Origin of the sequence: Streptomyces sp. NPDC058646 (assembly GCF_042716875.1) — a bacterium.
Classification (GTDB): Bacteria; Actinomycetota; Actinomycetes; order Streptomycetales; family Streptomycetaceae; genus Streptomyces.
Map to the genome: position 1 here is coordinate 110158 of NZ_JBHXRK010000008.1, position 112022 is coordinate 222179.

General features: G+C 73.9%; 104 protein-coding genes and 2 pseudogenes (2 of these 106 only partly in view). 56 read left to right on the forward strand and 50 right to left on the reverse strand.

From position 1 onward, the window contains the following. Window positions 1-427, forward strand: partial view of a MarR family winged helix-turn-helix transcriptional regulator gene (locus ACFWUZ_RS12295; protein ID WP_384371076.1) — the 3' portion only. Its footprint begins 116 nt before the window's first position; 427 of the gene's 543 nt are visible here — the last part of the coding sequence; its start codon lies beyond the left edge, outside the window; it ends in the stop codon at window positions 425-427. Window positions 428-486: 59 nt separating this feature from the next. Continuing rightward, window positions 487-879, forward strand: a complete 393-nt coding sequence (locus ACFWUZ_RS12300; RefSeq protein ID WP_384371078.1) for a hypothetical protein — start codon at window positions 487-489, stop codon at window positions 877-879. 47 nt (window positions 880-926) lie between these two features. Here the strand turns inward: ACFWUZ_RS12300 and ACFWUZ_RS12305 are convergent, their stop codons facing one another. The 3 genes from ACFWUZ_RS12305 to ACFWUZ_RS12315 all read right to left on the reverse strand — a co-directional run bounded on the left by ACFWUZ_RS12305 (window position 927) and on the right by ACFWUZ_RS12315 (window position 4255). Continuing rightward, window positions 927-1466, reverse strand: a complete 540-nt coding sequence (locus ACFWUZ_RS12305) for a hypothetical protein (protein WP_384371080.1) — start codon at window positions 1464-1466, stop codon at window positions 927-929. A 131-nt stretch (window positions 1467-1597) separates the two neighbouring features. After that, on the reverse strand, window positions 1598-2047 hold the full coding sequence (locus ACFWUZ_RS12310) for a hypothetical protein (RefSeq protein WP_384371082.1): 450 nt from the start codon (window positions 2045-2047) through the stop codon (window positions 1598-1600). A gap of 156 nt (window positions 2048-2203) precedes the next feature. Further along, window positions 2204-4255 (reverse strand): prolyl oligopeptidase family protein, encoded by a 2052-nt coding sequence (locus ACFWUZ_RS12315; protein WP_384371084.1) that lies wholly within the window; start codon window positions 4253-4255, stop codon window positions 2204-2206. 120 nt (window positions 4256-4375) lie between these two features. Between ACFWUZ_RS12315 and ACFWUZ_RS12320 the strand changes: the two genes are divergently transcribed. Continuing rightward, window positions 4376-5029 carry a GNAT family N-acetyltransferase gene (locus ACFWUZ_RS12320; RefSeq protein WP_384371086.1) on the forward strand — a complete coding sequence of 218 codons (654 nt, stop codon included), beginning with the start codon at window positions 4376-4378 and terminating at the stop codon, window positions 5027-5029. On the opposite strand, the gene ACFWUZ_RS12325 is transcribed toward ACFWUZ_RS12320, so the two are convergent. Beyond that, window positions 5026-5193 (reverse strand): hypothetical protein, encoded by a 168-nt coding sequence (locus ACFWUZ_RS12325; RefSeq protein ID WP_384371088.1) that lies wholly within the window; start codon window positions 5191-5193, stop codon window positions 5026-5028. The genes ACFWUZ_RS12320 and ACFWUZ_RS12325 overlap by 4 nt on opposite strands. A 46-nt stretch (window positions 5194-5239) precedes the next feature. Between ACFWUZ_RS12325 and ACFWUZ_RS12330 the strand changes: the two genes are divergently transcribed. Continuing rightward, a complete protein-coding gene (locus ACFWUZ_RS12330; RefSeq protein WP_384371090.1) occupies window positions 5240-6181 on the forward strand; it encodes a nucleoside hydrolase in 942 nt (313 codons plus the stop codon). A 6-nt stretch (window positions 6182-6187) separates the two neighbouring features. Here ACFWUZ_RS12330 and ACFWUZ_RS12335 read toward each other — a convergent pair whose 3' ends face one another. The 5 genes from ACFWUZ_RS12335 to ACFWUZ_RS12355 all read right to left on the reverse strand — a co-directional run bounded on the left by ACFWUZ_RS12335 (window position 6188) and on the right by ACFWUZ_RS12355 (window position 12276). Continuing rightward, window positions 6188-6859, reverse strand: a complete 672-nt coding sequence (locus tag ACFWUZ_RS12335; RefSeq protein WP_384371092.1) for a hypothetical protein — start codon at window positions 6857-6859, stop codon at window positions 6188-6190. Between the two features lie 63 nt (window positions 6860-6922). After that, window positions 6923-8899, reverse strand: a complete 1977-nt coding sequence (locus tag ACFWUZ_RS12340; protein WP_384371094.1) for a HesA/MoeB/ThiF family protein — start codon at window positions 8897-8899, stop codon at window positions 6923-6925. A gap of 104 nt (window positions 8900-9003) precedes the next feature. After that, on the reverse strand, window positions 9004-9558 hold the full coding sequence (locus ACFWUZ_RS12345; RefSeq protein WP_384371096.1) for a hypothetical protein: 555 nt from the start codon (window positions 9556-9558) through the stop codon (window positions 9004-9006). Further along, window positions 9551-11008 carry a serine/threonine-protein kinase gene (locus ACFWUZ_RS12350; RefSeq protein ID WP_384371098.1) on the reverse strand — a complete coding sequence of 486 codons (1458 nt, stop codon included), beginning with the start codon at window positions 11006-11008 and terminating at the stop codon, window positions 9551-9553. The genes ACFWUZ_RS12345 and ACFWUZ_RS12350 overlap by 8 nt, the downstream gene beginning before the upstream one ends. 236 nt (window positions 11009-11244) lie before the next feature. Further along, window positions 11245-12276 (reverse strand): saccharopine dehydrogenase family protein, encoded by a 1032-nt coding sequence (locus tag ACFWUZ_RS12355; protein ID WP_384371100.1) that lies wholly within the window; start codon window positions 12274-12276, stop codon window positions 11245-11247. Between the two features lie 106 nt (window positions 12277-12382). On the opposite strand from ACFWUZ_RS12355, the gene ACFWUZ_RS12360 reads away from it, so the two are divergent. Then, entirely contained in the window at window positions 12383-13369 is a 987-nt protein-coding gene (locus ACFWUZ_RS12360) for a helix-turn-helix domain-containing protein (protein WP_384371102.1), read from the forward strand. A gap of 56 nt (window positions 13370-13425) precedes the next feature. Beyond that, window positions 13426-14022, forward strand: coding sequence for an RNA 2',3'-cyclic phosphodiesterase (gene thpR, locus ACFWUZ_RS12365; protein WP_384371104.1), 597 nt, complete (start codon window positions 13426-13428; stop codon window positions 14020-14022). A 289-nt stretch (window positions 14023-14311) separates the two neighbouring features. On the opposite strand, the gene ACFWUZ_RS12370 is transcribed toward thpR, so the two are convergent. Then, window positions 14312-15601 (reverse strand): DUF2254 family protein, encoded by a 1290-nt coding sequence (locus tag ACFWUZ_RS12370; RefSeq protein WP_384371106.1) that lies wholly within the window; start codon window positions 15599-15601, stop codon window positions 14312-14314. Between the two features lie 166 nt (window positions 15602-15767). On the opposite strand from ACFWUZ_RS12370, the gene ACFWUZ_RS12375 reads away from it, so the two are divergent. After that, window positions 15768-16631, forward strand: a complete 864-nt coding sequence (locus ACFWUZ_RS12375) for a YhjD/YihY/BrkB family envelope integrity protein (protein WP_384371108.1) — start codon at window positions 15768-15770, stop codon at window positions 16629-16631. A 37-nt stretch (window positions 16632-16668) separates the two neighbouring features. Here the strand turns inward: ACFWUZ_RS12375 and ACFWUZ_RS12380 are convergent, their stop codons facing one another. After that, window positions 16669-17970: a hypothetical protein gene (locus ACFWUZ_RS12380; RefSeq protein WP_384371110.1), complete on the reverse strand. Its 1302-nt coding sequence runs from the start codon at window positions 17968-17970 to the stop codon at window positions 16669-16671. 558 nt (window positions 17971-18528) lie between these two features. Between ACFWUZ_RS12380 and ACFWUZ_RS12385 the strand changes: the two genes are divergently transcribed. Next, a complete protein-coding gene (locus tag ACFWUZ_RS12385; RefSeq protein WP_384371112.1) occupies window positions 18529-20937 on the forward strand; it encodes an ATP-binding cassette domain-containing protein in 2409 nt (802 codons plus the stop codon). Between the two features lie 70 nt (window positions 20938-21007). Here ACFWUZ_RS12385 and ACFWUZ_RS12390 read toward each other — a convergent pair whose 3' ends face one another. Continuing rightward, a complete protein-coding gene (locus ACFWUZ_RS12390; protein ID WP_384371114.1) occupies window positions 21008-21469 on the reverse strand; it encodes a nuclear transport factor 2 family protein in 462 nt (153 codons plus the stop codon). 74 nt (window positions 21470-21543) lie between these two features. After that, entirely contained in the window at window positions 21544-22509 is a 966-nt protein-coding gene (locus ACFWUZ_RS12395) for an NADP-dependent oxidoreductase (protein ID WP_384371116.1), read from the reverse strand. A gap of 126 nt (window positions 22510-22635) precedes the next feature. On the opposite strand from ACFWUZ_RS12395, the gene ACFWUZ_RS12400 reads away from it, so the two are divergent. Beyond that, entirely contained in the window at window positions 22636-23655 is a 1020-nt protein-coding gene (locus ACFWUZ_RS12400; RefSeq protein WP_384371118.1) for a GlxA family transcriptional regulator, read from the forward strand. Between the two features lie 191 nt (window positions 23656-23846). Here ACFWUZ_RS12400 and ACFWUZ_RS12405 read toward each other — a convergent pair whose 3' ends face one another. The 4 genes from ACFWUZ_RS12405 to ACFWUZ_RS12420 all read right to left on the reverse strand — a co-directional run bounded on the left by ACFWUZ_RS12405 (window position 23847) and on the right by ACFWUZ_RS12420 (window position 27022). Continuing rightward, window positions 23847-24899 carry a serine hydrolase domain-containing protein gene (locus tag ACFWUZ_RS12405; protein ID WP_384371120.1) on the reverse strand — a complete coding sequence of 351 codons (1053 nt, stop codon included), beginning with the start codon at window positions 24897-24899 and terminating at the stop codon, window positions 23847-23849. A gap of 245 nt (window positions 24900-25144) precedes the next feature. Next, the gene (locus ACFWUZ_RS12410) at window positions 25145-25672 is read right to left on the reverse strand and encodes a hypothetical protein (RefSeq protein ID WP_384371122.1); all 528 of its coding nucleotides are present in this window, start codon (window positions 25670-25672) and stop codon (window positions 25145-25147) included. A 127-nt stretch (window positions 25673-25799) separates the two neighbouring features. Beyond that, window positions 25800-26198 carry a pyridoxamine 5'-phosphate oxidase family protein gene (locus tag ACFWUZ_RS12415; protein ID WP_384371124.1) on the reverse strand — a complete coding sequence of 133 codons (399 nt, stop codon included), beginning with the start codon at window positions 26196-26198 and terminating at the stop codon, window positions 25800-25802. Between the two features lie 50 nt (window positions 26199-26248). Further along, window positions 26249-27022, reverse strand: a complete 774-nt coding sequence (locus ACFWUZ_RS12420) for a YqjF family protein (protein WP_384371126.1) — start codon at window positions 27020-27022, stop codon at window positions 26249-26251. Between the two features lie 139 nt (window positions 27023-27161). Between ACFWUZ_RS12420 and ACFWUZ_RS12425 the strand changes: the two genes are divergently transcribed. The 8 genes from ACFWUZ_RS12425 to ACFWUZ_RS12460 all read left to right on the forward strand — a co-directional run bounded on the left by ACFWUZ_RS12425 (window position 27162) and on the right by ACFWUZ_RS12460 (window position 34011). Then, window positions 27162-27407: a hypothetical protein gene (locus tag ACFWUZ_RS12425; protein WP_384371129.1), complete on the forward strand. Its 246-nt coding sequence runs from the start codon at window positions 27162-27164 to the stop codon at window positions 27405-27407. A 95-nt stretch (window positions 27408-27502) separates the two neighbouring features. Continuing rightward, complete coding sequence (locus ACFWUZ_RS12430) at window positions 27503-28243, forward strand: TetR-like C-terminal domain-containing protein (RefSeq protein ID WP_384371131.1); 741 nt, start codon at window positions 27503-27505, stop codon at window positions 28241-28243. 414 nt (window positions 28244-28657) lie between these two features. Continuing rightward, window positions 28658-29098 carry a helix-turn-helix domain-containing protein gene (locus ACFWUZ_RS12435; RefSeq protein ID WP_384371133.1) on the forward strand — a complete coding sequence of 147 codons (441 nt, stop codon included), beginning with the start codon at window positions 28658-28660 and terminating at the stop codon, window positions 29096-29098. Next, on the forward strand, window positions 29095-29667 hold the full coding sequence (locus ACFWUZ_RS12440; protein WP_384371135.1) for a toxin: 573 nt from the start codon (window positions 29095-29097) through the stop codon (window positions 29665-29667). Before ACFWUZ_RS12435 ends, ACFWUZ_RS12440 begins: the two co-directional genes overlap by 4 nt. Before the next feature lie 597 nt (window positions 29668-30264). Next, the gene (locus ACFWUZ_RS12445; protein ID WP_384371137.1) at window positions 30265-31611 is read left to right on the forward strand and encodes a S28 family serine protease; all 1347 of its coding nucleotides are present in this window, start codon (window positions 30265-30267) and stop codon (window positions 31609-31611) included. Window positions 31612-31727: 116 nt separating this feature from the next. After that, a complete protein-coding gene (locus ACFWUZ_RS12450) occupies window positions 31728-32660 on the forward strand; it encodes a GNAT family N-acetyltransferase (protein ID WP_384371139.1) in 933 nt (310 codons plus the stop codon). A 198-nt stretch (window positions 32661-32858) separates the two neighbouring features. Continuing rightward, window positions 32859-33203 (forward strand): VOC family protein, encoded by a 345-nt coding sequence (locus ACFWUZ_RS12455; protein ID WP_384371141.1) that lies wholly within the window; start codon window positions 32859-32861, stop codon window positions 33201-33203. A gap of 100 nt (window positions 33204-33303) precedes the next feature. After that, window positions 33304-34011, forward strand: coding sequence for a hypothetical protein (locus tag ACFWUZ_RS12460; protein WP_384371143.1), 708 nt, complete (start codon window positions 33304-33306; stop codon window positions 34009-34011). Between the two features lie 66 nt (window positions 34012-34077). On the opposite strand, the pseudogene ACFWUZ_RS12465 reads toward ACFWUZ_RS12460, so the two are convergent. After that, window positions 34078-34338: pseudogene (locus ACFWUZ_RS12465) on the reverse strand (DUF2867 domain-containing protein); the annotation flags it as partial. 225 nt (window positions 34339-34563) lie between these two features. Next, window positions 34564-35058 carry a hypothetical protein gene (locus ACFWUZ_RS12470; protein WP_384371145.1) on the reverse strand — a complete coding sequence of 165 codons (495 nt, stop codon included), beginning with the start codon at window positions 35056-35058 and terminating at the stop codon, window positions 34564-34566. Here ACFWUZ_RS12470 and ACFWUZ_RS12475 point away from each other — a divergent pair. The 3 genes from ACFWUZ_RS12475 (at window position 35057) to ACFWUZ_RS12485 (ending at window position 38328) form a co-directional block, all read left to right on the forward strand. Further along, window positions 35057-35332: a hypothetical protein gene (locus ACFWUZ_RS12475; protein ID WP_384371148.1), complete on the forward strand. Its 276-nt coding sequence runs from the start codon at window positions 35057-35059 to the stop codon at window positions 35330-35332. The two genes, ACFWUZ_RS12470 and ACFWUZ_RS12475, sit on opposite strands and share 2 nt — an antisense overlap. A 189-nt stretch (window positions 35333-35521) precedes the next feature. Further along, the gene (locus tag ACFWUZ_RS12480; protein WP_384371150.1) at window positions 35522-37594 is read left to right on the forward strand and encodes a discoidin domain-containing protein; all 2073 of its coding nucleotides are present in this window, start codon (window positions 35522-35524) and stop codon (window positions 37592-37594) included. 101 nt (window positions 37595-37695) lie between these two features. Beyond that, window positions 37696-38328 (forward strand): TetR/AcrR family transcriptional regulator, encoded by a 633-nt coding sequence (locus ACFWUZ_RS12485; protein WP_384371153.1) that lies wholly within the window; start codon window positions 37696-37698, stop codon window positions 38326-38328. 88 nt (window positions 38329-38416) lie between these two features. On the opposite strand, the gene ACFWUZ_RS12490 is transcribed toward ACFWUZ_RS12485, so the two are convergent. Both ACFWUZ_RS12490 and ACFWUZ_RS12495 read right to left on the reverse strand, forming a co-directional pair. Then, window positions 38417-39388: a protein kinase gene (locus ACFWUZ_RS12490; protein ID WP_384371155.1), complete on the reverse strand. Its 972-nt coding sequence runs from the start codon at window positions 39386-39388 to the stop codon at window positions 38417-38419. A gap of 239 nt (window positions 39389-39627) precedes the next feature. After that, on the reverse strand, window positions 39628-39831 hold the full coding sequence (locus tag ACFWUZ_RS12495) for a cold-shock protein (protein ID WP_031138221.1): 204 nt from the start codon (window positions 39829-39831) through the stop codon (window positions 39628-39630). A 519-nt stretch (window positions 39832-40350) separates the two neighbouring features. On the opposite strand from ACFWUZ_RS12495, the gene ACFWUZ_RS12500 reads away from it, so the two are divergent. From ACFWUZ_RS12500 to ACFWUZ_RS12510, 3 genes are all read left to right on the forward strand, one after another. Beyond that, window positions 40351-42237, forward strand: a complete 1887-nt coding sequence (locus ACFWUZ_RS12500; protein WP_384371157.1) for an ATP-binding cassette domain-containing protein — start codon at window positions 40351-40353, stop codon at window positions 42235-42237. Window positions 42238-42812: 575 nt separating this feature from the next. Beyond that, window positions 42813-43493: a hypothetical protein gene (locus ACFWUZ_RS12505; RefSeq protein WP_384371159.1), complete on the forward strand. Its 681-nt coding sequence runs from the start codon at window positions 42813-42815 to the stop codon at window positions 43491-43493. Between the two features lie 85 nt (window positions 43494-43578). After that, complete coding sequence (locus tag ACFWUZ_RS12510; RefSeq protein ID WP_384371161.1) at window positions 43579-45723, forward strand: FUSC family protein; 2145 nt, start codon at window positions 43579-43581, stop codon at window positions 45721-45723. Between the two features lie 283 nt (window positions 45724-46006). Here the strand turns inward: ACFWUZ_RS12510 and ACFWUZ_RS12515 are convergent, their stop codons facing one another. The 4 genes from ACFWUZ_RS12515 to ACFWUZ_RS12530 all read right to left on the reverse strand — a co-directional run bounded on the left by ACFWUZ_RS12515 (window position 46007) and on the right by ACFWUZ_RS12530 (window position 50210). Further along, complete coding sequence (locus ACFWUZ_RS12515) at window positions 46007-46363, reverse strand: VOC family protein (RefSeq protein ID WP_384371163.1); 357 nt, start codon at window positions 46361-46363, stop codon at window positions 46007-46009. A gap of 119 nt (window positions 46364-46482) precedes the next feature. Then, window positions 46483-48219 carry an acyl-CoA dehydrogenase family protein gene (locus tag ACFWUZ_RS12520; protein ID WP_384371165.1) on the reverse strand — a complete coding sequence of 579 codons (1737 nt, stop codon included), beginning with the start codon at window positions 48217-48219 and terminating at the stop codon, window positions 46483-46485. Between the two features lie 190 nt (window positions 48220-48409). After that, entirely contained in the window at window positions 48410-48964 is a 555-nt protein-coding gene (locus ACFWUZ_RS12525; RefSeq protein WP_384371167.1) for a PadR family transcriptional regulator, read from the reverse strand. Window positions 48965-49253: 289 nt separating this feature from the next. Next, window positions 49254-50210 carry a glycosyltransferase family 2 protein gene (locus ACFWUZ_RS12530; RefSeq protein ID WP_384371169.1) on the reverse strand — a complete coding sequence of 319 codons (957 nt, stop codon included), beginning with the start codon at window positions 50208-50210 and terminating at the stop codon, window positions 49254-49256. Window positions 50211-50392: 182 nt separating this feature from the next. Between ACFWUZ_RS12530 and ACFWUZ_RS12535 the strand changes: the two genes are divergently transcribed. Genes ACFWUZ_RS12535 through ACFWUZ_RS12545 form a run of 3 tightly spaced genes read left to right on the forward strand, consistent with a single transcriptional unit; the run spans window position 50393 to window position 54083 of the window. Then, complete coding sequence (locus tag ACFWUZ_RS12535) at window positions 50393-51793, forward strand: MFS transporter (RefSeq protein ID WP_384371171.1); 1401 nt, start codon at window positions 50393-50395, stop codon at window positions 51791-51793. Between the two features lie 35 nt (window positions 51794-51828). Continuing rightward, a complete protein-coding gene (locus tag ACFWUZ_RS12540) occupies window positions 51829-52563 on the forward strand; it encodes a response regulator transcription factor (protein WP_384371173.1) in 735 nt (244 codons plus the stop codon). 23 nt (window positions 52564-52586) lie between these two features. Next, window positions 52587-54083 (forward strand): ATP-binding protein, encoded by a 1497-nt coding sequence (locus ACFWUZ_RS12545; RefSeq protein ID WP_384371356.1) that lies wholly within the window; start codon window positions 52587-52589, stop codon window positions 54081-54083. Between the two features lie 4 nt (window positions 54084-54087). Here ACFWUZ_RS12545 and ACFWUZ_RS12550 read toward each other — a convergent pair whose 3' ends face one another. Further along, window positions 54088-55101, reverse strand: a complete 1014-nt coding sequence (locus tag ACFWUZ_RS12550) for a TAXI family TRAP transporter solute-binding subunit (protein ID WP_384371175.1) — start codon at window positions 55099-55101, stop codon at window positions 54088-54090. Between the two features lie 312 nt (window positions 55102-55413). Here ACFWUZ_RS12550 and ACFWUZ_RS12555 point away from each other — a divergent pair, with 312 nt between their 5' ends. The 9 genes from ACFWUZ_RS12555 to ACFWUZ_RS12595 all read left to right on the forward strand — a co-directional run bounded on the left by ACFWUZ_RS12555 (window position 55414) and on the right by ACFWUZ_RS12595 (window position 64403). Next, window positions 55414-56067, forward strand: coding sequence for a fasciclin domain-containing protein (locus ACFWUZ_RS12555; RefSeq protein WP_384371177.1), 654 nt, complete (start codon window positions 55414-55416; stop codon window positions 56065-56067). Between the two features lie 127 nt (window positions 56068-56194). After that, a complete protein-coding gene (locus ACFWUZ_RS12560) occupies window positions 56195-57457 on the forward strand; it encodes an NAD(P)/FAD-dependent oxidoreductase (protein WP_384371179.1) in 1263 nt (420 codons plus the stop codon). Between the two features lie 101 nt (window positions 57458-57558). Beyond that, window positions 57559-58260: a DUF1365 domain-containing protein gene (locus ACFWUZ_RS12565; protein WP_384371180.1), complete on the forward strand. Its 702-nt coding sequence runs from the start codon at window positions 57559-57561 to the stop codon at window positions 58258-58260. Further along, window positions 58257-59579, forward strand: a complete 1323-nt coding sequence (locus tag ACFWUZ_RS12570; RefSeq protein WP_384371182.1) for a class I SAM-dependent methyltransferase — start codon at window positions 58257-58259, stop codon at window positions 59577-59579. The genes ACFWUZ_RS12565 and ACFWUZ_RS12570 overlap by 4 nt, the downstream gene beginning before the upstream one ends. A 22-nt stretch (window positions 59580-59601) precedes the next feature. Beyond that, window positions 59602-60444 carry a DUF1295 domain-containing protein gene (locus tag ACFWUZ_RS12575; protein ID WP_384371184.1) on the forward strand — a complete coding sequence of 281 codons (843 nt, stop codon included), beginning with the start codon at window positions 59602-59604 and terminating at the stop codon, window positions 60442-60444. Then, window positions 60441-61241: an alpha/beta hydrolase gene (locus ACFWUZ_RS12580; RefSeq protein ID WP_384371186.1), complete on the forward strand. Its 801-nt coding sequence runs from the start codon at window positions 60441-60443 to the stop codon at window positions 61239-61241. The genes ACFWUZ_RS12575 and ACFWUZ_RS12580 overlap by 4 nt, the downstream gene beginning before the upstream one ends. A gap of 44 nt (window positions 61242-61285) precedes the next feature. Beyond that, window positions 61286-63376 (forward strand): SpoIIE family protein phosphatase, encoded by a 2091-nt coding sequence (locus tag ACFWUZ_RS12585; protein ID WP_384371188.1) that lies wholly within the window; start codon window positions 61286-61288, stop codon window positions 63374-63376. Window positions 63377-63481: 105 nt separating this feature from the next. Next, window positions 63482-63934: a hypothetical protein gene (locus tag ACFWUZ_RS12590; RefSeq protein WP_384371190.1), complete on the forward strand. Its 453-nt coding sequence runs from the start codon at window positions 63482-63484 to the stop codon at window positions 63932-63934. A 124-nt stretch (window positions 63935-64058) separates the two neighbouring features. Continuing rightward, window positions 64059-64403: a peptidase inhibitor family I36 protein gene (locus tag ACFWUZ_RS12595; RefSeq protein WP_384371192.1), complete on the forward strand. Its 345-nt coding sequence runs from the start codon at window positions 64059-64061 to the stop codon at window positions 64401-64403. 66 nt (window positions 64404-64469) lie between these two features. Here ACFWUZ_RS12595 and ACFWUZ_RS12600 read toward each other — a convergent pair whose 3' ends face one another. Beyond that, a complete protein-coding gene (locus ACFWUZ_RS12600) occupies window positions 64470-65033 on the reverse strand; it encodes a hypothetical protein (protein ID WP_384371194.1) in 564 nt (187 codons plus the stop codon). Window positions 65034-65565: 532 nt separating this feature from the next. Between ACFWUZ_RS12600 and ACFWUZ_RS12605 the strand changes: the two genes are divergently transcribed. From ACFWUZ_RS12605 to ACFWUZ_RS12625, 5 genes are all read left to right on the forward strand, one after another. Beyond that, a complete protein-coding gene (locus tag ACFWUZ_RS12605) occupies window positions 65566-65805 on the forward strand; it encodes a hypothetical protein (RefSeq protein WP_384371196.1) in 240 nt (79 codons plus the stop codon). Between the two features lie 53 nt (window positions 65806-65858). After that, complete coding sequence (locus ACFWUZ_RS12610; protein ID WP_384371198.1) at window positions 65859-66140, forward strand: DUF6400 family protein; 282 nt, start codon at window positions 65859-65861, stop codon at window positions 66138-66140. Further along, window positions 66127-66384: a hypothetical protein gene (locus ACFWUZ_RS12615; protein WP_384371200.1), complete on the forward strand. Its 258-nt coding sequence runs from the start codon at window positions 66127-66129 to the stop codon at window positions 66382-66384. The genes ACFWUZ_RS12610 and ACFWUZ_RS12615 overlap by 14 nt, the downstream gene beginning before the upstream one ends. A gap of 82 nt (window positions 66385-66466) precedes the next feature. Next, window positions 66467-67657 carry an MFS transporter gene (locus tag ACFWUZ_RS12620; RefSeq protein ID WP_384371202.1) on the forward strand — a complete coding sequence of 397 codons (1191 nt, stop codon included), beginning with the start codon at window positions 66467-66469 and terminating at the stop codon, window positions 67655-67657. A 141-nt stretch (window positions 67658-67798) separates the two neighbouring features. After that, entirely contained in the window at window positions 67799-69073 is a 1275-nt protein-coding gene (locus ACFWUZ_RS12625) for an ATP-binding protein (RefSeq protein WP_384371204.1), read from the forward strand. Between the two features lie 32 nt (window positions 69074-69105). Here the strand turns inward: ACFWUZ_RS12625 and ACFWUZ_RS12630 are convergent, their stop codons facing one another. Beyond that, window positions 69106-70314 (reverse strand): cytochrome P450, encoded by a 1209-nt coding sequence (locus ACFWUZ_RS12630; protein ID WP_384371206.1) that lies wholly within the window; start codon window positions 70312-70314, stop codon window positions 69106-69108. 293 nt (window positions 70315-70607) lie between these two features. Between ACFWUZ_RS12630 and ACFWUZ_RS12635 the strand changes: the two genes are divergently transcribed. Continuing rightward, complete coding sequence (locus tag ACFWUZ_RS12635; RefSeq protein ID WP_384371208.1) at window positions 70608-71744, forward strand: tetratricopeptide repeat protein; 1137 nt, start codon at window positions 70608-70610, stop codon at window positions 71742-71744. A 51-nt stretch (window positions 71745-71795) separates the two neighbouring features. On the opposite strand, the gene ACFWUZ_RS12640 is transcribed toward ACFWUZ_RS12635, so the two are convergent. From ACFWUZ_RS12640 to ACFWUZ_RS12660, 5 genes are all read right to left on the reverse strand, one after another. Further along, window positions 71796-75395, reverse strand: a complete 3600-nt coding sequence (locus ACFWUZ_RS12640; protein ID WP_384371210.1) for a CHAT domain-containing protein — start codon at window positions 75393-75395, stop codon at window positions 71796-71798. Between the two features lie 129 nt (window positions 75396-75524). Beyond that, window positions 75525-76472, reverse strand: a complete 948-nt coding sequence (locus ACFWUZ_RS12645) for a hypothetical protein (RefSeq protein ID WP_384371212.1) — start codon at window positions 76470-76472, stop codon at window positions 75525-75527. Window positions 76473-76479: 7 nt separating this feature from the next. Beyond that, the gene (locus ACFWUZ_RS12650; protein WP_384371214.1) at window positions 76480-76854 is read right to left on the reverse strand and encodes a hypothetical protein; all 375 of its coding nucleotides are present in this window, start codon (window positions 76852-76854) and stop codon (window positions 76480-76482) included. 264 nt (window positions 76855-77118) lie between these two features. Next, on the reverse strand, window positions 77119-77703 hold the full coding sequence (locus ACFWUZ_RS12655; RefSeq protein WP_384371216.1) for a hypothetical protein: 585 nt from the start codon (window positions 77701-77703) through the stop codon (window positions 77119-77121). 74 nt (window positions 77704-77777) lie between these two features. Further along, window positions 77778-78383 carry a hypothetical protein gene (locus tag ACFWUZ_RS12660; protein ID WP_384371218.1) on the reverse strand — a complete coding sequence of 202 codons (606 nt, stop codon included), beginning with the start codon at window positions 78381-78383 and terminating at the stop codon, window positions 77778-77780. Window positions 78384-78519: 136 nt separating this feature from the next. Between ACFWUZ_RS12660 and ACFWUZ_RS12665 the strand changes: the two genes are divergently transcribed. The 3 genes from ACFWUZ_RS12665 to fusA all read left to right on the forward strand — a co-directional run bounded on the left by ACFWUZ_RS12665 (window position 78520) and on the right by fusA (window position 83237). Next, window positions 78520-79197 (forward strand): response regulator transcription factor, encoded by a 678-nt coding sequence (locus ACFWUZ_RS12665; RefSeq protein ID WP_384371220.1) that lies wholly within the window; start codon window positions 78520-78522, stop codon window positions 79195-79197. Window positions 79198-79375: 178 nt separating this feature from the next. Next, a complete protein-coding gene (locus ACFWUZ_RS12670) occupies window positions 79376-80746 on the forward strand; it encodes a sensor histidine kinase (protein ID WP_384371358.1) in 1371 nt (456 codons plus the stop codon). Between the two features lie 415 nt (window positions 80747-81161). Next, a complete protein-coding gene (gene fusA / locus ACFWUZ_RS12675; RefSeq protein WP_384371222.1) occupies window positions 81162-83237 on the forward strand; it encodes an elongation factor G in 2076 nt (691 codons plus the stop codon). Between the two features lie 58 nt (window positions 83238-83295). Here fusA and ACFWUZ_RS12680 read toward each other — a convergent pair whose 3' ends face one another. Further along, on the reverse strand, window positions 83296-83676 hold the full coding sequence (locus tag ACFWUZ_RS12680; protein ID WP_384371224.1) for a DUF4180 domain-containing protein: 381 nt from the start codon (window positions 83674-83676) through the stop codon (window positions 83296-83298). Window positions 83677-83841: 165 nt separating this feature from the next. On the opposite strand from ACFWUZ_RS12680, the gene ACFWUZ_RS12685 reads away from it, so the two are divergent. Both ACFWUZ_RS12685 and ACFWUZ_RS12690 read left to right on the forward strand, forming a co-directional pair. After that, a complete protein-coding gene (locus tag ACFWUZ_RS12685; RefSeq protein WP_384371226.1) occupies window positions 83842-84087 on the forward strand; it encodes a DUF6296 family protein in 246 nt (81 codons plus the stop codon). Between the two features lie 69 nt (window positions 84088-84156). Then, on the forward strand, window positions 84157-84744 hold the full coding sequence (locus ACFWUZ_RS12690; RefSeq protein WP_384371228.1) for a hypothetical protein: 588 nt from the start codon (window positions 84157-84159) through the stop codon (window positions 84742-84744). Here ACFWUZ_RS12690 and ACFWUZ_RS12695 read toward each other — a convergent pair. Beyond that, entirely contained in the window at window positions 84741-87875 is a 3135-nt protein-coding gene (locus tag ACFWUZ_RS12695; protein WP_384371230.1) for an amidohydrolase family protein, read from the reverse strand. The two genes, ACFWUZ_RS12690 and ACFWUZ_RS12695, sit on opposite strands and share 4 nt — an antisense overlap. Window positions 87876-88045: 170 nt before the next feature. Beyond that, the gene (locus tag ACFWUZ_RS12700) at window positions 88046-88867 is read right to left on the reverse strand and encodes a helix-turn-helix transcriptional regulator (RefSeq protein WP_384371360.1); all 822 of its coding nucleotides are present in this window, start codon (window positions 88865-88867) and stop codon (window positions 88046-88048) included. Window positions 88868-89007: 140 nt separating this feature from the next. Here ACFWUZ_RS12700 and ACFWUZ_RS12705 point away from each other — a divergent pair, with 140 nt between their 5' ends. Both ACFWUZ_RS12705 and ACFWUZ_RS12710 read left to right on the forward strand, forming a co-directional pair. Beyond that, window positions 89008-90420, forward strand: coding sequence for an MFS transporter (locus tag ACFWUZ_RS12705; protein ID WP_384371232.1), 1413 nt, complete (start codon window positions 89008-89010; stop codon window positions 90418-90420). Between the two features lie 57 nt (window positions 90421-90477). Continuing rightward, window positions 90478-90975: a GNAT family N-acetyltransferase gene (locus tag ACFWUZ_RS12710; protein WP_384371234.1), complete on the forward strand. Its 498-nt coding sequence runs from the start codon at window positions 90478-90480 to the stop codon at window positions 90973-90975. A 26-nt stretch (window positions 90976-91001) separates the two neighbouring features. On the opposite strand, the gene ACFWUZ_RS12715 is transcribed toward ACFWUZ_RS12710, so the two are convergent. From ACFWUZ_RS12715 to ACFWUZ_RS12740, 6 genes are all read right to left on the reverse strand, one after another. Further along, on the reverse strand, window positions 91002-91241 hold the full coding sequence (locus tag ACFWUZ_RS12715; RefSeq protein WP_384371236.1) for a hypothetical protein: 240 nt from the start codon (window positions 91239-91241) through the stop codon (window positions 91002-91004). A 143-nt stretch (window positions 91242-91384) separates the two neighbouring features. Continuing rightward, window positions 91385-92845: an Ig-like domain-containing protein gene (locus tag ACFWUZ_RS12720; protein WP_384371238.1), complete on the reverse strand. Its 1461-nt coding sequence runs from the start codon at window positions 92843-92845 to the stop codon at window positions 91385-91387. A gap of 141 nt (window positions 92846-92986) precedes the next feature. Beyond that, window positions 92987-94177, reverse strand: a complete 1191-nt coding sequence (locus tag ACFWUZ_RS12725; RefSeq protein ID WP_384371240.1) for an anhydro-N-acetylmuramic acid kinase — start codon at window positions 94175-94177, stop codon at window positions 92987-92989. Further along, window positions 94174-95547: an MFS transporter gene (locus ACFWUZ_RS12730; RefSeq protein WP_384371242.1), complete on the reverse strand. Its 1374-nt coding sequence runs from the start codon at window positions 95545-95547 to the stop codon at window positions 94174-94176. The genes ACFWUZ_RS12725 and ACFWUZ_RS12730 overlap by 4 nt, the downstream gene beginning before the upstream one ends. Before the next feature lie 140 nt (window positions 95548-95687). Then, on the reverse strand, window positions 95688-95822 hold the full coding sequence (locus ACFWUZ_RS12735) for a hypothetical protein (protein ID WP_384371244.1): 135 nt from the start codon (window positions 95820-95822) through the stop codon (window positions 95688-95690). A gap of 153 nt (window positions 95823-95975) precedes the next feature. Further along, window positions 95976-96272 (reverse strand): hypothetical protein, encoded by a 297-nt coding sequence (locus ACFWUZ_RS12740; RefSeq protein WP_384371246.1) that lies wholly within the window; start codon window positions 96270-96272, stop codon window positions 95976-95978. 283 nt (window positions 96273-96555) lie between these two features. Here ACFWUZ_RS12740 and ACFWUZ_RS12745 point away from each other — a divergent pair, with 283 nt between their 5' ends. The 4 genes from ACFWUZ_RS12745 to ACFWUZ_RS12760 all read left to right on the forward strand — a co-directional run bounded on the left by ACFWUZ_RS12745 (window position 96556) and on the right by ACFWUZ_RS12760 (window position 99810). After that, window positions 96556-97434, forward strand: a complete 879-nt coding sequence (locus tag ACFWUZ_RS12745; RefSeq protein WP_384371248.1) for a helix-turn-helix domain-containing protein — start codon at window positions 96556-96558, stop codon at window positions 97432-97434. 55 nt (window positions 97435-97489) lie between these two features. Then, window positions 97490-98131, forward strand: a complete 642-nt coding sequence (locus ACFWUZ_RS12750) for a LysE family translocator (RefSeq protein ID WP_384371250.1) — start codon at window positions 97490-97492, stop codon at window positions 98129-98131. Window positions 98132-98150: 19 nt separating this feature from the next. Further along, the gene (locus ACFWUZ_RS12755; protein WP_384371252.1) at window positions 98151-98735 is read left to right on the forward strand and encodes an SMI1/KNR4 family protein; all 585 of its coding nucleotides are present in this window, start codon (window positions 98151-98153) and stop codon (window positions 98733-98735) included. 118 nt (window positions 98736-98853) lie between these two features. Further along, the gene (locus ACFWUZ_RS12760) at window positions 98854-99810 is read left to right on the forward strand and encodes a DUF3626 domain-containing protein (protein ID WP_384371362.1); all 957 of its coding nucleotides are present in this window, start codon (window positions 98854-98856) and stop codon (window positions 99808-99810) included. A gap of 256 nt (window positions 99811-100066) precedes the next feature. Here ACFWUZ_RS12760 and ACFWUZ_RS12765 read toward each other — a convergent pair whose 3' ends face one another. Then, entirely contained in the window at window positions 100067-100612 is a 546-nt protein-coding gene (locus ACFWUZ_RS12765; protein ID WP_384371254.1) for a GNAT family N-acetyltransferase, read from the reverse strand. A gap of 56 nt (window positions 100613-100668) precedes the next feature. Beyond that, on the reverse strand, window positions 100669-101031 hold the full coding sequence (locus tag ACFWUZ_RS12770; RefSeq protein WP_384371256.1) for a hypothetical protein: 363 nt from the start codon (window positions 101029-101031) through the stop codon (window positions 100669-100671). Between the two features lie 667 nt (window positions 101032-101698). Here ACFWUZ_RS12770 and ACFWUZ_RS12775 point away from each other — a divergent pair. The 4 genes and pseudogenes from ACFWUZ_RS12775 to ACFWUZ_RS12790 all read left to right on the forward strand — a co-directional run. Then, window positions 101699-103723, forward strand: a complete 2025-nt coding sequence (locus ACFWUZ_RS12775; protein WP_384371258.1) for an RICIN domain-containing protein — start codon at window positions 101699-101701, stop codon at window positions 103721-103723. 178 nt (window positions 103724-103901) lie between these two features. After that, a complete protein-coding gene (locus tag ACFWUZ_RS12780; protein ID WP_384371260.1) occupies window positions 103902-104546 on the forward strand; it encodes a hypothetical protein in 645 nt (214 codons plus the stop codon). 7 nt (window positions 104547-104553) lie between these two features. Then, a complete protein-coding gene (locus ACFWUZ_RS12785; RefSeq protein WP_384371262.1) occupies window positions 104554-104865 on the forward strand; it encodes an NIPSNAP family protein in 312 nt (103 codons plus the stop codon). A gap of 563 nt (window positions 104866-105428) precedes the next feature. Continuing rightward, window positions 105429-105488, forward strand: a pseudogene (locus ACFWUZ_RS12790) (hypothetical protein); the annotation flags it as partial. Between the two features lie 83 nt (window positions 105489-105571). Here the strand turns inward: ACFWUZ_RS12790 and ACFWUZ_RS12795 are convergent. The 6 genes from ACFWUZ_RS12795 to ACFWUZ_RS12820 all read right to left on the reverse strand — a co-directional run. Further along, a complete protein-coding gene (locus tag ACFWUZ_RS12795; RefSeq protein ID WP_384371264.1) occupies window positions 105572-106447 on the reverse strand; it encodes an ATP-binding cassette domain-containing protein in 876 nt (291 codons plus the stop codon). Then, window positions 106444-107487 carry an ABC transporter ATP-binding protein gene (locus tag ACFWUZ_RS12800; protein WP_384371266.1) on the reverse strand — a complete coding sequence of 348 codons (1044 nt, stop codon included), beginning with the start codon at window positions 107485-107487 and terminating at the stop codon, window positions 106444-106446. Before ACFWUZ_RS12800 ends, ACFWUZ_RS12795 begins: the two co-directional genes overlap by 4 nt. Continuing rightward, window positions 107484-108398, reverse strand: a complete 915-nt coding sequence (locus ACFWUZ_RS12805) for an ABC transporter permease (protein ID WP_384371268.1) — start codon at window positions 108396-108398, stop codon at window positions 107484-107486. The genes ACFWUZ_RS12800 and ACFWUZ_RS12805 overlap by 4 nt, the downstream gene beginning before the upstream one ends. Beyond that, window positions 108395-109363, reverse strand: a complete 969-nt coding sequence (locus ACFWUZ_RS12810) for an ABC transporter permease (protein WP_384371270.1) — start codon at window positions 109361-109363, stop codon at window positions 108395-108397. Before ACFWUZ_RS12810 ends, ACFWUZ_RS12805 begins: the two co-directional genes overlap by 4 nt. Then, a complete protein-coding gene (locus ACFWUZ_RS12815) occupies window positions 109360-111021 on the reverse strand; it encodes an ABC transporter substrate-binding protein (RefSeq protein WP_384371272.1) in 1662 nt (553 codons plus the stop codon). The genes ACFWUZ_RS12810 and ACFWUZ_RS12815 overlap by 4 nt, the downstream gene beginning before the upstream one ends. 61 nt (window positions 111022-111082) lie before the next feature. Then, window positions 111083-112022, reverse strand: partial view of an amidohydrolase gene (locus ACFWUZ_RS12820; RefSeq protein ID WP_384371274.1) — the 3' portion only. The gene runs 755 nt beyond the window's last position; only the last 940 of its 1695 coding nucleotides appear in the window; its start codon lies off the right edge, out of view; it ends in the stop codon at window positions 111083-111085.

Here is a 112022-nt window from a genome sequence, read left to right on the forward strand (position 1 = left end):
GATAGCGGCGGGCCGGGTCCTGCGGGACCTGGGGCTGCACCCGGGGCAGGAGTTCCTGATGATGCACCTGTGGGACAGCGGGGCGGTGCGCCAGTCCGAGCTGATCAAGGCCGTCGGACTCGACCCCTCCACGGTGACGAAGATGCTCCAGCGCCTGGAGCAGTCCGGCCACGTACGGCGCCGCCCCGACCCCTCCGACCGCCGGGCCTCCCTGGTGGAGGCGACCGACACCAGCTGCGGTCTCCTGGTCGAGGTGCGCAGGGCATGGGGTGAACTGGAACGCCAGACCCTGGAGGGCCTGGACGCGGCCGAACGCGGCGAACTGGCCCGCCTGCTGGGCAAGGTCGAAGCCACGTTGTGCACGGAGGTCACCCGGGGAGGCGGCCCGGCGTGCGACGACGGGTACAGGGAACCGGGCAGTTGCTGAGGGCGTCCGGCGCCACCCGTGACCGCCGCGACCGAACCGACCGAGGGATGCAGGAAGCGATGACGCTGAAAGAAGGCCAGCGCGTACGGCTGGCTTCGGACACCAGGCTGATCGACGCGGTCGCGGAGGCGGACGGTGCCCCGGCGCCCGCGGGCGCGCCCACGGCGTTCCTGTCCCTCGCGGCGGGCACCGAGGGCACCGTCGAGCGGGTGGTCGAGCACCAGGACCAGAGCGAGGGGGTCCGCGAGTACGTCCGCCTCAAGTCCCTGCTCGACGCCTTCGGCGGGGACATGCCGCCGGAGAGCAGGCGCCGACTCGAAGCGCAGGTCGGCTCCTTGGAGCCCGAGTGGATCGACTACCAGCAGCAGGGCCCGCTCGTCACGGTCCGCGTCCGGTTCGACAACGGGTTCGTCCTCGACGATGTGCACGAAGGGCTCTTCGCCGGGCAGTAGTCGCCACGTCTGCTCCTGTCCCGCCGATCGCGCCGGCGGTACTTCTCCTAGGAACAGCCCATGCTCGACCCGTCGGGCGCCGCCTCGGCGGACAACGAGTACCAGGTCCGGGCGTCCACGCCGAGCAGGGCCGCCGGGGGCGGCTGCATCCCGTAGATCTTGCGGAGCATGGCGGGCGACTCGAAGGAGAGCATGATGCTCGGCCGGTCGGCGGATGCGAAGCAGAAGAGGGCGGTCCGGCCGTCGGGGCCGGTGTCCAGGTCGTCCACCGGGCGCCATCCCGCCGCCCGCGCTTCCCGGCCGTAGTACTCGAGCACTTCCTCCTTGGTCCCGCCGTACGCGTACAGCCGCTGCGCGGAGAGCCAGGCGCCCCCGGTGTCGTCGACGCAGGCGGCCTCGGCCCACGACCCGCCGCCGACGGGCACGGCCCCCTCCGGACGCAGCGCCAGGACGGGCAGCCCGTCGAGTTCGGCCACGGCCGGCCCGGTCCCCTCGCAGCTCGCGGACGGGAGCAGGAGGGAACATCCGCTCAGGCCGGCCCCGGCGAGCAGGACCGCCAACAGCACCCGCATGGCAAGCATGTTCATGGCGAGATTATGACGACCCCTGGCCGGAAGCCGCCGAGCGCCCCCCTCGCCACCGGCCGGCGCGCCCCGACGGACAAGGAACGCACCGGCCTGACCGGGCCGGGCGGCGCCGGCTCGTCCTCGGGCGACCGTCAGGCGGGACGGGTGCCGGCCCGGGTGCCGTCGTTGCACAGGGCCCAGATGACGAAGACCGCGATGGCGATCGAGACGATGGCCCAGATCGGCGTGTAGGGCAGCCACATGAAGTTGATGATCACGCTGAAGGCTGCCAGCACCACACCCGTCGTGCGCGCCCACAGGCTGCCCTTGAGGAGACCCGCACCGACGACGATCAGGACGATGCCGAGGAGCAGGTGGATCCATCCCCAGGCCGCCACGTCGAACTTGAAGACGTACGCGCCCTGACGGGCGTAGACGTCGTCCTTCGCGATGCCGGCGATCCCCTTGATCACACCGAGGATGCCGTCGACGAGGAGGAGGACGGCCGCGAACATCGTTCCGCCTGCTGCCCAGGCGCTCTTGCTGTCGTAGGACCGGCCGGGGGCCGGGCGGGGGGACTGGGGTGTCGTCTGCTGGGCCACGGCAACTCCTTGACGAGGGAACGCCCGGTTCAGGCGCACCCCCAGCGTCAGGGTGCGGCTGGGAGAGGGACACCGGGGCGCCGCCGTTCGGGTGAACCTCCCGCGGGAGCGCCCCGGGGTACACGGCCTCGCCCGGGCCCGGCCGCCCTCGCCGCGTCAGCCTTCCCGGCGGGTCGCAGGGGCGGAACCCGGTACGGGCCGTCCCGACAGCTGCTGCCACAGGAAGGTGTGGGTGAGGGCGTGGTTGAAGGCGGCCTGTGCGTTGTCGGTGGCGCCACCGTGGCCGCCGCCGGTGTTCTCGTAGAAGTGGACCCGGTGGCCGAGTGCGCGCAGCCGGGCGGCCGTCTTCCGGGCATGGGCGGGGTGGACGCGGTCGTCGCGGGTGGAGGTCATCAGCAGGACCGGCGGGTACGCCCGGTCCGCCGCGAGCTGGTGGTAGGGGGAGATCGCCTCCAGGTGGGGGCGGTCGGCCGGGTTGTCCGGGTCGCCGTACTCGCCGGTCCAGGACGCTCCGGCCAGCAGCTTGTGGAAGCGGAGCATGTCGAGGAGGGGGACCTTCGCGACGATCGCGCCGAACAGCTGCGGGTGGCGGGTGAGCATCGCGCCCATGAGGAGGCCGCCGTTGCTGCCGCCGACGATGCCGAGCCGGTCGGGGGTGGTGACGCCGCGAGCGATCAGGTCGGCGGCGACCGCCGCGAAGTCCTCGAACGCGCGAGGGCGGTCCGCGCCGAGCGCGGCCCGGTGCCAGGCGGGCCCGTACTCGCCGCCGCCGCGGATGCACGCGACCGCGTAGGTGCCGCCCCGTTCGATCCAGGCCCGGCCGGTGACCGGGTTGTAGGAGGGGGTCTGCAGGTCCGCGAAGCCGCCGTACCCGTACAGCAGCACCGGCCCGGGCCCGCTCGTCATCGCCTCGTCACGGCCTACGACGAAGTACGGGACCCTGGTGCCGTCGCGGGAGGTGGCGAAGTGCTGCCGTACCCGTCGCCCGGTGGTGTCGAAGCGGGCCGGGGCCTGCTTGAGGACCTCGCTGTCCCCGCCGATCTCGCCCCGGTGGAGGGTGGAGGGCTGCAGGAAGGAGGCGATGTCGAGGAAGTACTCGTCCCCGCTGTCCGGGTCGGTGTCGGTGACCACCGCGGACGACAGCGGCGGCACATCGGCCAGCGGACGGCGCACCCAGGTCCCGTCGCCGGGGGTGAGGACCTCGATCCTGGTCGCGACATCGGAGAGCGTCTCCAGGATGAGGTGGTGGCGGGTCCAGGAGTGCCCGGCCAGAGCGGTGTGCGCGTCCGGGGCGAACAGCACCTCGGCGCTCCGGTCACCGGCCAGGAAGGATTCGAAGTCGAAGGCGAGCAGGGAACCGGCCGCATGCCCCAGCCAGGGGGTCCTCGGGGTGACGATCAGCCATTGCTTCCAGGCGTACTTGCCCGCATCGTCCGGCGCGTCCACCTTCACCGCCCGGCGGTCCGCGTCCAGGAGGAACAGCTCGTGGTGCCAGAAGTCCCGGTAGCGGGCGACGAACTCGCGCTCGTAGCCCGGCGTCACCTCCCGCCAGCCCGTCGCCGAGACGTCCGTCTGCCCGGCCTCGAAGACCAGCTCCGCCTCCGCCAGGCCGGTGCCGCGCCGCCACCGGCGCACCGTACGCGGATATCCGGAGTCCGTCAGCGAGCCCGGGCCGGAGTCGGTGCCGATGTAGACGTGGTCCGCGTCGATCCACCCGATGCGGGTCTTCGCCTCCGCCACCTCGAACCCGCCCGCGACGAAGGAGCGGGTGCCGAGGTCGAACTCGCGGACGACCACCGCGTCCGAGCCCTCCCGCGACAGCTTCACCAGTGCCCGCTCGTAGTCCGGGTAGCGCACCCGCGCACCGGCCCACACCCACTCCACGCCTTCCGCGGCGCCGAGCGCGTCGACGTCCAGCAGGACCTCCCACTCGGGGGCGTCCTTGCGGAACTGCTCCAGCGTGCAGCGCCGCCACATCCCCTTCGGATGCCCGGCATCCCGCCAGAAGTTGTACAGGAACCGGCCCCGGCGCACGGTGTAGGGGATCCGGTCGCCGGCGTCCAGCACCTCACGCAGTTCCCCCCGCAGCACTTCGAAGCCGGGGTCGGCGGTCAGCGCGGCGAGCGTCTCCGCGTTCCGCTCCCCCACCCAGGCCAGTGCCTCGGCACCCTCGACGTCCTCAAGCCATCCGAACTCGTCATCGATCACAAGGAGATTGTCCTCGCCCCCGCGCCCCGGCGGAGCACAGACGCGACATCGCAGGGCCCGCCCGGCGTGTCCGCCGGCGCACGGCGGGGCGGCCCGGGTCCGGCTGCCTACCGTGGCCCCATGAACGCACCCACAGCACTGCTGTCCGCCGGGTACGGGATCCGGTGGGCCCGGCCGGCCGAATCCCGTGCGGTCGCCGCCCTCCTGGCCCGCTCCTTCGCCGACGACCCGGTCATGGCGTGGATGATGCCCGACGGGTCCGGCCGCGAGCCCAGGATCGCCCGGTACTTCAGGCTGAACCAGCGCCAGCAGCGGCCGCGCGCCGGCGGCGTACGGGTGGCCGCGACCGCCGGCGGGCAGCTGCTCGGGGCCGCCCTGTGGTCGGGTCCCGGACGCTGGAGGACCTCGGCTCTGCGGGACCTGCTGACCGTGCCGGCCTACGCGTGCGTGTTCGGCGCGAGCGGACTGCGGCGGGCCGCAGACGTCCAGAACGCGCTGCACGAGGCGCACCCGGACGCGCCGCACTGGTACCTGCCGACGCTGGGGACCGATCCGGCGGTCCAAGGGGCGGGGGTCGGTTCGGCGCTGGTACGGCAGCAGCTGGCCGCCTGCGACCGGCTCGGGCAGCCCGCCTACCTGGAGTCCAGCAAGGACTCCAACGTCCCCTTCTACGAACGGTTCGGCTTCCGCGTCACCGGCGAGATCCGCCTGCCGGACCAGGGCCCGGCCCTCTGGCCCATGTGGCGCGACCCCGGGACCGGGACCGGGGCTTAGGGGGCGAGGTCGAGGATCATGTCGAGGGCCCGGAGGCCGTCCGGTTCGATGAAGGAACCGACCGGGCGGAAGCCGTTCTTCTGGCCGACCCGGGCGGGTCGTCCGCCCGGCGCGCCCTCGCCGCTCCCCGGCGGCTCGTGGCCGGGAACCCCGTGCGGCGGCACACTGGAGGACCCCGGTCCCGCACCAGACCGCACCGCCAGGAGTGACGTGCCCGTCCCGATCATCCTCGACTGCGACCCCGGACACGACGACGCGCTCGCGATCATGCTGGCGGCCGGTGACCCCGCGGTCGACCTGCTGGCCGTCACCACGGTCGCGGGCAACCAGACGCTGGAGAAGACCACCTTGAACGCGCGGCGCGTCTGCACCGTCGCCGGGATCACCGACGTGCCGGTCGCGGCCGGCTGCGACCGGCCGCTCGCCCAGCCCCTCGTCGTCGCGGACGACGTGCACGGGGCCTCCGGCCTGGACGGGCCGATGTTCCCGGAGCCCACGGTGGACGTGGTACCGGAGCACGCGGTGGACCTCATCCACCGGCTGCTGGGCGGACACCCCGAGCCGGTCACCCTCGTCCCGACCGCGCCGCTGACCAACATCGCCCTGCTGCTGACCCGGTATCCGCAGGACGTCTCCCGCATCCGCGAGATCGTCCTGATGGGCGGCTCCACGGAGCGGGGCAACCGCACCCCGGCCGCCGAGTTCAACGTGCTCACCGATCCGGAAGCCGCTGACGTCGTCTTCCGCAGCGGCGTGCCGGTCACCATGTGCGGGCTGAACGTCACCCACCAGGCGCTGGCCACACCCGAGGTCGTGGCCCGCTTCGAGGGGCTGGACACGCCCCTCGGGCACCTCTGCGCCGAGCTGCTCGCGTTCTTCGGGTCCACGTACCGCGCCCTGTGGGGGTTCCCGAGCCCGCCGCTCCACGACCCCGTCGCGGTGGCCCGGGTCATCGATCCGGGGCTCGTCCACTGCGTCGACGCGAACGTCGTCGTGGAGTTGCACGGCCGCTACACGCGCGGCGCCACCGTGGTGGACCTGCATCCCTCCGCGGACCGGCCGGTCAACGCCCGCGCCGCGGTGGCTCTGGAGACGGGCCCGTTCTGGGACCGGATGGTCGCCGCTGTCGCGGCGCTCGGGGCCCGCTCCTGACGGCGGCTACTCGCGCACCCGGATCCTGTACAGGAAGCCGGCGGCGAGCAGCAGCAGGAGGGCGGTCAGGGGCCACTGGCGGAGGAGGACGGGGCCGCTGGCGAACACCGCGGCGAGGCCGTAGACGCAGACGGCCCATCCCAGCAGGGCCTGGAGCCCCGCCGGCGGTCCGGCCGCCCGTACGAGGAGCAGCAGCAGGACGGCGCAGGCCGGGAACAGCCACGGGTGGTCCCGGCCGGGGCCCTGGAAGAGGACGAAGTCGCGCACCTCGCGGAAGTCGTCCAGGGCGGCCTGCCGTACCGCGAGTTCGCCCGGGTAGCGCCAGTGGACGGACAGCTCCGCGGACTTCTGGAAGGGAACCTGCCAGCCGGTGAGGACGAGGAGCTGCCACAGGACGAGGACGAGCGCCCCGGTCTGGCCGACCGCCTCCCAGGGGCCCAGACCCGTCCGGGAACGGACCGCCGCAGACCGGGCGGGCCGGGTTGCCGGGCGCCGCTGCGGCGCCTGCCGGGCCGGGTGCTGCGGGGCCGGCGAGGAGGGGTCGGGCGACGGGGAAGGCGTGGGCCGCCTGGGCTCCGGCGGCTCGGCCGCAACGCCCTGCGGGGGGTTCGCGGGTCTGCCGTGTTTGAGCCGTGCTTCACGGGCCCGGCGCATCGCCTCGGTCTTGTCGTCGGCCATGGCTCCTCCGCGTCCGTCCTTCCCTGTCCCGTCCGGCCCCGTCCGGCCCTTGCGTGCCGCGTCTCAGCGGTGCCGGCCGCCGCCGCCCGGGCTCCCTTGGTGTTCCCTCCTGCGTTTCGCGTAGGCCTCCTTCTGCCGCTGCGTGATCTCCGCTTCGCCGCCCGGGCCGCCGAACTCGCGCGGATCGCTGCGCAGCGAGAAGTCGCCGCACACGGGGCAGTCGGGACGGCGCCCGGTGCGCAGCCAGATGCTCTGGAAGGCGTGCTGGCCCGGCACCTCGCCCAGGACCCGGGGGAAGAACCAGTGGTCGGGCTCCATGGCGAACAGGGCCAGGGACAGGTCCTTGCGGAGCGGGGTGGTCAGGAAGCCGCCGATCCGCTCGGGTCCGCCCGTCGGGTGCAGCAGGGCCAGTGCGATCTTCGCCGCTGCCGCGGTCAGGTGGTGGATGTCCGTCAGGAGGCCCGGTACGGCGTACATCCGGCCCGTCCCGTAGTCCGTGCGCGGCTGGTGCCCCAGTTCGCCCAGGGACTCGCGGACCCCGCCCGTGGCGCACGACCAGCACGGGGAGCCCGGCGTGCTGAAGACCACCTCGCCGCCCGCAGCGCCCTCGTACAGCCCGACGAACAGGGCGGGCCGGCCGACGAAGTAGGCGAGGTGGTTGAGCCGCTGCTGCACGTGGTTGTCGTCGGTCGCGGCGACGACCAGCTGGGCGTCGGCGATCCGCTGCTGCCAGGTGTGGTTGTCCAGGGCGGCGAAGTCGATCTTGAGGACGTCGGTCTTGAGTCGCCGGTTGACCCGGCGCAGGCGCCGGGCGGTGGCCTTGGCCTTGTTGCGGCCGATGTCCCGGGCGTCGAACATCGAACGGCCCAGGTTGGCCGGTTCCACCCGGTCGGGGTCGACCAGCGTGATCCGGCCGACGCCGGAGCGCACCAGGGTTTCGGCGAGGTAGCTGCCGACCGAGCCGACGCCGACGAGCAGGACGTGGCTGTCGGCGAGGGCGGGTGACAGCAGCCCCTCGGTCCGGGCGAACAGTCCGGCACGCGCGGCCCGGGCACGGCCGATCCCGGCCCGCAGGGAGAGCCGCCGGACCAGTCCCGGTGGCCGGTCGGCCGGGCGGGCCGCCGCCGGGGATCCCGGAGGCGGCCCGGGGTCGGGGCCGGTCGGGGGTGCGGGCGCCGGTACGGGCGCTGACGGTCCGGGCGGCGCCGGTACGGGGTGGGGCGCGGCCGTCCGCGAGCCGGGCAGGGCGGGGGCTCCGCCGCCGGAGGCCCGGCCCGCCGGGCGTCCGGTCCCCCGCAGCGCCTCCCGCAGCCGCTCCCCTTCCGGGATGCGGTGGTCCCAGGGCAACTCCCCGACGAGCAGCTCCGGATGGAGTCCGTCCGCTCCGGCCTCCTCCAGCAGCAGGGGCGCCGTCACCGGGAAGTCGGGGGTGGCGAAGAGGTACCGGCGCGCTCCGGACCCGCCCCGCGGCAGGGGGACGCGTACGCCGGCCACCCCGGCGACCACGCAGGTGAGCGGCTGGTCGTGGGCCCAGGGGACGCCCGCCTGGCGGACGGCCGCGGCCAGCGGGACGACGACCGGGCGCATCGGCTGGAGCTGCACCCCGCGGGCCGTCCACATGGCGCCGAAGAACGACATCCTGGCGGTCTCGGTGAACAGCTCGTGCCGTTCGCCGGGGGTGGTGGTGTCGTGCGTGACGATCGGGGCGATGTACCGCCCGAGGTCGGGTACGGATTCCAGGGTCCGGCCGTACTCGTGGTGGTCCTGCCGGGAGGGGTGCGGCATGTCCGGCGGGTGGGAGTGGACGATGCCCTTGAACCGGATCGAGCCGGCCGCCTCCAGGCGGCCGATCTCGTCCAGCAGCCACGACGTGTTGCTGTACTCCACCCGCGTGACGCGGGCCCGGGCGTCGTGCACGAACGCGGTCACCACGTCCCGCCCGCGCAGCCCGAGCAGGGCGCCGCCCTGCTCGGGTGCGGTCCGCCCGATGTCTTTCCCCACCTGCTCGATCACGTAGTCGAAGACATGGACGGGCAGCACGGCATCGGTCCCTTCCGGGTTCGCACTTCCGGGTTCACACTTCCGGCTCACGGCCTCTTCCGCTCGCCGGCCCTGCGGCTCGCGGTTCCTGCGGCTCGCGGCCTCTACTGCTTGCTGTTGAACGGGAACGGGCGGCCCATGCGGACGAAGTCCACGCCGAGGGCCCAGGCGGCGGAGCGCGCGTACGCGTCCTGGAGGGTGGGCTGACCCGAACCGGAGCGCTCCGAGAGGCAGATGAGCCCGCTGGTGTAGAGGTGGACGCCGTGCTCGTCGTGACTGGGGAGGGATTCGAGCTCCGGCTCGATCAGCCGCACCTGGTACTCGGTTCCGTTGAAGTAGGCGCACATCACGTAGGTGTTCTCGAACATGGTGGTGATCTCGTAGACCCAGCCCTCGGCGCCGGGCGCGTCCTCGTAGTACGTGTTCGCGGGCAGCTTCGCCCGGACGACCTCGTACTCCCGGGCCAGCCGGGCCTCCGTTCCCCGGGCGGCGAAGGTGCTCTGCGGGACCCTCGACAGGGGGGCGTCCTCCTCCCCGCCGGTGCCGAGGCGGACCTTGCCCTCCCGGTCCACGTAGACCTCCTCCTGACCTGCCGCCTTCTTGGACTGGCTGGCGAAGAAGCTGTCCCGGATCGCGTTGAGGTCGTACATGTCAGCCATGGTCTTCATCCCTCCCCGATGAACGGTGGCGGTGCTGATGGATCAGCTCGCCCAACCGGACGGTCTCCGGATGGTCGACCCCGTACGCCGTCCAGTGATCGGCGTACAGGGCCTCGAACTCGGCCGCCGCGAGCTGCTCCTCCCCCGCGGCGGCCAGCCAGTGAGCCGTGTCGTAGCGGATCTCCGACATCCGCGGGTCGGTGGCGGCCAGGACTCCGGAGACCGCGGTACGCAGTTCCAGCAGGTGCTGGGCGGCCAGCGCCGGGTACCCGTCCTCGCCCAGGTAGCGGGCCAGGTTGAGGGCGGCCAGCCGGGCCAGTTCGTCGTCGGCGCCGAGGACCTGCCGGGCCCGCGCGGCCATCGGCGCGAGCAGCCCGGCGGCCGCGCCGGGCTGGTCGGCCCGGGCGAGGGCCTGGGCCAGGTGCAGCACGACCAGCCAGCCCCCGCGGTGGTCGGCGGGCAGCACCCTGGACGCGTGGTCGAGCACCTCGCCGAGCCGCCCCACCCGCTCGGCGGGATCGGACGGCGCTGCCAGTGCCGCGTTGCACAGCGCCTCCACCTCCGCCGCCGGGTCGGCCGGGGGGCCCGGCGGCGGGCCGGGCGGTGGCGGGACGGTGGCGCCGACGACGACGGTGGGCGTGGGCGGGGTGGCCGCCGCACCGAGCGCGCGCAGCACCGCGGCCACCTCGCCGGCGTGGGCCGGACGTCTGCCGGGGTCCTTGGCGAGGAGCCGGGTGACCCACAGGGCCACCGAGGGCGGTACCTCCGGGCGCAGGGCGCGGACGGAGGGCACGGGTGCGTGGCAGTGCTCCCTGGCCAGGTCGCCGTAGTCGCCCGTGGAGACGTAGGGCTGGCGGCCGGTGAGCATTTCGAACAGGACGCAGCCGACGGAGTAGAGGTCGGTCGCGGGGGTGACGGGCTTCAGGAGGAAACGCTCGGGTGCCATGTACTCGGGCGTGCCGAGGAGTTGCCCGTAACCGGTCACCCCCGCCGCGTGGCCGAGCTCGCCGACGGCGGTGTAGGAACGGGCGATCCCGAAGTCCAGCAGGACGAGCCGGCCGGCACCTGGCGCGCCGCTGACCATGACGTTGCCGGGCTTCACGTCCCGGTGGACGAGGTGCTGGGCATGCACGGGGACCAGCGCGTCGCACAGTTCGGCGGCCCAGCTCAGGGCATGGGCCACGGGTAGGCGGTGCCCCTTGGGGACGGCGGCGCGCAGGGTGCGGCCCTCGATGAACTGCGTGATCAGGTAGAGGTGCCACAGTCCGTCGATCCGGGCCTCGTCCACGTCGTGGATGCGGACGATGCGCGGGTCGTCGATGCCGGCCAGGATCTTGGCCTCGCGCAGGAAGCGGAGGGCCGGATGGCTGCCGCGGCCGGGGACCTGGAGGAATTTGGCGACGACCGGGCGGTCGAGCCGCAGGTCCTTGGCCTTCCAGACCTCTGCCATGCCTCCCGGGAAGTGCTCGATCAACTCGTACCGGTCAAGTAACAGACGCCCCTTGGGCGCGGGATTGGCCCCCCGCATCACCGCCATGGCTCAAGAGTGGCACTTGACGGTTCGCCGTCTGACCGGATTGGTGAAACTCGGAAGGCGGTGCGCGGGCGGCCGGCGGCGTTCCTGCGGGCGCAGAACACCGCGGCTCGTGGCCCGGCCGGGCGCCGTCCCGGGCCCCTGAAGGGCCGTCAGTGACGCAGTTCGAGGGAGAGGTGCGCGGACAGGGCGCGGAGGAAGCCGGGCGCGTCGAACACCGCGCCCGCGGAGGCGACTCCGACGGTCCTGGCCCGTCCGTCCAGGAGCTGCTGGACGGCTTCCACCGCGAGCGGCGCAGTGACGGCGTAGATGTCCCGGCCGCTCGCGACGGCACGCCGTTCCGCGCCCGCGGAGCGCACGACGACGTCGACGAGGAAGGTCTGCGCGGAACGGCCGAGCGCGTCGGCCGCGACCGGCTCCGGGGTGTCCGGGTCCGCCAGGTCCCTGGCCGCCTCGACGGTCATGTAGGTCCGCACCTCGGGAACGGCCAGGTGGCTGGGGACCGTGACCACGTCGGTCATGGTGAAGTCGCCGATCACGCCCCGCTTCCCCATCGGATCGGGGAAGGGCCAGTCCATCGTCGGCGCGGCGTCGTCGCGGTACTCCAGCCGCCCCGCGCTGTAGCGGACGCGCCTGCCGTCCCTGCGCCGGCGGGAGATCGTGCCCGCTGCGCGGGTCCCGGCGGTGGGGTGCCAGCTGTCCAGCCCGTACGCGATGTGCGCCTCGTCCGCTGCGGTCCAGTCGCCCATGGCCGCGGTGACCAGCAGGTCGCCGAGGCCCCCGTAGAAGGCCATCGCGGGGACCACCACGGTCCCCGCGGCGCGGGCGCGGTCCGCGAAGTGCGCGAACGTGTCGAGGTTGGCCTCGATCTCGGCCGACACGTCCACGTACGGGATCCCCGCGCGCAGCGCCGCCTCGATCACCGGGGCAGCGGTCGCGGCGAACGGCCCGGCGCAGTTGATCACGGCGGCCGCCCCGGCCAGCGCGCGGTCGAGCGAGGCCGGGTCGTCCACCGTGGCGGTCCGGCTCCCGGTCCCCGGAAGGGAGGCGGCGAACCGGTGGAGCTTGTCGGCGTCGCGTCCGGACAGGAGGGGGACGAACCCCCGGTCCCGCAGCTCCGCCACCACGAAACGTCCGGTGTGCCCGTACGCGCCGAACACCGCCACCGTCTGACCCGTTGCCATCGTTTCTCTCCCCCGCCGTGTCCGGATGATCGGCCGCTCACATCCTGGCAGGGGCGGACCGCCCCTCATGAGTGGCCGGAACGACAGGGTGCATACACTTTCGGACATGGCTGCTGTCGCGCTGGCCGTCACCGACGGCATGCTGCACTTCGAACTGTCCGTGGCCTGCGAGGTCTTCGGCGCCGACCTGTCCGGTGTGGCGGACCCCTGGTACCGCCTGGCCCTCTGCGGTCCCGGGCCGGTGCAGGTGGGCCGGTTCCGCCTGGAGCCGGACCACGGGCTCGACCGGCTCGCGCACGCCGACACGGTGATCGTGCCCGGGTGGGCCGACGTCGATGCCGAGCCGCCGGCCGAGCTGGTCGAGGCGGTGCGCGCGGCCCACGAGGCCGGTGCGCGGGTGGCCTCGCTGTGCACGGGCGCGTTCGTCCTGGCCGCCGCGGGCCTGCTGGACGGCCGGCGCGCGACCACGCACTGGGCGCACGCCGGCACCCTGGCCGCCCGCCATCCCCGGGTGGAGGTCGATCCCGACGTGCTCTACGTGGACGACGGCCGGGTGCTCACCTCCGCGGGGAAGGCCGCCGCGATGGACCTGTGCCTGCACCTGGTCCGGCTCGACCACGGCTCGGCGGTCGCCAACACGCTCGCCCGGCGACTGGTCGTACCCCCGCACCGGGCGGGCGGACAGGCACAGTTCGTCACCACCCCGGTACCCGCCGACCACCCTCACCCGAGCTCTCGGCTGCGCTCCGGCAGGGGACACCCCGTCACCGAGCTGCTCCCTTGGGTGGTGGAACGGCTCGACCGGGCACTGACCGTGGAGGACCTGGCCCGCCGGGCCAACATGAGCTCGCGCAACCTGGGCCGCCACTTCAAGGCGGTGACCGGCACCACCCCGCTGCAGTGGCTGCTGACCCAGCGGATCCGGCGCGCCCAGGAGCTGCTGGAGACCACCGATGACAGCGTCGACGCCATCGCGGGGGCCACCGGCATGGGCACCTCCACGACGCTGCGCCGCCACTTCAACCGCACCGTCGGCGTGCCTCCGGACACCTACCGCCGCACCTTCCGCACCGGGCGGCCCTTCCCCGGATGACGGGTCGCGCGGAGCGGAAGATGACGGAAGATCCGAAACCCTGTACGAAGTCCTCTGTGAACGAACAGATCCAGCCCGCCACCCTCCGGGTCTTCATCGCCCTCGCCCCGCCCGACGACGCGAAGGAGGAGCTGGCGCGGGAGCTCCGGCCCGCCTACGAGGCGTACCCGCGCATGCGGTGGAACCGCATCGAGGACTGGCACATCACCCTGGCGTTCCTCGGAGAGCTCCCGGTCACGACCGTTCCGCTCCTGCGCGGCCCGCTCGCGGACCTCGCGGCCGGACGCCCGCCCCTGCACCTGTCCCTGCGCGGCGGCGGCCACTTCGACGAGCGGGTGCTGTGGAGCGGGATCGACGGGGACGTCGAAGGGCTGCACCTGCTCGCCGACGAGGTCCGCGCCGTGGTCCAGGAGTGCGGGGTCGCCTACGCGCACCGGCCGCTGCGCCCCCACCTGACGCTGGCCCGGTCCCGCCGCAACGATCCGTCCAGCGCGGTCGAGGCCGCCGCCGGGCTCTCCGCGTTCACCGGGAGCCCGTGGCCGGCCGCCCGTCTCCACCTGGTCGGCAGCAACTTCAGCCGCGGCCCGGGGCCGATCCGCTACCGCGACATCGAGGCCTGGGACTTCGCCGGCGGCGCCCGCCCGGCCGGCTGAGCACCGGGGCGGCCCGGCGTCGGAGCGGGAGCGGGGCGGTCCCTGGGCCAGGACGCGGGCCGCGGCCCGTTCCGCCCGTTCCGCCTCCTCCGCCGCGTCCGCGTAGGCGTACGCGGCGTCGCCGATCGGGATCCGCAGGGGCGGTTCCGGCCCTCCTTGCCCGTGCGGCAGCGGGTTCCGGTCAGCGCTCGGGCAGGGGGCGCGAGGGAGCAGGCCCGGCGCGCATCCGGGCGCCCGCCTTTACGGGTGCCCGTACGGGAGCCCGTACGCTGCCGGGCCCGGCCGGGGCTCATCCGGGGGTGCCCCCGGCGGACGCTCGCGCCCAGTGGAGGGGGAAGCCCGCCGAGCCGGTGGCCCCGATCCACTCCAGCCGGCTCCGGAGGACGGCGCGCCGCGGCGGAGGGCACTCCGCGAGGAGCCGCGTCAGCATGGCGTGCAGCCGCAGCAGCACCATCGGGGTCCGGGCGGCGGCCACCGCGACGTCGTCGACCGCCAGGTACACGTAGTCGTCCCACGACGGGGCGTGCACGATCAGCCGTGGCGTCCCGGCCGCGTCGTCGAACGTACCGATGGACAGGTCCCGGTCGGCCAGCCGCACCAGCAGGTCCTCGGTGTGGTCCAGGGCCTGTACCGCGGTGGCCGGATCGTTGACCGCCGGGGACAGGGCGCGCAGCGCGATGTCCGCGAGGAGGCGCAGGGACAGTCCCGGGTCCTGGTCGAAGGTGCGTTCCGGACCGGTCAGGACCGAGCCCAGGACGTCCTCCGGCCCCATGCCCCGCCCCTGGATCCGGGCGAGCAGGGTGCCCCGGGTGAGGAGCGAGCCGATGGGCGCCTCCAGGGTGACGAGGCAGTCGTACCGCCCCGCGGCGGCGGTCAGTGCGGGCACGTCGATCTGCTGGAGGACGGTCGCCCGGCCCGGCCACCGGACGTCGAGCGGGGCGTCCGCACCGGGCGCCGGCCCGTCGGGGGGCGCGGGCGAATCCGGCGCGGGAGAACCCGGCGCGCAGGGCCGCGCGTAGAGGGCGTCGAAGAGCCGGTGGCCGCGGTCGCTGATCGAGCGGAGCGCGGGGCCGAGCTGGATCGCCTGGAAGGCCCTGGTCTGCAGGGTGCGCATGAGGGCGAGCGTCATCAGGGCGGACAGCACCGTGACGGCCGGGACGGCGACGGAGACCTCGCTCTTCTTGCCCATCGAAAGTCCCGCGGTCACCGAGAAGATGAAGACGCCCACGACGAAGGCGAAGGTCCGCCACACGATCGGGTCGTCCCGGAACAGCAGGAGGCGGGGTGTGAAGGTGCTCGCCGAGAACTGCACCACCAGGAACAGCATCGAGTAGATGATGGCGACCAGGCTGACGACGCCGAACCCGATGGTGAACACCAGCGTCACCACCCGCGCGGCCTCGACCTTCGGCCCCACCGGGACCAGCGGCACCAGCAGCCCGAGGACCAGGCCGCCGACGGCGCAGACGAGCTGCGACAGGTCGCGGCGCATCGCACGCGTCGGGTGATGGAAGGGGGTGCTCCCGCGTCGCCGCTTCCTGGACCCGACGAGCGCGGACACTCCAGCGGAGCCGGGCATGCGGCCTCCTTCAGCGGTCCGGTCCAGCGGGGGTGGCGCCAGTGAGTGATGCAATCACGGGTACGGCGGGCCCGAGTGGCGAAATGCCGGATGGAGGGACATTTCCGTCATGGTTCTGGTGCAGGGCGGTCGCCGCCCCTGCCGTGCGCCCTGGAGGAGTTCCGTCGTGTCCGAACCGCAGGAAGCCCGGCGGCGCCGGTTCACGGTGCCCCGCTGGATGCACCGGCACACCCCGCTGCTGGGCCGCGTCCTGGACCAGATCGCGGTGGTCAGGGTCCTGGACTGCGCCACGAGGCTGGCCGCCCAGGCCTTCCTCGGGGCGCTGCCCGCGCTGTTCGTCATCGGAGCCCTCGCACCGCAGTGGCTCCAGGCCCAGCTCGTGGCCTCCATCCGCAGCGTGCTCGGACTGCAGGACGCGGCGCTGGACCAGGTCCGGGAGGTGTACGCGGGAAGCGACCCCACCGCGCTGGCCGGCACCAGTGGGGTGGGCCTCGTGGTGACCCTGCTGTCCGCCACCGCGTGCAGCCGGGCGCTGCAGTCCACGTGCGAGCGCTCCTGGCACCTGCCCAAGGCGGCGGCGAGGCTGGCCGCGTGGCGCTGGCTGGTCTGGCTGGCGGTGTGGCTGACCGCCCTCCTCTTCCAGGGGCCGCTGCAGACCGCCTTCGGCGTCAGCCGTGCGCTCGGGATCGTCCTGGCCGCGGTCAGCGGCATGCTCCTGTGGTGGTGGACCCAGCACCTGCTGCTCGGCGGCCGTGTGCCGTGGCTGCCCCTGCTGCCCGGGGCGGTGCTGGCCGGGGCGGGGGTGCAGCTGGTGGCGCTGGGGTCGCGGATCTACATGCCGGGCGCGGTGGAGCGCAGCATGCGGGAGTTCGGCGCTCTCGGCTCGGTCTTCGTCCTGCTCTCCTGGCTGATCGGGCTCTTCTTCGTCATCACGACCGCCATCGCCGTCGGCTACGTGGTGGCCCACGAACCCTGGCCCGCACGGCGGCTGCGCACCCCGGCCGCCCCCGGATCCACGGACACCCCCTGAGCGGCCTCGGGGAAGCGGGCCGCTGCTCCCCGGCCGCTCAGCCCTTCCCCCCTCCGGGGTCGCGGACCCTGCCGGTGGCCGCCACCAGCGCGAGGACGGCGAGGACGGCGAGGAGGATCAGGAGCAGCAGCAGGACCGTGGCCACCGTGGGGTGGTTCCACAGGGCGAACACGAGCGCCGGTACGAGGACGGCGCCCGCGGTGAGCGGGCGCCGGTGGGCCTCGGTCCAGGCTCCGACGGCGCCGGTGGACAGCCCGTGCCCGGCGCCCCGGCGCGCGGCGGACTCGGCCGCGCCGTCCGCCCTGCGCCGCAGGCCGCGGGGCAGACGGCCGGGCCCGGACAGGTAGGCGCCCAGCGCCACGACGACTCCGAGGACCGCGGCGGTGCGCAGGGCGGCCCGCAGGAACCGGACCAGGGTGTCGAAGACCGCCGCGGCGGCCTCCGGGGACTGGACCTGCTCCGGGAGGTGGTCGAGGTAGTGGCGGCGGGCGAGGGCCAGGCCCGCGGCGAACAGCAGGCAGGCGGCGGCCGCGCAGATCGCGGTGGCCGCCAGGGCCCGCCGCCGCCCGCGGGCGAGCAGGACTCCGGCCGTGCCCAGCAGCACGGTCAGGACGGGCAGCCAGGTCCCGGCCTTGTCGAGGAGCCCCACCGCACCCCTGATCTTCCCCAGCTCGTCGGACCGGAAGAGCACCATCTGCCGGTCCACGGCCGGGATCTTCTCCGCGGGCGAGAGCCCGGCGTCGGCGAGTTCCTGTGTGACCCGCTCCACCGCGGTGCCGACGTCGAGGGTGACCGTGCCGCCCTCGATCCCCACCGCGCCGCGCCCCCGGCCGGTCAGCGCGTGCACCACGGCGGTGTGCGCGGCCCGGTTGGCCTGCCGCCACACCGTCTCGAAGCGGTCGCTCCCGACGAAGCGGGTCGCCACCTCGGTGACGGCCTGGTCGGCGGCGGCGTCGAGCCGCGGTCCCAGCGCCTTGACCGCGGTACCGACCCGGGGAGGCAGCCCCTGCTCCTCCAGCCAGGCCGCCAGGTCCGACGTCACCCGGGCGCCGTCGACCCGGACGTCGGCCGCCTCCGCGATGCGGTGGACGGCCGCCGCCTCGATCGCCGGGTCGGAGGCGAGCGGAGCGACGGTGGAGACGTACCGGTCGGTGTCGAGCACGATGTCGTGCACCCATACGGTGATCAGGGACACCGGCACGAGGAGGCAGGTGAGGGTGAGCAGGAGGGCCGACAGGACGCGCGCCCCGGCCCGGCCCGCCCGGGAGGGGACCGCTCGCGAGGGCGGTGCGTCCCCCTCGTCGCCCACCTCGTCGCCCGGTTCGGACGGCAGACTCATGGCACTCCCGGCTCAGGCTGAGGACAGGACCCGCTTCCCGCCCATTGGACACGTCCCGGGACGGGTCCGCTCGTTCAGCTGCGCCCGGCGGGCAGGGCGCGGGCCCCGCATCCGGTCAGGAATCGAGAAGCGCCGGCGCCCCTGCCGGGCCTAGCGTGATGCCCATGGACCTCACCCTTCACGCGAGTTTCCTCCCGCACGTCGACCCGGACGCCTCCCTGGCCTTCTACCGCGACACCCTCGGCTTCGAGGTCCGACCGATCAGCCGTACGGGATCCGCGACTGCGCCGTCCGCGACCCCGCGGGGAACCTGGTCCGCATCAACGAACTGCGCTGAGCCGTCCGGCGGCCCCCAGCGGGGCGGGGCCCGAGATGCCCGCCCGGCCGGAAGGGCACCGTGCCACCCCCGCCGGACACCGCTGATCGGGTAGACAGGGGACCGTTCCCCGTGCCCGGGCCGGCGGAGAACCACCGTACTGCTGCTCGAAGCCGGCCGGATCGAGCCAGGCGAGGCCGACGGAGACCGCGAAGGCGGCCCGTACGACAGATGGAGACACGATGAGCAAGGCCAAGAGGACGGACACGCAGTCGCCTGCGTCTCACGTTGCCGACAGCCACGGAATGATCCGCGTGCACGGCGCGCGCGTGAACAACCTCAAGGACGTCAGCGTCGAGATCCCGAAGCGCCGGCTCACGGTGTTCACCGGCGTCTCCGGCTCCGGCAAGAGCTCGCTGGTGTTCGGCACCATCGCCGCGGAGTCGCAGCGGATGATCAACGAGACGTACAGCGCCTTCGTCCAGGGCTTCATGCCGACGCAGGCGCGGCCCGAGGCCGACGTGCTGGAAGGACTGACGACCGCGATCATCGTCGACCAGCAGCGGATGGGCTCCGACCCCCGTTCCACGGTGGGCACCGCCACCGACGCCAACGCGATGCTGCGCATCCTCTTCAGCCGCCTGGGCAAGCCGCACATCGGCTCGCCCGGCGCGTTCGCGTTCAACGTCCCCACCGTCCGGGCGAGCGGGGCCATCACGGTCGAACGCGGTGCGGCCACCAAGTCCGTGAAGCAGACCTTCTCCCGCACCGGCGGCATGTGCCCGCGCTGCGAGGGCCGGGGCACCGTCTCCGACATCGACCTGACCCAGCTCTACGACGACACCAAGTCGATCTCCGAGGGCGCGTTCACCATCCCCGGCTGGAAGTCGGACAGCTGGTGGACCGTCCGGCTCTACGCCGAGTCGGGCTTCCTCGACCCGGACAAGCCGATCCGCAGGTTCACGAAGCGGGAGATGCAGGACTTCCTCTACCGGGAGCCGACCAAGGTGAAGGTCGAGGGCGTGAACCTCACCTACGAGGGCCTCATCCCCAAGATCCAGAAGTCCTTCCTGTCCAAGGACAAGGAGGCGATGCAGCCGCACATCCGGGCGTTCGTGGACCGGGCGGTCACCTTCACCACCTGCCCCGCATGCGACGGTACGCGGCTCAGCGAGGCGGCCCGCTCGTCCCGGATCAAGAAGCTCAACATCGCCGACGCGTGCGCGATGCAGATCAGCGACCTGGCCGAATGGGTCCGGGGCCTGCGCGAGCCGTCGGTGGCTCCGCTGCTCCAGAACTTGCAGCAGACCCTGGACTCGTTCGTGGAGATCGGGCTGGGCTACCTGTCCCTCGACCGGGCGTCGGGCACCCTCTCGGGCGGCGAGGCGCAGCGCGTCAAGATGATCCGCCACCTCGGTTCCTCGCTCACCGACGTCACGTACGTCTTCGACGAGCCCACGACGGGGCTGCACCCCCATGACATCCAGCGGATGAACGACCTGCTGCTGCGGCTGCGCGACAAGGGCAACACGGTCCTCGTCGTCGAGCACAAGCCGCAGACGATCGCGATCGCCGACCACGCCGTCGACCTCGGCCCCGGCGCCGGCTCGGCGGGCGGCACCGTCTGCTTCGAGGGCACCGTCGCAGGACTGCGGGCGGGAGGCACCACCACGGGCCGCCACCTCGACGACCAGGCCACCCTGAAGGAGACGGTACGGACGCCCGCCGGCGCGCTGGAGGTCCGCGGCGCCGCGACGCACAACCTGCGCGATGTCGACGTCGACATCCCGCTCGGGGTGCTCGTCGTCGTCACCGGCGTCGCCGGCTCGGGCAAGAGCTCGCTCGTGCACGGGGCGCTGCCGAAGCAGCCGGGGGCGGCCGAGGCGGGGATCGTCTCGATCGACCAGAGCCCGATCCGCGGTTCGCGGCGGAGCAATCCGGCGACGTACACCGGGCTCCTCGACCCGATCCGCAAGGCGTTCGCGAAGGCCAACGGGGTCAAGCCGGCGCTGTTCAGCGCCAATTCCGAGGGTGCCTGCCCCAACTGCAACGGCGCCGGGGTCATCTTCACCGACCTGGGAATGATGGCCGGAGTCGCCACCACCTGCGAGGAGTGCGAGGGGAAGCGGTTCGATTCGTCCGTGCTGGAGTACCGCCTCGGCGGCCTCGACATCAGTGAGGTGCTGGCGATGTCGGTGACCGAGGCCGAGCAGTTCTTCGGCGCGGGCGAGGCCCGAACGCCGGCCGCGCACAAGGTCCTGGAGCGGCTCGCCGATGTGGGGCTCGGCTACCTCAGCCTCGGGCAGCCGCTCACGACGCTGTCCGGCGGGGAGCGGCAGCGGCTCAAGCTGGCCACCCACATGGGCGAGAAGGGCGGCGTTTACATCCTCGACGAGCCGACCGCCGGCCTTCACCTCGCCGACATCGAGCAGTTGCTCGGCCTGCTCGACCGCCTCGTGGACTCCGGGAAATCGGTCATCGTCGTCGAGCACCACCCGGCGGTCATGGCGCACGCGGACTGGATCGTCGACCTCGGTCCGGGCGCCGGTCACGACGGCGGCCGGATCGTCTTCGAGGGCACACCGGCCGACCTGGTCGCGGCCCGCTCCACGCTCACCGGCGAGCACCTGGCGGACTACATCGGCACCTGACCGCGCGGGCACCGGCCCGGGCGCGGAGCGGGGCCGCCGGTGGCCTCGGTCCTGTGCTCGGCGTGCCGGGTCAGTGCGTGAACGCGGCCCCGATGGCGTGGCTGTCCTCGTACATGCGGTAGTTGGTGATCTGCCCGTCCACGACGGTGAAGTGCAGCGCGAAGTGGTTCGTGAAGGTCTTGCCGGTGGCGAGCACGCCGAAGCGGTTGTGGCCGATGACGACGGCTTCGGCGCCTTCGACCACCGTCGTGTGGAGGGCGTACTCCTGCGGCGGCGTGAGGACTTCGGGGAACGTCGCGAAGAAGGCGGCGATCTCGTCCTTCGAGGTGCGCGAACCGGACCACGGCACGTGCTCGGCACCGCCGACGTGGAAGGTGACGTCCTCCGCGAACAGGCCGAGGACGGCGGGCATGTCGCCGGAGCCGAAACGGGCGAAGAACGTCTCCACGACCGCACGGGTCGAGGCCGTGAGGGGAGCGGCGGACCGAGAGGCCGACGCGGAGGCGGAGTTGGACTCGGAGCTGGGGGTCATGGCGGGGATTCCGTTCTGGGTGACGGGAGACGGGGGTGACCGGGAAGGGTGCGGGAGCGGCGGGGGGCGGGGCGTCACGTCACCGTGAGGACGATCTTTCCTCGGGTGCGCCCGCCTTCACCGAGCTCGTGGGCCCTGGCCGCTTCTTCCAGGGGCAGCACCGCGTCGACCTCGACCCTGAGGCGGCCGCTGTCGACGAGGGAGGCGATCTCGGTGAGTCCCGCCCGGTCGGGCTCGACGAGCAGGAACACGGCCCGCACTCCGACCGCCCGCGCCTGCGCGGCGGGGAACGTCTCGTCCGGCGGCAGGAGGGAGACCAGCGTGCCGCCGGGCCGCAGGGTGCTCAGGGAGCGGGACCAGTAGGCGGCTCCGATGCCGTCCAGGACCACGTCGACCCCGCTCACGGCCTCCGCGAAGTCCTGGCGGGTGTGGTCGACGAGTTCGTCGGCGCCGAGACCGCGCAGGAAACCGTGCTTGGCCTCGCGGGCGGTGCCGATGACGTACGCACCCCGGGCCTTCGCGATCTGCACGGCGAGATGGCCGACGCCACCCGCCGCAGCGTGGATCAGTACGCGCTGCCCCGGCTGGACGTCGGCGGTGTCGACGAGGGCCTGCCAGGCGGTGAGGGCGGCCAGCGGAACCGCCGCCGCCTGGACGTGGTCGAGCCGTTCTGGGCGGTGGACGAAGTGCCGGGCCGGGGCCGTGACGTACTCGGCGTACGCGCCGGCGGGGTGCGGGAACCTCGGCATCCCGAACACGGTGTCGCCCGGCTGGAAGACGGTGACGCCGAGGCCGACCGCCTCCACGACACCGGAGACGTCGAAGCCCAGGGTGAACGGGACCGTGGCACCGGTGGCGAACCTCCCCTTGGCTCGGGTCTTCCAGTCCGTCGGGTTGACCCCGGCCGCGTGGACGCGTACGAGGATCTCGGCCGGGCCGGGCGTCGGCCGCTCGGTCTCGGCGAGCCTCAGCACGTCCGGGCCGCCGGGCCGGTCCTGGACGACGGCCCGCATCTTCGGTGGTGGTGGTGCGTGATTCATGGCGACGACTCCCATCGGGGCGGTTTCATCTGGTTCGCACCCGTTCATCCGGGCACCCTTCCAGGCTGCCGTGGCCTGCCCGGCCCAGGTAGTGGCCCGATGGTCAACATCTGAAAGGATCGGGTCATGCACCGCATCGGAGTCCTGGCCCTGGACGGCGTCGTCCCCTTCGAACTGGCCATCCCCGCCCGCATCTTCGGCGCGGCCCGCGACGCGGCGGGAGGCGCCCTCTACTCCGTGACCACCTGCAGCCTCGACGGCCGTCCGGTGCGCGCAGAGGCCGACTACGCGCTCGCGGTCGGGCACGACGCGTCGGTCCTGGCCGACGTCGACACGGTGGTCGTCCCGCCCTCCCACAGCCTGGGCCCCGTACGTACGGAGGGCCGTCTCCCGGACGCGCTGCGGGCGGCGTTCGCCGCCGTGCGCCCCGGCACCCGCATGGTGGCCATCTGCACCGGCGCCTACGTCCTCGCCGCTGCCGGCCTGCTCGACGGCCGCCCGGCCACCACCCACTGGCGCGAGGCCGAGCGGCTCCAGCGGATGTTCACCCGGGTGCGGGTCGACCCCGACGTGCTGTTCGTGGACGACGGCGACGTCCTGACCTCGGCCGGAGTGGCCGCCGGCATCGACCTCTGCCTGCACATCGTCCGCCGGGACCACGGCAGCGAGGTCGCCAACGACGTGGCGCGCTCCTGCGTGGTCCCGCCCTGGCGCGACGGCGGCCAGGCCCAGTACATCCGCCGGCCCGTTCCGCAACCCACGGGCAGGGGCACCGCCCCGACACGGGCGTGGGTACTGGAGCGCCTCGCCGAACCGGTGACCCTGGCCGACATGGCGGCCCACGCGAAGGTCAGCGTACGGACCTTCACCCGCCGCTTCCGGGACGAGGTCGGCGCGAGCCCGGGGCAGTGGCTCGTGCAGCAGCGGATCGAGCGGGCCCGCCACCTCCTGGAGACCACCGACTGGCCCGTCGACACGGTCGCGGACCGTGCGGGCCTCGGTACCGGGACCTCCCTGCGCCAGCACCTCCACACGGCCATCGGCGTCTCCCCGCAGGCGTACCGTCGCACCTTCCGTACGGTGCGCCCGCAGACCCCTGCACCCGGCATCGGCCCTGTGCCAGGACCTGCGCTCGCCCGGCGCTGAGGCCGGGCCGGGCCCCGGTCATCCGGTGCCGCGCGTCCAGAGGAGGCCGCTGCGCGTGGCGACGGCGAGGGTCCGCCCCACAGCCCGGCGCTCGTCCTGGACCTGCGCGAATGCGTGGCGGAGCCCCGGCGGCGGCTGTCCGTGGCCGCGTACCGGCAGGCTCCGGGCCTGGACGCACCGGGCCCCCGCGGTCAGTCCGTCCGGGCGCCGTGCTCCGCCTGGAGGGTGCTCAGGAGGTCGAAGGCCGGACGGTCCACCGGGCGCTGGGTGTTGGAGAGGGCGATGACCGCGAGGCGCTTCTCCGGGTCGAAGCCGACGAAGGAGGAGAAGCCGCCGGTCCCCCCGTTGTGCCAGATCTGGAGGTGGCCGCCCTGCCGGGCGTGGAGTCGGTGGCCCATCCAGCCGAGGTGCACCCAGGCGAAGGGGCTCCTGCGGTGTTCGGCCTCCCGGCTCACGCGGATCGCCTCGGCGAGTTCGGCGGGACCGCCGTCCAGCTGGGCGCGTACGAAGGCCACCAGGTCGGTGGCGGTGGACCGCAGCGCGCCGGCTCCGGCGAGGCCGGCCAGGTTCCACGGCGGTACGGGGCGCCCGCGGCGGCCGTGCCCCTGCGCGGACCGCCCGGCGCGGGCGCCGTCCGGGGTCACCAGGGTGTCTGCCATGCCCAGCGGGGCGCAGATCTCGCGGGTGATGAGCGTCTCGTAGTCCGTGCCGGCCCGGTGGGCGAGGGCCAGCCCCAGCAGTCCGGCCCCGAGGTTGGAGTAGCGGAACCGCTGCCCCGGTACGGCTCCGAGACGCGTGCGGGCCAGACCGGCGAGGAGTGCGTCGGCCGTGCATCCGGCGTACGGATCCGGCTTGGAGGGGTGCAGCCAGGCCTCCAGCAGCATGCCCTTGGGCAGCCGCGGCAGGCCGGAGGTGTGGGTGGCTAGGTGCCGGAGGGTGATCTGCCGGCCGGCCCGCGAGGGTACGGTCGCCCCTTCGGGCAGCAGCGCGCTCAGCGGGTCGTCCAGCTCCACCAGACCCTTCACCGCGAGCCGCGCCAGGGCGAGCGCCGTGAACGGCTTGGTCACGGAACCTATCTCGAACAGGGTGTCGGGGCCCGGCGCGTGCCCGGGGTCGGCACCGGTGGTTCCCGCCCCTCTGATCTCCACGGAGTCGCCCGCGACGGCGGCCACCACCACGCCCACGCGCTGTTGGGCCAGTCGGTCCGCGGTCTGCTGGGCAAGGGTGCCGAGTTCTTCAACCATGCACGAAATCATGACGGTCGCCCCGGTGCCGACCGCTACGCCCTCATGATGATTTTCGGCCGCGGGACTGCGACCTGAGCAGGAGGGGCGGACGCCGACCCTCCCGCAGGCCCAAGGCCGGCGGCCTCGGTCGGGGTTGAGGAAGCGGGCCGGCCCGCGGCCCCGCCGGCGGAAGGCCGGCGGGGCCGCGGACATCACCGTGCGAAGTGGGCGGCGGGTGACCCCGCCGGCGGTGGCGCGGTGCGTCAGGCGGCGTTCTTCGACGCCCTGTCGACGACGCACTCCTTGTACTCGCTGCCGTCACCCTTACCGGTGTACGGGGTGGTGGCTTCGGCCTGCCGGCTGGCGCCCGCCTTGACGGCAAGGCCGGTCACCCGGGCCTGGGCGGGGGCAGCCGTCGAGGCGGCGTCCCCGCGGAACTTCATGGTGATGTTGTATGTGTAGTCCAGCGAACCGCTGTTGGTGACGGTGAGCCTGGCGACCAGGTTCTTGCCCGAGGCGTCCAGCTTGCACGAGTCGATCTTGATGTCGCGCTCGGCCTTGTTGCTGCTGCTGGAACCGCCGGGCACAGAGGCGCCACCCGAACTGCTGCTACTGCTACTGCTGCTGCTGTCACTGTCGTGACTGCCACCGCCGGTGCCGCCGCTGGAGCTGCTGGAGCCCGATCCCGAGCTGCTGCTGTCGCAGCTGCCGCCGTTGGAACCACGGGCTCCGGTGAGTGCGACAATGGCTATGCCGAAGACGGCGACCGCGCGGACATGGCGAAGCTTCACGTTCAACCCCGTTGGAATATCGTGTACGAAAGAGCCCGCTTGACGGGCACACGTCACACTAGCAGCGGAGCCACAGCTCTCCGCGCCGACGCGCGCAGCCACCCGGCAGCCGGTCCCCCGGCCCTCCTCACCAGGACATGTCGCGCAGCCGGGGCGGACGATCCGGGGTGAAGCGGATCATCTCGGTCGTCGGGAGATCCAGCGGATCGGCGAAGCGCGCAGGCCATCCCTCCTGCGGACCGAGGTAGCGCGTCAACTTCCGTACGGCTCGCGCACGGTCCAGCGGGACGACCCGGGCCGTCCCCGTACACGTCACCGACAGCACCCTCCCCTCCGCCGGCTCACAGGTGTCCACGACCAGGGCCAGCCGGGGATCTCCTTCGAGCATGCGCCCCAACTTCGCGTAGGAACCGGTCAGCCACCAGAAGGAGCCCTCCTCCCAGATGAACCACACGGGCCGCACGGAGGGCCCGGCCGCGGCCACCCGCGCGACCAGCGGCTGGGCCAAGAAGTCATGAACGTCCATACGCCCCAACCTAGGGGGTGTCCTTCCGCGCGGTGCGGCCTGAGCGTGCATCAGGGCGTGGGGATGCCGCCGGGGCGGCGGGGCGGGGGCCCGAACCGTACCGGGACGCCCGGCGAGTACAGCACGCTGACGGGCGGCCCGGCCGGTGCGGGCAGGCCGGCGGCGGTGACCAGGTCCTCGTCGCAGTCGAGGAGTTCGGCTCGGTGCAGCGGCCAGCGGGGGTGGGTGTTCGGGAGGTACAGCGGCCGCCCGAAGAAGGTGCTGTGCATGCCCCAGCGGGCGGTCAGGAAGTGTTCGAGCGCGCTGGGTTCCCCGATCGGCTCGCCGACCCGTACGGAGATCCTGCTGTGCGCGCCCCGCGGCCCGGGCCAGCGCCGGGCGCTGGTGTAGGTCACGGTGTCACCCGCCCGGCGGACCGCCATCCGCGACCAGACGTAGGGCAGGCGGAACCCGGCCCGGGCGACCACCACCGGGATCAGGCGGGAGGCGTCGAGCGAGCGGAAGACCACACCGCGCCGCCCGTGCGCGTCCACGGAGTAGAGGCGGACGTTGGTCTCCGGGAAGCTGCCGAGGTAGGGGACCCCGGGGAGGCGGAACCATCCGACCCGGTGCATCCGGAAGGCGACGAGGCCGACGTACGTGACCCCGTCGCGCGTGTCCGGCACGGTGCCCGCCGGCAGCAGCGGGGCGACGTCCGCGGGGTCCGCGGCCCAGTGCAGGAAGGCCAGGTCGAGCCAGGACTGGGTGAGCAGCGGGCGGTCCGCCGCATGCGGCGGATCGGCCGTCACGGGTTCGGGGTCCCGGTCGTGCGGCGTCTTCGGCATCCTCCCAGTATTCCGGAGCGGGCCGCCGTCCCGCCGGGCAGCGCAGCGCCCCGCGACGGATCGGCGTGAACCGCGTACCCCGGGGTACAAGTTCGTCACGGTGAGCACCGCCTCACCGCCCCGAACCGGAGGAGTCCTGATGGCCGCCCTCACCACGATCGCCGTGGTCCTCGGCGCCTGGTGCGCCGCAAGCGTCATCACCGCCGCTCTCTACTCAGCGCTGCGCTGCCGCCAGGTCCGGCGGCAGCGGGAGCTGGCGTCGTACGCGGGCGTCATCGTCGGCCGGTACGCGCCGGCGCCGCGGGCGGCGGCGGGACCCTCGTCGGCCGGCTGCGCGTCTCCCCAACCGGGGCGCCCGCAGCGCGATTTGAGCCTCCGCTTCTGAGACTGATGGCCGTACGGCCCGGATCACAGCGGTTACCCGGGTGGGCGGTCCGAGGCACCCGGGGGGCCGGGTGAGCCGACGGGTACGGTTCAGCCATGGATGTTTCCGGAACACGCGCTGCCGACGAGAACACCGGGCCGGTTGAGGGCATCAAGGCGACGGCGCGCCGTCTGCTCGTGGAGCTGGGTGCCGCAGGGCTGTCCCTCGAGGCCGTGGCCGAGGACGGCGGTCTCGCCGTCTCCGCCCTGGAGGCCGTCTTCCCGCATCGGGACGACCTGCTGACCGCCCTGATCATCGATGCGTACGACGAGTCCGCCGATGCCATGGAGCAGGCCGATCAGGCGGCGCGGGCCGCCGGCGCCCCGGCGGGTGCGCGGCTCCTCGCGGTGACCCGCGCACTGCGGGCGTGGTCCTTCGCCAACACCGGCGAGTTCACGCTGATCTACGGCTCTCCCGTTCCCGGCTACCACGCTCCTCAGGACACCGTCCCCTCCGCCTCGCGCACGCCCGCGGTGCTGGCGGGCATCGTGCGCTCCGCACTGGAGGCCGGCGAACTCACCCCGCCGCGGAGGGCGGTGCCGGGCCCGCCGCTGCTTCGGCCGGAGGCCGTGGAGCTTTTCGGCGGGACACCCGAGGCGCCCTTCTCGGACGTCATCGAGCGCGGCATGGTGCTGTGGAGCAGCCTGATCGGGCTCCTGGTGTTCCAGGTCTTCAGCCGTACGCACGACAGCGTCCGGGACGAGTCCGCGTACTTCGACTTCGCCCTCGCCGTGGCGGCCGAAGGCATCGGGCTGGTGGTTCCTGCAGGCGAGGGCACGGACACCGGCCCCCACTAGAGGCCGCCGCGTGCGCGGCACCGGCGGGTCATCGCGAGGGGCGGCGGATGGCGGGCCTGCGCGCCCGCCCGGTCCGGCCGAGGCCGGACCGGGCGGGCGCGCGTCCCCCGTGACACCCCCCGGTTCCCCCCGGATCGGATTCCCCCCGGATCCTCCCGCGCGTCCCCCGTACGTCCTGCGCGGGCCGGGCAGGTGTGTACTGCCGGGCCCGGCCCCCATCCCCCGAGGGCCGGACCCGGCAGGGCCGACGTATCCGACGAGCAACTCGGCTACCCCCGTAAGCAAAGTTAGCTGTCAGCTATCGACGAGGTCCACGGTGGCTGACTCTCGGCCGATTGTCAACTGAGAGCTAATCTGCAAAACTGTTGGATAGCTGAGAGCAATGCCGAGGAGGTGAAGGGAGGGAGATTCGCAGTGTCCGAGACTGATGACCGGCCCGTGCTGGCGGTGCGTCTGGACAACCTCTTCAAGACGGTTCGTCCCAAGGGCAAGCACTGGACCAACGCCGAGGTGGCGGAGGAACTCAAGCGGGCCAACCCCGAACTCAAGGTCGGCGGCGTGTACCTGTCGCAACTGCGGACGGGCAAACGCTCCAACCCTTCTCCGGATCTGCTGGCCGCTCTGGCACGCTTCTTCGGGGTGTCGGTCGCCTACTTCTTCGACGACAAGGTCGCCGAGTCCGTGCTCAGCCAGGTCGCCGCCATCGAGGCGCTGCGGCAGGCGGGGGTCCGCTCCGTGGCGATGCGTGCGGCCGGGATGAAGAAGGAGAACCTCCAGGCCATCACGGCGATCATGGACCAGTACCGGCAGATGCAGGGGCTCCCGCCGGTCACTGACCCCGCGGACCCGGAGTGAGGGTCCCCGGAAGGGGTCGCTCGGCCGGCCAGGACCGCCGCAGCCAGCTCAAGCGGCTCCGGAAGGACGGCGCGCGGCGGATCGCCGAGCTCGGCCTGCCCGAAGGTGCCGATGTGGCCGAGCTCTGCCGCTACCTCGGGGAGACCCGCGCGCGTCCCATCACGCTGGTGCCGATGCACATGCCCGCGTCGCAGCCGTGCGGCATGTGGGTAGCCGCGCGCGACGAGGACCTGATCTTCTACGACGCCAACACCACCGGCGCGCATCAGGAGCACATCATCTTGCACGAGCTGGGCCACATCATCTGCTGCCATCGCGGGGCCGGCTGGCTGGACGAGACGAGTGCCCGCCTCCTCTTCCCCAACCTCGATCCCGACCTTGTCCGCGACATGCTCCTGCGCGCGACCTACGACGACGTCCAGGAACAGGAAGCCGAGGTCATCGCCTATCTGCTCGCCCAGCGGATGACCCGCACCGAGGGCGGCCAGGGGGCCACGGGCCCGGCCGTGCAGGACGGGCCGTCCGGGACCAGCGACACGCTCAGCCGCATCGAGCGCACCCTCTTCTGACGGGCGGTACCCGTCCCCCGCCGGCAGCCACCTCCTCGGCCGCCGTCTTCTCGCCCGCCGTCTTCTCGGCCAGGATCGCCACGGCCCGGCGCGGCTCCCGGAGGCCGGGCCCGGGGTCGCGACCGTCGGTACCGCCGGCCGGGCGGCGTCGAGCCCGGCGGTGTCGGCCGGCTCGAACCCCGGTGGGCGCCTTCGGCGCCACGAACGTCACCCGGTGGCGGTGATTCGTTCCCGCCACCAGTCCACTGTCGCCTTGACCTGCTGGTCCACGGGGGGGACCGGACCGCGAACGCGGCTTCGTACGCGGTTTCGTACGCCGCTTCGTACGTGCTCGCGTCGACGACGGACGGCCGGTCGAACGGATAGCGGGTCCCCTTCAGTTCGCGGAGCACCCCGGCCGACCGCGTAGGGTCCGTCGCGTCCAGGGCGCCGTGCTCGATGCCGGTCTCCGGGCCGCGGCCCGGGGTGGTCACCACCCGTACCGAGCGTCAGTCGGTCAGGAGTCCCCCGGCATCGGTTTTGTCCACCCCCATATGGGGGGTAGGCCGCCCTCGCGCGGGGGATGTCCTGCCGGAGCAGCTGCGGTTGCCTGGAGGCATGAGGAATTCGATGAAACGCCTGCTCACCCTGGTCGTGATGACGGTGCTGACCGCAACCACCCCGTCCCCTTCGGCCATGGCCGATTCTCCGACGGACGATATCCGCGCCCGGATCCAGACCGTGCCCGGAATGCGCCTGCTCGGCGAACGGTCCGCGGCTCCGGGTCGGACCGTGCTCGACCTCGCCTATCGCCAGCCCAACGATCACCGTCATCCGGGCCGGGGTTCTTTCGAACAGCGGTTGACGCTGGTGCACAAGTCGGTCCAGCGTCCCACGGTGCTCTATTCCAGCGGATACGAACTCGGCTCCGCACCGGAGCGGCCGACCGAGCCCACCGAACTGCTGGATGCCAACCAGATCACCACGGAGCAGCGGTTCTTCGGGACCTCGCGCCCTGCGGACCCGGACTGGTCCCACCTCACCATCTGGCAGGCGGCGAGTGACCACCACCGCCTCGTCACCGCCCTCAAGAGGGTGTACCGGGGTGCATGGATCTCCACCGGGGGCAGCAAGGGCGGCATGGCGGCGGTCTATCACCGCCGTTTCTATCCGGAGGATGTCGCCGGGACGGTCGCCTACGCGGCACCCAACAACACGGACGACCGCGACGACACCGCCTACGACGCCCGGCTCGAACAGGTCGGCACCCCCGAGTGCCGCGAAGCCCTCAAGGCCGTTCAGCGCCAGGCCCTGATACGTCGCGAGGCGATGACGGCACGGTACGGCCAGTGGGCTGCGGCCGGGCAGAGGACCTTCCAGATCATCGGTGGTGCGGACCGTGCGTTCGAGCTGGCCGTGCTGCGCCTTCCGCTGATGTTCTGGATGCACCAGCCCGCAGCAGGCTGTGTGTCCGTACCCGGCGTCACGGCGACGGACGACGAGGTGTACGCCTGGATCGCCAAGGTCACCCAGCTCCCCGTCTACGCGGACCAGACCCTCGAAGCCTTCACACCGTACTTCTACCAACTGGGCACCCAGCTCGGGTATCCGCAGTTCGCCGCCCCGCACCTGGAGGGGCTCCTGCACCATCCCGGCGTCCAGGAGATGCGCTCGTACGTACCGAAGGACATCCCCTTGCGGTTCCAGCCCAACGCGATGGCCGACGTCGACCGCTGGGTGCGCCGCGACGGCCGCTCCCTGATGTTCGTCAACGGTGAGAACGACGTGGCGGTCGCGGAGCCGTTCCGTCTCGGCAGGGGCACCCGGGACTCCCGTCTCTTCCAGGTGGTCGACGCCAACCACCACATATCGATCGCCGGTTTGCCCCCGGGCGAGGCCGAGGAGGCGGTGGCCACCTTGCGCCGGTGGGCCGGCCTGCCGGGGACGGCGACCCCGGGGGCCTGAGCGGGGGGCCGGGGGTACGGCGCAGGGCGTCGCACAAACCGTTGGCCCCTCCGGGTGGCCCACGACTGGATTCGCCGGACGACATCGAATCCCCGCCGCACCGTGAAGGATTGTCCGTGACATCGATCCGTACCGCCCTCCCCCACGAGTTGCCCGCGCTGCTGGAGTATCCCGACGACGCCGAGCGGAACGCGGGGACCCGCGCCTACCTCGGCCAATTGCTGGACGCACGGTGCACCCGTCCCGAGTGGTGCCTGGTCGCCGATGACGGCCAGGGGCGACTGGTGGGCAGCGTGGTGCTGGGGACGCTGCCCGGCCAGGAAATCCCGTACGCCCTCGTCCTGTTCGAGGCCCCGGACGACGGTGAGCGGATCGGGGGCGCGCTGTTGGACGCGGCGGTCGCGAAGGCGCGCGAGCTGGGTGCGCAGGAGCTTGAGCACGTCGTCGACTCGCCCGCGCAGGCACCGCAGTTCCAGCGGGGCCCCGAGCGGCGGGGGGAGCTCCTGCGGGCTTCCGGTTTCCGGGTCGTCCGTGACGGGCGGAGGTTCGGGCTGCGGGTCCAGGGGGAACTGCCGCCCGACGATGCCCGGCTGACGTTCCGCTCCCTCGCCGATCTGGGCCACGAACCGTTCGTCGCACTCCTGGCGGACCTCCTCGCCGAGACCGCGGACGCCCGGCTGGCCGCCGACGTCGAGCGGTACGGGGCGCGGCGGGCGGCTGAGCAACTCTTCGCGGACACGCCCGAGCTGGAGCACGAGCCGCAGTGGCGGGAGATCGGCTTCGACGCGGACGGCACCCCCGCGGTCATCAGCCTGCCCGCGGTGAACCCGACCGTCGCCGTGATCGGCTTCGTCGGGGTGGCGCCCGCCCACCGCGGCAAGGGGTACGCCGCCTCCGCCGTGGTCCGCGGTACGCGGATCCTCGCGGCGAACGGCGCCGAGGAGTTTCGCGGGGACTGCGACGGGGCCAACACTGCGATGGCGAAGGCGTTCGCCAGGGCCGGGTACGAGAACTTCGCCGACCGGCTGGAGTTCAGCCGCTCCCTGTGACCGCCCCCGGCTCCGCCCGGCCCGCCCAGACCACCCTGCCGGCCCGACCACCCTGCCCGCCCGGCCCGGCCCGACCACCCTGACCATCTTCCGGCAGGGCCCGTGCCGGAGTGACCCGTCCAGGCGTGAGCAGCGCGCGCGAGGCTCTGGGCGAGGGGGCGGACCGAGCACGGGAGGTGTCGTCGTAGGCTCCCGGCCATGCGTACACACCTGCATCAGATCGTCGTTGACTGCCGCGACCCGAAGTCCCTGGTCCGTTTCTGGGCGCAACTGCTCGGCGGTGAACCGGTCGACCGCGCCCGCGGCTGGTCGCACGTCGAGCCGCCCGGGTTCGCACGGCTGGCGTTCCAGCCGGTGCCCGAGCCCAAGGCGGTGAAGAACCGCCTCCATCTCGACCTCGCCGTCGACGACGTCGAGGCCGCGACGGTCGAGGCGGTGCGCCTGGGCGCCGTCCGGGCCGGCGGGGCGGTCACCGACGACCAGGGCTCCTTCCAGGCCATGGTCGACCCCGAGGGCAACGAATTCTGCTTCGTCGGCGCCTGACCCGGGGCGCGGGACGGGCCGGCCGCCGTTCCGGGTACAAGCGCGGGCCGGGCGCATGTGACCATGTCCCGTCAGTACATCAGCACCTCATGGGGGGACCATGCGCACCCGCACCACCGCCGCCACGACCGGCCTCGTCACCGCGCTCGCAGCGCTGCTCCTCCTGGCCGGCTGTACGGCACCGGGCGCGAGCCCGCGCGGGACGGCGACCACCCAGGCTCCGGCGCCCGCGCAGGCCGGCGGGACCGGCTTCGACGGCCCACGGCCGCAGGACCAGAACCTGCTGGCGTGGACCGGCGATCCCAACGACGCGGGGCACGTCACCGCCCAGTCGGCGGCGGGGGTCGGCGGGCGGATCACCCTCGTACGGATCGTCCTGCGCGAGCAGATCTCCTGGTCGAACATCTGGCTGGGCCTCGCCGGTCTCGACCCGAACGCCCAGCTCGCCAACTGCTACCTCGGCGTGTACGACGCGAAGGGCAGCCTCGTCGCAGCCACCCCGGACATCTCGCCCCAGCTGATGATCGACCCGATCGCCAAGCCGCTGGCCCTCGCCGAGCCGTTCACGGCCGCCCCCGGGACCTACTTCATCGCGCTCCTGCTCAACGGCAACTGGGCCACCAACGCCCTCACCCTGAAGTCCACGGGGGCGGGCATCTCGGTCAACGCCGGTCTGACGCCCCCGAACCTCCGGTACAGCACCCTCCTGACCGGCCAGACCTCCCTCCCCGCGACCGTGAACCTGGCGGACCAGTCCACGAGCACCATCAACACCGGCTGGGCCAGCCAGTGGTACGCGATCTCCTGAGGACGGTGTGACGGCTGCCCTGGTCCGGCACGGCTTCGGGGCGGCCCGCCGGGCCCGGTGCCGCAGGGGGGCGATCGCGGCCATGTCCGCCCGGCCCAACCAGCCGTCGGGTTTCACGCATACGGCCGGCCTGCCGTGGTGGCCGGTCTCGTCCTGGACCCAGCCCTGGTGCAGCACCGCGTGCACGGTCCGGTTGACCGCCTCCGCCGCCCACTCGTCGCCGGTCAGGTAGAGCACTGTGAACGGGACGCCGGGGAAGTCCGGTCCGGGTGCGTCGCGTAGGTCCGCGGGCAGGCGTTCGCGCGGCGACGCGGCCCCGGGAGACACCGGCCGGGCCGGAGCCGTCCCGGCCGAGGAGTTTTCCGAGCCTCCAGCGGATCGCGAAGAGGGTGCCCGCGACGAACGAGGGGTTGTCCGAGGCGTCGCCCGAGACGAACTGCCGCACCAGCACAGGCCCTGCAGGGCCCCACCGACCCCGCAGGGCCGCCCCCACCTCCGGGACCGCCGGGCCCGCGACGGCCGGGCTCCCGGCGGCCCTGCTCGGCAGCTCGCTCAGCAGTCCTGCGGAGCGGACGGCGGGATGAAGGTCGCGACGAGGGCGCCGTCCGCCTTGACCTTCACGGCCATCGCACCGCGGCCCGCGGCGGAATAGGAGGTCGGCATCTGCAGGTCGTACGGCAGGTCGTCCTCCGCGATCTCCGGCCCGACGTGGACCACGGACAGGGAGCCCCGGCAGCTCAGCGAGCCGGGCGGCACGGTGCCCTCGACGACGCCGTCCTGCGGACCGACCGAGACGGCGGGCCGGTCCATGAGGCTGTACCGGAATTTTTGAGTCCGCGACGACCCCGGCATGCCGGAGGGCGCCCCGCCGGGAGTGAGGTCCACCCAGTACCGGCTGAGCGTCAACGCGACCGGCCCGCAGGGGCGTTCCGAGGGGTCGGGCTCGAACATCAGCCCGTCGCCGTCGAGCTTCAGGGCCGTGCTGCCGTAGGAGCCGCTGCTGCTCTTCAGCCGGGCCAGGTAGCCGGCCAGCTTCCCGGGATCCATGGCCCCGGTGTTTACGCAGTCATGGCTCGGAACCGCCACGGTCGGGACCGCGGCGGAGGGGGTGGGCTGCGCCGACACCGGGGCCGCGCTCGGCGAGGGCGTAGCGGAGGCGGGCGCGGCCGAACCGGGTGCGGAGGCCGAACCGGATGCGGATGCGGCCGGTGACCCGCCCGAGCAGCCGGCGCAGGCCAGCAGCGTCGCGGCCAGTGCGGCCACGGCGGGCCCTCGTAATCGGTGGCGCATGCGTGCTCCGCTCCTGTCGTGGGGAAAGTGACCCGGAGCCATGGTGGCAGGCGGTCCTTGCCGCGCGCACCGGTCCGGCTGAACCTGCCGCATTCTGACGTCGCATCAGGTCACTTGTCCCGGACTCTTGACTCCGTGGGCGGTGGTCGCGATTCTCGTCTCACCATGTGGGCGGGCCATGACAATCCAGTCGCCGTCCCGCCGAACCGAGACGTGAGTGATGACCATGAGTGGACACCCGCACCACAGGACCCGGCGCAGGCCCCTCGCGGTGCTGGCGCTGCTCCTCGCCGTGGTGGCCTCGGTGCTCGGCCCCGCGGCCAGCTCCTCGGCGGACCCCGGCTGGTGGAACCCGGTCGCGCGGCCGGCCCCCGACTCCGAGATCAACGTCACGGGCGAACCCTTCAAGGGGACGGACTCCCAGGGCAAGGTGCGCGGCTTCGTCGACGCGCACGACCACCTGATGTCCAACGAGGGCTTCGGCGGCCGCCTCATCTGCGGCAAGCCGTTCTCCGACCAGGGCGTGGCCGACGCGCTGAAGGACTGCCCCGAGCACTACCCGGACGGCTCCCTCGCGATCTTCGACTTCATCACCAAGGGCGGCGACGGAAAGCACGACCCCGACGGCTGGCCGACCTTCAAGGACTGGCCCGCCCACGACTCCCTGACCCACCAGCAGAACTACTACGCCTGGGTCGAACGGGCCTGGCGCGGCGGCCAGCGGGTCCTCGTCAACGACCTCGTCACCAACGGCGTGATCTGCTCGGTCTACTTCTTCAAGGACCGCGGCTGCGACGAGATGACCGCCATCCGCCTGGAGGCACAGAAGACGTACGAGATGCAGGCCTTCGTCGACAAGATGTACGGCGGGGCGGGCAAGGGCTGGTTCCGCATCGTCACCGACTCCGCGCAGGCCCGCGACGTCATCCAGCAGGGCAAACTCGCCGTCATCCTGGGCGTCGAGACCTCCGAGCCGTTCGGCTGCAAGCAGATCCTCGACATCGCGCAGTGCAGCAGGGAGGACATCGACCGCGGTCTGGACGAGCTGCACCGGCTCGGCGTGCGCAGCATGTTCCTGTGCCACAAGTTCGACAACGCCCTGTGCGGGGTCCGATTCGACCAGGGCGCCCTCGGCACGGCGATCAACGTGGGCCAGTTCCTGTCGACCGGGACCTTCTGGAAGACCGAGAAGTGCACCGGCCCGCAGCACGACAACCCCATCGGGCTGGCGGCGGCGCCCTCGGCGGAGAAGGAGCTCCCCGCGGGCGTGGCGGTCCCCTCCTATGCGGCGGACGCGCAGTGCAATACGCGCGGGCTCACCGAACTGGGCGAGTACGCGCTGCGGGGCATGATGCAACGCAAGATGATGCTGGAGATCGACCACATGAGCGTCAAGGCCGCGGGCCGGGCCTTCGACATCCTGGAGTCCGAGTCGTACCCGGGCGTGATCTCCTCGCACAGCTGGATGGACCTGGACTGGACCGAGCGCCTCTACCGGCTCGGCGGCTTCATCGCCCAGTACATGAGCGGTGCCGAGGCGTTCAGCGCCGAGGCGAAGCGGACGGACGCGCTGCGGGACAAGTACGGCGTCGGGTACGGCTACGGCACCGACATGAACGGGGTCGGCGGCTGGCCCGGGCCCCGCGGGGCGGACACCCCGAACCCGGTGCGCTACCCCTTCCGCAGCACGGACGGCGGCTCGGTCATCGACAAGCAGACCACCGGGCAGCGCACGTGGGACCTCAACACGGACGGCGCCTCGCACTACGGTCTGGTCCCCGACTGGATCGAGGACGTCCGGCTCGTCGGCGGGCAGGAGGTGGTGGACGACCTCTTCAAGGGCGCCGAGTCCTACCTGACCACCTGGGGCAACTCCGAGCGGCACAAGGCCGGGGTGAACCTCGCGAAGGGCTCGGCCGCCTCGGCGTCGAGCGCGGAGTGGTGGAACCCGTTCGTGAACTTCTCCGCGGGCCGGGCCGTGGACGGGGATCCGGGGTCGCGCTGGGCGAGCGAGTGGAACGACAACCAGTGGCTCCGCATCGACCTGGGATCCGCGCACCGGGTGGGTCGCGTCACCGTCGACTGGGAGGCCGCGTACGGGAAGGCGTACCGCATCGAGGCCTCCACGGACGGCAGCACCTGGCAGACCGTCTGGTCCACGACGGCCGGCGACGGCGGCCTGGACACCGCCCGCTTCTCCGGGGTCTCCGCGCGCTACCTCCGCGTCCAGGGGCTCCAGCGCGCGACCCAGTGGGGCTACTCGGTCCACGAGGTCGGCGTGTACAGCAGCTGACGGCACGGTGCACCATCAGGGCCGGGGCCGGGGCCGGGGCCGGCCGGATCGCACGAACCGATCCGGCCGGCCCCGGCGGCTTGCAAGCGAAAGGAACCACCATGGCACGGATGCCGTCGGCCGACCGGCGCCGTCAGCTGACCGAGGCCGCGATCCGCGCGATGACCCGCGACGGCGTCGCCCGTACGACGACCCGGTCGATCGCCGCCGAGGCGGGCGTGTCGCTGAGCGTCTTCCACTACTGCTTCGACTCCAAGCGGGCCCTGCTGGAGTCGGTCATCACGACGATCACCGACCATTACGTGGGCGTGGTGAAGGAGGCGATCCAGCCCCGGGCCACCCTCCACGAAACCGTCCGGGCGGGCTTCCAGGCGTACTGGGACCATGTGGCGGCCCACCCCGGCGAACACATGCTCACGTACGAACTCACCCAGTACGCCCTGCGTCAGCCCGGGTGCGAGCACCTGGCCCGGCGACAGTACGAGCTGTACGCCGACACGTACACCGAGCTGATCGGGCAGCTCTGCCGCAGCATGGACATCGCCCTGCGGATCCCGGTGCCCGCGCTGGCCCGCTACCTGGCGGCCATGACCGACGGCCTCACCCTGAGCCTGCTCGTGCTGGGCCCCGACGCCGCCTCGCCGGACCTCCTCGATGCGATCACCGACCACGTCGCCGGCCTCGTCGGGGACACGCCGCAGGCGGCGCCCCGACCGGTCTCGGCGCCGAACTGACCGGGACGGGCCACGGAGCGGGGCGGAGCGGAGGCCGGACGGCACGGGGGACGCCTCGGTCGACCAACGCGCCTTACGGAGCGGTAACTCACGGGTTCCCCGGGAGGGCGGACCGAGGGACACTCCGGTTGGCCTCGTACGTGCTGCCGTCGCCGGCCCGCTGGTCAAGGATTTCCGAGGCAGTCAAGACCAGCCCGATCACCAGTACCGTCGCGCCCAGCTTGGCCCACGGTGAGAAACGTCGGCGCGAGCCGGGTCCCGGCCCGGCGGTGGGCCGCGCCGCCGGCTGCTTCACGGGGGGGCTTCGCGCCGGGATCGCGGGGGGTGGGAGCGAAACGGGTTTCGCTGTGTCGCGAGCCGGCGCCGCGCCGGCGGGTCCGTTCAGCTGAGCCTGCGGCTGATCCATGGTCAGGCGCGCGGTCGGATCCTTGTGCAGCAGTCCGTCGAGTACAGGACCGAGCATCCCCGCCCGCACCGCCGGGGCCGGCTCCTCCGTCACGACGGCGACCAGGACCGCGCTCGGGGCCGTCCCCTCGAACGGCGGGCGGCCCTCCACGGCCGCGGAGAGCGTCGCGCCCAGGGACCACAGATCGGACTCGGCCGTCGCGGGCAGGCCCCGGACCTGTTCGGGCGCCATGAAGGCGGGCGTCCCCATGATCATGCCGGTGGCGGTGAGGGTGATGTCTCCCTCAAGGGCGGCGATCCCGAAGTCGGTCAGGACGACCCGGTCCCCATCGAGCAGGATGTCGGCGGGCTTGATGTCCCGGTGGGTGATCCCCATCCGGTGCGCGGCACCGAGTGCGGCGGCCACCCGCCGCCCGACCTCGGCGGCCCGCTGGGGCGTGAGCGCGCCTTGTGCCTCGATGAGGTCGGCCAGGGACCCGCCGTCCACCAACTCCATCACGATCCAGGACCGTCCGTCGGAGCCGGATATCCGATCGTGGACGGTGATGATCCCCGGATGTTTCAGCCGGGCGGCGGCGCGGGCCTCGCGGTCGAGCCGGGCGATCCAGTTCTGCCGCCCGGCCTCGCCCAGAGGCTCGGGCAGCCGCAACTCCACGCGCTCCGACGTCAGTCGGCGGCCCAGAGGTTGAGTTCCCGGCGGTCTCCGCCGCTGCTGGTCACCCGTTCATCCGTACATCCTGCGGTCCGGTCGCACGGACGGGCGGCGTCCGCGACCACGACGTCCGAAGCGCGGCGTCCGCGGTCCCGGTCCGAGAAACGGCGGCCGGCATGCCGACGGCGCCCGCACACAGGTGCGGGCGCCGTCGGACGGGAACCGTGGCGGCGGTTCCGTGGTCAGCCGCGGACGATGTTCTCCGCCTGCGGGCCCTTCTGGCCCTGCGTGATGTCGAACGACACCGTCTCGCCCTCCACCAGCTCGCGGTATCCGTTGCCGGAGATGTTCGAGTAATGGGCGAAGACGTCCGGCCCGCCACCGTCCTGGGCGATGAAGCCGAAGCCCTTCTCGGAGTTGAACCACTTCACGGTGCCGTTGGCCATACCCGTCCCTCTGCTCACGTCGGTGCGCGGCCCGGTCGAGGACCGCACCGGCGCCCCCCTCAGGGGCGCCCGACCCACTCCTCCCCGGACTGCCGGGCCCTTACACCACCCTGAACGGATCTCTTCTTCACTCTTCTGGCGCAACCCTGGTCCGGCGGGAGGGCGCCCCCGCAGCCGGGACCCCCGGCGGGCCGGCGGACCCCCTGCGGACGTCGCGGACGCCGCCGCAAGCCCTTTCCGGTGGCCGACCCGGCCCACCGGCGGGTTCCGGCCAACCTCCCGCTCCTGTCGGCCCGGCCCTGCGGCCACCGCCGGATCCGAGGCGCGGGCAGGCCGCGGCCGCCGACGGCGAAAGGTCGGCCAGATCCCGCTGCTCCGGGTTCCGGCCTGCGCTGTACTCACTCCCTCCAGTTCCCTCACCCCGCGAACCGCCCCTCCGCCCCGCGGAGACGGGCGTCCTCGCCGTGCCCGGATGGGGCGAACCGGCTGTCCCGTCAGCCCAGTTGAAGGAGCAGCATCATGTCCGAGCAGCAGGACGACACGGCGGGTTCCGCCGCACCGCCCGCCCCACCGGAGTTCACGTACACCTGGGGCCAGCACAACCGGACCATGGAGGCCATGTCCCTCGGGCAGATGGCCCGGCGCGTCCCCTCGGCCCTCGCGCAGACGGCCCGCCTCGCGCTCGCGGTCAACCGCCCGGCGTTCTCCGTGCTGGTCGCCGCCCAGGTCCTTGGCGGGATCTGTACGGCCGCGGCGCTGGCCGCCGTCGCGCGGGCGATGGTCCCGCTGCTGAACGGGGGCGGCGTCGAGGAGCGCATCTCGGCCGCCTCCGGTCCGCTGGTCATCGCCGCGGCGATGACCGCCCTCGGCGCCCTGGCGTCCATCGCCTCGGGAAGCGCGGCCCGCCGGCTGACCCCCAGGATGGCCACCCTCGCCGACCTCGCGATGGTCGACGCGCACATGGACGTGGAGCTCGCCGCCTACGACGCCCCCGACTTCACCGAGCGTTCCGAGGCGGCCGAGACCGGGTCCGCCCGATCCGCCATGCTCCTCCAGGACGCCCTCGGCTTCACCGGCGGCCTCATCGACATGGTCGCCGTCGCGTCGGTGCTCACCGTCGTGCACCCGGTGCTGCTGCCCCTGCTCCTGCTGTCGGTGGTCCCCCGCGGCCTCGGTTCGGTCTACGCCGCGCGCCTCGACTACACCCTCCACAACCAGACGATCGCCTCCCGCAACATCAAACACATGATGCGCTGGCACCTGACCACGCCGAAGCTCGCCGACGAGCTGCGCGGCAACAGCATGCGGCCGTACGCCCACCACTGGTACGCGGCCGTCTGCGAGCGCATCGACTCCAAGATGGTCAGCTCGGCGCCCCGCTACCTGACCGTGTACCTGATCGCCGCCACCGCCTCGGGCGTGTTCGTCGTCGCCACGTACGGGGCGCTGGCCGGGCTCGTCATCGGCGGGTACATGGCGCTGGCCGCGGCGGGCACGGCGATCGTCGCCATGCGGACGTCCACGGCGGCCCTCAGTTCGCTCGTCGTGTACGGGGCGGCGATGTTCCAGCACGCCCTGTACCTCGGCGACTACGCCCTCTTCGTGAAGGACGCGGCCGAGCATTCCGGGCCGCGCGGCCCGCAGGTGATGGACACCGCTCCGGAGAAGATCCGGCTGGAGGAGGCCGCGTACACCTACCCGGGCAAGGACGCGCCCGCGCTCGGGCCCGTCTCCCTGACCCTGTCACGGGGCGAGGTCGTCGCCGTCGTCGGGGAGAACGGCGCCGGGAAGTCCACCCTGATCCGGCTGCTGACCTCGCTGACGGCCCCGACCGCCGGCACGGTCTCCTGGGACGGCGTGCCGACCTCGGACGCCGACCAGCGCACGGCGTGGCGGCACGTCGGCCTGGTGACGCAGAGCTACGGCTACTGGCCGTTCTCGGCGCGGGAGAACATCACCCTCGGCCAGCCCGGCCCGCGCGGCGAGGAGGCCGTCTGGGAGGCCTTGGACGCCGTCGGCATGCGCACGGCCGTCGAGCAGTTCCCCGACGGTCTGGACACGCTGCTCGCCCGGTCGGTCTGGGGAGGCCACGAACCGTCCGGCGGGCAGTGGCAGCGTCTGGCCTGCGGACGGGCCTTCCACCGGAAGCCGGGCCTCCTGGTCATGGACGAGCCGACGAGCGCGATGGACCCCCGCGGGGAGCACAAGGTCTTCTCCGGGCTGCGGGACATGAAGGAGGACCGCATCACGGTGATCGTCACGCACCGGATGGAGAACTGCCGTCTGGCCGACCGCATCGTCGTCCTCGACGGCGGCCGGATCGTGGAGCAGGGTTCCTTCGACCAGCTCGTGGCCGTCCCGGGCGGCCGGTTCCGCGAGTTGTACGAGCTCGCGCAGGACCGGTGACCCGGTGAGGTGAAGACCGGGGTGCCGGCTCCGCGGGACCGGGTGGGGGCGCTCCGCACCGGCCCGGCCCCGTGGCGACCCCGGAACGCGGCCTGGACGGCGGGCAACTGGGCCCGCCCTCCGGCCCGTTCCCGGTCGAGCCCCGCGGCCTCGGTGAAGACGTCGAGCGGGCCGCGGGCGGCGGGCGGCGCGGCTCGTCGGCTTCGAGGAGCTTCAGCGCCCGGGACGTGAGGAGGGTGCCGCCGTCGCAGGCGGGGTCGCCCGCATACCCCTCGGGGTCGACGGCCGGCCACGGCTCGCCACCGCGGCACCGCGGCACCGACCACACGGGCGGCAGGCTGTGCGCCGGCTCGTTCCGATCATCCCGGCGCCCTCCGCGGGCCGGTGCCCCTGCGCCGCGACCGTGGGTCCCGCCGGCTCCGCCCTTGCCCCGCCGGTTCGTTGAGGGGGCCGCGGAGCGGGGGGTAACCTACCCCGGTCAAGATCCACAAATGGGGGGACGAACAGCAGTGAGCGGACAGCAGGATCCCGGGTACGGCGGACAGGTACCGCAGTGGGGGCCGCCGGGACCTCCCGTGACCGCTCCCGTACCGCCGGGCGGCGGCAGGGGCGGATCGTCCCACCGCGGGGCCTGGATCGGGGCCGGTGCGAGCCTGGTGGCCGCGGTGGTCACGGTGCTCGGCGCGTACCTGCTGGGGCCCGGCGGGTCCGGCGGCGCCGCCAAGCCGCCCGCGGCCCAGGAGCCCCCCGTCTCCACCGCCCCGGCGCAGGCATCCGCGGCTCCGGCCACCGCCGCCGCTCCGAGCGCCCCGCCGGGTGCGGCATCGGGTGCCGCGGCGGGTGCGAGCCCGTCCGCACCGGCGCCTTCGGCGAAGGCGGCCGGGACCGTGCGGTGGGAGGGCGTGCTGGTCATCGCATACGCCGAGGACAAGAACCTGGACGTCAGCCCGCCCGTGCGGGCCGAGGTCAACGCCGACAACGACTTCAGCGTGTACCCCTTCGGCGACCGCATGCTGCGCCCCGAGCGCGGAGCGAAGGCGATGGTGTGGGCGGACACCGGCAAGGTCCCCGCGTACGCCGACTGCGCGGCCGTGGTCGACACCCAGGCCACAGGCAAGGAGATGACCATGCGGACGGGCATGACCGTCTGCTCCAGGACCGACGAGGGCCGGGTCGCCCGGCTGACGCTCAAGGAGCAGTCCGGGCAGGGGGCCGACACCCGGGGCACCTTCGACGTCGTCGTGTGGGACAAGTAGGCCCGCGGGCCGGCCGCCCGGCCCGCTGACCGAGTTGTCGGTCCGTATGTGGTGGGTTCCCGTGAACGGTCCGATCATGGGAGGCATGGGCGCCGGACAGGACGGCGGAGCCGGCCGCGGCCCGACGGTCGCGGCCCGGCGTGCGCTGCGCACCACAGTGGCCGCGTGCGCCGGGTTCTTCGTCTGCCTGTACGGGCTGGACCGGCCGGTGGCGGCCACGTACGCCCTGTTCGCGGCGGTCTCCATGGCCGCCCTCTCCCACGTCCCCGGCACCGGACCGCAGCGGGCGGCCGTGATCCTGAGGACGACGCCCGCCGTCTGGGCCCTGCTGACGGCCGGCACCTACCTCGCCGTGCGGACCTGGAGCGCCGTGGCGGGCACGCTGCTGATCGGCTTCCTGCTGGCCTTCGTCGCGGCGGCCGGGCCGCGCGTGGCGGGCGCGGCTCCGGGCCTGCAACTCATGTACATCCTGCCGTGCTTCCCGCCCTACGCACCCGACAGCATCGGGGAGCGCCTCGCGGGAGCCACCCTCGGGCTGGTGCTCCTGATCCTTGCCGAGAGGTTCCTGCTGCCCGAGCGGCCCGGCACCTCCTACCGGCAGCTGGCCTCCGGGGCCGCCGACACCGCCGCCCGCTGTGCGGCCGAGCTGAGCCGGGCGCCGTACACGCTGTCCGCCGCCTCGTCGTCGGCCGCCAAGGCGGCCGGCGAAGCGCTGCGGCCCTTCCGGGTCGACGAAGCGGAACGTCCCGCCGGGCCGGGCCTGCGGGACCGCGCGCTCGCCCACGCGGGCCTGACCGCCCGCACGCTCCTCGCCCGCCTGATGATCCTTCCCCCGGCGCCCCCGGGCCGCCCGCCGCCGGAGCAGGGGCCGGCGGTGCTGCCGGAGGTCAGCGCGGCGGCCGCCCAGGCTTCGGTCCTGCTCGCCGGTGTCCGTCCCGCGTCCGGAGCGAGCGACGCGGCCGCCGCCCTGCGGCGCGTACGGGAGGAGGTCGTGGCGGCGGACGGGCATCCCTCGACCGCCGCATGGGGGCGCCGTCGGGCGGCGCTGCTGGAACTGGCGGACGCCGCCCTGGCCTTCTCCACCGCGGCGGCAATGGCCGTGCGCGGCCGGAGCGCGGCGCCCTCGGCCGGGGCCGATCCCGGCCGGTTCTGGTACGCCGGGCAGCGTGCCCCGCGCCTGTGGTGGCACCGGCTGGCAGCGCACGCGGGGCCGCGCTCGGTGCACTTCCAGAACGCCGTCCGGATCAGCCTCGCGCTCGCGGCGGCCCGCACGATCGCGGGCGTGGAATCACTGCCGCACGGGTTCTGGGCGATGCTGGCCGTCCTGTCCCTCACCCGCACCACGGCCTCCCAGACCCGGGTGAGCGTCCGCCAGGCCCTGACCGGCACCCTGGTCGGTGCCCTGGTCGCCGCGGTCGTCCTCGCGCTGGTCGGCGGGCGCACCACCGTCTACGCCGTGGCGCTGCCGGTCGTCATGCTCGTCGCGTTCCGGGTGGGTCCTGTGCGGGGCGTGGGCTGGGCTCAGGGCATGTTCACCGTGGTGGTGTCCTTCGCGTTCGCGCAGCTGGCCCCGGTGACGTGGCGGCTGGCCGAGGTGAGGGTGATGGACGTGGCCATCGGCAGCATGATCGGTGTCGTGTTCGGGCTGCTCGCCTGGCCGCGGGGCGCGCACGAGGAGTTGCACCGGGCGGTCTCCCTGATGTTGACGCGGGCCGCCGGGACGGTCGGGAGCACGACGGACGCGGTGGCGTCGGGCGGACCGGGGAGTGCGCCCGACGACCGGCCGCTCCAGCACGCGCTGTCGCTGGCGGAGTCCGCGTTCGCGCAGTCCCTGAGCGAGCCCCGGGCGCCCGCCGTCGCCGGGTCGGACTGGCAGGCTGCCCTCATGACGGGCCACCACGCCCTGTGGGGGTCGCGTCGGCTGCTCGGCCGGGGAGGTCCGGCCCCCAGGGAGCAGGACGGGGCGTGGCTACGGGCCCGCGGGGCCGGGGTGGCCGCCCGGTTGCGGGAGCAGGCGCGGAGGGCGCAGCACGCGCAGCCGGCGGAGCCGGGGCAGCGGCCGGAGGGGGACGGCGGGGCGGACCGGCCGGTCCGGGCCGAGGGGGTGCCGGCGGTCGGCTCGCCGCGGTTCTTCGCCGCCGTGGCCTGGCTCGACTCGCTCACCGCAGACGTCGAGCGGATGTCCGCCCCCGGTCCCCCGGTGCCCGGCCCGGCGCTGAAGGGGTCATGAGGACCTTGCCCCGGGTCCGGCCCGCGACGCTCGGGGAAGCGCGATCCGCCCGCCCGGCCGCACGGGCGGCACAGGCGCCGCGGCGTCCGGCGGGCCCGGCGCCACCAGGCCGAGCAGGAGTCCGCCGGACCGCCGGGGGCTTGCCGAGCCGCCGGCCCGTGCAGTCGCGCCGGTCGGCCACGTCTGCGGGTCCGCCGTCGCCGGCGCCTTCGGGCGCCCGCAAGGAACGCCGCCCGGGGCGTACCGCGGCAGGGCTGCTACCGGAAAGGGGCCTTCCCGCCGCTCAGTGGCGGCGCGAGGACAGGACGCAGAACTCGTTGCCCTCGGGGTCGGCGAGGACGACCCAGGTCACCTCGTCACCCTGCCCGACGTCGGCGCGGCGGGCGCCGAGCGCCAGCAGGCGCTCGACCTCCGCCGCCTGGTCGTCGGGACGGAAGTCGAGGTGGAGGCGGTTCTTGACCGTCCTGGGGTCCGGTACGCGTACGAAGAGCAGTCCCGGGAGCCGTTCGGGCCCGGGCCTGATCTCGTACTCCTCCGGCGAGTCGTCCACGGCGGACCACCCCAGGGCCTCGGCCCACCACCGGCCGAGCGCGGCCGGGTCCCGGGCGTCCACGACGGTCTGCTCCCACTCCAGCGTCATGCGCCGAGCCTACGTCGCCGCGCGGCCGCCCCGGGTGCCCCGCGCCGGGGCCACGGGGCGCGGGGCAGCCGGGGCGGGTGCTCGCTGCCGGCCGGGGCCGGTATGCGTCACCGAGGGGCTCAGGGAGCCATCTCGTACGCGCCGGCCAGCGCCTCCACGCGCGCCCACACACGGGCCGAGCGGTCGGCGTCGACGACCGGGCGGCGGACCGCGCCCAACGCCCAGGCCTGCTGGTCCGCGGTGGCGGAGTCCTTGCCGTACAGCTCGACCGCGTGGGCGGAGAAGTCGCGTACGAGCACGCTGAACAGCTCGTCCAGGACGTCCTCGTCCAGACCCGACAGGCGGGCCTGCTCGAGGATCAGCTGGCCGTGCACCACCAGGGCGAAGAGCTGGCCCACGGACAGGAGGAGGTCGAGGTCGCGGCTCTGCTCCTCGTCGGGGGCGGCGGTCTCGACGAACTGGCAGAGGGCATCGGCCTGCTCGCGGAAGCGGCTGACGTTCGGTACGCCGGCGTACGCGTCGTAGGCGGGGCGCCAGTCGTGGAAGCGTACGGAGCCCAGGCCGCGGGCCGGGCCCTGCTGGAACAGGAAGGCGTCGTCGGCCGCGTCGAGCCGGGTCGGCACGGGCGCGTACTCGGCGGGGGCCAGCAGGTGGTTGCGCATGAACTTGAGGATCAGGGCGAGGTTGACGTGGACCGTGCCCTCCAGCTTCGGCAGGCCGCGGATCTCGACGGCCGCCTGGGCGAAGTAGGTGTCCTTCTCGAAGCCCTTGGCCGCGATGACGTCCCACATCAGGTCGATGACCTTCTCGCCCTCCGTGGTCACCTTCATCTTCGTCATCGGGTTGAAGAGGAGGTAGCGGCGGTCGTCGGGGCCGGCGGAGCGGAAGTAGTCGACGGCGCGGTCGCTGAACAGCTTCATGCCGACGAGGCGGACGTAGGCGTCGGCCAGTTCGCGGCGCACGTGCGGGAAGGCGGTGACGGGGCGGCCGTAGAGGATGCGGCCCTGCGCGTGGGTGACGGCCTCGTACATCGCGTGCTCGCAGATGCCGATGGAGGCGGTGCACAGGTTGAACTTGCCGACGTTCACGGTGTTCAGGGCGGCGTCGAAAGCGGCCCGGCCGGTGTGCAGCACGTCCTCGGCGCGGACGGGGTAGTCCTCGAGGCGGAACTCGCTGACGTACTTCGAGGAGTCGACGACGTTCTTCACGAGGTGGTACGCGGGGTGGCGGCTGTCGGCGGCGAAGAAGACGTACCCGTCCGGGCCCTCCACGTCGGTGCGGCGGCCGAAGACGGAGACGAGGCCGGCGGCGTTGCCGTTGCCGATGTAGTACTTGGAGCCGGTGGCCCGGAAGCCGCCGGCACCCCCGGCGTCGGTGTACGGCTCCAGCAGCATGTCGGTCGAGTAGATGTCCGCGCCGTGGGTCTTCTCGGAGAGCCCGAACGCGAACACCTCGCCCTCGGAGAGGAGTTCGGCGGCGCGGCTGCGGGCGGCGGCGTTGTCGCTCTGCCAGACCGGGCCGAGGCCGAGGATGGTGACCTGCCAGGCGTACCAGTAGTCCAGGCCGTAGAAGCCGAAGATCTCGTTCAGGGCGGCGATCCGTGCGGTGTCCCACCGCTTGTCCGGCTCGTCTTCACCGGCGGCGGGGGCCGGGGTCAGGAACGTCGCGAAGAGTCCCTCCTTCGCGGAGAAGGCGAGGAAGTCCGCCAGCCAGGCACGGGTGCGGTAGTCCTCGATCAGCCTGCGCTTGCCGCGCTCCTCGAACCAGTCGACGGTGGCGCGCAGCAGCCTGCGGGTCTCGGGGTCGAAGTGCGCGGGGTCGTAGGTGCGCGGGTTGAACAGCAGCGGGTCGGACATGAGGGGTCGCCTTTCGGATCGGGATCAGGGGCGGGAGGTCGGCGGCGGGAGGTCGGCGGCGGGAGGTCGGCGGCGGGGCGGCGGAGCCGGGAACGGCCGGCCCGGGGAGGGATGCCGACTCGGCGGGAGCGGACGGATCCGCGGGGCGGGCCCGCGGCACCGTCCGCGGAGCCTCGCCGGGCCGGGGAGGTCAGCGCTCGGCGAGCCGGTGGAGCGTGTCCAGGACGTCCTGGAGCCAGGCGAGCTGCATCCGCTCGTAAGCGATGCCGCCGCGGAGCACCACGTGCTGGAGCTCCTGCCCGGCGTCGCCCGCCACCGGGGCGTCCGGGCCGGTGAAGTCGCGCAGCTCCCCCGCGAGGTAGTGGGTGAGGCGGTCGGCGTGCGCCCGGTGGTGCCGCTCGACCTCGCGGATCAGCGCGGCCGGGTCGTCGTAGGCCGCGCCGCGGATCTTCACGGCGAGCTCGTGCCGGACGCTGTCGGGCTGGATCGGCTCGTGGAGCCAGGCGGAGAGGGCGGACCTGCCCGCCGCGGCGACGGAGTACTCCTTCTTGTCCGGCCTCGCCTGCTGCGCCACTTCGAGGACGTCGACCCAGCCGTCGCCCTCCATGCGCTTGAGCACGCGGTAGATCTGCTGGTGGGTGGCGGTCCAGAAGTATCCGATGGAGCGGTCGAACCGACGCGCCAGCTCGTAGCCGGAGCCCGGCTTCTCCAGGAGGGAGACGAGGATCGCGTGCTCAAGTGCCATGACCCGATCCTTCTATGCAACTCGTTGCATAGACAAGCGCCTCCGCACGGGTGAGACACGGCTCACGCGCGGCAGCCGTACGTCCCGGGGCGCGGCCGGGCGGCGGACCCGCCCTTCTGCGCTGGTGACAGGGCGCGGCGCGTCCCCGGGACACGGGCGTCACCGCGGGCAGCCGGGAGGTCGTCCTCCCTGCATCACCATGCCCCCGTTTCCGCCGCGGCAGTCCCTGCCGGGGCATGCCGGGCGCGGGTGTGCCGCGAAGGCGCGGGCGGCGGGTCCCCTGCGGACGTCAGTCCGGGCCGTCCGCGGCCGCCAGGATGTCCGCGGCCAGATCGGCACGGCCCTCCCGCTCCATCGTGAGGGCCAGGCGGCGCCGGAACCCCGACAGCAGCGGCCCGGCGTCTGCGGGCTCGATCGCTCCGCGGCGCAGGGCGATGGCGAGTGCCTGCCGGAACCCGTCGGTGTCGACCTCCGTCTTGCGCCGGTAGTAGTCGGGCCCGATCCGCGCCCGGTCGGAGGAACCCGCCGCGCCCTGCGGGATCCGGTACCGGGCCGGAATCGCCGGCTCGTACTTGAACGAGGTCCCGCCCGCCGCCATCCGCAGCCACGCGTGCGCGTCCTCCGAGCCCCGCACCTCCGGGAAGGGGTGCGCGACGGCGAGGGCGGTACGGACCGCGACCGTGGAGGTCAGTGAGGTGTAACCGGTTTCCGCACCGATCCGGATCCATGCGTTCGGCCCTTCGACCGGCCGTTCGTGCGAGTCGAGGACCTCCCGAACCGAGGGCGTCAGCCGCTCCCTGGGGACGGGCAGGCCGTTCTCGTCGATGACGCGGAACGTCGAGTAGACGAAGTCCACTTCCGGGTGCTCGGCGAAGATCCGGCGGGTCCGTTCGAGCCGCCGCGGGTGGGCGAGGTCGTCCGCGTCGAGGAAGAGGACGAACGGCGCACCCCGGGCCGCCGCCCAGCGGACCCCCACGTTGCGGCAGAAGCCCTGCCCCCGGTTGACGTCCTGCTGCAGCACGACGACCCGCTCCGGGTCGGCCACGTGGAGGGCCCTGACCCTCTCGCGGTCCCGGCGGTGCGGTGAGCCGTCGTCGACCACGACCAGCTGCCAGAAGGGGTCCGTCTGCTCCCGCAGGCTCGCGACGGCCTGGCGGAGGTGGTCGTGGTCCGCGGTGCCGGAACCGTCGCCGAAGTGCGGCATGACGAAGGCGGGGGTCCCGGCCGGGGCGTGGTCGCGGTGCATGGCCTGCGGTCCTTCCGGAAGGCGGTGGGCGGCGGCCGTCGGCGCCGTCCCTTCCGCCGGTGAGCCGGGCTTTCTTAGCGGAATGTTAGATCTGTGTGCCGGTCCTTGTTAGGCGGTGGCGGCGCTTGCATGCTCTGGGCACTTCTCCTTCCCCCCGTCCGGGACTTGCGTCAGGAGCCGCCATGTCTTCGTCCGCCGCCGTGCCCGCACCACCGACCGTGGACGAGCGCCGGAAACGCCGTACCGCCCTGATCGGCGGATCCCTCGGCAACCTCGTCGAGTGGTACGACTGGTTCGTCTACGCCAGCTTCGCGATCTACTTCGCCGACTCCTTCTTCCCCGGCGACAATCCGACCACCCAGCTGATGAACACCGCCGGGATCTTCGCGGTCGGCTTCCTGATGCGCCCCGTCGGCGGCTGGATCCTCGGACGCGCCGCCGACCGGCACGGACGCAAGAGCGCGCTCACCCTCACCGTCACCATGATGTCGGTGGCCGCCCTGCTGATCGCCGTCGCGCCGACCTACGGCCAGGCCGGCTACTTCGGCGCGCTGGTCCTGCTGCTCGCGCGTCTGCTCCAGGGGATGAGCATCGGCGGCGAGTACGCGGCAAGCGCCACCTACCTCACCGAGGTGTCGGCCCGCAACCGGCGGGGCCTGGGCTCGTCGTTCCAGTACGTGTCGATGACCTGTGGCCAGCTGCTCGGCCTCGGCATCCTGATCACGCTGCAGCACACCCTCACCACGGCCCAGCTGGAGAGCTGGGGCTGGCGGATCCCGTTCCTCCTCGGTGCGCTGTTCGCAGTGGTCGTCTTCTGGCTGCGCAGGAGGCTCCAGGAGACGGACGCCTTCAAGGAGGAGCCGTCACAGGGGGACGCCCGTGACGACGACAGCGCGCGCGGGTCGCTGAAGGCCCTGTGGGAGCACCGGCGGCAGGCAGGCCTGGTCATGGCGCTCACCCTGGGCGGCACCGTCGCGTACTACACGTACACCACGTACCTCACCAAGTACCTGGTCGGCAGCGCGGGGATGGAGAAGACGACCGCCACCCTGGTCAGCTTCACCGCCCTGGCCCTCTTCGCCGTGCTCCAGCCGTTCGCCGGGATGCTGTCCGACCGGATCGGGCGCCGCCCGCTGCTGATCACCTTCGCGGTGGGCTGCACGGTCGGGACGTACCCGATCATGACGGCGCTCGGGTCGGTGTCCTCGTACTGGTCCGCGCTGGGCCTGTCGCTGCTGGCCCTGGTGATCGTCACGGGTTACACCTCGATCAACGCGGCCGTGAAGGCGGAGCTGTTCCCGACGCGGGTGCGCGCCCTGGGTGTGGCGCTGCCGTACGCCGTCGCCAACGCCCTCTTCGGCGGCACGGCCGAGTACGTGGCCCTGTGGTTCAAGAGCAGCGGCCGCGAGTCGATGTTCTTCTGGTACGTCTCCGGGTGCGCGCTGGTCTCCCTGGTGACCTACGTGCTGATGCCGGACACCCGCAACGCCGCGCTCAGCCGTGCGGAGGCGGAGGCCGACGCCGAGGCCGCCGCGGCGGCGGCCGATGGCCGGGACCGTCCGGCGGCGGCTCCCGTAAGCTGAGCCGAACCGGTCAACAGGTCGCGAGGGAACTGTCCGTGCACGCGCTTCTCGTCGAGGACGACGACCGCATGGCCCAGGCCCTCGGCACGGCCCTGGCCCAGCACGGGCACACGGTCCGCAGGGTCGGCCGCGCCCTGGACGCCCTGCGGCACGTCCGCGAGGCCGACTTCGTCCTGCTCGACCTGGGTCTGCCCGACCTGGACGGGCTGGAGCTGCTGCGGCGGCTGCGCACCGTCTGCGACGCACCGCTGATCGTGGTGACCGCACGCTGCGAGGAGCGCGACATCGTGCAGGGGCTGCGGGCGGGCGCCGACGACTACGTCGTCAAACCGTTCCGGATGGCCGAGCTGATGGCCCGGATCGACACGGTACGCCGCCGGACGGGCCCCCGGACCGCCCCTGCGGGCGGCGGCCGGACCGGGGGCCCCGCCGACTCCGCCGGCTCCGCCCCGGACGCCGGGGCCGGCGCCGGCGGCGGGCGGCCGGTGCGCGCCGGGGACGTGGAGGTGGACGTGGCCGGGCGTACCGTCACGGTGGCGGGCGCCGAAGTGCGCCTCACACGGCGCGAGTTCGACGTACTCGCCTTCCTGGCCGCCCGGCCGGACCAGGTGCGGTCCCGGGAGGAGATCCTGGACCGGATCTGGGGTGACGCCTTCCTCGCCGCATCCCGGTCGCTGGACGTGCACGTCGCGGGCATCCGCGCCAAGACCGGGCGCTCCGGCCTGGTGCGCACCGTGCACGGGTTCGGCTACCAGCTCGGGCAGCCGTGAGGCGCAGGCTCCTGGCGGTGCTGATGGTGCTCGTGGGGACCGCGGCGCTGCTGCTCTCGCTCCCCCTCGCCGACGCCTACGCGCGGGGCCGGACCGAGCACCTGCTCCTGCAACGGCGTTCGGAGGCCGTGCGGTTCGCCGACCTCGCCGACCGGATGCGCACCGATGCCGACCGGATGGAGCTGTCCGCGGAGATCGGCCGGTACGCCCAGCTGTACGGGGCCTCGGTGGCGGTGGTCGACACGGCGGGGGCGACCGTCGCGCACTCCGGAGCAGCTGCGAGCGGGGCGGCTCCCGCCGGGGCAGCTTCCTCCGGGGACGCCCGCGCCGAGGAGGCCCGCGCCGGCTCCCGCGCCGAGGTGGCGGACGCACGGCGCCGCGCCCTGACGGGGCGCTCCACCGACCGGCTGCCCACCGTTCGCCCCTGGAGCCCGGACACCGTCGTGATCGCCGAGCCGGTGGGCCGCGACGAACGGGTCAGCGGAGCGGTGCTGCTGACCGTGCCCACCGCTGCCGCGCGCCGGGACGTGACCGTCCGCTGGTCGCTCATCGCGGCCGGGGCCGCGGGCGCCTTCACGGCGGCCGCGCTGGTGGCGGCCGGAGTCACCCGCTGGCTGATGCGCCCGGTCCTCGATCTCGACCGGGCGGTGGAGCGGCTGACCGCGGGCAGCCTCCAGGCACGGGCCGTCTCCGACACCGGGCCGCCCGAACTGCGCAACCTCCGGCAGCACTTCAACGCGATGGCCCAGGCCATGGCCGATTCCATCGGCCGTCAGCGCGACTTCGTCGCCGACGCCTCCCACCAGCTGCGCAATCCGCTGGCCACCCTGGTGCTGCGGCTGGACAACGTGGAACCGCACATCGCACCAGGGCCCGGGCGGGCCGAGCACGCCCACGCCCTGGAGGAGGCGGAGCGCCTGGAGGAGCTGCTGGACGGCCTGCTGGCGCTGGCCCGGGTGGAGTCCGGCACGGCGGAGCCGGTGGACCAGGACGTGTCCCGGGCGGTACGGGAGCGGGTGCGGGCCTGGTCCCCGGTCTTCGGCCACGCGGGGCTGGAACTGGCCGTCACGGGCCTCCCGGAAGGACTGCGGGCGCGTGCGCTGCCCGACGCGGCGGGCCGGGTCCTGGACGCACTCCTCGACAACGCCGTCAAGTTCGTCCCGCCCGGCGGCCGCATCGAGGTCGGCGCCGGCCGGAGAACGGACGGCGCCGGAACCCCGGCTCCCGCCGAGGACACCGAAGGCACCGCAGGCACCGCAGGCACCGGGGGCGCGGACCGCGCCGACGGGTTCGTCTTCGTACGGGTCTGCGACGACGGGCCGGGCGTCCCGCCGGACCAGCTCCCGCTGCTGCTGCGGCGTTTCGCGCGCTCGCCCGAGCACCAGAACGTGCCCGGCAGCGGACTGGGCCTGGCCATCGCCGACGAGATCGCCCGGATCAGCGGCGGCCTGCTGCTGGTCGCCGGGAACGCCCCGCACGGCCTGGCGGTGGAACTGCGGCTGCCGTGTCCCCCCGCGTGAGCGCTCAGCCGTACACGGAACGGTAGTACGCCACCGCCCCCGGGTGCAGCGGCACTGCTCCGGTCGAGATGGCGAACCGCGGCTCCAGCCGCGCCCCCGCCGTCACCTCCCGGAGCAGGTCGCTCCACCGGTCGAAGACCACCTGGAGCAGGTCGGACACGCCGCTGCGCGCCACGTCCGCGCGGGCCAGGAGGTAGTTGCCGACCCCGACGGTCCCCACCGGCTCCGTCAGCCCGTACGCCCCGGCCGGCAGCGTGACCGTCGTGTAGACGGGACCGTGGCGTTCGCGCAGCGCGGCCACGTACCCGTCCAGCGGGAGGAACCGCAGGGGCAGTGCGCGCGCCAGCTCCGACAGGGCGGGCGTGGGCACCCCGCCGGACCAGAACAGGGCGTCGACCGTGCCGCCGCGCAGCGCCCGCACCGATTCGGCCAGGCCCAGGCTGCGCTCGCGGACGGCTGCGGGGCCGTCGCTCAGTCCGGCCGACCGCAGGAGCCGCCCGGCCACCACCTGCACCCCCGACCCCGCAGCTCCTGCCGCGACGGGCCGGCCCGCGAGGGCTTCCACCGACCGCACCGGTCCGGCCTCCGGGACGAGGAGGTGCGTGTAGTTCACGTAGACCCGGGCCAGGGCCGTCACCGCGACCGGGCGGGGGAACGGCGCGCGCCCCAGCACCGCGTCCTCGGAGGCGTCCGCCATGGCCAGCGCCAGATCGACGGAGCCCTCCTCCAGCTGCCGGAGGTTGTCCACGCTCGCCGCGGTGCCCACCGGGACGATCTCCAGCCGGTCGCTCCCCGCGGCGACGGCCAGTGCCAGGGCTTTCCCGAACGCGTTGTACGGTCCGCCCTCCGGGCCCGTGGCGAGCCGCAGCCGCCGGACGGGGCCGGAGTCGCCCGAGCATCCGGGCAGGGCGGCCGCGACCGCACCGAGACCGGCGCCCAGCATCCGTCGGCGGCTCGGGGCGGCGTGCCGGAGGGCCGGCGGCGCGGTCCCGTCGCAGCTGCTGTCCTGGGTGGGCACGTCGCGTCTCCTCGGGCCCGCCGACGGGAACGGGCGAGGGCGACCTTACGTCACCACCCGGCCCGGGACGGGAGGGTCGCACCACAGCAGCCTCCCGCAATCCCTTCGCGGGACGGGGCAATCCGCCGGACCCGGGGCTCCGAAGACAGGGTGTGAGCATCCTCCGCACGACTGGCCGGCGGCCCCGGACCGGGCCCGCCCGCCGTCGGCGGGGCCGCTGCCCCCTGCCCCGCAGCTGACCGACCGCTGACCGGCTGCCCGGCAGGCCACCTCTGTCCGCCGAACCCGCGAAGATCACAGGAGACCCGCATCATGGCCAGCACCCCGCGCATCCGACGTACCGCCCTCGCCGTCGCCGCCGCCGTCGTCCTGCCCTTCTCCCTCGCCGCCTGCTCCGACTCCGGAACCGACTCCGCGGCGGGACCGGGCGCGGAGCGGAACGCAGGCGCCGCCGCCTCCCAGCCCGCGCTCCCCGACGCCTCGACGACCGCGGACCGGCCCTTCGGCCCGGCCTGCGCCGGTGTTCCCGCCGAGGGCGCCGGATCCTTCGAGGGCATGGCCCAGGACCCGGTCGCCACCGCGGCCTCCAACAATCCGGCGCTGTCCACGCTGGTCACCGCGGTCAAGAAGGCGGGTCTGGTCGACACCCTCAACAACGCCAAGGAGATCACCGTCTTCGCGCCGACGAACGACGCCTTCGCGAAGATCCCGAAGGCCGACCTGGACAAGGTCCTCGCCGACAAGGCCACCCTGACCAAGATCCTCACCTACCACGTGGTCGGGCAGCGGCTCACGCCGAAGCAGCTGGCGAACGGCTCCTTCGACACCCTGGAGCAGAGCAGGCTCACCACCAGTGGCTCGGGCACGTCCTACAAGGTCGGCGCCACCTCGAACGTCGTCTGCGGCAACGTCAGGACCGCCAACGCCAACGTCTACATCGTCGACACCGTCCTGATGCCGAAGTAGCGGCCCCGGTGCGCGGGCAGCGGATTTCCGTACGGATCCGCCGCCCGCCCATCCGAATCCGCCCCGGGCGGCGAAGTACAGATGAGAGGGCCGTCCTGCGGCCGCGGGACGAGGAAGCGGGTGAGCGGTGGTGGACCGGCGGAGAGTGGCCGTGGTGGGCGGCGGCGTGGCGGGCCTGACCGCCGCCTACGTGCTGAACCAGCGGTACGAGGTCGTCCTGTACGAGGCACAGGGACGGCTCGGCGGCCACGCCCATACGCACGGACTGCCCGGTGCCGGGGGCGGCACGGTGGGGGTGGACTCCGGGTTCATCGTGCACAACGAGCGCACCTATCCCCAGCTCCTGCGCCTGTTCCGCGAACTCGGCGTCGCCACCCAGGACTCCGAGATGAGCATGTCGGTGCGGTGCGACGGCTGCGGCCTCCAGTACGCCGGAGCGCGCGGCCCCGGCGGGCTGTTCACCGGGCGGGCCGCACTGCGCGGCCGGTACCTGCGGCTCCTCGCCGAGGTGCCGGTCTTTCACCGCCGCGCCCGCCGCTTCCTCGCCGCGGAGGGCGACGAGGGGTACACGCTGGGCCGGTTCCTGCGCGACGGGCGCTTCTCCGCGTACTTCGTGTCCCACTTCGTCGTGCCCCTGGTCTCGGCCGTCTGGTCCTGTCCTGCCCGCACGGCGCTGGAGTACCCCGCCCGTCACCTCTTCCGCTTCCTCTCCCACCACGGCCTGCTCTCGGTGACCGGTTCCCCGCGGTGGAAGACGGTGACCGGCGGCTCCGCCGCCTACGTCGCCCTGCTCGCCGGGCACATCGGCAGCCCGCGCACCTCCAGCCCCGTGACCGCGGTGGCCCGACGGCCCGGCGGGGTCCTGGTGACGACGGGGGACGGCGGGGCGCAGCCCTACGACGCCGTGGTCCTGGCGATCCACCCCGACCAGGCGCTGGGCCTGCTCGCGGACCCGAGCCAGGACGAGCGGCGCCTCCTGGAGGCCTTCAGGTCCTCCCGCAACCCGACGGTGCTGCACACGGACACCCGGCTGCTGCCGACGAAGCCGCGGGCCCGCGCCTCGTGGAACTACCACCTGCCGACCTGTGACACCCCGGCGGGCGGCGCCCAGGTCAGCTACGACATGAACCGCCTCCAGCGGCTGTCCGGTCCGCACCGCTACGTGGTCACCCTCAACGCGGGCGACCGGATCGCACCCGACCGGGTCCTGGCGCGCATGGTGTACGAACACCCCGTCTACACCCCCGACTCCGTCGCCTGCCGGCGCGAACTGCCGCTCCTGAACACGGCCGTGACGGCGTACGCGGGCGCCTGGCAGGGGTGGGGGTTCCACGAGGACGGCTGCCGGTCCGGTGTGGAGGCCGCCGCGGCGCTGGGGGTGCGGTGGTGACGCGCCCGCCGTCCTGCGCACGCCGGCCGCACGGGACGGCGGCCGGGCAGCCGGCCGCGCCGCCCGCCGGGTCCGACAGGGCGTACCTGTACGACTGCGTCGTGGCGCACGTGCGCACCGCCCCGGTGCGGTACGCGTTCCGGCACCGCACCTACATGTGGCTCGTCGACCTCGACGCGCTGCCCCGACTCCCGCGAGCCCTGCGCCCCCTCGCCCGTTTCGACGCCCGCGACCACTTCGGGGGCACGGCGCCCACCCTGCGGGCGGGCCTGGAGGCCTGGCTCGCCGCACACGGGATCCGCCCGGCCGGAGGGCGGGTGCTGATGCTGGCCCACGCCAGGGTGCTGGGGTACGTCTTCAACCCCCTCACCCTGTACTGGTGCCATGACCGGTCCGGCGCCCTGCGCTACGTGGTCGCCGAGGTGCACAACACCTACGGGCAGCGCCACGCGTACCTCCTGGAGACGGACGCGCGGGGCCGGGCCGAGACCGCGAAGGGCCTCTACGTGTCGCCCTTCTTCCCCGTCGACGGCCACTACCGGATGCGGCTGCCGGTCCCGGGCGAACGCCTCGACCTGGCCGTCCAGCTCGCCCGCGCCGGCGGACGCCCGTTCACCGCCACCGTGCGGGGCCGGCGCCGGGCCGCCACCCCGTCCGCGCTGCTCGGCGCCGCCCTGCGGCGGCCGTGGTCCACCGCGGCGGTCTGGGCGGGCATCCGCCGCCACGGCGTCCTGCTGTACCTGCGCGGGCTCCCCGTACAGCCCCGCACGACCCCCGACTCCCGGGAAGGCACCGGTCAGTGACCCTTCCCCTCCCTCCCACGACGGACGAGCACGGCCGCCCGGCCCGGCCGATACCGGCCCTCGCCGCGCACGCCGACGCCCGCGCCGCGCACGCCGACGCCCGCGCCGACGCAGGGGCGTGGCCCGACGTGGTCCGCCCGCCGCAGCCCCGCCCGGGACACACGCTGGCCGCACGGCTGCTCGTGGGCCGGGCCCTGTCCGTCCTGCCGCTGCGCGTACGGCTCGGCGAGGACCCGCCGGCCGGCAGCGGCCCGTCCCTGGACGTGCACCGGCCCGAGGCGTTCTTCCGCCGGATCGGCACGCACGGCCTGATCGGCTTCGGCGAGTCGTACATGGCCGGGGAGTGGGACAGCGACGACCTGCCCGGCCTGCTGACGGTCCTCGCCTCGCACGTCGACGAGTTGGTGCCCGCCCCCCTGCGGCGGCTGCGCGGGGCCTGGGCGCGGCGCCGGCCCCGGGCCCAGGACAACACCGTGGAAGGGGCGCGGGAGAACGTCCGGCGACACTACGACCTGTCCAACGACCTGTTCGCCACCTTCCTCGACGAGACCATGACGTACTCGTCGGCACTGTTCACGGCCCTTCCCGCCCGCCCCGGGGCGCTGCCGGCCGCGCAGCACCGCAAGATCGACCGCCTCCTCGACCTCGCCGGTGTCGGCCCCGGCACCCGTCTGCTGGAGATCGGCACCGGCTGGGGCGAACTCGCGCTGCGGGCCGCCGCCCGCGGGGCGGGGGTGGTGACCGTGACGCTCTCCGCCGAGCAGCAGGCCCTGGCGAGGCGGCGCGTCGCCGACGCCGGGTTCGCCGGCCGGGTGGACGTGCGGCTGTGCGACTACCGGGACGTGCGGGGCCGCTACGACGCCGTCGTCAGTGTGGAGATGATCGAGGCGGTCGGCGCGGCCTACTGGCCGGCGTACTTCCGGGCGCTGCGCGGCGCCCTCGCCCCGGGCGGGCGCGTCGCGCTCCAGGCCATCACCATGCCGCACGAGCGGATGCTGGCCACCGGCCGGACGCACACCTGGGTGAGCAAGTACGTCTTCCCCGGCGGCCTGATCCCCTCCCGGGAGGCCATCGCGCAGAACGCGGCGCGGGCGGGCCTGCGCACCGTCCGCGACGACGGCTACGCGGACCACTACGCCGAGACCCTGCGGCTGTGGCGCGAACGCTTCGCCGAGCGGTCGGGGACCGTGGCGGCGCTTGGGTTCGACCCGACCTTCCGGCGCATGTGGGAGCTCTACCTCGCCTACTCGGAGGCCGGCTTCCGTTCGCGGTACCTCGACGTGCGCCGGCTGCTGCTCGTGGAGGAGACCCGCCCATGAGGTACGCGACGGAGCGTCCGCGATGAGCGGCGGCGCCTGGCCCGCCTTCGGACTGAACCTGGTGGTGTCCGCCGCCGCGGTCCTCGCGGTGCTCCTCCTGGCCTTCGCCGCGGGCACCGCGCGGCGTCTGCACCGGTACGTGGACGTGGCGTGGGGCCTGGCCTTCGCCACGGTCGCGGGGGTCACGTACGTCCTGTCCTCGGGCCACGGCGACGCCACCGCGAGGATCGTCGCCCCGCTCGCGACGGCCGTGTGGGGGCTGCGGCTCGCCGCCCACATCGCCTGGCGAGGCCGCGGCCACGGTGAGGACCCCCGGTACGAGCGGATGCTGGCCAGGGCCCGCGGCAGCCGCACGGCGTACGCCCTGCGCACGGTGTACCTGCTCCAGGCCGCCCTGGTGTGGCTGGTGTCCCTGCCCGTCCAGGCCGCCCCGTACGCCGGTGTCCCGGTCGGCGGTCTGCTGTGGGCCGGGGTGGCCGTGTGGGCCGCCGGGCTGGCCTTCGAGGCGGTCGGGGACCACCAGCTCGCCCGGTTCAAGGCCGACCCGGCCCACCGCGGCCGGATCATGGACCGGGGCCTGTGGGGCTGGACCCGCCATCCCAACTACTTCGGTGACTTCCTCGTGTGGTGGGGCATCTACCTGATGGCCTGCGCCACCTGGCGGAGCGCGGCGCTGTGCCTGGTGTCCCCGGTGGTGATGAGCCTGCTGCTGACCCGCGGCAGCGGCAAGCGCCTGCTGGAACGCCATCTGGCCGACCGCCCCGGCTACGCCGCGTACACGGCCCGGACCAGTGGCTTCGTACCGCGACCCCCGCGCGGCCCGCGGGGGCGGACCGGACCGGGGAGCGGGGAGGCCACGGGATGAACGCCGGCAGCCCGGCGGCACGGGCCGGCGGGGGCGGCGCCCTGGTGGTGCGGCGGGATCCGCCGCGGCCGCGGGCGGCGGTCCTCTTCCTGCACGGCGGTCGCGCGGACGCCCTGGAGGCGCCGCCCGCCCTGAACGCGCCGGGCGTCCGCACGGCCCTCTTCGCGTCGGCCCTCATCCGTGCGACCCGAGGGGACCGGATCGCGGTCGCCCGCGTCCGCTACCGCCACCGGGGATGGAACGGCACGCGGGAGGACCCGGTGCACGACGCCCGCGAGGCGCTGGGCGAGCTGGTCCGGCGGATGGGCGAGGTTCCGGTGGTTCTGGTGGGCCACTCCATGGGAGGGCGGGCCGCCCTGCGCGTCGCCGGCCGTCCGCAGGTGTGCGGGGTCGTCGCCCTCGCGCCCTGGTGCCCGCCGCACGAGCCGGTGGCCCAGCTGCGCGAGCGGTTCGTCGCGGTCCTCCACGACCAGGGCGACCGGGTCACGTCCGCCGAGGAGTCCTGGGAGTTCCTGGAGCGGGCCGCGGCGGCCGGGGCGCGCACCCTGGGGGTCCGCATGCCGGCGGGCGGCCACGGGATGCTGCGCGACGCCCGGACGTGGCACGGCGTCGCGACGTCCCTGGCCCTCGGCATGCTGGGCCTGGCCCCCCTGCCGTCCGCGCTGACGGGCGCGGCGCCGGGGCCGGTCGTCCTGGGTCCGGCGGCACTCGTCCGGAGGCACGCGGGTGCGCCCGGGGGCCGTGGGGGCGACGATGAGGGGTGTGGAGGAAGCGCAGCCGCCGGCCGCGGCGGGTGAGCGTCCGCAGGCTCTGAACGCGGCCCGGGAGGGGCGGGTGGCGGATGGCTGAGGAGATGCCGTTCGAGGATCTGGTCAGCGGCGCCGCCCAGGACGCGGGAGGCTGGCTCGGCGCCCTCCGGGTGGCGTTGCTGGCCACCAGCGGCGACGGCCAGATCGTGCGCTGGAACCAGGGTGCGCAGGAACTCCTGGGCTACGCCCCTCCGCAGGTGCTCGGTCGGCACATCTCCGACCTGCTCCATCCGGGGGCCGACCGGAGCCTGGGCCGGTCCCTGTGGGAGACGGCCGCCTCCGGGCGCGGGGTGATGGGTACGGTCACCGCCTGGCACCGCGACGGCCACCCCCTGGAACTGGAGATCTGGGCCTGCCCCGTGCCCGACCGGCGCCACGGTGCCTCGGCGGTGCTGGTCTTCGCCGCCGACGCCCACGCGGCCCGCCGCATCCGGGGGTCCTCGGCGGTCTGGGACGGGCTGTTCGAGCGCTCGCCGGTCGGTATCGGCGTCCTCGACACCCAGCTGCGCTTCCTTCAGGTCAATGCGGCCCTGGAGGCGATGAACGGCCTCGCGGAGTCCGCCCACGTGGGCCGGCGGCTGGCCGAGGTGCTGCCCGAGGTGAACGCCGGCGAGATGGAGGCGGCGATGCACCAGGTCCTGGAGACGGGTGAACCGGTCCTCGACCGGCGCCGCACCGGCCGGACCCCGGCCGATCCGGAGCACGACCGGGTGTGGTCGTGCTCGTACGTGCGGGTGCAGGACCCCGGTGGCCGGCCGATCGGTGTGATCGCCTCCCTGCTCGACATCACCGCGCAGCAGCGCGACCACACCGAGGCCGAGGCGGGCCGGCGCAGGCTGGCCCTGCTCAGCGAGGCGAGTTCCCGCCTGGGTGCCAGCCTCGACCTGGAGCGCACGGCGCAGGAGCTGGCCGACCTCGCTGTCCCGCACCTCGCCGACGCGGTGACCGTCGACGTCCTGGACGTCCTCGCGCGCGGCGACGAACCGGGGATGGGGCTGGTCGGCGGCACCGCTCTGCGGCGGCTGGGCAAGGCGCCGCTGACGGGGTCCGAGGTGACCCGTGTCCTCGCGCCGCTGGGCAGGACCCTCACCTTCCCGGCGACCGCTCCCTACACGCAGGCCCTCTCGTCCCGGCAGCCCTACCTGGTCTCCCGCCTCGACGCGGAAGCGGTCGCGCCGGCCGCCCGCCACACGGCCAAGCCGGCCCAACTGCTGGAGACCGGCGTGCACTCGTTCCTGATGATCCCGCTGGTGGCCCGGGAAGTGGTCCTCGGCGTCGCCGCCTTCTACCGCACCGGGCAGGCCGGTCCCTTCGGCTCCGACGACGTCACCCTGGCGGGCGAACTCGCCGCCCGGGCGGCGATCAGCATCGACAACGCGCGGCTCTACCACCACGAGCACGAGACCGCGGTCGTGCTCCAGCGCAGCATGCTGCCCCAGCACGTCACTGCGCCGCCCGGCATCGAGATCGCGCACCGCTACCTGCCGGCCAGCGACGTCAACGAGGTCGGCGGCGACTGGTACGACGTCCTGCCCCTCACGGGCGGCCGGGCCGGCCTCCTCATCGGGGACGTGATGGGCCACGGCATCGCCGCGGCCGCGGTCATGGGCCGCCTCTCCGCGACCGTACGGGCCCTCGCCCGCCTCGACATGCCCCCGACCGAGCTGCTGCACCACCTGGAGGCGACCCTGGCCGATCTGGCGGAGCCGATGCTCGCCACCTTCCTGTACGTGGTGTGCGACCCCGTCACCGGGCACTGCACGGTCACCCGCGCCGGGCATCCGCCCCCGGCCGTGGCCGAACCCGACGGCACCGTCCGCCTGGTGACGACCCCGCCCGGCGTCCCACTGGGGGTCGGCGGCATCGCTTTCACCACCACCGCGTTCACCGTGCCCTTGGGCAGTGTCCTCGTGCTCTACACCGACGGCCTGATCGAGGCCCGCAGCAGCGACATCGACGACCGGCTGGGGGAGCTGACCGCTCTGCTCGGCCAGCCGCAGCAGCCGCTGGACCATCTGTGCGACTCGCTGATCGCGCACCTGGTCCCGGCGTCCGCCGACGACGACATCGCCCTCCTCGCGGCGCGCATCGGCTCGACGAGCCCGCGGGCCGCCGTGCCGTGACCGGCGGTCCCGGAGGTGTCGTACGGCACTGCCCGTGCAGGCCCCCGATCCGCTACCTTGAACGCGTTCAGACCAAGGTTCGGGGCAGTAGGACGTGGGGCGGCCATGAAGACCAGCGCGGTGACCCGCAGAGGCGCGCACGAGGGCGCCGTCGACCCGACCGCGGATCGGGCCCATCCGTGGCAGTTCGCGCTGGTGGTGACCGCCGCGATGGCGCCCGTGGCGCCGGGGCTGGCGTTCAGCCGCTACACCGAGGGCTTCGCCTACCCGGTGACGTTCTCCGTGACGGCCGCCCTGGTCGCGCTGCCGCTGTTCCTCCACCGGCGCCGGGCCGGGTTCGTGCGCGCCGCGGCGACCGTGGGGGCCGTCATGGTGCCGTGGTCCCTCCTCGGCTCCCTGGGCGGGCTGGGGGTCTTCTTCCTGTCGGTCCCCCTGCTGTGGGCTGCCGCCGCGGCGGATCCGCGCCGCAGGCCGGCGGCCGCCGCCGTACTGGCCGCCGGCGGGGTCCTGCTGGCGGTGGCGATGGTGGCCGTGCCCGGCTTCTGGTGGCGGCGCTGAACCGGCCGGCATCGCACCGGGCGGCGCGTGCGGTCCCGCGGCCGGGTTCCGATGTCGGTGTTCCCCCACATTCATGCGCCCGTACGAGGACGATGGGAGGACTGACGCGACGAGGAGGAATCCTGTGAAGGCACGTCACTTACGCACCTTGCTGCTCGCCGGGGCCGTGGTGGTGACCACGCTCGGTTCCGCCACACCGGCCCAGGCCCTGCCCTCCTGCCCGAGCAACGCGATCTGCCTGTGGAGGCACCAGGACGGGAACGGGGAGCGCTACGTCTGGCGCGGCGGGTACGTGGACCTGCCGAGCCGCTTCACCGACCACGTCGGCTCCTTCCGGGCGAACCGGAGCGGAGCCTTCATCGACTGGGCGAACGGCAAGGAATGCCGTGCGGTCCGGGCCGGGGACTACGCCAGCAACTACAGCGGCCGCTTCGGCTCGAAGATCGACGCCGTGGGCAACACCTGCTGACACCGGACGCGCGGCAAGCCTGCCGCAGGCCTGCCACCGTGCTGCCTCAGTCCTGAAGGGCTCGCGTCAGCGGGCGCGGCGCGGCCCGCCCCGGTGGGGACCTCCGCGCTGCGGACGCCTGCGCGCCACAGCCTCGGGAGCCGCCTCCGGGGAGGAGAAGCCGCCGGGGACGGCGACGCGGGCCGGGGCCGTCTCGGCCGGGACTTCCGGGGCGGGGGCCGCCGCGGGCGCGGCTCCGGCGCCCGCCTGACGGCGGGCGCTCCCGAGGATGACGGTGTGGGAGATCAGCGGAGCGCAGGCCTGGCAGATCTCGGCGAGCGTCCACACCTGCCCCACGACGGGGTTGTGGATGAGGACGAGCAGCGGAACACCGGTGCAGGCGGTCCTGCTGTTCTCGTGGTAGGCGCATTCCGCAGCTCGGCAGGCGCATCCGGCGTTCGGCCGGACGGTCGCGAGGCGGGCGTGGGCCCGGACGTGCTCGGCGGCGAACCGCCGCATGGCCGCGGTGTCCTTGGAGCGGGGCGGCATCCGGCAGGCCTCGGTGCTGCAACTGACGGAGACGGTGTGGTCGCCGTGACCGGTGAGCCGGACGGTCCAGGTCCGTCCGGCGACACGGGAGGCAGGAATCATGGTCAAAGGGGTGCCGTCCGTTCACATTTGCGGTGGTGTGCCCACTGTTCGGCGGTTTCGCGCAGAGGGTGTCACACGGCCTCGGTCAGTCTGGCGCGGGCGCGTGTTGACGGGCGGGGCTCGAAGGTGAACGTCGCGCCGAGAGGCGGACACACGGTGACCGAACACGGCCTACTGCCTTTTTCGCACGTGCCGGGTCGACTGTCAACGGCGCCGGACGGCGGGGCCCCGGATCGGTGACTGACGGGGCGTCCGGGACGGGCACAGGGGTGAAGACGTTCTCATCGTGACAGGTCAGACGGTGATTCCGCAGGACGGACAGCACAGCCGAATGCCCCTGTTCGGGCACCTGTACGGCTTTCGGAATCACCGTCCTGACGCACACGACGACCATCAGCCACGCCGCGGTCCTGCGAGCCCGGGTGGCCCTCCTCGGTTCGGAGGCGCTGCCCGTCCGGTTACAGGTCGCCGCCTACCGCATCCTCGTCCACCGCCCGGCACGGCCCCGGCCCTGCGGGCCGGGTCCGACCTCATGGACCCGCGCGGCGAACGCGCCGCCGTGGACGAGGAGATGGCCGTCCTCCAGGCCGAAGCCCCGGACCGGGAACGGTTCGAGGCGCGCGCCGCGGCCGTACCGCCGGCCGGGGAACTCGGCCGGTCAGTCCTCGAACGGATCCTCCGGGGGCGCGACCGTGCCGACGCGGCCGGACAGGCCGATGACGGCCGGGGCCCGGTGGCGGTGGCCCAAGGAGAGCCCGGAGGCCCGCTGTGACTCCGCACACCCTCCCTTGACCCAGGAAGGAAGGCATACCTAAGTTCGCTCCCATGACCCCGCACCGCCCCACGCCCCCCACCGGTCCGGACGACGCCTCGGGCCCCGCCCTGGCGGACTTCTCCGTCGACCTCACCTCCCACGAGGTGCTCCGCCGCGCCCAGGTGATGGCCGCCCTCGGCCCCGACTGGGACCCGGTCGGGGTATTGCGGGGCGAGGACGAGGCGTACCGGCTGCTGTACTCCGGGCTCGACGAGCAGCAGCAGCGCGTGTACGAGGACCTGGTCGCAGCCGGTGTGCTGCCGGGGCGCGGTGGCGGCCATGCTGCCGCTTGACCCGCAGGCGGACCCCGGGCGCCGCGCCTGGGTGGCCTGCCCGAGCTGTCACGACAGCCGTGACTGCGAGCCGTGCGGGGAGCGGCGCACCTGCTCCCGGCACTGGCGGTACATGCTCTCCAACAGCGGCAGCCTGCTCCACCTCCAGTGCCCCGGATGCCTGCACGTCTGGGCCCACGAGACCGGCTTCGGAGCCACCCGTTCCCTGTGGAGCCGCGTCACCGCCGGCCTGCCCCGGCTCTGACCCCCCGCGCCGCCCCGGCCTCCGGCGCGCCGTCGGGCGCCCTGCCGGGCCCGGGCGGGCGCGCGGGGTTACCGTCGGCGGCATGGACGGTGATCGCCGAGGGTGGCTGCTGTGTCTGCTCAGCGGGGCGGTGTTCGCCGTGTGCATGGCCGGCACCACCCTGCCGACCCCCCTCTACGGTCTCTACCAGGAGAAGTTCGGCTTCTCCGAGCTGATCGTGACCGTCGTCTACGCCGTGTACGCCTTCGGGGTCATCGGCGTGCTGCTGCTGGCCGGCGACGCCTCGGACGCCGTGGGCCGGCGGCCGGTGCTCCTCGCGGGACTGGGCTTCTCCGCGCTGAGCGCGGTCTGTTTCCTGTGCGCCACCGGGCTCGGCTGGCTGTACGCGGGGAGGCTGCTGTCGGGTCTCTCCGCCGGCCTGTTCACCGGGGCCGCCACGGCGTACGTGATGGAGCTGGCTCCGCGCGGCGGCACCTCCCGGGCCACCTTCGTGGCGACGGCCGCCAACATGGGCGGGCTGGGCTGCGGCCCGCTGCTCGCCGGGATCCTCGGGCAGTACGCCCCCTGGCCGCTGTACCTGTCGTTCGCCGTGCACCTGGCGCTCGTGGCCGCCTCGGCCGTGGTGCTGGCGCGGCTTCCGGAGACGGTGCGGGAGCGGCGGCCGCTGAGTACCGTACGCCCCCAGAAGCCCGCCCTGCCCGCGCAGGTCAGGCCGGTGTTCGGGCCCGCGGCGGCCGCCTCGTTCGTGGGGTTCGCGCTGTTCGGGGTGTTCACCTCGGTCAGCCCGGCCTTCCTCGCGCAGTCGCTGGACGTGCACAACCGGGCCGTGAGCGGGCTGGTGGTGGCGCTGGCCTTCTTCGCCTCGACCGCCGGGCAGCTGCTGGTCGGCCGGTTCGGGGTGGGGCGGTCGCTGCCGCTGGGCTGCGTGGGGCTCCTCGCCGGACTGGCCCTGCTCGCGGGCGCACTGTACTGGGACCTGCTGGCACTGGTGGTGCTGAGCGCGGTCGTCGGCGGGTGCGGGCAGGGGCTCGCGTTCCGCGGGGCGCTGTCGGCGGTGGCCGGGGCCTCCCCCGCGGACCGGCGCGCCGCGGTGATCTCCACCCTGTTCGTGGTGGCGTACGCGGGCATCTCGGTGCCGGTGATCGGGGTGGGGGTGCTGGCGGGTCCGATGGGCCTCGAGGGTGCGGGGCTGGTGTTCATCGCGTGCATGGCCGTCCTCGTCTCGACGGCGGGCGTCTACCTGCTGCGCCGGCCGGTGGCCGCGGGGAACTGAACCGGTGCCCCCGGGCTCCGGGGCCGGATCTGCCACGGTCCCTCCCGGTATGATCACCGGGCCGGTTCCCGGGCGTGACCTCCCGCGGACCTGCGGCACGAGGGACGGGAACACGGGGCGAGGACAGTTCGGGGGCATCGGGTGGGTCTGCGGCTCAAGATCGGGGCGACGATCGCGGCGACCGCCGCCACCGCGGTGTTCATCACCGCGGTGCAGGTGCCCCTCCTGCTCAACGACCGGGAGCGGGACACCGCCGACGATCGGCTGAGGTTCGTGGAGCGGAACTACGTGGAGTCCGGGAAGACCGCCTTCGGAGCGGAGTTCGATCCCCCCGGCATACCGGCGCCCCTGCGCGAAGCGCTCGCCAAGGGGCGCCGGGCCACGCATGTGGAGGACGGCCCGGACGGCCGTTGGATCTGGGCCGGCACGACCGTGGACGGCCGCTACCTGGTCATGAACACCAGGGTCCAGCCCATCATCGGCGAGCTGGAAGAGGTGATGTGGAAGTCCGGGACCGTGGGTGTCGGCGTCGCCGGCCTGATCGGGGTCGCGGTGGCGGCCCGCTTCGGCCGCAGGCTGCGGAGGTCCGCGCGGACCGCGGAGCGGATCACCGGCGGTGAGCTGACGGCCCGCCTGCCGGAGGGCGGACGCGACGAGATCACCGCCCTCGCCCGCGCCGTGAACACCATGGCCGAGACCCTCGGCGGCCGCCTGCAGTCCGAACGCGAGGTGACCGCGAACATCGCGCACGAACTGCGCACCCCCGTCGCGGGACTGGTCGCGGCCGCCGCACTGCTGCCCGACGGCAGGGCCGAGAACATGGTCAAGGAACGGATCGGCAGGCTCCGGGACCTGATGGAGGACGTCCTGGAGGTCGCCCGGCTCGACAACGAAGGCGAAGAGGCCGAGCTCCGCTGGGTGGAGAGCGGCCTCCTCGCCCGGCGGGCGGCGCGGGCGGCGCTGGAAGGACGGACCGTCCCCGGTGAACCGGAACCCGACCTGCGGGTGGTGACGGTCGAGGACGCCCTCGTGCACACCGATCCACGGCGCGTGGAACGCGTGCTGACCAACCTCGTGACCAACGCGTTGCGCCACGGGGCCCCGCCCGTCCTGGTCGAGGTGACGGGTCCGGTGGTGCGCGTACGCGATCACGGGCCGGGCTTCCCGGCCCACCTGCTCTCCTGCGGCCCCCAGCGTTTCCGTACGGACACGGCCGGGACGGGCCTGGGCCTCGGACTGACCATCGCCGCCGGACAGGCCCGGCTCATCGGGGCCGGGCTCCGGTTCGGGAACCCGGAGGGCGGGGGCGCGGAGGCCGTCCTCGATCTGGGGACGGCCAGGCCCCTGGACGCCCCGGACGAGGACGCCGCCGGTGCGCCCGGTGACTCCCGTGAGGCCGGCCAACCGGCCGGGTGACCCGCCGGCCCCGGCCGTCCCGGGGGCACGTGTCACCAGCGGACGGGAAGCTCCCTGACGCCCCTGATCAGCATGCCGGGGACCCAGGCCAGGGTCGCCTCGTCGGCCTCGCCGGCGAGGTCCGGGAAGCGCTCCAGCAGCGAACGGAGCGCGATGCGCCCCTCCAGCCGGGCCAGTGGCGCGCCCAGGCAGTGGTGCAGCCCGTGCCCGAAGGCGATGTGGCCCCGGGCGTCCCGCCGGATGTCGAAGCGGTCCGGTTCCTGGAAGCGTGACGGGTCGCGGTCCGCGTCGGCCATGGCGATCAGGACCGCGGAACCCTTCGGGATCACCGCCCCGCCCATCTCCACGTCCTCCAGGGCGAGTCGCTCGGTGCAGGTCTCCACCGGGCCGTCGTAGCGCAGCATCTCCTCGATCGCCCCGTCCAGCAGGCCGAAGTCGGCGCGGAGGTCGGCGAGCTGGTCGGGGTGGGCGAACAGGGCCCGCATCCCGTTGCCGATCATGTTGACCGTGGTCTCGTGCCCGGCGATGAGCAACAGGACGCTCATGCCGATCAGTTCGGCCGGTGAAAGGCGGTCGCCGCCCTCGTCGACGGCGTGGATCATCGCGCTGAGCAGGTCGTCCCCGGGGGCGGCGCGCTTGGCATCGATGAGCCCGGTGAGGTAGCGGGGCATCTCCGCGTACGCGACGGCCTCGGCCTCGGGACTGGTGCGGGCGACCATCTCGCTGGACCAGCCGCGGAAGGCCTCGCGGTCCAGCTCGGGCACACCGAGCAGTTCGCAGATGACGGTCATCGGCAGCGGGAAGGCGAAGGCGTTCACCAGGTCGCCCCGGCGCTCCTCGTTCGCATCCATCGCGTCCAGCAGTTCGTCGGTGACCTGCTGGATGCGCGGGGCCAGCGTCTCGATGCGGCGCGGGGTGAACTCCCGGGCCACCAGGCGGCGCAGACGCGTGTGGTCCGGCGGGTCGGACATCAGCATGTGCGCGAGCGCCGGGTGGTCCTGGTCGGCGTTGATGATCTGGCTCATGTCGCCGGACCTGCGCCAGTCCCGGCTCAGCCGCGGATCGGTGAAGGCCGTGCGGCAGGCCTCGTGTCCGACGACGAGCCACATCTCCTCGTCGTCGGGCGTGCGGACGTGGTGGACGGGCCCCTGTTCCCGGAGCTTCGCGTAGACCGGGTACGGATCACGGACGAAGTCCGGGCTGATCTCCAGCAGATCGACAATGGCAGGCTGAAGTGCCATTCCATTCCCCCTGAATCGAATGCGTCGAGCGGTCACACGTTGGTCGCGTGCTGTCCTCCACAGTAGTCGCGCCTCCTCCCGGCCGGACGACCGGTATCTGTCCGACGCGGCTCTGACCTCGCAGAACGCGCGCGGGCCCGGGCGGGGACGAGGCGGCGGGACGCCTCGGTCACCACCGCGCCGCCTCCTCTCCCCGTCTGCCCGCACCCGGCGGAGTGACCCTGTCCCCGCACGAGCCGTTGGGCCACCATGGAAGGACGGCCGGAGGCCGTGCCACAGGAGGGGGCCGGGCGATGAGCGGTGGATGGCGGGCGCTGGGGCGGCGGTTGGGACTGGGGCGGCGGGGCGGGGCAGCCGGGCCCGCAGATGTGCAGACCACGGGGAACGACGACGAGGGCGACCTTCCCGTCATCAGGATCACCGTGAAGGTGACGCCCGAGGAGATGGCGCGCTGGGCGCTGAGCGCCGCGGAGGAGGACAAGGGCGCGCGCCACCCCGACACCTTCACCGCCGCGTACGAGCTGGCGCAGGTCCTGTGGCGCCAGGGCGCCGCCGAGGAGGCGATGGAACTGCTGCGCCACGTCGTGGCGGGGCGCCGGGCCGTGCTCGGGCACGGCCACCCGGACACCCTGGCGGCGACCTCCTACCTGGGCAGGTCACTGGAGAAGCGGGGTGAACTGGCGGAGGCCGAGCAGCTGTTGCGGATGGTGTGGACGGAGCACCGCCGTACCTCGGGCGAGGCGCACCGGGAGACCCTGGCGAGCCTCGCCGTGGTGGCCCGCATCACGCTCCGGCTGGACCGGCCCGCCGAGGCCGAGCGGCTGGCCCGGCAGGCGCTGGCCGGCCGGGAGCGGGTGCTGGGCCCCGATCACCGCGACACCCTGGGCACCCGCAACATCCTGGCGGGCACGCTGCGCGCTCAGGGCCGGCTGGAGGATGCCGAGCGCCTGTACGGGCAGGTCGGGAAGGACGCCGCCCGGCTTTTCGGCGCGGAGGACGAACTGAGCCTGAACGCGCACTCCAACCGGGCCTCGGTCCTCGCGCACCAGGGCCGTTTCGACGAGGCGGAGCGGCTCTACCGGCCGGTGGTGGCCCTCCGGGTCCGCACCCGGCCGGGGCACGAGGACACCCTGTGGGCGCAGCACAACCTGGCCTCCATCCTGGCCGGCGGGGGCAAGCTGGGCGAGGCCGAGACGCTGATGCGCTCCGTGGTGGAGGGCCGCGCGGACCTCTTCGGCGACGACCATCCGGAAACCCTGCACAGCGTCAACAGCCTGGCCGCGATGCTGCACAACCAGGGACGCCGTGCGGAGGCGGAGGTCCTGTGCCGCAAGGTCCTCGCCGGGACCGAGCGCAGGTTCGGCCCCGGGGACCCGCGGACCGCCGAGGCACGGGAGAACCTCCGCGTCGTGCGCGCGGGCCTCGGCTGAGGAGCATCCGTACCGCTGGGAAGCTCCGTACCGCTGGGGACCGCCGGTCCGTCACACCCCGACGTGGACGTACGAGGCCCAGAGGGACGGGAACCAGAGGTACCGGGCGTGCAGTCCGGTCACGGCAGCGTGCAGGGCCGAGGCCACGTGGTCGCCGCCTGCGGCCGCTCCGGCGGGCGCGTGCGGGCCCTGTCCGAGGGCCGCGTAGAAGGCTTCGGCCACTTCGGGCGCCAGTTCGTCGGCCACGGGCCACAGGGTGCCCACCACGTGCCGGAAGCCGGCCAGCTGGAAGGCTCCGGTGATGTGGATCGCCTCGTCCACCAGGTCCTGCCGGGTGGCGGAGGTCGCGCACGCCGAGAGGAAGGCCAGGTGCGCACCGTCGAGCCGCAGTCCGGCGACGTCCCTGACGGTCAGCGGGCGCGCCGCGTGGTCGTGCGTCAGGATCCGGCACGCCGACGGGTCCTGTGGGTCGGCCACGGCGTGGCAGGCGAAGTGGGCGGAGGGGGCGTGCCGCAGGGCTTCCAGCACGCTGTCCCGGGTCGCCGCCTCGTCGGTGAGGGCGACGGGCGGCCCCGCGGGCCCGGCCAGGTGGCGGCCGACCGTGCGGGCCTCGGCCTCCGCGTTCGGCAGCGCACCCGCACCCGGGGTGCGGGACATGGTGACGACCAGCGGTCGCGATCCCGGCGGGGCGGCGGGCGTCCGCCGGTCCCGGGCGTGGTGCAGGGCGGCGACGGTCGGTGTGTACGAGGACACGACCCGGTCCAGCGCGCAGCGCGGGCGGTCCGGAGCGGAGCGCGGGCCGTGGTAGCCGGCCGCGTGCAGGGGGAGGAAGGCCAACGGCCCCTGCGGGCACCACCAGACGCGCCGGGGAGTCGTGCCGGAGCCTGCGGGCGCGGTGGCGCCGAGGTGTTCGAGCACGGGCCCGGTGACCGTGTCCCACAGCCACTCCAGCAGTTCCGCGACGGTCTCCTCGCGGGCCTGCCGCGCGGTGAGTCCGCCCGTGCCCGAGGGGGTGTGGGTGGCGGTGAGGAACTGGGCGACGCGGCTCTGGACCTCCTCGGCCGTGGTCCTCAGCGGAAGGACGTCGACGGTGCCGCCGGCCACGATCACCGCGTCGCACCGGACGCTGATGTTGATCACCACGACCGGGCCTTCGCCGGCCCTCCCCACGATCTCCGCGGCGTCCGGGGGGCGCAGGAAGCCGGCCATGCCCGGCACCGCGCGGATCCGGGCGAGGAGCGGGTCCCATGCGGCCTCGCGGACCCGCATCCGTTCGGCTGCCTCCAGTGCCCGTCCTCCGGGGTGGGGGGAGGCTGTGAGCGGGTCCGGGTCCTGGGCGTCGCGCAGCCGTACGAAGCGGTCGGCCAGCTCCGGTGCGCGTTCCCGGAGCCGTGCCACATCGGTGTCGCGGGAGCGCAGCAGGCGGCCGAGGAGCACGCCGCGCCCGTGTTCCAGGACTTCCAGGGCCTGTTCGGGCCGGCCGGCCTGGAGTGCGTAGGCGGCGGCCTCGGCGGCGAGGCCGTGCTCGCGGGCCAGGACGTACTGCTGGTCCGTGCGGGTCAGGTCGCGGGCGGCCAGCCGCGGCAGCAGCCGGACCGCTTCCGTGAGCCAGTACCGGGCGCCCTCCCAGTCGTGGCGCGTGCCGCAGACCTGCCCCAGGGTGGCCCGGGCGCGCAGCCGGGAGTGGACGGGCGCGGCGTCCACCGCGACGGCTCCGCGGGCCACCTCGTAGGCCTCGTCCAGCAGCCGCTCGTCCTCCGTGGCCAGGGACAGCTTGTGCAGGGCCTCGGCGAGCGCGCTGCGCGAGGAGATCTGTGCGGGGTGGCCGGCCGGATAGTTGTCGACCAGCTCGCGCAGCAGGTCCACGCACTCCCCCAGGTCGGCGACGTCGCCCAGGGCCTCTGCACGTGAGCGCAGGGCCTCCGCCAGCTGGTGGACGGTGATCCGGCGCTGGTCCGAGCGGCCCGGCCGCAGGGCCAGGACCTGGCGCAGCAGCCCCACGGCCTCGTCCGCGTCGGCGGAGTCGGCGGAGTCGGCGCGGCCGTCGGCGTCGTGGCGCAGCCGGAGCAGGAGGGCCAGGTTCGCGAGCAGGGCGGGCCGGTCGAGCGCGCCGGCCGGGGACACCGCGAGGGACTCGCGCTGGGTCGTGACCGCTTCGTCGAGGTGGGGGCGGTGGCCGGTGTGTTCCCAGCGGGCCAGTTGGGCGCTGCTGAGGGTGGCCAGGACGGGCACGCGGTCCGGGCTCGCGGGCGGCAGGGACGCCAGGGCGTGCAGGAGGCGGCCGGTGCACTCGTCGAGGTCGGCGAGGTCGTGCTCGGCCTGGAAGCGTTCCAGCAGGCTCTGGCCGAGGGCCGTGTGCAGGGCCGGGTAGTTGCGGTCCTCCGGCGGGGCGTGGCGTACGGCCTCCCACCGCAGCGCGATGGCTTCGTCCAGGTCGGCCGGGGAGCCGGTGCGCCGGTGGCGGCGGAGCAGCTGGGCGGCGAGTTCGGAGGCGGCTGCCCTGGAGTTGTCCTCCACGTCCTCGTGGAGGTCGAACGCGACGAGGGCTTCCCGGAGCCGGGCGACGGCCGACTCCAGGTCGGCCGGGTCGTCGGTGAGTTCGTGGCGCCCGGCGTGCGCCTTGCCCAGTTCGCACAGGATCACGCCGCGGTTGATGTCGTCGCGGGGCAGCGCGTGCGCGGCCGCCTCCAGCGTCGCCACGGCCCAGTCCGCCCACCCGACGCGGCCGGAGTGCTCGGCTCGCTGCAGCGCGAGGTCCGACACCCGGACCGTCACCATCAGGCGGTAGGTGTCGTCGAAGGAGTCCTCCGGGTCGTCCGCCTCCAGCAGCTGTCGCAACAGCGTGATGGCCTCGTCCAGTTCGCCGAGCCTTCCGTCGATCAGGAACAGGTCCGTGAGCCGCGCGGCCAGGTTCAGGACGTGCTGCCACGGCTGGGTGCCGCCGGCCCGGAGGATGTCTCCGCGTGTCCTGCGCAGCAGGTCGACGGCTTCTTCCAGCGCCGCCCGGTCCCCGGTGAGCCGGTTCCACTGCACGAGGTAGGCGGCCAGGTTGGTCCGTCGGACCCCCTCTTCCGGGCTGCCGGGCGGGGTCCGGTCCAGGGCGAGGCGCTGCACGGAGACGGCTTCCCGCACGAGCGCGGGGTCGCCGGTGAGGTCGTGGAGCTCGTCCAGGGTCTCGGCGAGGCCGCCGAGCTGGGTGGCCCGTTCGGAGGGCATCGCCGGCGGCAGGGCCGCGGAGCGGCGCAGCAGCTCGGCGGCCTCTACCAGTGCCCCGGGTTCGCCGGTGTGCTGGTGGAGCCTGCGCAGGGCGCGGCCCAGGCTGTACAGGTAGGTTTCGAGGTACGGCTGCGACGCGGGGGTGACATCGATGGCGCGCCGGTAGACGTCGACGGCCCGCCGGAGCGTGGGCAGGTCGCCGGTGTGCCGGTACAGCTGGTCCTCCGCGTTGGCGAGGTTCCGTAACAGCACGTCCCGCGCGGGGCTCCGTTCGGACACGGATTCGACGACCACCAGGTGGAGGTCACGGGCGCGGCGGAGGGCGGCGACGTCCCCGGTGCGGTGGTAGTGCTCCATCTCCGCGAGGCCGCGGCGGTGGAGCTCGTCGAGGGACTCCCCGGCCGGTCGCGGGGGGCGGGGCGCGTCATCAGCCATAGCGGTCACGATACGGCGGGCGGGCGGTGGCCGGTACGGGGCGTCCGCGGGCCCGGCGGTCCCGGGCGCGCCCGATGTGCCGGGGCGTCAGCCGCCCTTCGTGGACGCCGGATGCGGGGCGACGGGGTGTCAACCGGCCTGATCGGGTGCCGGGTCGGGGGGATGCTCGTAGCGGGAGGGCGGTGGCACGCCCTGGCGCCAGTGCAGGCACAGGTGTTGTGCGAGGGTCCGCTCCTCTTCGAGGCTGTCGGGAAGCGGCAGGTGGAGGGCCTCCAGCAGGTCGAAGCGGTGCAGCTCGATCGCGGCGCGGACGGCGTCGCCGTAGGCGAGGGCCGCCTGCACGGCCCCGTGGTAGGCGAGGGCGGCCAGCGCGGCCGGTACCAGGGCGAGCAGCAGCCACCAGCCGGAGCGCAGCAGCAGCGCGGCGCTGACCAGGGCGGTGGCCGCGCCGGTGACACAGAGCCGGGCCGCTCCGTCGAGCGAGTCGCGGCAGTCGTCGACCACCGCGCGCGAGCGGTCGCCGAGGACCGGGTAGAGCCGGGGCCAGGCGACGGCCGCGTCCCAGCCGTGGTCCCGGCCGGCGCTGTCCCGCAGGGCCGCCAGGACGTTGCCGAGGGCCGTGGGCCGCAGGAGGTGGTCGGGGAGCGGATAGCGCAGGCGCAGCCGGGCCGCGGCGACACCCGCCAGCTGTACCCGTTCCGGGGACGCGTCGTGCGGCAGGCCGGCCTGAGCGGCGCGCGCCGCGAGCCGCTCCTTCCTGCGCCGTTGCAGCCTTCGGCAGGGCCCGGCGCCGAGGGCGTCGGGCCAGCCGCCCTCCAGGAGCCGGATCGCGGCGAGCTGGAAGGGCTGGAAGACGAGGGCGGCCAGGGTGGTGCCCAGCGCGATCCACACCGCCTGCCCGGCGCTCACGCCGGTGGCGGTGCGCCAGGCGCGCCGCAGGGACACCTCGGCGCCGGGGGCGCCCGCCCAGATCAGGAGGAGCACGAACAGGGTTGCCACGTACGTCGGCAGGTAGGCGACCGAGAAGAACCGCACCGAGCCGTCGAGGGGCTTGGGGACCGCCGGGGCCATGCTCACCGCGGGCTCACCCCAGTTCCATCGGTCCGTGGTCGCCGGCCCGGCACACCGGCCGGTACCGGTCGTCGTAGAAGGCGGTGTAGGCGCGGCTTCCGCACGCCGCGCAGCGGAAGGCGATCACGCTGAACCGGGTGGACTCGCCCGGCACCGCGGCGCGCGCCTCGTCTCCGGGGCCGCGGTGTGTGATCCCGAGGACGACGCGCGCGTAGGAACGCGAGGTGACGCCCGTCTCTTCGTCGCCGACGACCAGGAGGACCCGGTCCAACTGCTCGTGGGCGGCCAGCACCCGGCCCAGGGCCGCGGCCGCGTCGTCCAGGGAGGTCCCGGCGGGCAGCTCCAGGCGCGGGGCTCCCGCGCTGTCGGCCCGCGGATCCACCAACATGCCGTAGATCATGTGCTGTTGTCGCCCTCCGCCGGTGCAGGTGTCCGTCCGCAGATCCCCGACTGTACCGCTGGGCGGACCCGCCCCGGGAGCCGGAGCGGACGGCACCGCGTCTCCGGCGAGGCCTTCCGGACCGGGGTGCCCGACCTGCGGTACGCCCCCGCCGGGCCGGCCGCTCCTGCGGGATACGACGAGGCCGGGACCCCTCCGGGCGGACGGGCCGTACGGAAACCGGGTGCGAGGCGGCGGGCCGGTCGCCGGCTGTCAGTCGGGGGGTGTCCGCGATGCGACGCGGGCGATCACCGTGCTGAGGGCGAGGAGCAGGACCGCGCCCACCACGGCCCTGACGGGCGTGGTCTGGCCCTCCCGTTCGGGGGAGACCCGGCGGCCGGGGTCGTACGCGACCCGGACCTCCTCGCCCTCGGCGGCGACCGGGCGGTCGCCCTTCAGCTCGGCCGGGTAGCCGCCGGGGCAGCGCAGGACGTGCCGGTAGAGCGTCTTCGTGGGGGGAGCACCCTCGCCGAAGGACTCCTGGATCCTGGTGCGGACCTCCTCCACCACGCAGGTGGCGACCGCCCCGCGGGCGGTCGCCTGCTCGACCGCCGCGACCGTCAGCAGCAGCCCCATGCCGAGGAGCAGCGCCCCGAAGAAGCCGCCGCTGCCGCGTACGCGGACCCAGTACGCCGCGCAGGCGCCGGCCGCCAGGAGCACGCCGCCCGCCACCGCGACCGGCCCTGGCGGCGGTGCGGGGGCCGCGAAGCACCAGTAGGCCCACCCGGACACGGCCGCCGCGGCGACGGCGGGCAGGACCGCCGTGAACCGGCGGCCCTCTGTCGCGGCCTCCCGCATGGACACCACCCCCGCGAGCGAGGACGCCCGCCGGCTTCCCCCGGTTTCACCGGGGGAAGCCGGACCGACAGGGCCTAGCGGTCCAGCCGGGTGTTGCCGGAGACCGTGCCGTCCGTGCCGGACACCGTGACCGCGTGCCGGACGCCGTCCGGGCCGAGGACCACGGCCAGCCAGGCGCCACCGCCGCCTTCCTGTGCGACCGCGCGCAGGCTCTCCACCTTCCCGCCGGTCACCGCCGCGGCGGCCTTCTCGGCCGCCTCGCCGATGGCCAGGGAGGGCAGGGGCGCGGGCGCCGCCTTGAAGAGTCCGGCCCGCCCGTCCGGGGCCGCCTCGTGGTCGCCGAGCGCCTTGTGCTCCTTGGGCCCCGCCTGGCGGTGGCCGGGGCCCCCGCCTTCGAGACGGCGCTCGACCGGACCCTCGGGGCCCGGCACGACCCGGGCGAAACGGGGGCGGTCCGGCCGGTCGTGGTGGTGCTCGGCCACGGCCACGGCTGCCACCCCGCCGCCGACGACCACCACGGCCGCGCCCAGGACGGCCCAGCGGGCGCCGCTGCTCCGCGGCACCAGGCGGCCGAGGGCCGCACGCCCCCGGGATCCGGCGGCCGGGGTGCCGTTGCGGGACGGCTCCGACGGCTCCGACGGCTCGGGCTGCACGGGCGGCGGGATCGACGACTCAGACATACCGGTACTCCTCAGGACAACCGGGCACGGCGCCCGGCTAGGTGCCCGAGCATGCTCAGCGGATGCTGAAGCCCAGCTGAAGCCAGCTGAAGACCTCTTCAGCCTGCCGCGGCCCGGGCCTGAGACCCTGTTCGGCATGCGCGTACTGGTGGTGGAGGACGAACGGCGGCTGGCCGTGGCCCTGCAACGGGGACTTCAGTCCGAGGGGTTCTCGGTGGACGTGGCCCACGACGGACTCCAGGGCCTGTGGATGGCCACCGAGCACGACTACGACCTGATCGTCCTCGACATCATGCTGCCCGGCCTCAACGGCTACCGCGTCTGCGCGAAGCTCCGCGCGGCCGGCAACGAGTCGGGGATCCTGATGCTCACGGCGAAGGACGGCGAATACGACGAGGCGGAGGCGCTGGACACCGGCGCCGACGACTTCCTGTCCAAGCCGTTCTCCTACCTGGTCCTGGTCGCCCGGCTCCGCGCACTCGGCCGGCGCACGGGCCGCCGGCGCCCGCAGGTGGTGCGGTGCGGCGACCTGGTGATCGATCCCGCCCGCCGGTCGTGCGCCCGCGGGGGTGCGGAGATACGCCTGACCGCCCGCGAGTTCGCGGTCCTGGAGTGCCTGGCCCGGCGCGCCGGCGAGGTGGTGCCCAAACGGGACATCCTGGAGCAGGTGTGGGACAGCGCCTTCGAGGGCGACCCCAATGTCGTCGAGGTCCACGTCAGCGCCGTACGCCGCAAGATCGACGCGCCGTTCGGCCGCGCCGCGCTGGAGACCGTGCGCGGGGCCGGGTACCGGCTGGCGGCCGACGGTGGCTGAGCGCCCTCGCGTCCGCGACCTCCCCGGGTACGACTTCCCCGAGCACGCCCTCCTCCAGCCGCTCCCCCGGCGCGGGCTCCTCACCCGTGGCCGCCTCCTGCGCCGCCGCCTCCTGGAGGGCCGCCCGGCCGCCGCCGTCCGTTCGGCCGCGGGCACGGCACTGGAGCGGTGGCCGGGGCTGCGGCGGCTGTGGCCCACCACCGTCCGGGCCCGGGCCACCGCGGGGGCCGGCGTCGTGGTCGCCGCGGCCCTGGCGCTCGCCTCGTTCGCCCTGCTCGGACTGCTCGAGGCCAATCTGCTGCGCAACGCGGAGAACGACGCCCGGCGGCAGGCCGACACCGTGGCCCAGCTCGCCGCGGCGGGGAGGCTCGACCGCGTCCGGCCGGCGTCCCGTGGTGTCGAGTTCGTCCAGGTGGTGGGCGCCGACGGCCGCGTCCTGTTCGCCACCCCCAACCTCATCGGCGTGCCCGCGTTCCGCCCTGCGGGCCCCGGAGTGCCCGGGACCCGCTTCCAGACCTGGCGGGTCCACCCGCTGGGCGGCGACCACCGGCAGCGGGTCGTCCAGGTCATCACCCACACCCCGACCGGCCCGGCCGTCGTCTACGCGGGGGCCTCGCTGCGCGACGCGGACGCGGCCGACGACACCACCACGGCCGCCCTGGTGATCGGCATGCCGCTGCTCCTGGCCACCGTCGTCCTCGTGACGTGGCGGGTCACCGGCCGTGCACTGAGGCCGGTGGAGGCGATCCGCGCCGAGGTCGCCGGGATCTCCGACCGCGATCTGCACCGCCGGGTACCGGTGCCGGCCACCCACGACGAGGTCGCACGCCTGGCGCAGACCATGAACGCCACCCTGGACCGGCTGGAGGCCTCCGGCGTCCGCCAGCGGCAGTTCATCGCCGACGCCTCGCACGAACTGCGCAGTCCCATCACCGTCGTGCGCACGCAGCTGGAGGTGGCCCTGGCCGTCCGGGACCCGGAACTGTGGCCCGAGCTGATCGGCGGGGCCCTCCAGGACATCGAACGGCTCCAGCACCTCGCCTCCGACCTGCTGCTGCTCGCCCGCATCGACGCCGCCCAGCCCGTGACCGCCGTCCCACTGGACCTGGCCGCCCTGGTGGGCGAAGCCGTGGAGGCCCGGTTCGGCGACCGGGTCCCCGTACGCCTGGACCTGGAGGGCGACGCCCGGATCACCGGCAATGCCCTGTGGCTCAGCCGGGTCGTGACCAACCTCCTGGACAACGCGCAGCGTTACGCGGACCGGCACGTGGAGGTCACCCTGCGCACCAGGGGTGGCCCGGGGCCGCGCACCGTCGTACTGGAGGTCACCGACGACGGTCCCGGCATCCCGGCGGCCGACCGGGAGCGGGTCTTCGAGCGTTTCACCCGGCTCGACGACTCCCGCAGCCGCGACCACGGCGGGGCAGGCCTGGGTCTGGCCATCGCCCGCGACCTGACGGACCATCACGGCGGGACCCTGACAGCCGAGTACGCCTCGCGCGGAGCCCGCCTGGTGCTCAGGCTCCCGGCCGCGCACGGCCCCCGGTGACGCTCACGCACCGGGCCGGGTGAGGGTCACACAGCGGCCCCGCGGATATTCCGTGGCCCCCGCCCCGTCCTCTTCCCTAGACTCGCCGCACGCGCCGCCGACAGGGCCGCGCGCCTCGTGCCGAGCGAAGAGAAGGGGAACCGGGCCATGTGCAGTCGCCGCACCGTCGCCTTCGTCCCCCCGTCGCGGTACGACGTGATCCCGGTGTCTCGCTAGGCCCGGTGCCGGCTGCGCGGCCGTCACCGCATGCCCGGGACGCACTTCTTCGGTCTCCGCCCCTTCCCGCTGTCCTGACGCCCCCTGCCCCGGCCCCGTGCCGCCGGCAGCCGGTGTGCGCCGGCCCGGCGGGGCGTGCCGCTGCGCCGTCCCGGGAATCGCGCTGCCTGCTTCCTCACCACTCGAAAGGCCTCGGGCCATGCGCACCGACCGACGACCGCTCACCACGACCTCCCCCGCCGCCGTCCGCAATCTGGGCATCCTCGCCCACGTCGACGCCGGCAAGACCACGATCACCGAACGCATCCTGTTCGCGAGCGGCGCCATCCACAAGCGCGGCGAGGTCCACGACGGCACGACCGTCACCGACTTCGACGCCCAGGAACGCGACCGCGGCATCACCATCTTCGCCGCGGCCGTGAGCTGCGCCTGGGGCGGCCACCGCGTCAACCTGATCGACACCCCGGGCCACGTCGACTTCGCCGACGAGGTCGAGCGGTCCCTGCGCGTGCTGGACGGGGCGGTCGCGGTGTTCGACGCCGTCGCCGGGGTCGAGCCGCAGAGCGAGTCCGTGTGGCGGCAGGCCGACCGGTACGGGGTGCCGCGGATCGCGTTCGTCAACAAGCTCGACCGGGCGGGCGCCGACCTCGACACGGCCGTCGCCTCGATCCGCGAACGGCTCGGCGCCGTCCCGCTGGTGGTCCAGCTCCCCATCGGCCGGGAGGACGGCTTCACCGGTGTCGTCGACCTGCTGGAGATGCGCGCGCTGCTCTGGCAGCCGGACGGCGGCCCCTGCGAGACCGGCCCGGTTCCCGAGCCGCTGCGGGAGGAGGCGCAGCGGCGGCGCCGCCTCCTGGAGGAGACGGTGGCCGAGCTGCACGCGGACGCGCTGGAGGAGTTCTGCGCGGCCTCGGCGCTGACGGCGCCGACCCTGGCCCGCGCCCTGCGGGAGCTGACCCTGCGCGGGGACGGCGTGGTGGTGCTGTGTGGTTCGGCGTACCGCAACCGCGGGATCGAGCCGCTGCTGGACGCTGTCCTCGCGTACCTGCCCTCACCCGTGGACATGCCGCCGGTACGGGGCACGGGCGGCGGCGCGGAGGTCGAACGCGCCCCCGATCCGGCGGAGCCGTTCGCGGCCCTCGCCTTCAAGGTGACGGCGACGCCGACCGGGCGGCTCACGTACGTACGGGTCTACGCGGGCACGCTCCGCAAGGGCGGGTCCGTACTGGACGCCGCCACGGGCCGGACCGAGCGGGTGGGCCGGATCCTGCGCGTGCAGGCGGACCGGCACGAGGAACGGGACGAGGCGGTCGCGGGCGACATCGTCGCGCTGATCGGGCTCAAGGCCGCCCGGGCGGGTACGACGCTGTGCGCGCCCGGGGCTCCGCTGGTCCTTGAACCGCCGTCGGTGGCCGAGCCGGTGGTGTCGGTGGCGGTCGAGGCCCGTCGCGCCGGGGACACCGGCCGGCTCGCGTCGGCGCTGGCGCGGCTCGTCGAGGAGGACCCGTCGCTGGTGGTGCGGTCCGACGCGGAGACCGGTCAGACGGTGCTGTCGGGGATGGGCGAACTCCATCTGGAGGTCGCGGTGGAGAAGATCCGCCGCGGCCAGGGTCTGGAGGTCGTGGTCGGGCGCCCGCAGGTCTCCTACCGGGAGACCGTCGTACGCGGGGTGACCGGCCTGGTCCACCGGCACGTCAAACAGGACGGCGGGGCGGGCCAGTTCGCGCACGTCGTCATCGATGTCGAACCGCTGGAGGAGGCGGCGGGCTTCGAGTTCCGGTCGGTGGTCGTCGGCGGCCGGGTTCCGCAGGAGTACGCGCGCGCCGTGGAGGCCGGGTGCCGGGACGCCCTCGCGGAGGGGCCGCTCGGCGGCCATCCGGTGACGGGGCTGCGGGTCACGCTCACCGACGGGGCGACCCACTCCAAGGACTCCTCGGAGCTGGCGTTCCGGGCCGCGGGCAGGTTCGCCCTACGTGAGGCGCTGCGCGTCAGCACGGTGGAACTGCTGGAGCCGGTGGTGGAGGTCACGGTGACCGTTCCCGAGGAGGGTGTCGGGGCGGTCCTGGGTGATCTCGCGGCCCGGCGCGGCCGGGTGTCGGGCTCCACGTCGGTGTCCGGGACGGCCGTGGTCACGGCGTCCGTGCCGCTGGCCGAGCTGTTCGGGTACGCCTCGCGGCTGCGCGGCCGCACCCAGGGCCGGGGCACCTTCACGGCCCGGCCCTCGGCCCTCGCGCCGGTCCCGCCGGCGGTGGCCGCGGTGGTGCTGAACAGCTAGGCGGTGTCCTGCCGGCCGGGCCTGACCGGCAGGACACCCCTGGGGGTCACCGCCCCGGTCAGGTGGTGGCCGCGACCGGGGGCTTCAGGCGGTCCTGCAGTTCCGCGGCGTCGGCGAGGAACCAGGTCTGGCGGCCCCGGTTGCATTCGCGGACGAAGTCGCGCAGGGCCGGACTGGCTTCGGTGTGGCGGGAGATGTCACCGAGGACCGCGAGCCCCACGCGGTAGTTCACGAACTTCTGGACGACGTCGCCGGCGACGCGGCTGCGGAGCTGGAAGAAGGTGTCGTCGAAGCGTTCGGCGGGGAGGGCGATCCACTGGGCGCCCTGGTACATGGCGTTGCCGATGAGGTCCAGGGCGTCGCCTTCGCCGCGGATGAGCGCACCTTCGGAGCCGCACATCAGGACGGGGACGTCATGGATCGTCTGCAGGGTGCTCATGGGCCCAGCCTAGCCGGGAGGCCGACTCGGCCGCCGACGGGTGGTCGCGTCCTCCGGTCGGGTCCCGGTGCCGCGTGGCGCGTACTCCTGCCGGGACCCATGGGGCACGTTGGTACGCGTTCCGCCGGCGCGGTCCGCGCGGCGGTGGGGATCTGGAGGTACGTGGTGGGCGAGGACCGTGAGGATCTCTACGAGCTGGTGTTCGAGAGCGACGGTTCCCCGGCAGAAGCCGGGGACACCGTGGTCGTGACGCGCACGGAGCAGAAGGGTCCGGGCGGCCATCCCGTCTATGCCGACGTCACCGGGATCATCCGTGCCGAGATCAGCGACCTGGGCGAGGTCCGGATGCTGGCCTCGGGTGCCCAGCAGGCGCCGAGCCGCCACGTCCAGGCACGGCGGCCCGCCTCCTGACAGGAGCCCGACTTCCGGGCCGAAAACAGCGGTGGATACCCTCGGCGCATCTGATCGGGGGAACACCTTATGCACACCATCCAGTTCGAACTCACCCATGCCGGCTCCGGCCGGGGCCGGCTCGGGAGAATGGACATCCACGCCTGGGCCGGCTCGGTCCCCGGCTTCGGCCCGGTCGAACTGACGTCCCCGGCGGAGACGGACGCCCAGCGGGAGGGGCTCGGGGCGTGGGTGTCGGGCCAGGCGGTCCCGCCCATGACGTTCTGGGGGTACGGCTTCCGCAACCTGCCGCGCCTGGCGCAGATGACCCTGACCGTCGACGGGTGGACCGGCAAGGTCAAGCGCCGCCACCTGGCCGTGACGCCGCACGGACGCGCCCTGCGGATCGAGGTCGCCGGGCGCGCCTACCGGTACCGGGTGCTCGACGGGAAGTGCCGCCACGAGCTGCGCCGCGACGGGGCCGTCGTCACCATGACGCGCTCGCGGTGGCGGCACCCGCAGAGCATCTCGGGCATCGCCCAAGGCGGCTTCGACGGGCTGGACATCGGGCTGGCGGTCCTCATGGAGGGCGCCTACACCCGCAACCTCTCCTTCAGCGGCGCCCTCTGGTCCTGGCCCGGGCGCTTCCTGAGCCGCATGGACCTGCCCGACATCTAGGCGGTTTCGGGGCCGCCGGTGCAGCAGCCCTCGCGGAGCATCTGCCGCAGGACGTCCTGCCAGTCGCCGGGGGGCGCGGCCCGGGTGGACGCGGCCTCCAGGGCTGCCCGTTCCCACAGGGTCCCGCCGCGCAGGGTCGCCCGTACGCGGACCAGGTCCGCGAAGTCGGTGAAGGGGTCGCCGTCGACGAGGGTGAGGTCGGCGATCCTGCCCGGCTCGAGGGTGCCCAGGCGGTCCGCGACGCCGAAGACCCGGGCGGGGGTGCGGGTGACGGTGGTGAGGGCCTCGGCCGCGCTCAGGCCGTACCGGTGCAGGGCGCGCAGGGCCAGGTGCAGGTGGAGCCCGACCGGGGTGAGCGGTGCGTCGGTGCCGAGGACGAGGCGTCCGCCGCCCGCGAGGACGCCGCGGTAGGCGGCGACCTCGCGTTCCAGGACGGCGCTCTGCTCGGCGCTCGGCTCGGTCGCAGCCGCGGCGCGGACCGCCGCCACGTCCCAGGGCGGCATCAGCTCCGTGACCCGGGGGTCGGCGGCGAGCGCCGGATCGGCTCCGATCAGCGGCAGGGCCGTGAAGGGCGTGGCGATGAGGTCCAGTCCGCCCCGCGCGTACACCGCCAGCGTGTCCGCGTAGGTGTGGCCGTTCGGGGTGGCGCCGTGCCCGTACTCGGCGCGTTCGGTCGCCACGAGGTGCGTGGTCAGGTCCTGGCCGGACTGGAGGCCTGCGGAGCACAGGTGGGAGCCGGCCAGGACGCCCAGCTGTTCGTGGGCGAAGCGGGCGGCCTCGGCCATGGAGGCGTACGGGGCGCGGACGTAGGTCTTGACGAAGTCCCAGTCGAGGGCCTCGGCCCGGGCCAGTGAGCGGGCGAGTCCGGCCGGGGTGCGGTGGGCGCGCCCCATGCTGTAGGCGACCCGGGAGCCGTCGAGGAGTTCGCCCCCGGCCAGCAGCCGGGGCGAGGCCAGCAGCCCGGCCCTGATGTCCTCGCGCAGCCGGGCCTGTTCGTGGGCGGACCCGCCGAGGGAGACGGTGGTGGTGACTCCGTAGGCGAGGTGCAGGAGGCCCTGGCGGGCGCCGTAGGTGTAGGGGTACGGGTGGACGTGGGCGTCCCACAGTCCGGGCAGGACCGTGCCGGTGGAGACGTCCACGGTGCGGGCGGCACGGCGGCCCGGCCGGTGGGGCTCGACGGCGGTGATCCGGCCCTCGCTGACGAGGACGTCGACGTCGGCGCGGGGCGGGGAGCCGGTGGCGTCCCACAGCAGTCCGGCGTGGACGACGGTGTCGACGGGGGCGGGACGGCGGTAGCTCAGGGCGATCGGCACGGTCCGGGGTGGGGCGGCCGGCCCGCCCGCGTCGTCGAGGGCGAGCAGGCGCAGCCGGTCGCAGGACTGGTAGAGCAGGGTGCGGGAGTCGCCGGACCAGGACGGGTGGTCGGCGGGCTCGTCGGTCAGGCGGCGGGCCGGGCCGTCGGGGGTGCCGTCGGGGGCGACGGGCAGCAGCCAGAGCGCCGACTCGCTGACGCAGGCCAGGAACCGGCCGTCGGGCGACCAGGCGGGGCCCGAGGCGTAGCCGTCCGCGAGGGAGGCGTGCGGGGCGAGGCCGTACAGGCGCGCGGAGCCGGTGCGGGTGTCGACGATCCGGATGAGGTTGTAGCCCTCGCGGAAGCGGCGGCTGAGGCGGTTGCGGTCGCAGAGGGCGAGGTGGCGGCCGTCCGGGGACCAGCTGGGCGGCCCGGGCAGGCCGCCGCCGCCGAGCGCGGCGACCAGGGGCGTCTCGGTGCCGGTGATGAGGTCGCGCACGAGGAGCCGCCCGGCGAGGTCGAGGGCGGCGAGCCGGCGCCCGTCGGGCGAGAGGACCCCGTAGACGCGGCCGCCGGGGGCGAGGACGCTCTCCGCGCCGCCGGCCAGCTCCCGGCGCCGTACGGTGTTCAGCCCGTCGCGGTCGTCGGTGTAGAGGAGGGCCCGGCCGTCCGGGGTCCACACCGGGCCCTGGAGGTAGGCGGTCGCGGGGGCCTGGACGAGCCTGCGCGGTGCTCCTCCGCCGACGGGTGCGGTCCACAGGGCGTTGAGGGCGGCGAAGGCCACGCTGCGGCCGTCGGGCGAGAGGGAGGGCAGGTGGATGCCGCGGACGGGGCGGCTCCGTTCGGCCTCCAGGACGTACTCCTTGACCCGGTACCGGGGGCGGGTCACCTCCAGGGTGGCGTCGAGGGGGATCTCCTGGCCGGTGGCGTCCTCGTGGGGGCGGATCACCCGGAACCGGCCGTCGAGGGTGATCAGCAGCCGGTCGTCGCCGATCCAGCGCGGGGGCGCGGGGGCGAGGTCCCCTTCGAGGGCGACCTCGCGCCCGTCCGCGTAGAGGCTCAGGACCTCGGCCTTGCGCGGGCCGGGGGCGGCGGACAGCCAGGCGGTGCGGCCGGCCGGGGACAGGGCCGGGGCGAGCAGTCTGCCGTCGGTGACGGTGTGTTCGACCCGGACGGGCCCGCCGGTTTCGGACGCGGCGACGGCGACCGATGCGAGGGTCCGGGACGTCAGGGCGTCACCCTCGGCGGTGCCGCGGACGAACAGCACCCGGGAGCCGTCCGGCGACCAGACCGGGTCGAAGTCCTCCCAGGCGCCGTCCTGGCCGGGCCCTGCCTGCCCGGGCAGGCCCGTCAGCCGTCGCGGACGGCCGCCGGTGAGGGCGACCACCCAGATCCGGTAGGGGCTGCCCGCCACGGGGTCGCCGTCCCGTTCGGAGCAGAAGACGAGGCTGCGGCCGTCGGGGGACCAGGCGGGGGCGCGGTGGTCGAAGGGGCCGTCGGTGAGCCTGCGCAGACCGGATCCGTCCGCGGCCATGACCCAGATGTGGAACGCGCCGCCCCGGTAGGCGCTCATCGCGACCCGGCGGCCGTCCGGGGAGAACACGGGGCGCCCTGGCTCCAGATCGGGCGGGGTGAGCTGGGTCGCGGGAGACCCGTCCGGGGGCAGCGACCAGAGGACGTTCTGCACTTCGGCGACGAAACGGTCCCCGGTGGCCGTGGCGGTCGCCGCCCCGTTGGTCGCGCGGGTGAACCGCAGCCTGAGCAGATCTCCGGCGGCCGGATCCGGGGCACCGGACCCGGCCGCCGCCCGGGCCTGCGGATGGCGGAGCAGCGCCGCCACGGCGCCGGCACCACCCGCCAGAAGCGTCCTGCGCCCAACTCGCACCCCGACCACTCGCCTTCGCGTCTCGTCGACCGACGGTACCGGCCCGTACCGGCCCGTCAGCCACGCAAACGATCAGGGCCCGTCCCGGGCAACGGCCCAGGGGGCGGCCCGGCGACCGGGCCGGATCAGCCGGCGAGGGGGTACAGCGATCCCCGCCGGCCCTCCGCCGAGGTCAGCCACTCCAGCTTCCCGGCCGTGTCCGCGGCCGGCAGCGGGGTGTGGAGCACGATCGCCAGGTCGGGGCGGGCCGGAACCCGCAGCTGGGTCGACTCCAGGTGCAGGGCGCCGACGAGGGGGTGGTCCATCCGCTTCTGCAGCTGGCCGCCGGGCCGGATGTCCCGCCGCTCCCACAGTGCGGTGAACTCCGGGCTGAGGCACCGGGCTTCCTCGACCACCGCCCGGAACCCCTCGTCGTCGGGGCGCTCCGAGCAGGCCGCCCGGAACTGGGCCACCACATGGCCGGCGACCTCCTCCCAGTGCGCGGACCGGGCCCGGTGGAGCGGGTCGGTGAAGAAGGAGATGAGGCAGTTCTGGACGGTCTCGGGGCGCATCCCGAAGACCAGCGCGGCCGCCTCGTTGTACATGACCGTGTTCCAGTACGCGTCCATGATGTGCGCGGGGAACGGCATCCATGCCTCGATCAGCCGCTTCAGGCCGTGGCACATGTCCCGGTCGGCGGGGGCGACCTCCAGGGCGGGCGGATTGAGTCCGGCGAGCACGTAGAGGTGCCTGCGCTCGGCGCTGGACAGTTCGAGGACCCGGCCGACCGAGTCCAGTACCTGCGAGGAGACGGTGATGTCGCGGCCCTGTTCGAGCCACTGGTACCAGGAGGCCCCCACACCGGCGAGCACCGCGACCTCCTCGCGGCGCAGGCCCGGGGTGCGGCGCCGGGCCCCGCCGTCCGGCAGCCCCGCCCGCGCGGGGCTGATCCTGGCCCGGCGGCTCATCAGGAACTCGCGCAGTTCGGTCCTGCGGTGCTGGTCGGTCGGTGTGGCCACGGAACTCCCCCTGTAGGCACCCTGGTGGTGCCGCCAACAGGATAAGTTCCCACTCTGCACGGGCATTCCCGGCCCGCGAGGGTGGGTCCATGGCGATCGACACACAGACGGCAACCCCCCGGCCGCACCCGGCGGCCCCCTCCGGCGACCGGCTCTCCGGCCGGGCCAAGCTGGTCCTCTTCGTCCTCTGCGCCGCCCAGTTCATGGTGGCGCTCGACTTCTCCGTACTGAACGTGGCCCTGCCCGTCCTCGGCGAGGACCTGGGCCTGAGCCGGTCCGCCCTCCAGTGGGCGGTCACCGCGTTCGCCCTGCCCTCCGGCGGCTTCCTCCTGCTCTTCGGCCGGATCGCGGACCTCTACGGGCGCAAGAAACTGTTCCTGACGGGCCTCGCGGTCTTCGGCTCCGCCTCCCTGCTCGCCACCCTCGCCTGGGACCCCGCCTCGTTCCTGGCCGGGCGCGCCCTGCAGGGCCTCGGCGCGGCGGTCATCGTGCCGACCGGCATGTCCCTGCTGACCACGACCTTCCCGGAGGGGCCGCTGCGCGACAGGGCGCTCGGCATCTCCGGCACCCTGCTCTCCCTCGGTTTCACGGTCGGGATGGTCCTCGGCGGTGTCATGACCGACACCCTGGGCTGGCGATCCACGATGGGCCTGCTCGCGGCGGCCGCGCTGGTCGTGCTGGTGCTCGCCCCCGGGCTGCTGCCCGAGTCGCGCACCCCCGAGCGGCCGCGCCTGGACGTGCCCGGCGCGGTGACCGTCACCGGTGGTCTGCTCGCGCTGATCTACGCGCTGTCGACGGCCGCCCAGCGCGGCTTCGGCGGTGCGGACGTGTGGGGCACCCTGGTGGCCGGACTCGCCCTGCTGGCCGCGTTCGTGGTGGTGGAGTCGAAGTCCCCGGCCCCGCTGGTCTCGCTGCCGATGCTGCGGCGGCGCACCGTCGCTTGGGGCAACATCGGCGGCCTGGTGACCTTCTCGATGATGTCGACGGTCGTGTTCGTCCTGACGCTCCACCTCCAGGAGACGCTGGGCCTGTCATCCTTCCGGACGGGTCTGGTCTTCGGGGTCCAGGGCATCGCCTCCGTCGTCGCCGGTTCCCTCGCGCCGCGGGTCATCGGCCGCTTCGGCGCCCGCCGGGTCCTGATCGGATCGCTGCTCGGCCAGGGCGTGTTCGGCGCCGCGCTGCTGGGTGTCGGGGCCGGGTCAGGGGCCCTGCTGGCGACCGTGGCCGTGTCCGCGGCCAGCATGTGCCATCTCGGCGCGATCATTTCGTACGGGCTGACGGTGACGAGCGGCGTGCCCGACGGGGAACAGGGTCTGGCGACCGGGCTGGTCACCACCACCCAGCAGGTGGGTCTGACCATCGGCATCCCGCTGCTCGGTGTCCTGGCCACCACCCGGGCCTCGCTCCTCGACGGGGTGCGGACGGTCCTGGCGGTCGACGCGGTGATCGTGATCGCCGCCGCGGTCCTGGTGGCCGTGGGGCTCGGACGCCAGAAGGCGTGACACGGTGACCGCACGTCCGCCGGGGACGTGCGTGCCGCCGGTACATAGGATCGGGGCATGCCGCAACTGGAACTGCTCCGCACCGATCACGGCCCGGCCCTCCTGGAGTTCGAGCGGAAGAACCGGGCCTGGTTCGCCGCCTCGATCCCCGACCGGGGCGACCACTACTTCGCCCACTTCGACACGCGCCACCACGAGCTGCTGGCCGAACAGGCCACGGGGGCGTGCTTCTTCCACGTCCTGGTGGACGGCGCGGGCGTGGTGCTCGGCCGGGTCAACCTGGTGGACGTGGCCGGGGGTTCGGCCGAACTCGGCTACCGGATCGCCGAGGAGGCCGCCGGCCGGGGCCTGGCCACGGCCGCCGTCCGCGGGGCCTGCACGCTGGCCGCCGCCGAGTACGGGCTCACCACGCTGCGGGCCGCGACGACGCTCGACAACGCCGCCTCCCGCGCCGTGCTGGCCCGTACGGGCTTCACCCCCGCCGGGGAGGTCCTGCTGGACGGCCGCCCGGGACTCCGCTTCGTGCGGGACCTGCCCCGCCCGGCGGCCGGATGACCGACGCGGGGAAGCGGGGCCCGGTCTCAGTTCCGCGGGATGCCCGCCGACGTCTCGTCCCGGATCACGTTGCGGTGCACCTCGTACACCAGCCGGGCGTCGTCGCTGGGCAGGGCGCCCGTGTCCAGACCGCAGGAGCAGGTCACGGTGGTCTCGCCGGTGGTGACGCGCCCCGGCCTCGGTGCGGCGGGGGTGTGCTGGGGATCGTAGGCCGTGCCGTGGTTCTCGAAACGGAGGTTGTGACGGTAGGGCTGCTGCTCGCTCATACGTCCCATCATCCCCGCACCGGCGGCCCCGTCCCCCGCTCCGGCGCGCCCGGCCCGGCCGCACGCGGCACGCCGGGCGCCGACGGGGCAGCCGAATGGCCGTCAGCGGGGGCTGCACCGGCCTCCGGTGCAGCCGTCTGCGGTCAGGTCGTCGGATGCAGCCGGGACGAGGTGGACGCCGGGTCCTGCGACTGCGCTGCGGCGGCGCCCAGGGCACTGCCCTCCAGCCAGGTCGCCCAGTCGACGTTCCAGTCGCCGATGCCGTTGCCGAAGGGGGCCATCTCCGCGCCGCCGCTGTTGACCACCTCGACGATGTCCCCTTCGCGGACCGTGTGGAAGAACCAGGCGGCGTCCTCGGTGCTCATGCCGGTACAGCCGTGACTGACGTTCTCCTCGCCCTGCGCCTCGACCGACCAGGGCGCGGCGTGGATGTACTCCCCGCTCCAGGTCACGCGCGTCGCGTAGAGCACGGGCAGGTCGTAGAACTCCTTCGTACCGCGCTTGATCCCGACGGAGTCCCCGCGCATCCGGACCTTGGGCTCCTTGCCCAGGACGACCTTGATGCCGCTGCGGGTCCGGAACCCCGCCTTGCCGGTGGTGACCGGGATCGTCCTGATGACCCGTCCGTTGCGGCGTACGGTCATCTCGTGGGCCGCGGAGTCGGTGACGGCCTCGATCCTGTCGCCGACGGTGAACTCCAGAGGTTCGGAGGGGCCTCCGTACCCCTGCTCGCCGAGCTCGACCCCGTCGAGGCCGCTGCGGACGCGCACCACGGTGTGCGCGGGCCAGTAGGCGCGCGGCCGGAAATGCAGGGTGGAGTCGTCGACCCAGTGCCAGGCTCCCTCCACCTGGGGTTCCGAGGTCACCTCCAGCGCCTGCTCCAGGCGGGCGCGGGCCTCGGGGTCGTCGGCGGGCACGGGGCGGCTGAGCGCGGCCGTCACGATCTCCCCGGCGCCGTACGTTCCCGGGCGCGGCCCGAAGTCGACCGTCAGCCTGCTGCCCGCCTCGGGCAGCGCCGTCGCGAACGCCATGGTCACGCCGACCGGCCGGCCTGCCGTGTCCTGGGCGCCGACCTGCACGGTGTAGGTCTCCCCCGCCCGCAGCGGCTCGGTGTTCAGCCAGCGTTCGCCGTCCGGGCCGAGTTCGCCGGCCAGGTGGCGGCCTCGCCCGTCGCGTACGGTCACGTCGGTGAGGTGGCCCGGTTCGGCGAGGGCGATCCTGAGAGGGCCGCCGGAGTCCGTGGGGAGCGCCCCGGTGCGGGCGGCCCGCGAGCCGGCGCCGGAGGCCGGCTCGTGCAGCAGGGAGCCCACGCCGCCGGCGGTGGCTCGTACCCGCTGTTCCCGCCAGCCGCCGCACAGGGCCGGCCCGAACGTGCCCGGGGGCCCGCACGCGCCGGCGGGCGACGCGTGGCCCTCGTCCACCGCCCTGCCCACGAGCAGGGTGAGCGCTGCCTCCTGTTCGGGGCCGGCGAGTGCCCCCTGCGCGGGGTCCGCTCCGGGAACGCTGCCCGGCGCGGCGGCGACGACCAGCATGGCCCCGGCCACGGCGGCCATGGCGCCCCATTTCTTGGTCGGTTGTTTCCATTGCGCCCGTGACGTAGCCACGTAGCCCTCCCAGATCTCACACGGCCGGATGGCAGCAGTAAAACGATCGGGAGCCGAAATGATGATCATGAACTCGGTTCTGCGGCCGAACGGCGTCCCAAGAGAACTCGGACGGAGCACATCCCGGCTCCCGTCGCGCCCTCACCCCGGCTCGCTCCCCCCGACGAGGAGGCGGCTCGGCGGACGGGGCGGGGCCGCCGGGAGCCGGAGCGGGTGACGGCCGGGGGTCAGGGAACCCAGGACGCGCGGCCCGCGGGCTCCCGTGCAGTCGGGCACGTTCCCGGGAAGCCCGTGCAGGGTGAGGAAGCCGAGGACGGCGAACGCGTACGCCTCCTTGGCGGCGCTGGGCAGGCCCAGCGCGTCGGAGGTCAGCAGCCGGAGGCCGGAGCCGAGTTCCTCGCGGAGCATCGCCATCAGCACCGGGTTGCGGGTGCCGCCGCCGGAGGCGATGACCTCGGTGGTTCCGAGCGGGCGCAGTGCGTCGGCGACCGTCCGGGCGGTGAGCCGGGTGAGGGTGGCGGCGAGGTCCTGCGCGCCGGGGGCGGGCAGACCGTCGAGGGCGGCGCGCAGATAGCCGCCGTGGAAGAGTTCCTTGCCGGTCGTCTTGGGGGCGGGCAGGCGGTAGTACGGCTCGGCCAGCAGCCGGCGCAGCAGGGGTTCGTGGACCCGTCCGGCGGCGGCGAGGGCCCCGTCCTCGTCGTAGCCGAGCCGCCCCGAGGTCAGTTCCCGCACCGCCGCGTCGAGCAGGGCGTTGCCCGGGCCCGTGTCGAAGGCCACCGGGCGGCCCCCCGCGGGCAGGGCGGTGAGGTTGGCGATGCCGCCGATGTTCAGGGCGGCCGGTACACCGGGGCGGCCGCGCAACAGCATCAGGTCGACGAGGCTCACCAGCGGGGCGCCCTGGCCGCCGGCCGCGACGTCGCGCGGGCGGAAGTCGGAGACGACCGGGCAGCCGGCGGCTTCGGCGATCCAGGCGGGACGGCCCAGCTGCAGGGTGCCGTGCACCTGTCCGTCGGCCACCCAGTGGAAGACCGTCTGCCCGTGCGAGGCGATCAAGCCGGCCTGCCCGTCGCACAGTTCCCGGTCGGCGCGGACGGCGAGCCGGGCGAAGGCCCGGCCGATGCCGGTGTCGAGCCGGCACACGTCGGCCAGGGTCGTGGGCGCGGGCGGCAGTGCCGCGGCCAGGGCGTGCCGCAGTTCCGTCTCGTACGGCGCGCTGACCAGACCGAGCGGGAGCAGGCGCAGGACGTCCCCGTCGTCCTCGAAGGCCAGCTCCGCGGCCGCGGCGTCGACGGCGTCGTACGAGGTGCCGGACATCAGGCCGATGACCCTCATCGCAGGGGCCTGCGGTGGTCGTCGCCGCGCAGGCCCGCGAGGGCGAGCACGCTGAGGGCGCAGGCGCCGGCCGCGTAGTAGGCGGGGATGTCCGGGTCGCCGGTGCGCGCGACGAGGGCGGTGACGACGAGGCCCGCGCAGCCGGAGAACACCGCGTTGGCGAGGGAGTACGCCACCCCGAGGCCGGTGCAGCGCACGTGGGCCGGGAACATCTCCGCGAGCATGGCGGGGCCCGGGCCGGCGAGCAGGCCGACCGTCGCCCCCGCGGCGAGGACGGCGGCGGCCTTGGCCGGTGCGGGGGCGGCGGGGTCCTGGAGCAGGTCGAGGAGGGGGAGCGCCAGCAGGACCACGGCGAGGGCTCCGCAGAGCATGACGGGGCGTCGGCCGATGCGGTCGCTGAGCATGCCGGCGGGCAGGATCGAAGCGGCGAAACCGAGGTTGGCGAGGGCGGTGGCGATCATGGCCTCCCGGAAGGACGCACCGAGCGTGGACTGGAGGTAGGAGGGCAGGACGACGAGGAAGGTGTACCCGGCCGCCGACCAGCCCATGATCCGTCCGATGCCGAGCACGACGGCGCGGGCCGTAGCGGTACGGGGCATTCCGGCCCCGGGCTCACCGGCGCTGGACATGTCGGCGCTGGGCTCGCCCGTACGGGCCGTACCGGTCGGGCCCGCCGGGTCCCGGCCCGGAGGTTCCGCGCGGCCCGGGGGCTCCGTCAGGCCGGTGCGCAGCCACAGCGCGGCCAGGCCGAGCGGCAGGGCCAGCAGGAACGGGATCCGCCAGCCCCACGCGTACAGGGCCTGCGGGGAGAGCAGGGTGGCCGTCAGCGTGGCGGCCCCCGCACCGCCGAGGAGGCCGAGGGCGAGGGTGAAGGACTGCCAGGCTCCGTAGCGGCCGCGGCGGCCGGGCGGCGCGTTCTCGGTCATCAGGGCCACGGCTCCGCCGAACTCCCCGCCGGCGGAGAGGCCTTGCAGTACGCGGAGCAGGGTCAGCAGCCACGGCGCGGCCGGGCCCATCTGTGCCTGCGTGGGGAGCAGGCCGATCAGGGTGGTGGCCAGCGTCATGAGGCCGACCACGGCGATGAGGGTGGGGCGGCGGCCGACGCGGTCCCCGAGACGGCCGAAGAGCACGGCGCCGACGGGCCGGAAGAAGAAGGCCAGGGCGAACGAGGCGTAGGTGGCGACCAGCGGCCCGGCGCCGCCGCCGCCGGTGCCGGGGGTGAAGAAGTGGGCGGCGATGACGGTGGCGAAGCAGCCGTAGACACCGAACTCGTACCACTCGACGAGGTTGCCGACCGAGCCCGCGAGCAGCGCGCGGCGCGGGCGGGCGGGGGTGGCGGGCGGGTCGGCGCGCAGGGCGAGAGGGGTCACGCGTGCTGGGTGCCCGGTCCGCGCGCGGGGGATGCCTCCCGGCGCCGGTGTTCAGCAGATCGGCCTCGGCAGGGGATGTCGGACGGGGGCGGGCGGCGGGGCGCGGGCGGTCCGCTGCGGTGTAGTGCGGTGCGGTGCGGTCAGACCGGGTGCCCGTCGGCATCCGTCCGGTCGGCCCGGCGGGAGAACTCGTCCAGGAAGACGTCGTGCTCGCCGTCGGGGCGCCGGGCTCGTCGAGAGGTTCCTGACAGCACGCCGTAGGCGTCGAGCGGCATGGCCGCGCGTCAGCCACCCGTCGTCCGCCCGGGCCGGTGACGCGCGGGGGGCGGGCGCAGGTGCCCGCCGTCCGGCTCTGAGGACGGGCATGCGGGCGTACGGACGGGCCGGCGGACCCGCCCGTACGCCCTCGTGCGCCTAGCGGCGCCCCCTCAGCACTGGTAGGCGTAGTTGGCGCGGCCGTCCGCGCCGTCCCAGTGGATCGTGCCGGTCCGGCCGGGGTTGATCCAGATGCAGCCGGGGTCTCCCGTCCAGTCGAGCTGGACGGAGGCGCTGATGGCGTAGCTGCACGTGTTCTTGATGAAGCCGGTGCCGTAGCTCTGTCCCGTGAGCTTGGCACACGCCAGCGGGGCGGCCGGGGCGGCGACCGCCGGGGCCACCGCGAGGCCGGACAGCAGCAGGGTTCCGGCGGCGGCGACGGCCGCCCTGCGTAACGCCTTGGATGTCATGACGTGGTCTCCTGTCGGATCGGAGTACGGGGTACGGGTGCGAGGTGCGGCGTACGAGATGTGCGGTGTACGAGATGTGCGGTGTGCGCCTGCGGCGTGCGAGGGGCTGGTGGGACGGCCGAAAAGCAGCGGGTGTCCCCGCTCCGCCCGCTTCTGTCCGGTCCTCGCCTACACCGGCCGAGCGCTACGCCTCCAGACTGCTGGGCGGGCCGGCACCCGTCTTGTACGAACGCGCACCGCGTTCCCCAGCGGGCGGCGGCCGGTGGTGAACCCGGGGGGCGGAATGACACCGGAGCGGGCCGAGCGCCCAGCGCCGCACTGGCTGCGGGGCCGGGTGGTGAAGTACTGCGGGTACCGGGCGCCGGTGGGGAGCCCACCCAGGCTGACGCTGCCCGCGGCCACGGTCACCCTGGTCCTGGGCTGGGGCGAACCCTTGTACACGTACGCGGCTCCGGGCGGTCCCCCGGTGCGGACCACCCGGTCCCTGGTCGCGGGCCTGCACACCTCGCCCGTGCTCGGCGGCTACCGCGCCGGCGGGCAGGCGGTGGAGGTCGACCTCACTCCGCTCGGGACCTACGCCTGCCTGGGGATCCCGCTGTCCGAGCTGGCGGACGTGCGGGTCCGGGCCGAGGAGGTGCTCGGAGCCGCCTGGACGCGGCGGCTCGTCGAGCAGCTGGCGCAGGCCCCCGACTGGGACAGCCGCTGGGCCCTGCTCGATGCCGCGCTGGGCCGGCGGCTGGCCGAGGGGCCGGCGCCCTCCCCCGTCGTGACCGAGGCGTGGGACCGGCTGCTCGCCGGGCACGGCGGCCCGTCACTGCGTGAACTCGCCCGGCACACCGGGCGCGGCGGACGCCGGCTGCAGGCGCTGTTCCGCGAGCAGATCGGCCTGCCGCCCCAGACCCTGGGCCGGGTCCTGCGTTTCCAGCGCGCGCTGACCCTGGCGGCCGACCGGTCGTACGGGGTGCCGGCCGGCCCCGTACCCGCCCGGTCGCTGGCCGCGCTCGCCGCCGCGTGCGGCTACTACGACCAGGCTCACCTCAGCCGTGACTTCCGGTCCCTGGCCGGGCTCACGCCGACCCGGCTGTGCGCTCTCGCCGACGACGCGGCGGCCAGTCGCGCGCGCGTCGTCGACGGCCGCCTCACCGGCCTCTTCGCGCCGTGACCCCCTGCGAAAAATGGGCTGCGGGCCGCGGCGTCCGCCGTGCTCAATGAGTTCCATGGTCTCCACCGACAGAGTTCTGGCCTTTGCGGGCATGTCCTTCCTGCTGATCATCATTCCCGGCCCCAGCGTGCTGTTCGTGATCGGGCGGGCGCTGGCGCACGGGCGCCGGGCCGCGCTGACCACGGTCGTGGGCAACACCCTCGGCGGCTATGTGCTCGTCGTGGCGGTGGCCCTCGGGGTCGGGGCGGTCGTGGAGCGTTCGGTCCTCGTCTTCACCCTGCTCAAGCTGGTGGGCGCCGCCTACCTGGTGTACCTGGGCATCAAGGCTGTGCGCCGGCGCGGGGCACTGCATGCCAGCGCGTTCAGCGGGGCCGGGCCCGGGCACGGCAGTCGGCGCACGTTGTGGGAGGGGTTCGCGGTCGGGGTGGCCAACCCCAAGACCATGATCTTCTTCGCCGCCGTGCTGCCTCAGTTCGTCGACCGCGACCGCGGGCACGTGGCCCTTCAGATGCTGCTGCTCGGCCTGGTGTTCAACGTCATCGCCCTGGCGTCGGACAGCGTGTGGGGCCTGGTCGCCGCCACCGCCAGGACCTGGTTCGCCGACTCGCCCCGGCGGCTCTCCCTGGTGGGCGGAGCCGGTGGCGTCACCCTGATCGGCCTCGGCGTGACCGTCGCCGTGACGGGCCGCAAGGACTAGGCGCTCTTCCGGATCTTGGATGATGATCTGCATGAACACGGAAACGTGCGACCCGGACGAGCTGGCTGCCCTCCGGGAGATATGCGCCTCCAGACCTGAGGCGGCGCCGCCGGCCGGCTGGGAGGCGGTGCGGTCCTTCGAGGCGGAGCACGGCATCGTGCTCCCGGAGCCTTACCGCACGTTCGTGGCGGAGATCTGCGACGGGCTGCGGGCCGGTCCGCCGTACTACGGGCTGCTCCCCCTCGCGGAAACACCCCGGGACTGGGGCTCGGACCGCCCCGAACGCCTGCTTGCCGAGCCCTTCCCGCTCACGGCGGCATGGTTGTGGGAGGCGGAGGACGCCGAGGAGACGCTGTCGGTGCAGGAGTTCGAAGCCCGGACGGACCCCGTTTTCGACCACGGCTCGCTGCTGCTGGGCACCGACGGCTGCGGCATGTACTGGCACTTGATCGTCACCGGCCCGCAGCGTGGTCACGTCTGGCAGATCGCGGGCGAAGGCGCGATGCCCTTCGGCCCCCGGTCGCCCGACGCATTGATGCCCGGCACCCCTGGCTTCACGGGCTGGGCGACCCACTGGGCCGAGGGCCGCGATTGGTTCCCGTAGACCGGAGGGCGCGTCTCGATCCGTGATCGGTGATCGGTGAACGCTCCGTCACGCTGGAACGGGCTGTCGGTGGAGAATCCGCGTGCACCGGTTGATCAGGGTAAGGGAGACTGTGCTGATGAGCTCTGCAGCCTCCCCGACAGCGCAGGAACGGGCCCTTCGGCATGTCACGGAGCTGGCGTCGGGCCCTCCGATGGATCCGGCATTGCGGGTGACCCTCAACTTCCACCCGGACCGCCTGCTGCACGGCAAGCCGATCCTGGACGCCATGGCCGAAGGTGGCGTCTACCACTCGCAGTTCGTCACCGGGACCAGCAACGGCGGCCTCACCGCGCATGCAGGCGGCGACCGGTGGCGCTGGGAGAGCCGGATCTTCGACGGGGCGTACGACGAAGCACCTGCTCATGAGCGGCCCGTCTACGGGGCGTTGAACTTCCGTCGCAAGCCGGTCGGCGGGGCGCCGCGGTTCGGCTCGGCCCACTTCCGGCTGACGGCCCAGACGCTGACGCGGAGCACCTTCTGTTACCCGGACAGCTTCCTCGAACCGTCGGATTTCGGTGTCGCGGCCCGCATGGGGCTCGTCGAGCTTGCCCTCGCCGATCGTCAGGACGAGCTCGACGACTACATCGAGGCGCAGGTGCACGGGCCGGTCCAGCTGCAATGCGCGGTGGAGGCGCTGGTCCTGGACCCCTGCTACCGCGGCACGGCGGTCGAGGACGCGGCTCTGCGTCTTGGCTGCCCGGTGGAATGGCACCCCGGCTTCCGACTCGGGGTCGAAGAACTCCGGCGGCACCCCGACTACCGCGGGCAGGAATACGTCGACTTGGGCACGCAGATCGCGGTCGACGGCATGCTCGATCCCCGGATCGTCGGAGACGCTGCACGCGGCGGCCTCCATGACCCCCAGGCGGTCAAGAAGGTGTGGCACCACCTGGCGCGCTTCGGGTCCCCCCGGGAGGCCACGGACGGCTCGGTGACTCCGGCACCGATGGAGGGAGACCACGAAGATCCACCTCGCGGCCGACGGTCTCTGCCGACTGCCTGCACGGGGCGTCACGCCGGGCCGGGCCGGTGAGGCACCTGCGTCCACCGGCGCACGGGCCGGATCCGGATTCCCCGGCCGGTCGGTGGACCGCTGACGAGGCCGGTGGTGATCCTCACCGGCACGGCGTACGCGTCCCGGGCGGTACCTCGCCCCCCCCTACGGCGGCGCGGGATCCGGGCGGTGGTCCCGCGACCCGCCGACCAGGTCGCCTCCTTCGCCGTGCTCCGCCTCGCCGTGCCGCATCGGCGGGCCGGCTGATCCGCGGGAATCGGCCCGGGGCTACGGGTCAGAGGGGGTCGAGGAGCATCAGGACCTCGTCCCGGCTGTCGTCGGGCCCGAACCGCAGGGCTCCGGGCCAGCGCCCGACCTCTCGCCATCCGAGGCGGCCGTAGAAGTCCTCCAGCCCCGCATCCGCCCGGGCCGCGAGACGGAGCTGTTCGAGTCCCAACTCGTCGCGGGCAACCGTCCGCATCTCCCGCATGAGGGCGGAGCCGACGCCGCGGCCACGGAACCTCGGATGGGTCTGGAGATGATGGACGGTCCCCCAGTGCGCGACGAGCCGGAAGGGATCACGCTTCAGGACGACCCACCCGGCCAGGGCCCCGTCGAAGCCTGCGACGAGAAGTCGGCTGTGCGAGGGGTGGAGCCGGTCGAGGAGTTCGTCCGCGACGGGCACGACGTCCTCGTCGCGGACGGGTGGGAAGGGGAATCCGGCGGCGCCACCCGAGTTCGTGACCGCGATCCAGCAGTCGACGAGCCGGCGCCGCAATGCGGGGTCGATCTCATCCGCCCCGGTGAACTGGGTGAGGTCGGGCACGCTCTGCTGCTTCATACGGAGGAGCATCCCGCGGCGCCGCCGTCAAGACGGGCCGGCGGGTGTCCCGCGGGTCAGCGGGGACGCATCCAGTCCGGCGAGTCGATTCCCGTGAACGTGTTCCAGGCCAGGCAGTACGCCCGGGAGTCGGGACCGAGGTCGTCCCAGACCGTCCGCAGCTCGAACCCCTTGTCCCAGGCGTTGAGCAGTGCCTCGAGGAAGCCGGTGGCGACCAGCGACCGGTCTCCCTCGGTGCCGTTCGCCAGCACGTGTTCGAGAAGGCCCAGCACCTGCCCGCGCTGCTCCTGCGTCAGTTCGGCGGCACGGGCGGCGAACACCTCGCCGAACGCGCCCAGCAGGAAGGTCGGCGGGAGACTGTCGTCGGCGATGACCAGCTCGTCGCTGATCGTCAGGAGCTCGTGCCACCACGCGGGCATCGTCGACGCTGTCCTCCTGGCACTCGGCCATGGTTCGTGATCTGGCCGGGAGGCCGCTGCGGACACGTACGGGCACGGACGGATCACCGACACCCGAAGGCAGCTGAGCACACCGCAGCCACGGGTCACAGCGTAGCTCCCGCCCCCCGACAGGAAGCGTCCGCAGGCCTCTTGGGAAGCCCGGAGCGGCCACCGCGCCCCGGGTGGGCGCGGGTACGCCCCGCTCCCGCCGCGCGCAGGTCCGCGGCCCGGGTCGAAGCCCACGCCCCACTACGGCGGCACTGCGCGCGCCGGCGACGGGGGAAACCCTCCGGGCCTCACGGGTCGTGACCGAGAGAATTCGACAAGTAGTAATTAGATGAATCCCTGACTGAATTCCCGTCAATAAGCAAGGCGACCTTATCTCGATTTGATAACGACTCCCCCGAAAAGGCCTGGACCATTACCGCCCTACGCGCGTAACTCCCTTCATTTCACGTAGAATTGAGGGTTCGTCAAATAAGGCCGACAGGTAACGGAACGATTTCTCGAAGCCCGCTCCTCTTTGTCCGAATTCTCCGCGGCATTCGTCTGGCAGGCTTCCGCGCACCCAGTCTTCCGATCTCGATTTGAGGTGCCCATGCCAGGACGACGCAGACGTCGCGAACACCGGCGCAAACCCCGGCGGTTGATACTCCTCACCGCCGCCATGGCCACGGCGGCGGTGATGGCCGCAGGCATCGCCTACTCCGGGCTCGGCGACGACGCCCAGGCGGAGACCCCCGTATCCGCCGCCGGACCGGCCGCGGAAGCGTCCGCGCCGGCCGCCGCCCCGGCCCGGGACGAGGAGCCCGAACCCATCGCGGCCGCGCCCGCCAACGAGGAGGCGCGCGGCATGATCTACGACGGCCTCAAGGCGGCGCCGAAGGGCGACCCTTGTACCGGCGTCTACCGCACCGACGCCGGTCACTGCACCCACGGCCCCGACGCGCCGCCCAAGGGCGTCGACATCAAGAAGGGCGTCGCCCCGGCCGTGCAGGCGACGGCTCCGGCCGCTGATCCGTCCCGTCCCGCGGCCGACGACCCGGCCACCTCGCAGGAAGGCGGGCGTCCTCAGGACGCGCCCGCCGCCGACGCGGGGTCCGCCAAGGCCGCGGAAGCCGCCCCGGCGCCGGAGCCGTCGGCGGGCAGCCAGGCCGTTGCCGCCGGCCCCGCCGGCCAGACCGTGCAGTGCGAGGGCGACGGCAGCAGCGGCAACCGCGTCCAGGTCGTGTACGTCCACGCCCCCGGCCGCGACCGCTACTCCGAGTACGTGGCCTCCTTCCGGAAGTGGGCGGCCGACGCCGACCTCATCTACTCGGCGAGCGCCCAGGAGACCGGCGGCGTACGCCACATCCGGTACGTGACGGCCGCCGACTGCACCCCGACGGTCCTCAACATCGAACTCCCGGCCTCCGCACTGGGCGAGTTCAGCGCGACCAACAAGGCGCTCGCCGCGAAGGGCCTCGACCGCCGGGACCGCAAGTACATGATCTTCGCCGACTCGCAGGTCTACTGCGGCATCGGCACCTTCGCCGGCGACGAGCGGCCCGGGCAGGCGAACCAGAGCAACTTCGGCCCCTCCTACGGACGTACGGACTCCGGCTGCTGGGGCGGTCACACGGCCGCGCACGAGCTCGGGCACAACCTGGGCGCGGTCAACAACAGCGCTCCGAACACCAGCCTGGGTGCCCACTGCACCGACGAGTTCGACGTGATGTGCTACTCCGACAGCCCGCACTACCCCAAGATGCGCAACGTCTGCACCAATCAGGCGGCCGAGAACATCCTGGACTGCAACCACGACGACTACTTCCACACCAGTCCGAAGCCGGGGAGCTACCTGGCCACGCACTGGAACATCGCCGACAACCAGTTCCTGATGCGGAGCAAGGGCGGTGGCGACACCGACCCCGGGCCGAACCCGAACCCGACGCCGACCCCGACGAAGAAGCCCACGCCGACGCCGACCAAGAAGCCCGGCGGCGGTCCGGCGGTGAGCACCAGCCAGGTCCAGGCGGACTCCGTCGTGGTGAGCTGGCCCAAGGTCGAGGGCGCCGCCTGGTACCAGGTCATGCTGAACGGCAAGCACCTGACCTGGGTCCAGTCCCAGGTGCTCCGCGTCTACAACCTCCAGCCCGACACCGCCTACACGGTCGCCGTGTCCGTCCGCGACGGCTCCGGCCGGGACAGCGGCCCCGGCAAGGCCACGTCCTTCCGTACGGCCCGCACGGGCGGCGGCGCGACCACCCCCGGGACCCGCTACGTGCTCGGCAACGGCAGCACCGGCATGGCCGCCGAACTGTGGGGCGGCCGGACCGCCGACGGAACGGTGCTCGTCGGCGCCCGCACCAACGGCTACGCGCAGCAGCAGTGGACGTTCGACGACGCGGGCGGCGGGCTGGTCCGCATCCGGTCCGCGGTCTCCGGCAAGTGCCTGCAACCGGGCGGCACTCCCGCCGCGGGCATGTGGGTCGCCCAGCAGCCCTGCGGCACGGGCGGCGCCCAGGCGTGGCGGCTGACCTCCCGCGGCGGCGCGGTGACCGTCACGGATCCGGGGGGCGGATTCGCCCTGACCGTCAGCAGCCGCCCCTACTACGGGACCTGGCTGCTCGACCTCCAGCGCGCGGACGGGCGTCCGGCGCAGGCATGGACGCTGCAGCAGGCCGGCTGACGCAGCCGGTGCGGACAGCCCGGACGGCCCGGGCGTCCGGACCGGGCCACACCATCCCGGCCGGCCCGGACGTCTGCCCGGCTCCGGCGTCCTGACGCGTGATCCACTCCGGCGGACGGCCGCGTTCCCCACGCGGCCGTCCGCCCTCCACCCCTCATCCCACCGGAGGACCGCGACGATGCGCACAAGAACCGCTTTCCCGGCAGCCGTCCTGACCGCCCTCGGCCTCATGTTCCTGCTCCCCTCCGCGGCCCACGCCCACGGAGACACCGTGAAGGTGGTGGTCACGGGGCAGCGGGACGGCCGCGTCACCGCCGACATCACCTGGGAGAACGACGGGGACCCCGTCGACGAGGCGGTCGCCGCCACCGTGAACGCGGTCAGCGGCGACGGCACCCGCTCCCTGGGGCCCTGGCGGCTGGTCCGCGATCCGTCCGCACCGCCCGCGGGCTGGACCACGGCCGAGGCGCTGCCGCCCGGTTCGTGGAAGGTGTCCGTCGACGTCGGGTTCCCGGCCCTCGGGCACGGCGAGCTCGAGGTCGGCGTACCGGTGGTCGACCCGGCGCCGAGCGCGTCGGCGGCAGCGACCGCCTCCGCGGCGCCGGCTCCCGTCATACCCTCCGCGGCGGCGTCCGCCGCCCAGGAGAACCCCACGCCCGACGCGGAGGCGGAGGCCGACGCGCAGCAGCAGGGCGCCGGGACGCCGGCGGGCCGGTCCGTGGGGTGGACGACGGCAGGAGTGGCGGCCACCGCCCTGACCGGGGCGGCCGTCGGGCTGCTGCTGCGGCGGCGCCGGGCACGACGGGCACGGGGCGCGGCATGATGGGCCAGTGATCACCATTCATCTGAAGTACGAGATCGACGTCGACAAGCTCGCGGACTTCGAGGAGTACGGCCGCCGTTGGGTCCGGCTGGTGAACCGTTTCGGCGGGACCCACCACGGCTACTTCCTGCCCAGCGAGGGCGACAGCGACATCGCCTACGCCCTCTTCTCCTTCCCCGGGTTCGCCGCCTACGAGCAGTACCGCACGGACAGCATGTCCGATCCGGAGTGCCAGGAAGCCTTCGAACTGGCCCGCAGCACCCGCTGCATCAAGCGGTACGAGCGCCGCTTCCTCCGGCCCCTGGAGGACACCCCCTGAGCCGGTTGGCGGTGCACGCCACCCCTGTCGTCAGCGGCAGAGGCGTGCGACCCGCTCCAGTTCGTCGGCGAACGGGGCCGGGCCCCGGGGGGCGCCGCGGGGAGGCCGAACCGGCGTTCGGTTGACCGGGCCTTGGTGCACGAGTACGACGGTGACCGCTCCGTCCCCACGGCGTTCCTCTGCCGCGGCCCCGCCCGCCCCGGTCCCCGCCAGGGCCGCGGCTCCCACCCCCGCCACCGCGGCCCGCAGCACGGACCGACTCGGCCATCGGTCAAGGTCACCACGCGTCCTGTTCATCAAGGTGACGGAGGAGCACTCCTCGCCGGTCATGTTCGTTTTCGCCCGTTTCGCCAGCATGATGGAGAGCCGAAAGCCGCTCTCCTCCCGCTACGCGGCACCTCCTCCGGGGAGTCCGTTTGTCTCCGCACGCCCTCCGCCGTCCGTGGCCCGCCCCCGGCTGCGCCCTCGTCGCGCTCGCCCTCGCGGCCGAGCATCCCCGGGGCTAACCGGGCGGGAACGCGATGTCCTCGACCCGCTGGGGACCGGGCTCTCCACTGCCGGGAATGGGGGTGCGCCTCCAGCTGGCGGAGGGCACCGTGACGGCGCACGTCAGCACGGTCCTCGGGAGGCTCGGAGTACGCAACCGGGTGGAGGCCGCGCTGATCGCACACGAGGCCGGCAGGCCGGACGTATCGGCTGACGCGTCTCAGGTCCCGTCCGCGGCGCCTCCCTTCGCGGGGCCGGCACCCGCCGGGTCCAGGCTCCGGCGCTGCCTGCTGATCGAGTCGGGGTCCCAGCCGGGCCGGGGGACGGACGCGAGGAGCAACCGGGTGTAGGGGTGCCGGGGGGAGGCGAGGAGCTCGCCGACGGGGCGGTGTTCCATCGTCCGGCCCCGGTACATGACCAGGGCCTCGTCGCAGACGTACCGGACGACGGCGAGGTCGTGGCTGACGAATACCAGCCCGATGCCCGTGTCGCGGCGGATGTCGGCGAGCAGGTTGAGGACCTGCGCCTGCACCGACACGTCCAGCGCGGACACGGCCTCGTCGAGCACCAGGACGGCGGGTTCCACGGCCAGCGCCCGGGCGATCGCGACGCGTTGGCGCTGCCCGCCGGAGAGCGCGCGGGGCAGTGCGGCCGCCTCGCGGGCGCCGAGGCCGACCTGGCCCAGCAGTTCCGTGACCCGGCGGGCGCGTGCCGCGCGGTCGTGGGCGCCGTGGAGCCGGAGCACGCCGTCGACGGTCGCCCCGACGGGGATCCGGGCGTCCAGGGAGAGGTAGGGGTCCTGGAAGACGATCTGGACCGCCTTGGCGCGGGCGAGGCGGGCCGCCCTGCCGCGCACCGTGGCGGCCAGGGGCTCTCCCCGTACGAGGATGCGGCCCGCGTCCGGCCGTTCCAGACCGATCAGCATCCGGGCCGTGGTGGTCTTCCCTGAGCCGGACTCCCCCACGATGCCGAGGGCTCCTCCCGCCCGCAGGGCGAAGGAGAGGCCGTCGACCGCGACGACCTCCGTCCGCCGGGTCCGGTAGGTCTTGCGCAGGCCGCTCACCTCGAGGAGCGCGCGGGTGGGGTCGGCGGTCAACTGTCCTCCTTGTACAGCGGGACGGCAGGGGCGTGAGCCCGGGCCGGGCCGGGGCCCGGCCCGGTGGCCGGGCCCGCGAGTTCCCCGGCGCGGTGGCAGGCGACCAGGCCCGGGCCCTGCCGCTGGAGCGCCGGCGGGGACTGGTCGCAGCGGCCGGGCCGGACGAACCGGCAGCGCGGTGCGAAGGCGCAGCCGGGTGCGGACTCCAGCAGGCCCATCGGCGAGCCGGGGACGGGTACGAGGCGGGCCGGCGGCCCGTCGGGGCCCGTCAGCGGCGGGGAGGAGCCGAGCAGTCCCGCGGTGTAGGGGTGCCGGGGTGAGGCGAAGAGGTCCGCCACGGGAGCGGTCTCGACGATGCGGCCCGCGTACATCACGTGGATCCGGTCGCTCACGGCGGCGGCCAGCTCGATGTCGTGGGTGATGAGGAGCATGCCGAGGCCGCGTTCGCGGCGCAGCCCGCCCAGGAGGGCCAGGATCTCGGCCTGGGTGCTGACGTCGAGCGCGGTGGTCGGTTCGTCGCACAGCAGCAGCCGGGGTCCGGTGGTGAGGGCGGCGGCGATCACGACGCGCTGGAGCATGCCGCCGGAGAGTTCGTGCGGGTACTGGTTCAGGTGCCGGACGGGGTCCGGCAGGCCGACCGCGGCGAGGAGTTCGGCCGCCCTGGTGTCCGCACGGTCCTTCGGCCAGCCGTGCACCTGGCGCAGGGACTCGGTGAGGAAGTCCCCCACGCGGCGTACCGGGTTGATGGCGGCCCGCGGGTCCTGGTAGACCATCGCCGCTGTGGCGGTGCGTACGGCGCGCAGGTGCGCGGCATCGGCGCCGACGAGGTCGGTGCCGTCGACGCGGACCCGGCCGGAGGTCCGGCAGCCCGCGGGGAAGAGTCCGAGGGCGGCGCGGGCGGTGACGGACTTGCCGGATCCGGACTCGCCGACCAGGGCGACGATCTCCCCCTCCTCGACGGTCAGGTCGATGCCGTCCAGGACCGGCCGGGCCGTCGCGGGCAGGGTGATGCTCAGGGCCTCGTACGCGAGGAGTGTCATCGGGGGTCCCTTCCCGCGAGCCGGTCGCCGAGGTTCTCCCCGACGACGTTGAAGGCGACGACCACCAGGACCACCGCGACGGCCGGCACCACCGCGGAGAGCGGCTGCCCCTGGAGTACGGCCGCCTGCCCCTGGTTGATCATGGCTCCCCAGTCGGGGGTCGGCGGCTGGACGCCGAGTCCCAGGAAGGACAGGGCGGCGAGGTCGAGCAGGGCGTAACCGAAGTTGACCGTGGACTGGGCGAGCAGGGTGGGTGCGAGGTGGGGGAGCATCCTGCGCACCGTGACGAACAGGGCGGAGTGTCCCTGCACCTGGTAGGCGGCGATGTAGGGCCTGGCCTTCTCGCGCAGGGCGAGGTCCCGGACGAGGCGTGCGGTGTACGGCATGTAGGCGAGCGCCATGGCGAGCACCGGAGCCGTCGTCCCCTTGCCGAAGAGGGCGACCGCGAGGATGGCGAGGAGGAGGGCGGGGAAGGCGAACAGGACGTCCAGCACCCTGCCGAGGGCGGTGTCGATCCAGCCTCCCCGCCATGCGGCGTACAGGCCTGCGGCGGTGCCGAGGAGGGTGGAGGACAGCACGACGGCGAGCGGTCCCGCCAGGCTGGTCCGGGTGCCGACGATGAGGGCCGACAAGGTGTCGTGGCCGCCCTGGTCGGTGCCGAGCCAGTGGCCGGCGCCCGGTCCCAGGAGGCTGTCGCCGAGGCGTCCGAAGGTCGGGTCCTGCGGGGCGAGCCAGGGCGCCAGCAGCGCGACCAGCAGGAAGGTGAGGAGCAGGAGCAGGCAGATCCGCTGGAGCGGGCTGCCGCCCAGGGCCCGGAGCCGGGTGAGCGGACCGTGCGCGAGGCCCTTGGGCGGCGCCGCGGCCGGGGCGGCGGGCGGGGTGGCGGGGGAGGTCGGGGGCCGGGTGGTCATCGGGCGCTCCCCCCTGCCGCCACGCGCGGGTCGATCAGCGGGTGCAGGAGGTCGACGAGGGCGTTGACCACGACGAACGCGGCCACGACCAGCAGCACGACGGCCTGGACGACCTGGAAGTCCAGCTGGTCCACGGACTGGACGAGGAGGGACCCGACACCCGACATGCCGAAGGCGGTCTCCACGATGGCGGTGCTCACGAGCATCCCCGAGACGAGGAGCGCGGAGACCGTCACGATCGGCCCGAGGGCGTTGCGCAGCACGTGCCGCCGGATGACGGTACGCCGGGGCGTTCCCCGGCTGAGGGCGACTTCGACGTGTTCGCGCCGCAGTTCGTCGAGCATGGCCGAGCGGGTCACCCGGGTCACCAGGGCCGTGAAGGTCACGGACAGCGCCGCGGCGGGCAGGACGACGTGGTGGAGGCTGTCGAGGACCCCGCTGCCGTTGCCGATCGTGGGGAACCAGCCGAGCCGGACCCCCAGGACGGACCGGAGCAGCAGGGCGACGGCGAAGGCGGGTGCGGCGGCGCCCACCGTCACCAGCAGCATCAGGGTGCGGTCGGTCCGGGTGCCCTTGCGCAGCGCTCCGACCGTTCCGGCCCCGATGCCCACGACGGCGATCATCAGGGCGGAGACCCCGACGAGGAGGAGGGAGGTGGGCAGGCGGGACCAGATGACGGTGGCGACGTCCTGGTGGAAGAGGTGGGAGCGGCCGAAGTCGCCGTGCAGGACGCCTTCGAGCCAGTTCCGGTACCGCAGCAGGAACGGTTCGTCGAAGCCGTACTGCTGTCGGATCGCGGCGAGTTGCTCCGCGCTCGGGCTGCGGCCCCGGACGAGGAAGGCGGCGGGGTCGCCCGGGGCGAGGTGGAGCGAGGAGAACACCAGGAACGAGGTCACCAGCAGCGTCGCCGCCATCCCGGCCAGCCGGCGGAGCACGCGCCGGGCCAGAGCGGCCGCGACGCTCATCCCTTGGCTCCGATCTCGGCCGCCCAGGGGTAGTACAGGTAGGCGATGGAGGGCTGGACCCCGGTGATCCGTTTGCCGAGGAAGACGCTCACGGGCTGCGTGTACAGGGGCAGCCAGGGCAGTTCCCGCATGGCGATCCGCTGGGCCTCGGCGTTGGCCGCCGCGTGCTGGCCCGGTTCCTGCGCGGCCACGGCGCGGTCGACGGCGGCGTCGAAGGCGGGGTCGGACCAGCCGCCGTAGTTGCTGGAAGAGCCGGTCCGGAGCGAACCGTACATGTCCAGCGGGTCGGTGACCGAGGTGTACCAGAAGGTGAGGAAGAGGTCGACTCCCTCGCGGGCGGCCGGGTCGGTGAACAGGGCCGTGTACTTCTCCGCGGAGACGCTGTCGATCTGCGGCTTCAGCCCGATCGCGGTGGCCGCCTGGGCGACGGCCTGGGTGATGATGGTCGTCTGGGAGTCGAGCGGGCTGGTCGCGATGACGATCTTCTGTCCGGAGACGCCGGCCTCGGCGGCGAGCGCCTTGGCCTTCGCCGGGTCGTACGGGTAGTCCGGCAGCTCCTTGAGGACGCCCTCGCGGGCCGCGGCGGGCGCCGTGCTCCACAGGTTGTCGGTGACCAGCGACCGGGCGACGTCCCCGACCCCGCCGGCGCCCGCCGCGACGATGCCCTCGCGGTCGATGGCCATGAGCAGGGCGCGGCGTACGCGGGCGTCTCCCAGCGGGCCCTTCAGATTGCTGACCACCTCGTCGGCGACGGTGGTGTTCCGGCCGAAGTAGAGGGTTCCGGCCCGGCTGGAGCCCAGTTGCCCGTACGCGCTGGGCGGGACCATCCAGCCGCCGTCGACCTCCCCGCTCTGGAAGGCGTTGACGCGGGTGGTCGGGTCGGCGAGGAAGACGAACTTCGCCTGCCGTGACTTCGCCTTGAGGTCGGGGTTCCAGTAGTCGTCGAAGCGCGTGAGGGTGAGGGACTGTCCGGAGGTCCAGGAGGAGAAGGAGAACGGGCCGGTGCAGTTCACCCCGGTCTGCGGATTGCCGTAGTCCTTGCCCGCCGCGGCGAGGGTGGCGGCGGACTCCACGGTGCCGGGGCTCGCGGCGAGGTACTGGTTGAACAGGGAGTCGGGCCGGGCCAGGGTGACGGTGACTTCCATGGGCCCGGTCCGGTCGACCGACGTCACGTTCCGGAAGGGGTACGCCCAGACGCCGGCCGTCGCGGGGTCGAGGTTGCGGCGCAGGGAGGCGACCACGTCGTCGGCGGTCAGGGCCGTGCCGTCGTGGAAGCGCACGCCGGGCCGGATCTGGTAGACCCAGGTGGTGGGGGTCGGGTTGGCGTACGAGGCCGCGAGGTTCGGCGAGGTCGTCAGGTCGGGGTTCCAGCGCAGCAGGCTCTCGCAGACGTTGGCGAGGATCTGGTTGGGCGGATAGTCGAAGGCGTGGGCGTAGTCGATGGTGGTCGGTTCTGCGAAGACGGACCAGGTGAAGGAGTCCAGGTCGCCCGCGGCAGCCGGGGTCCTGTCGGTCAGCCGGTGGGGGGCCGCGTCGTCGGCCTGGCGGGCGGTGCCGCTGCACGCGCTCGTGATGAGCACCGTGGCCGCGGCGAGGGCGGCCGCTACGGCCTGGCGCAGCCGTGCGGGGCGTGGCGCGCTCGATCGGGCTGAGGGCATCGTCTGCCTCCGTGAGGGGTGAGCGGGGTGGGAGGAGCTGCGGGAGGGTCGGTCGGGAGGTTCAGTGCTGTGCGGCGAAGACGAGTTCGCCGTCGACGTAGGTCCGGCTCACCCGGGTCCGGGCGATCTCCTCGCCGGGGTGGGCGAAGGGGTCCCGGTCCAGGACGACGAGGTCCGCGTACTTGCCCGCCTCGACGGTTCCGGTGACCTCGTCGAGGTGGTTCACCCAGGCGCTGCCCGCCGTGTACGCGGTCAGGGCCTCGGCCAGGGTCAGTGCCTGCTCCGGGAAGAACGGTGCGGCGGGCGGCCGGGCGGCGTGGTCCGAGGGCGTCTCGTCGGGCACGACCCGGTTGACGGCGACGTGGATGCCGCTGAGCGGGTCGGGGCTGCTCACGGACCAGTCGCTGCCGGCGACGAGCCGGGTGCCGGCGCGGCGCAGGTCTCCGAACGGGTACTGGAGGGCGGCGCGTTCGGGGCCGAGGAAGGGGATCGTCAGCTCGTCCATCTGCGGTTCGTGCGCGGCCCACAGGGCCTGGATGTTCGCGGCCGCCCCCAGGGCGGCGAAACGCCCGATGTCGTCGGGGTGGACGAGCTGCAGGTGTGCGAGGTGGTGGCGGTTGTCGTTGGGCCCGTTGGCTTCGCGGGCCGCGGCCAGGGCGTCCAGGACCTCGCGGACGGCGCGGTCGCCCAGGGCGTGGAAGTGGACCTGGAAGCCCGCCCGGTCCAGGAGGCGCACCGCCTCGGTGAGCAGCTCCGGGTCGATGAAGCTGAGGCCGGTGTTGTGGGTGGGGCAGCCGCAGCCGTCGAGGTAGGGGGCGAGCATGGCGGCGGTGAAGTTCTCGGCGATGCCGTCCTGCATGATCTTGACGCTGGTGGCCCGGAAGCGGCCCGCCCGGCCGGTGCGGCGGCGCTCCTCCAGTTCGGGGATCTGTTCCAGGCCGCGTTCCCGGTCCCACCACAGGGCGCCGACGACCCGTACGCGCAGGGAGCCTTCGCGGGCG

What these genes read in the sequence shown, in the direction of transcription:
- ACFWUZ_RS12300 (WP_384371078.1), top strand. Translation starts at nt 487, where the DNA reads ATGACGCTGAAAGAAGGCCAGCGCGTACGGCTGGCTTCGGACACCAGG.
- ACFWUZ_RS12305 (WP_384371080.1), bottom strand. Translation starts at nt 1,466, where the DNA reads ATGAACATGCTTGCCATGCGGGTGCTGTTGGCGGTCCTGCTCGCCGGG.
- ACFWUZ_RS12320 (WP_384371086.1), top strand. Translation starts at nt 4,376, where the DNA reads ATGAACGCACCCACAGCACTGCTGTCCGCCGGGTACGGGATCCGGTGG.
- ACFWUZ_RS12335 (WP_384371092.1), bottom strand. Translation starts at nt 6,859, where the DNA reads ATGGCCGACGACAAGACCGAGGCGATGCGCCGGGCCCGTGAAGCACGG.
- ACFWUZ_RS12345 (WP_384371096.1), bottom strand. Translation starts at nt 9,558, where the DNA reads ATGGCTGACATGTACGACCTCAACGCGATCCGGGACAGCTTCTTCGCC.
- ACFWUZ_RS12350 (WP_384371098.1), bottom strand. Translation starts at nt 11,008, where the DNA reads ATGGCAGAGGTCTGGAAGGCCAAGGACCTGCGGCTCGACCGCCCGGTC.
- ACFWUZ_RS12355 (WP_384371100.1), bottom strand. Translation starts at nt 12,276, where the DNA reads ATGGCAACGGGTCAGACGGTGGCGGTGTTCGGCGCGTACGGGCACACC.
- ACFWUZ_RS12360 (WP_384371102.1), top strand. Translation starts at nt 12,383, where the DNA reads ATGGCTGCTGTCGCGCTGGCCGTCACCGACGGCATGCTGCACTTCGAA.
- ACFWUZ_RS12370 (WP_384371106.1), bottom strand. Translation starts at nt 15,601, where the DNA reads ATGCCCGGCTCCGCTGGAGTGTCCGCGCTCGTCGGGTCCAGGAAGCGG.
- ACFWUZ_RS12380 (WP_384371110.1), bottom strand. Translation starts at nt 17,970, where the DNA reads ATGAGTCTGCCGTCCGAACCGGGCGACGAGGTGGGCGACGAGGGGGAC.
- ACFWUZ_RS12385 (WP_384371112.1), top strand. Translation starts at nt 18,529, where the DNA reads ATGAGCAAGGCCAAGAGGACGGACACGCAGTCGCCTGCGTCTCACGTT.
- ACFWUZ_RS12390 (WP_384371114.1), bottom strand. Translation starts at nt 21,469, where the DNA reads ATGACCCCCAGCTCCGAGTCCAACTCCGCCTCCGCGTCGGCCTCTCGG.
- ACFWUZ_RS12395 (WP_384371116.1), bottom strand. Translation starts at nt 22,509, where the DNA reads ATGAATCACGCACCACCACCACCGAAGATGCGGGCCGTCGTCCAGGAC.
- ACFWUZ_RS12400 (WP_384371118.1), top strand. Translation starts at nt 22,636, where the DNA reads ATGCACCGCATCGGAGTCCTGGCCCTGGACGGCGTCGTCCCCTTCGAA.
- ACFWUZ_RS12405 (WP_384371120.1), bottom strand. Translation starts at nt 24,899, where the DNA reads ATGGTTGAAGAACTCGGCACCCTTGCCCAGCAGACCGCGGACCGACTG.
- ACFWUZ_RS12415 (WP_384371124.1), bottom strand. Translation starts at nt 26,198, where the DNA reads ATGGACGTTCATGACTTCTTGGCCCAGCCGCTGGTCGCGCGGGTGGCC.
- ACFWUZ_RS12420 (WP_384371126.1), bottom strand. Translation starts at nt 27,022, where the DNA reads ATGCCGAAGACGCCGCACGACCGGGACCCCGAACCCGTGACGGCCGAT.
- ACFWUZ_RS12425 (WP_384371129.1), top strand. Translation starts at nt 27,162, where the DNA reads ATGGCCGCCCTCACCACGATCGCCGTGGTCCTCGGCGCCTGGTGCGCC.
- ACFWUZ_RS12430 (WP_384371131.1), top strand. Translation starts at nt 27,503, where the DNA reads ATGGATGTTTCCGGAACACGCGCTGCCGACGAGAACACCGGGCCGGTT.
- ACFWUZ_RS12445 (WP_384371137.1), top strand. Translation starts at nt 30,265, where the DNA reads ATGAGGAATTCGATGAAACGCCTGCTCACCCTGGTCGTGATGACGGTG.
- ACFWUZ_RS12455 (WP_384371141.1), top strand. Translation starts at nt 32,859, where the DNA reads ATGCGTACACACCTGCATCAGATCGTCGTTGACTGCCGCGACCCGAAG.
- ACFWUZ_RS12460 (WP_384371143.1), top strand. Translation starts at nt 33,304, where the DNA reads ATGCGCACCCGCACCACCGCCGCCACGACCGGCCTCGTCACCGCGCTC.
- ACFWUZ_RS12475 (WP_384371148.1), top strand. Translation starts at nt 35,057, where the DNA reads ATGGCCCCGGTGTTTACGCAGTCATGGCTCGGAACCGCCACGGTCGGG.
- ACFWUZ_RS12470 (WP_384371145.1), bottom strand. Translation starts at nt 35,058, where the DNA reads ATGGATCCCGGGAAGCTGGCCGGCTACCTGGCCCGGCTGAAGAGCAGC.
- ACFWUZ_RS12480 (WP_384371150.1), top strand. Translation starts at nt 35,522, where the DNA reads ATGACCATGAGTGGACACCCGCACCACAGGACCCGGCGCAGGCCCCTC.
- ACFWUZ_RS12485 (WP_384371153.1), top strand. Translation starts at nt 37,696, where the DNA reads ATGGCACGGATGCCGTCGGCCGACCGGCGCCGTCAGCTGACCGAGGCC.
- ACFWUZ_RS12495 (WP_031138221.1), bottom strand. Translation starts at nt 39,831, where the DNA reads ATGGCCAACGGCACCGTGAAGTGGTTCAACTCCGAGAAGGGCTTCGGC.
- ACFWUZ_RS12500 (WP_384371157.1), top strand. Translation starts at nt 40,351, where the DNA reads ATGTCCGAGCAGCAGGACGACACGGCGGGTTCCGCCGCACCGCCCGCC.
- ACFWUZ_RS12510 (WP_384371161.1), top strand. Translation starts at nt 43,579, where the DNA reads ATGGGCGCCGGACAGGACGGCGGAGCCGGCCGCGGCCCGACGGTCGCG.
- ACFWUZ_RS12515 (WP_384371163.1), bottom strand. Translation starts at nt 46,363, where the DNA reads ATGACGCTGGAGTGGGAGCAGACCGTCGTGGACGCCCGGGACCCGGCC.
- ACFWUZ_RS12520 (WP_384371165.1), bottom strand. Translation starts at nt 48,219, where the DNA reads ATGTCCGACCCGCTGCTGTTCAACCCGCGCACCTACGACCCCGCGCAC.
- ACFWUZ_RS12525 (WP_384371167.1), bottom strand. Translation starts at nt 48,964, where the DNA reads ATGGCACTTGAGCACGCGATCCTCGTCTCCCTCCTGGAGAAGCCGGGC.
- ACFWUZ_RS12530 (WP_384371169.1), bottom strand. Translation starts at nt 50,210, where the DNA reads ATGCACCGCGACCACGCCCCGGCCGGGACCCCCGCCTTCGTCATGCCG.
- ACFWUZ_RS12535 (WP_384371171.1), top strand. Translation starts at nt 50,393, where the DNA reads ATGTCTTCGTCCGCCGCCGTGCCCGCACCACCGACCGTGGACGAGCGC.
- ACFWUZ_RS12545 (WP_384371356.1), top strand. Translation starts at nt 52,587, where the DNA reads ATGGTGCTCGTGGGGACCGCGGCGCTGCTGCTCTCGCTCCCCCTCGCC.
- ACFWUZ_RS12555 (WP_384371177.1), top strand. Translation starts at nt 55,414, where the DNA reads ATGGCCAGCACCCCGCGCATCCGACGTACCGCCCTCGCCGTCGCCGCC.
- ACFWUZ_RS12575 (WP_384371184.1), top strand. Translation starts at nt 59,602, where the DNA reads ATGAGCGGCGGCGCCTGGCCCGCCTTCGGACTGAACCTGGTGGTGTCC.
- ACFWUZ_RS12580 (WP_384371186.1), top strand. Translation starts at nt 60,441, where the DNA reads ATGAACGCCGGCAGCCCGGCGGCACGGGCCGGCGGGGGCGGCGCCCTG.
- ACFWUZ_RS12585 (WP_384371188.1), top strand. Translation starts at nt 61,286, where the DNA reads ATGGCTGAGGAGATGCCGTTCGAGGATCTGGTCAGCGGCGCCGCCCAG.
- ACFWUZ_RS12590 (WP_384371190.1), top strand. Translation starts at nt 63,482, where the DNA reads ATGAAGACCAGCGCGGTGACCCGCAGAGGCGCGCACGAGGGCGCCGTC.
- ACFWUZ_RS12600 (WP_384371194.1), bottom strand. Translation starts at nt 65,033, where the DNA reads ATGATTCCTGCCTCCCGTGTCGCCGGACGGACCTGGACCGTCCGGCTC.
- ACFWUZ_RS12605 (WP_384371196.1), top strand. Translation starts at nt 65,566, where the DNA reads ATGGACCCGCGCGGCGAACGCGCCGCCGTGGACGAGGAGATGGCCGTC.
- ACFWUZ_RS12610 (WP_384371198.1), top strand. Translation starts at nt 65,859, where the DNA reads ATGACCCCGCACCGCCCCACGCCCCCCACCGGTCCGGACGACGCCTCG.
- ACFWUZ_RS12615 (WP_384371200.1), top strand. Translation starts at nt 66,127, where the DNA reads ATGCTGCCGCTTGACCCGCAGGCGGACCCCGGGCGCCGCGCCTGGGTG.
- ACFWUZ_RS12620 (WP_384371202.1), top strand. Translation starts at nt 66,467, where the DNA reads ATGGACGGTGATCGCCGAGGGTGGCTGCTGTGTCTGCTCAGCGGGGCG.
- ACFWUZ_RS12630 (WP_384371206.1), bottom strand. Translation starts at nt 70,314, where the DNA reads ATGGCACTTCAGCCTGCCATTGTCGATCTGCTGGAGATCAGCCCGGAC.
- ACFWUZ_RS12635 (WP_384371208.1), top strand. Translation starts at nt 70,608, where the DNA reads ATGAGCGGTGGATGGCGGGCGCTGGGGCGGCGGTTGGGACTGGGGCGG.
- ACFWUZ_RS12640 (WP_384371210.1), bottom strand. Translation starts at nt 75,395, where the DNA reads ATGGCTGATGACGCGCCCCGCCCCCCGCGACCGGCCGGGGAGTCCCTC.
- ACFWUZ_RS12650 (WP_384371214.1), bottom strand. Translation starts at nt 76,854, where the DNA reads ATGTTGGTGGATCCGCGGGCCGACAGCGCGGGAGCCCCGCGCCTGGAG.
- ACFWUZ_RS12655 (WP_384371216.1), bottom strand. Translation starts at nt 77,703, where the DNA reads ATGCGGGAGGCCGCGACAGAGGGCCGCCGGTTCACGGCGGTCCTGCCC.
- ACFWUZ_RS12660 (WP_384371218.1), bottom strand. Translation starts at nt 78,383, where the DNA reads ATGTCTGAGTCGTCGATCCCGCCGCCCGTGCAGCCCGAGCCGTCGGAG.
- ACFWUZ_RS12665 (WP_384371220.1), top strand. Translation starts at nt 78,520, where the DNA reads ATGCGCGTACTGGTGGTGGAGGACGAACGGCGGCTGGCCGTGGCCCTG.
- fusA (WP_384371222.1), top strand. Translation starts at nt 81,162, where the DNA reads ATGCGCACCGACCGACGACCGCTCACCACGACCTCCCCCGCCGCCGTC.
- ACFWUZ_RS12680 (WP_384371224.1), bottom strand. Translation starts at nt 83,676, where the DNA reads ATGAGCACCCTGCAGACGATCCATGACGTCCCCGTCCTGATGTGCGGC.
- ACFWUZ_RS12690 (WP_384371228.1), top strand. Translation starts at nt 84,157, where the DNA reads ATGCACACCATCCAGTTCGAACTCACCCATGCCGGCTCCGGCCGGGGC.
- ACFWUZ_RS12700 (WP_384371360.1), bottom strand. Translation starts at nt 88,867, where the DNA reads ATGAGCCGCCGGGCCAGGATCAGCCCCGCGCGGGCGGGGCTGCCGGAC.
- ACFWUZ_RS12705 (WP_384371232.1), top strand. Translation starts at nt 89,008, where the DNA reads ATGGCGATCGACACACAGACGGCAACCCCCCGGCCGCACCCGGCGGCC.
- ACFWUZ_RS12710 (WP_384371234.1), top strand. Translation starts at nt 90,478, where the DNA reads ATGCCGCAACTGGAACTGCTCCGCACCGATCACGGCCCGGCCCTCCTG.
- ACFWUZ_RS12715 (WP_384371236.1), bottom strand. Translation starts at nt 91,241, where the DNA reads ATGAGCGAGCAGCAGCCCTACCGTCACAACCTCCGTTTCGAGAACCAC.
- ACFWUZ_RS12725 (WP_384371240.1), bottom strand. Translation starts at nt 94,177, where the DNA reads ATGAGGGTCATCGGCCTGATGTCCGGCACCTCGTACGACGCCGTCGAC.
- ACFWUZ_RS12735 (WP_384371244.1), bottom strand. Translation starts at nt 95,822, where the DNA reads ATGCCGCTCGACGCCTACGGCGTGCTGTCAGGAACCTCTCGACGAGCC.
- ACFWUZ_RS12740 (WP_384371246.1), bottom strand. Translation starts at nt 96,272, where the DNA reads ATGACATCCAAGGCGTTACGCAGGGCGGCCGTCGCCGCCGCCGGAACC.
- ACFWUZ_RS12745 (WP_384371248.1), top strand. Translation starts at nt 96,556, where the DNA reads ATGACACCGGAGCGGGCCGAGCGCCCAGCGCCGCACTGGCTGCGGGGC.
- ACFWUZ_RS12750 (WP_384371250.1), top strand. Translation starts at nt 97,490, where the DNA reads ATGGTCTCCACCGACAGAGTTCTGGCCTTTGCGGGCATGTCCTTCCTG.
- ACFWUZ_RS12755 (WP_384371252.1), top strand. Translation starts at nt 98,151, where the DNA reads ATGATGATCTGCATGAACACGGAAACGTGCGACCCGGACGAGCTGGCT.
- ACFWUZ_RS12760 (WP_384371362.1), top strand. Translation starts at nt 98,854, where the DNA reads ATGAGCTCTGCAGCCTCCCCGACAGCGCAGGAACGGGCCCTTCGGCAT.
- ACFWUZ_RS12765 (WP_384371254.1), bottom strand. Translation starts at nt 100,612, where the DNA reads ATGAAGCAGCAGAGCGTGCCCGACCTCACCCAGTTCACCGGGGCGGAT.
- ACFWUZ_RS12770 (WP_384371256.1), bottom strand. Translation starts at nt 101,031, where the DNA reads ATGCCCGCGTGGTGGCACGAGCTCCTGACGATCAGCGACGAGCTGGTC.
- ACFWUZ_RS12780 (WP_384371260.1), top strand. Translation starts at nt 103,902, where the DNA reads ATGCGCACAAGAACCGCTTTCCCGGCAGCCGTCCTGACCGCCCTCGGC.
- ACFWUZ_RS12800 (WP_384371266.1), bottom strand. Translation starts at nt 107,487, where the DNA reads ATGACACTCCTCGCGTACGAGGCCCTGAGCATCACCCTGCCCGCGACG.
- ACFWUZ_RS12805 (WP_384371268.1), bottom strand. Translation starts at nt 108,398, where the DNA reads ATGACCACCCGGCCCCCGACCTCCCCCGCCACCCCGCCCGCCGCCCCG.
- ACFWUZ_RS12810 (WP_384371270.1), bottom strand. Translation starts at nt 109,363, where the DNA reads ATGAGCGTCGCGGCCGCTCTGGCCCGGCGCGTGCTCCGCCGGCTGGCC.
- ACFWUZ_RS12815 (WP_384371272.1), bottom strand. Translation starts at nt 111,021, where the DNA reads ATGCCCTCAGCCCGATCGAGCGCGCCACGCCCCGCACGGCTGCGCCAG.